At 45.3% G+C, this 115,343-nt stretch carries 87 protein-coding genes, 1 pseudogene and 1 other annotated feature (2 of these 89 running past the window's edge); of the genes and pseudogenes, 32 read left to right on the top strand and 56 right to left on the bottom strand.

What is annotated here, in order from left to right:
- The 3 genes from galU to AB4Z45_RS03925 form a co-directional block, all read right to left on the bottom strand.
- Window positions 1-571 carry the 5' portion of a UTP--glucose-1-phosphate uridylyltransferase GalU gene (gene galU / locus AB4Z45_RS03915; protein WP_441907996.1) on the bottom strand. 344 nt of this gene lie to the left of the window's left edge, so the window shows 571 of its 915 coding nt (coding positions 1-571); its start codon is at window positions 569-571; its stop codon lies beyond the left edge, outside the window.
- Window positions 572-659: 88 nt separating this feature from the next.
- The gene (locus AB4Z45_RS03920) at window positions 660-2,051 is read right to left on the bottom strand and encodes a HAMP domain-containing sensor histidine kinase (protein WP_441907997.1); all 1,392 of its coding nucleotides are present in this window, start codon (window positions 2,049-2,051) and stop codon (window positions 660-662) included.
- Entirely contained in the window at window positions 2,048-2,722 is a 675-nt protein-coding gene (locus AB4Z45_RS03925; protein WP_441907998.1) for a response regulator transcription factor, read from the bottom strand. Before AB4Z45_RS03925 ends, AB4Z45_RS03920 begins: the two co-directional genes overlap by 4 nt.
- Before the next feature lie 155 nt (window positions 2,723-2,877).
- On the opposite strand from AB4Z45_RS03925, the gene trxB reads away from it, so the two are divergent.
- The 5 genes and pseudogenes from trxB (at window position 2,878) to AB4Z45_RS03950 (ending at window position 9,878) form a co-directional block, all read left to right on the top strand.
- On the top strand, window positions 2,878-3,819 hold the full coding sequence (gene trxB, locus AB4Z45_RS03930) for a thioredoxin-disulfide reductase (protein WP_076268899.1): 942 nt from the start codon (window positions 2,878-2,880) through the stop codon (window positions 3,817-3,819).
- A gap of 237 nt (window positions 3,820-4,056) precedes the next feature.
- Complete coding sequence (locus tag AB4Z45_RS03935; RefSeq protein ID WP_441907999.1) at window positions 4,057-6,003, top strand: glycoside hydrolase family 13 protein; 1,947 nt, start codon at window positions 4,057-4,059, stop codon at window positions 6,001-6,003.
- Between the two features lie 1,576 nt (window positions 6,004-7,579).
- Window positions 7,580-7,699 (top strand): annotated as a pseudogene (locus AB4Z45_RS03940) (LacI family DNA-binding transcriptional regulator); the annotation flags it as partial.
- Window positions 7,700-7,747: 48 nt separating this feature from the next.
- Window positions 7,748-8,479 (top strand): hypothetical protein, encoded by a 732-nt coding sequence (locus tag AB4Z45_RS03945; protein WP_441908000.1) that lies wholly within the window; start codon window positions 7,748-7,750, stop codon window positions 8,477-8,479.
- A gap of 121 nt (window positions 8,480-8,600) precedes the next feature.
- The gene (locus AB4Z45_RS03950) at window positions 8,601-9,878 is read left to right on the top strand and encodes an MFS transporter (RefSeq protein WP_441908001.1); all 1,278 of its coding nucleotides are present in this window, start codon (window positions 8,601-8,603) and stop codon (window positions 9,876-9,878) included.
- Between the two features lie 20 nt (window positions 9,879-9,898).
- On the opposite strand, the gene AB4Z45_RS03955 is transcribed toward AB4Z45_RS03950, so the two are convergent.
- Window positions 9,899-11,770, bottom strand: a complete 1,872-nt coding sequence (locus AB4Z45_RS03955; RefSeq protein ID WP_441908002.1) for a beta-L-arabinofuranosidase domain-containing protein — start codon at window positions 11,768-11,770, stop codon at window positions 9,899-9,901.
- Window positions 11,771-11,916: 146 nt separating this feature from the next.
- On the opposite strand from AB4Z45_RS03955, the gene AB4Z45_RS03960 reads away from it, so the two are divergent.
- Window positions 11,917-12,735: an SDR family oxidoreductase gene (locus AB4Z45_RS03960; RefSeq protein WP_441908003.1), complete on the top strand. Its 819-nt coding sequence runs from the start codon at window positions 11,917-11,919 to the stop codon at window positions 12,733-12,735.
- Window positions 12,736-12,828: 93 nt separating this feature from the next.
- Here AB4Z45_RS03960 and AB4Z45_RS03965 read toward each other — a convergent pair whose 3' ends face one another.
- The 18 genes from AB4Z45_RS03965 to AB4Z45_RS04050 form a co-directional block, all read right to left on the bottom strand.
- Window positions 12,829-13,974 carry a glycoside hydrolase family 76 protein gene (locus tag AB4Z45_RS03965; RefSeq protein WP_441908004.1) on the bottom strand — a complete coding sequence of 382 codons (1,146 nt, stop codon included), beginning with the start codon at window positions 13,972-13,974 and terminating at the stop codon, window positions 12,829-12,831.
- Window positions 13,975-14,006: 32 nt separating this feature from the next.
- Window positions 14,007-15,074, bottom strand: coding sequence for a glycoside hydrolase family 76 protein (locus AB4Z45_RS03970; protein ID WP_441908005.1), 1,068 nt, complete (start codon window positions 15,072-15,074; stop codon window positions 14,007-14,009).
- A gap of 245 nt (window positions 15,075-15,319) precedes the next feature.
- Window positions 15,320-16,462: a GntR family transcriptional regulator gene (locus tag AB4Z45_RS03975; RefSeq protein ID WP_441908006.1), complete on the bottom strand. Its 1,143-nt coding sequence runs from the start codon at window positions 16,460-16,462 to the stop codon at window positions 15,320-15,322.
- Between the two features lie 126 nt (window positions 16,463-16,588).
- Complete coding sequence (locus AB4Z45_RS03980; RefSeq protein WP_441908007.1) at window positions 16,589-17,698, bottom strand: glycoside hydrolase family 76 protein; 1,110 nt, start codon at window positions 17,696-17,698, stop codon at window positions 16,589-16,591.
- Between the two features lie 44 nt (window positions 17,699-17,742).
- On the bottom strand, window positions 17,743-18,684 hold the full coding sequence (locus AB4Z45_RS03985) for a carbohydrate ABC transporter permease (RefSeq protein ID WP_076268841.1): 942 nt from the start codon (window positions 18,682-18,684) through the stop codon (window positions 17,743-17,745).
- A gap of 5 nt (window positions 18,685-18,689) precedes the next feature.
- Window positions 18,690-19,655 (bottom strand): carbohydrate ABC transporter permease, encoded by a 966-nt coding sequence (locus AB4Z45_RS03990; RefSeq protein ID WP_076268840.1) that lies wholly within the window; start codon window positions 19,653-19,655, stop codon window positions 18,690-18,692.
- A gap of 24 nt (window positions 19,656-19,679) precedes the next feature.
- Window positions 19,680-22,280: a DUF5696 domain-containing protein gene (locus AB4Z45_RS03995; RefSeq protein ID WP_441908008.1), complete on the bottom strand. Its 2,601-nt coding sequence runs from the start codon at window positions 22,278-22,280 to the stop codon at window positions 19,680-19,682.
- A 29-nt stretch (window positions 22,281-22,309) separates the two neighbouring features.
- Window positions 22,310-24,436, bottom strand: a complete 2,127-nt coding sequence (locus tag AB4Z45_RS04000; RefSeq protein ID WP_441908009.1) for a YIP1 family protein — start codon at window positions 24,434-24,436, stop codon at window positions 22,310-22,312.
- A gap of 21 nt (window positions 24,437-24,457) precedes the next feature.
- Window positions 24,458-25,330, bottom strand: a complete 873-nt coding sequence (locus tag AB4Z45_RS04005) for a carbohydrate ABC transporter permease (protein WP_430055165.1) — start codon at window positions 25,328-25,330, stop codon at window positions 24,458-24,460.
- Window position 25,331: 1 nt separating this feature from the next.
- The gene (locus AB4Z45_RS04010) at window positions 25,332-26,294 is read right to left on the bottom strand and encodes a carbohydrate ABC transporter permease (RefSeq protein WP_441908010.1); all 963 of its coding nucleotides are present in this window, start codon (window positions 26,292-26,294) and stop codon (window positions 25,332-25,334) included.
- Between the two features lie 39 nt (window positions 26,295-26,333).
- Window positions 26,334-29,153: an extracellular solute-binding protein gene (locus AB4Z45_RS04015; RefSeq protein ID WP_441908011.1), complete on the bottom strand. Its 2,820-nt coding sequence runs from the start codon at window positions 29,151-29,153 to the stop codon at window positions 26,334-26,336.
- Between the two features lie 6 nt (window positions 29,154-29,159).
- Window positions 29,160-29,294, bottom strand: a complete 135-nt coding sequence (locus AB4Z45_RS04020) for a hypothetical protein (RefSeq protein WP_441908012.1) — start codon at window positions 29,292-29,294, stop codon at window positions 29,160-29,162.
- A 37-nt stretch (window positions 29,295-29,331) separates the two neighbouring features.
- Entirely contained in the window at window positions 29,332-30,837 is a 1,506-nt protein-coding gene (locus AB4Z45_RS04025; protein ID WP_441908013.1) for an ABC transporter substrate-binding protein, read from the bottom strand.
- Between the two features lie 91 nt (window positions 30,838-30,928).
- Entirely contained in the window at window positions 30,929-32,194 is a 1,266-nt protein-coding gene (locus AB4Z45_RS04030) for a glycoside hydrolase family 125 protein (RefSeq protein WP_441908234.1), read from the bottom strand.
- A gap of 245 nt (window positions 32,195-32,439) precedes the next feature.
- A complete protein-coding gene (locus AB4Z45_RS04035; RefSeq protein ID WP_441908014.1) occupies window positions 32,440-34,101 on the bottom strand; it encodes an alpha-amylase family glycosyl hydrolase in 1,662 nt (553 codons plus the stop codon).
- Between the two features lie 4 nt (window positions 34,102-34,105).
- Window positions 34,106-34,945 carry a sugar ABC transporter permease gene (locus tag AB4Z45_RS04040; protein ID WP_076268893.1) on the bottom strand — a complete coding sequence of 280 codons (840 nt, stop codon included), beginning with the start codon at window positions 34,943-34,945 and terminating at the stop codon, window positions 34,106-34,108.
- 2 nt (window positions 34,946-34,947) lie between these two features.
- On the bottom strand, window positions 34,948-36,261 hold the full coding sequence (locus AB4Z45_RS04045) for a carbohydrate ABC transporter permease (protein WP_441908015.1): 1,314 nt from the start codon (window positions 36,259-36,261) through the stop codon (window positions 34,948-34,950).
- Window positions 36,262-36,393: 132 nt separating this feature from the next.
- Window positions 36,394-37,704, bottom strand: a complete 1,311-nt coding sequence (locus tag AB4Z45_RS04050) for a sugar ABC transporter substrate-binding protein (protein ID WP_441908016.1) — start codon at window positions 37,702-37,704, stop codon at window positions 36,394-36,396.
- 495 nt (window positions 37,705-38,199) lie between these two features.
- Here AB4Z45_RS04050 and AB4Z45_RS04055 point away from each other — a divergent pair, with 495 nt between their 5' ends.
- Complete coding sequence (locus tag AB4Z45_RS04055; RefSeq protein WP_076268828.1) at window positions 38,200-39,228, top strand: LacI family DNA-binding transcriptional regulator; 1,029 nt, start codon at window positions 38,200-38,202, stop codon at window positions 39,226-39,228.
- Between the two features lie 4 nt (window positions 39,229-39,232).
- On the top strand, window positions 39,233-41,176 hold the full coding sequence (locus tag AB4Z45_RS04060; protein ID WP_441908017.1) for a glycoside hydrolase family 15 protein: 1,944 nt from the start codon (window positions 39,233-39,235) through the stop codon (window positions 41,174-41,176).
- A 104-nt stretch (window positions 41,177-41,280) separates the two neighbouring features.
- Here the strand turns inward: AB4Z45_RS04060 and AB4Z45_RS04065 are convergent, their stop codons facing one another.
- Both AB4Z45_RS04065 and AB4Z45_RS04070 read right to left on the bottom strand, forming a co-directional pair.
- Window positions 41,281-43,572, bottom strand: coding sequence for an alpha-amylase family glycosyl hydrolase (locus AB4Z45_RS04065; protein WP_441908018.1), 2,292 nt, complete (start codon window positions 43,570-43,572; stop codon window positions 41,281-41,283).
- 146 nt (window positions 43,573-43,718) lie between these two features.
- The gene (locus AB4Z45_RS04070; RefSeq protein ID WP_441908019.1) at window positions 43,719-44,738 is read right to left on the bottom strand and encodes a LacI family DNA-binding transcriptional regulator; all 1,020 of its coding nucleotides are present in this window, start codon (window positions 44,736-44,738) and stop codon (window positions 43,719-43,721) included.
- A gap of 413 nt (window positions 44,739-45,151) precedes the next feature.
- On the opposite strand from AB4Z45_RS04070, the gene AB4Z45_RS04075 reads away from it, so the two are divergent.
- Complete coding sequence (locus tag AB4Z45_RS04075; protein WP_430055183.1) at window positions 45,152-45,598, top strand: Dps family protein; 447 nt, start codon at window positions 45,152-45,154, stop codon at window positions 45,596-45,598.
- A gap of 94 nt (window positions 45,599-45,692) precedes the next feature.
- Here the strand turns inward: AB4Z45_RS04075 and AB4Z45_RS04080 are convergent, their stop codons facing one another.
- From AB4Z45_RS04080 to AB4Z45_RS04130, 11 genes are all read right to left on the bottom strand, one after another.
- Entirely contained in the window at window positions 45,693-48,440 is a 2,748-nt protein-coding gene (locus AB4Z45_RS04080; protein ID WP_441908020.1) for an ABC transporter permease, read from the bottom strand.
- Complete coding sequence (locus AB4Z45_RS04085; protein WP_441908021.1) at window positions 48,434-49,120, bottom strand: ABC transporter ATP-binding protein; 687 nt, start codon at window positions 49,118-49,120, stop codon at window positions 48,434-48,436. Before AB4Z45_RS04085 ends, AB4Z45_RS04080 begins: the two co-directional genes overlap by 7 nt.
- A gap of 97 nt (window positions 49,121-49,217) precedes the next feature.
- The gene (locus AB4Z45_RS04090; RefSeq protein ID WP_441908022.1) at window positions 49,218-50,528 is read right to left on the bottom strand and encodes a sensor histidine kinase; all 1,311 of its coding nucleotides are present in this window, start codon (window positions 50,526-50,528) and stop codon (window positions 49,218-49,220) included.
- Window positions 50,525-51,229 (bottom strand): winged helix-turn-helix domain-containing protein, encoded by a 705-nt coding sequence (locus tag AB4Z45_RS04095; RefSeq protein ID WP_441908023.1) that lies wholly within the window; start codon window positions 51,227-51,229, stop codon window positions 50,525-50,527. Before AB4Z45_RS04095 ends, AB4Z45_RS04090 begins: the two co-directional genes overlap by 4 nt.
- A 136-nt stretch (window positions 51,230-51,365) precedes the next feature.
- Window positions 51,366-51,998, bottom strand: a complete 633-nt coding sequence (locus AB4Z45_RS04100; protein ID WP_441908024.1) for a fumarylacetoacetate hydrolase family protein — start codon at window positions 51,996-51,998, stop codon at window positions 51,366-51,368.
- A gap of 45 nt (window positions 51,999-52,043) precedes the next feature.
- Entirely contained in the window at window positions 52,044-53,993 is a 1,950-nt protein-coding gene (locus tag AB4Z45_RS04105; protein WP_441908025.1) for an ABC-F family ATP-binding cassette domain-containing protein, read from the bottom strand.
- Window positions 53,994-54,151: 158 nt separating this feature from the next.
- A complete protein-coding gene (gene fumC / locus AB4Z45_RS04110; protein WP_076268818.1) occupies window positions 54,152-55,537 on the bottom strand; it encodes a class II fumarate hydratase in 1,386 nt (461 codons plus the stop codon).
- A 139-nt stretch (window positions 55,538-55,676) separates the two neighbouring features.
- Entirely contained in the window at window positions 55,677-56,909 is a 1,233-nt protein-coding gene (locus AB4Z45_RS04115) for an ATP-binding protein (RefSeq protein ID WP_441908026.1), read from the bottom strand.
- A 165-nt stretch (window positions 56,910-57,074) separates the two neighbouring features.
- A complete protein-coding gene (locus AB4Z45_RS04120) occupies window positions 57,075-57,950 on the bottom strand; it encodes a glycoside hydrolase family 43 protein (protein ID WP_441908027.1) in 876 nt (291 codons plus the stop codon).
- Window positions 57,951-58,059: 109 nt separating this feature from the next.
- Complete coding sequence (locus AB4Z45_RS04125; RefSeq protein ID WP_076268815.1) at window positions 58,060-58,728, bottom strand: bifunctional 2-keto-4-hydroxyglutarate aldolase/2-keto-3-deoxy-6-phosphogluconate aldolase; 669 nt, start codon at window positions 58,726-58,728, stop codon at window positions 58,060-58,062.
- A gap of 99 nt (window positions 58,729-58,827) precedes the next feature.
- Window positions 58,828-59,139 (bottom strand): Dabb family protein, encoded by a 312-nt coding sequence (locus tag AB4Z45_RS04130; RefSeq protein ID WP_076268814.1) that lies wholly within the window; start codon window positions 59,137-59,139, stop codon window positions 58,828-58,830.
- Window positions 59,140-59,380: 241 nt separating this feature from the next.
- Here AB4Z45_RS04130 and AB4Z45_RS04135 point away from each other — a divergent pair, with 241 nt between their 5' ends.
- Window positions 59,381-63,454, top strand: a complete 4,074-nt coding sequence (locus tag AB4Z45_RS04135; RefSeq protein WP_441908028.1) for a bifunctional 2',3'-cyclic-nucleotide 2'-phosphodiesterase/3'-nucleotidase — start codon at window positions 59,381-59,383, stop codon at window positions 63,452-63,454.
- Between the two features lie 121 nt (window positions 63,455-63,575).
- Here the strand turns inward: AB4Z45_RS04135 and AB4Z45_RS04140 are convergent, their stop codons facing one another.
- The gene (locus AB4Z45_RS04140; RefSeq protein WP_441908029.1) at window positions 63,576-64,790 is read right to left on the bottom strand and encodes a DUF418 domain-containing protein; all 1,215 of its coding nucleotides are present in this window, start codon (window positions 64,788-64,790) and stop codon (window positions 63,576-63,578) included.
- A 131-nt stretch (window positions 64,791-64,921) separates the two neighbouring features.
- Here AB4Z45_RS04140 and AB4Z45_RS04145 point away from each other — a divergent pair, with 131 nt between their 5' ends.
- Together AB4Z45_RS04145 and AB4Z45_RS04150 are read left to right on the top strand one after the other, a co-directional pair.
- A complete protein-coding gene (locus tag AB4Z45_RS04145) occupies window positions 64,922-65,671 on the top strand; it encodes a response regulator transcription factor (protein ID WP_441908030.1) in 750 nt (249 codons plus the stop codon).
- The gene (locus AB4Z45_RS04150) at window positions 65,668-67,404 is read left to right on the top strand and encodes a sensor histidine kinase (protein ID WP_441908031.1); all 1,737 of its coding nucleotides are present in this window, start codon (window positions 65,668-65,670) and stop codon (window positions 67,402-67,404) included. Before AB4Z45_RS04145 ends, AB4Z45_RS04150 begins: the two co-directional genes overlap by 4 nt.
- 44 nt (window positions 67,405-67,448) lie before the next feature.
- Here the strand turns inward: AB4Z45_RS04150 and AB4Z45_RS04155 are convergent, their stop codons facing one another.
- Window positions 67,449-68,636 (bottom strand): aminotransferase class I/II-fold pyridoxal phosphate-dependent enzyme, encoded by a 1,188-nt coding sequence (locus tag AB4Z45_RS04155; protein ID WP_441908032.1) that lies wholly within the window; start codon window positions 68,634-68,636, stop codon window positions 67,449-67,451.
- Between the two features lie 52 nt (window positions 68,637-68,688).
- Window positions 68,689-68,926, bottom strand: a binding site (T-box leader).
- A gap of 243 nt (window positions 68,927-69,169) precedes the next feature.
- Here AB4Z45_RS04155 and AB4Z45_RS04160 point away from each other — a divergent pair.
- Together AB4Z45_RS04160 and AB4Z45_RS04165 are read left to right on the top strand one after the other, a co-directional pair.
- The gene (locus AB4Z45_RS04160; RefSeq protein ID WP_441908033.1) at window positions 69,170-69,859 is read left to right on the top strand and encodes a class I SAM-dependent methyltransferase; all 690 of its coding nucleotides are present in this window, start codon (window positions 69,170-69,172) and stop codon (window positions 69,857-69,859) included.
- 103 nt (window positions 69,860-69,962) lie between these two features.
- Window positions 69,963-70,301, top strand: coding sequence for a hypothetical protein (locus tag AB4Z45_RS04165; RefSeq protein WP_441908034.1), 339 nt, complete (start codon window positions 69,963-69,965; stop codon window positions 70,299-70,301).
- Window positions 70,302-70,465: 164 nt separating this feature from the next.
- Here the strand turns inward: AB4Z45_RS04165 and AB4Z45_RS04170 are convergent, their stop codons facing one another.
- The 5 genes from AB4Z45_RS04170 to AB4Z45_RS04190 form a co-directional block, all read right to left on the bottom strand.
- The gene (locus tag AB4Z45_RS04170; RefSeq protein WP_441908035.1) at window positions 70,466-70,681 is read right to left on the bottom strand and encodes a hypothetical protein; all 216 of its coding nucleotides are present in this window, start codon (window positions 70,679-70,681) and stop codon (window positions 70,466-70,468) included.
- A gap of 243 nt (window positions 70,682-70,924) precedes the next feature.
- Complete coding sequence (locus tag AB4Z45_RS04175) at window positions 70,925-71,605, bottom strand: S-layer homology domain-containing protein (RefSeq protein WP_441908036.1); 681 nt, start codon at window positions 71,603-71,605, stop codon at window positions 70,925-70,927.
- A gap of 72 nt (window positions 71,606-71,677) precedes the next feature.
- Window positions 71,678-72,877 carry an MFS transporter gene (locus AB4Z45_RS04180; RefSeq protein ID WP_441878590.1) on the bottom strand — a complete coding sequence of 400 codons (1,200 nt, stop codon included), beginning with the start codon at window positions 72,875-72,877 and terminating at the stop codon, window positions 71,678-71,680.
- A 39-nt stretch (window positions 72,878-72,916) separates the two neighbouring features.
- On the bottom strand, window positions 72,917-74,044 hold the full coding sequence (locus tag AB4Z45_RS04185; RefSeq protein ID WP_441908037.1) for a Gfo/Idh/MocA family protein: 1,128 nt from the start codon (window positions 74,042-74,044) through the stop codon (window positions 72,917-72,919).
- A complete protein-coding gene (locus AB4Z45_RS04190; protein ID WP_441908038.1) occupies window positions 74,037-74,870 on the bottom strand; it encodes a sugar phosphate isomerase/epimerase family protein in 834 nt (277 codons plus the stop codon). Before AB4Z45_RS04190 ends, AB4Z45_RS04185 begins: the two co-directional genes overlap by 8 nt.
- A 358-nt stretch (window positions 74,871-75,228) precedes the next feature.
- Here AB4Z45_RS04190 and AB4Z45_RS04195 point away from each other — a divergent pair, with 358 nt between their 5' ends.
- The 7 genes from AB4Z45_RS04195 to AB4Z45_RS04225 all read left to right on the top strand — a co-directional run bounded on the left by AB4Z45_RS04195 (window position 75,229) and on the right by AB4Z45_RS04225 (window position 82,170).
- Window positions 75,229-76,629: a stalk domain-containing protein gene (locus AB4Z45_RS04195; RefSeq protein WP_441908039.1), complete on the top strand. Its 1,401-nt coding sequence runs from the start codon at window positions 75,229-75,231 to the stop codon at window positions 76,627-76,629.
- A gap of 19 nt (window positions 76,630-76,648) precedes the next feature.
- Entirely contained in the window at window positions 76,649-77,512 is an 864-nt protein-coding gene (locus AB4Z45_RS04200) for a phosphate ABC transporter substrate-binding protein (RefSeq protein WP_441908040.1), read from the top strand.
- Between the two features lie 165 nt (window positions 77,513-77,677).
- Window positions 77,678-78,640, top strand: a complete 963-nt coding sequence (pstC, locus tag AB4Z45_RS04205) for a phosphate ABC transporter permease subunit PstC (protein WP_441908041.1) — start codon at window positions 77,678-77,680, stop codon at window positions 78,638-78,640.
- A gap of 14 nt (window positions 78,641-78,654) precedes the next feature.
- Window positions 78,655-79,545 (top strand): phosphate ABC transporter permease PstA, encoded by an 891-nt coding sequence (gene pstA / locus AB4Z45_RS04210; RefSeq protein WP_430056169.1) that lies wholly within the window; start codon window positions 78,655-78,657, stop codon window positions 79,543-79,545.
- 272 nt (window positions 79,546-79,817) lie between these two features.
- On the top strand, window positions 79,818-80,309 hold the full coding sequence (locus tag AB4Z45_RS04215; protein WP_441908042.1) for a DUF1648 domain-containing protein: 492 nt from the start codon (window positions 79,818-79,820) through the stop codon (window positions 80,307-80,309).
- Between the two features lie 94 nt (window positions 80,310-80,403).
- The gene (locus tag AB4Z45_RS04220; protein ID WP_441908043.1) at window positions 80,404-81,180 is read left to right on the top strand and encodes an exonuclease domain-containing protein; all 777 of its coding nucleotides are present in this window, start codon (window positions 80,404-80,406) and stop codon (window positions 81,178-81,180) included.
- A 111-nt stretch (window positions 81,181-81,291) separates the two neighbouring features.
- Window positions 81,292-82,170: a DMT family transporter gene (locus AB4Z45_RS04225; protein ID WP_441908235.1), complete on the top strand. Its 879-nt coding sequence runs from the start codon at window positions 81,292-81,294 to the stop codon at window positions 82,168-82,170.
- 218 nt (window positions 82,171-82,388) lie between these two features.
- Here AB4Z45_RS04225 and AB4Z45_RS04230 read toward each other — a convergent pair whose 3' ends face one another.
- Entirely contained in the window at window positions 82,389-82,973 is a 585-nt protein-coding gene (locus AB4Z45_RS04230; RefSeq protein WP_441908044.1) for a LysE family transporter, read from the bottom strand.
- Between the two features lie 63 nt (window positions 82,974-83,036).
- Here AB4Z45_RS04230 and AB4Z45_RS04235 point away from each other — a divergent pair, with 63 nt between their 5' ends.
- Both AB4Z45_RS04235 and AB4Z45_RS04240 read left to right on the top strand, forming a co-directional pair.
- Window positions 83,037-83,642 carry a helix-turn-helix domain-containing protein gene (locus AB4Z45_RS04235; RefSeq protein WP_441908236.1) on the top strand — a complete coding sequence of 202 codons (606 nt, stop codon included), beginning with the start codon at window positions 83,037-83,039 and terminating at the stop codon, window positions 83,640-83,642.
- 311 nt (window positions 83,643-83,953) lie between these two features.
- Complete coding sequence (locus AB4Z45_RS04240) at window positions 83,954-85,519, top strand: class I adenylate-forming enzyme family protein (RefSeq protein ID WP_441908045.1); 1,566 nt, start codon at window positions 83,954-83,956, stop codon at window positions 85,517-85,519.
- Between the two features lie 28 nt (window positions 85,520-85,547).
- On the opposite strand, the gene AB4Z45_RS04245 is transcribed toward AB4Z45_RS04240, so the two are convergent.
- The 3 genes from AB4Z45_RS04245 to AB4Z45_RS04255 form a co-directional block, all read right to left on the bottom strand.
- Window positions 85,548-86,084 (bottom strand): hypothetical protein, encoded by a 537-nt coding sequence (locus AB4Z45_RS04245; RefSeq protein ID WP_441908046.1) that lies wholly within the window; start codon window positions 86,082-86,084, stop codon window positions 85,548-85,550.
- The gene (locus tag AB4Z45_RS04250; RefSeq protein WP_441908047.1) at window positions 86,084-86,500 is read right to left on the bottom strand and encodes a MerR family transcriptional regulator; all 417 of its coding nucleotides are present in this window, start codon (window positions 86,498-86,500) and stop codon (window positions 86,084-86,086) included. Before AB4Z45_RS04250 ends, AB4Z45_RS04245 begins: the two co-directional genes overlap by 1 nt.
- A gap of 239 nt (window positions 86,501-86,739) precedes the next feature.
- The gene (locus tag AB4Z45_RS04255) at window positions 86,740-94,305 is read right to left on the bottom strand and encodes a pullulanase (protein WP_441908048.1); all 7,566 of its coding nucleotides are present in this window, start codon (window positions 94,303-94,305) and stop codon (window positions 86,740-86,742) included.
- A gap of 462 nt (window positions 94,306-94,767) precedes the next feature.
- On the opposite strand from AB4Z45_RS04255, the gene AB4Z45_RS04260 reads away from it, so the two are divergent.
- The 6 genes from AB4Z45_RS04260 to AB4Z45_RS04285 all read left to right on the top strand — a co-directional run bounded on the left by AB4Z45_RS04260 (window position 94,768) and on the right by AB4Z45_RS04285 (window position 102,359).
- Entirely contained in the window at window positions 94,768-95,463 is a 696-nt protein-coding gene (locus tag AB4Z45_RS04260; protein ID WP_441908049.1) for a response regulator, read from the top strand.
- Window positions 95,456-96,460: an ATP-binding protein gene (locus AB4Z45_RS04265; RefSeq protein WP_441908050.1), complete on the top strand. Its 1,005-nt coding sequence runs from the start codon at window positions 95,456-95,458 to the stop codon at window positions 96,458-96,460. The genes AB4Z45_RS04260 and AB4Z45_RS04265 overlap by 8 nt, the downstream gene beginning before the upstream one ends.
- A gap of 103 nt (window positions 96,461-96,563) precedes the next feature.
- Complete coding sequence (locus tag AB4Z45_RS04270; protein ID WP_441908051.1) at window positions 96,564-97,325, top strand: ABC transporter ATP-binding protein; 762 nt, start codon at window positions 96,564-96,566, stop codon at window positions 97,323-97,325.
- Window positions 97,315-99,267, top strand: a complete 1,953-nt coding sequence (locus AB4Z45_RS04275; protein WP_441908052.1) for an FtsX-like permease family protein — start codon at window positions 97,315-97,317, stop codon at window positions 99,265-99,267. The genes AB4Z45_RS04270 and AB4Z45_RS04275 overlap by 11 nt, the downstream gene beginning before the upstream one ends.
- Before the next feature lie 162 nt (window positions 99,268-99,429).
- Window positions 99,430-100,821, top strand: a complete 1,392-nt coding sequence (locus AB4Z45_RS04280; protein WP_441908053.1) for an aldehyde dehydrogenase — start codon at window positions 99,430-99,432, stop codon at window positions 100,819-100,821.
- Window positions 100,822-100,949: 128 nt separating this feature from the next.
- The gene (locus AB4Z45_RS04285) at window positions 100,950-102,359 is read left to right on the top strand and encodes a HEAT repeat domain-containing protein (protein WP_441908054.1); all 1,410 of its coding nucleotides are present in this window, start codon (window positions 100,950-100,952) and stop codon (window positions 102,357-102,359) included.
- A 369-nt stretch (window positions 102,360-102,728) separates the two neighbouring features.
- On the opposite strand, the gene AB4Z45_RS04290 is transcribed toward AB4Z45_RS04285, so the two are convergent.
- From AB4Z45_RS04290 to AB4Z45_RS04310, 5 genes are all read right to left on the bottom strand, one after another.
- Complete coding sequence (locus AB4Z45_RS04290; RefSeq protein ID WP_441908055.1) at window positions 102,729-103,781, bottom strand: hypothetical protein; 1,053 nt, start codon at window positions 103,779-103,781, stop codon at window positions 102,729-102,731.
- A 126-nt stretch (window positions 103,782-103,907) separates the two neighbouring features.
- Window positions 103,908-104,735: an AraC family transcriptional regulator gene (locus tag AB4Z45_RS04295; RefSeq protein WP_083682118.1), complete on the bottom strand. Its 828-nt coding sequence runs from the start codon at window positions 104,733-104,735 to the stop codon at window positions 103,908-103,910.
- A 123-nt stretch (window positions 104,736-104,858) separates the two neighbouring features.
- Window positions 104,859-105,473, bottom strand: coding sequence for an NAD(P)H:quinone oxidoreductase (gene wrbA / locus AB4Z45_RS04300; protein ID WP_441908056.1), 615 nt, complete (start codon window positions 105,471-105,473; stop codon window positions 104,859-104,861).
- Window positions 105,474-105,499: 26 nt separating this feature from the next.
- Window positions 105,500-105,952, bottom strand: a complete 453-nt coding sequence (locus AB4Z45_RS04305) for a MarR family winged helix-turn-helix transcriptional regulator (RefSeq protein WP_441908057.1) — start codon at window positions 105,950-105,952, stop codon at window positions 105,500-105,502.
- Between the two features lie 191 nt (window positions 105,953-106,143).
- Window positions 106,144-107,025: an alpha/beta fold hydrolase gene (locus AB4Z45_RS04310; protein WP_441908058.1), complete on the bottom strand. Its 882-nt coding sequence runs from the start codon at window positions 107,023-107,025 to the stop codon at window positions 106,144-106,146.
- Between the two features lie 220 nt (window positions 107,026-107,245).
- Here AB4Z45_RS04310 and AB4Z45_RS04315 point away from each other — a divergent pair, with 220 nt between their 5' ends.
- Window positions 107,246-108,016: an exodeoxyribonuclease III gene (locus AB4Z45_RS04315; RefSeq protein WP_441908237.1), complete on the top strand. Its 771-nt coding sequence runs from the start codon at window positions 107,246-107,248 to the stop codon at window positions 108,014-108,016.
- 58 nt (window positions 108,017-108,074) lie between these two features.
- Here the strand turns inward: AB4Z45_RS04315 and murI are convergent, their stop codons facing one another.
- The 3 genes from murI to AB4Z45_RS04330 form a co-directional block, all read right to left on the bottom strand.
- Window positions 108,075-108,872 (bottom strand): glutamate racemase, encoded by a 798-nt coding sequence (murI, locus tag AB4Z45_RS04320; protein ID WP_076268780.1) that lies wholly within the window; start codon window positions 108,870-108,872, stop codon window positions 108,075-108,077.
- Window positions 108,873-109,024: 152 nt separating this feature from the next.
- Entirely contained in the window at window positions 109,025-110,911 is a 1,887-nt protein-coding gene (locus AB4Z45_RS04325) for an LTA synthase family protein (RefSeq protein ID WP_441908059.1), read from the bottom strand.
- 126 nt (window positions 110,912-111,037) lie between these two features.
- Complete coding sequence (locus tag AB4Z45_RS04330; RefSeq protein WP_441908060.1) at window positions 111,038-111,505, bottom strand: RidA family protein; 468 nt, start codon at window positions 111,503-111,505, stop codon at window positions 111,038-111,040.
- Window positions 111,506-111,635: 130 nt separating this feature from the next.
- Between AB4Z45_RS04330 and pdxR the strand changes: the two genes are divergently transcribed.
- The gene (gene pdxR / locus AB4Z45_RS04335; protein ID WP_441908061.1) at window positions 111,636-113,063 is read left to right on the top strand and encodes a MocR-like pyridoxine biosynthesis transcription factor PdxR; all 1,428 of its coding nucleotides are present in this window, start codon (window positions 111,636-111,638) and stop codon (window positions 113,061-113,063) included.
- Between the two features lie 15 nt (window positions 113,064-113,078).
- Window positions 113,079-113,924: a Cof-type HAD-IIB family hydrolase gene (locus AB4Z45_RS04340; RefSeq protein WP_441908062.1), complete on the top strand. Its 846-nt coding sequence runs from the start codon at window positions 113,079-113,081 to the stop codon at window positions 113,922-113,924.
- A gap of 137 nt (window positions 113,925-114,061) precedes the next feature.
- On the opposite strand, the gene mglC is transcribed toward AB4Z45_RS04340, so the two are convergent.
- Window positions 114,062-115,078, bottom strand: a complete 1,017-nt coding sequence (gene mglC, locus AB4Z45_RS04345) for a galactose/methyl galactoside ABC transporter permease MglC (RefSeq protein ID WP_441908063.1) — start codon at window positions 115,076-115,078, stop codon at window positions 114,062-114,064.
- Between the two features lie 30 nt (window positions 115,079-115,108).
- Window positions 115,109-115,343: the 3' portion of a sugar ABC transporter ATP-binding protein gene (locus tag AB4Z45_RS04350; RefSeq protein WP_441908064.1), read on the bottom strand. 1,283 nt of this gene lie beyond the right edge of the window; only the last 235 of its 1,518 coding nucleotides appear in the window; its start codon lies off the right edge, out of view; its stop codon occupies window positions 115,109-115,111.

Raw genomic sequence — 115,343 nt, forward strand, 5'->3', positions numbered from 1 at the left:
CCCGCTCAATATCAACAATACCATATTTATGCGTCTGATCCCAAGGCACCTCCATCACAGCTACAACAGATGACTGTTCCCTCTCGTACACATCCATCATTTGCCGCAAGCAAGGTGGATCAGCTTTCAAAATATCGTCGCCTAGCAATACCGCGAACGGCTCGTCCGCTATGAAGCGGCGTGCACAAAGCACTGCATGGCCAAGGCCTAGCGGCTCCTTCTGACGAACATAATAAATATCGGCCAGCTGTGATATTTTCCGCACCATCTCCAGCATTTCTTCATTATGACGCGCTTCCAGCTCCATTTCGAGCTCGGCAGATTTGTCAAAATGGTCCTCGATCGCTCGTTTGTTGCGTCCGCTGACGATTACGATACTCTCGATGCCTGAATTTACAGCCTCTTCTACGATATATTGAATAGCAGGCTTATCGATAATAGGCAGCATTTCTTTCGGCTGCGCTTTCGTAGCCGGCAAAAACCTTGTCCCTAATCCCCCAGCAGGAATGATCGCTTTCCGAATCCGCTTCTCCACCTTAGCATCTCCCCCAGCTCTTTGCTTTCTATGCAATCGCTCCTTTTATCATAACGGTTTCACCCTCGTTTTTCCATGTATTCAAAAGCTTCCACTGTCGCTTCTTTCCAGCTTCGTCCCATAACTAAGCAGCTGTTCGTGCAAACGGGAGCTTAATCATAAAGCTTGCTCCAGTAAGCTGGTCCGCACTTGGATCAAGCGCAATGGTTCCGCCGTGAATATGAATGATGGTTTGTGCGATCGAAAGCCCAAGCCCGCTCCCGCCTTGGCTTCTATCCCTTGATAAATCCCCTTTATAAAAACGCTCAAATATTCGCTCTCGATCCTCCTCATGAACGCCTATCCCGGTATCGGTAATTCGGACCACAATGGAGCCATCCTTTTCGGACAAAGACAAAAAGATTTTGCCGTCCTCTGGTGTAAATTTCATGCTGTTGGCAAGCAAATTCATCCATACCTGATTAAGCTGATCACGATCAGCAGTAATTACCGTTTCCTCCATTAACAGCTCAACCGTTTGTCTCTTGGCCATCCACTGCGGCTCGCAGGCAAGCACCACATCACGAAGCTGACGATCCAGTCGATAGGGCTGCGGGTGAAAAGGATGCTGCTGCGAGTCGAGCGATGCCAAATTGAGCAAATTTTCGCTTAGCCGAGAAAGCCGCATGCTCTCTTGCTTAATGATGCTAATATAACGCTCCCGCTCAGCTCCAGTAACCTCCTCGCTGCGCAGTGCTTCTGCGAAGCCGCCAATCGACGTAAGGGGAGACTGCATTTCGTGCGAGACATTGGATACAAAATCCTGACGCATCATTTCAAGCTGTGATAAGCTGAGCGCCATTTTGTTCATGCCCTGGGCAAGCTCACCTAGCTCATCGCCGCGTCTTGCGGGCAGCCGTACACTGAAATCCCCCTGTGACATTCGCGTCGCAGCGTTCGTCATCATTTTCAGAGGCCTCACTAAATAACGGGCTACGATTAGAATAAGTACGCTTCCGACGAGCAGCAGCGTAACAAGCAGCGTGACGGCCGTCCATATGAAGTTGCTATTTTGCGGAAAACGATTCGGCTGAACGAACAAGGCCCATCTTTCATTGCCGAATGACACAAGTTTCCCTAAAGCAGGAGGCGAAGGCGGGCTAGCTTCTTCACTAGCATATACATCCAGCCTGACAGAGCTGCCGCCAAATACCTTTCTTAGCTGCTCGAATGTCAGTCGCTCCATAATCAGCTCGCTTCGCTCGCCAGCCCTTACTAAGTAGTTGGAGCTGCTGATAGCGACAATTGACTGCCCTTGCAAGCTTGAGATCTCCTCCAAAAATGCTTGCAAATCTGCCGGCTTCGAGACGGCATAAAGCTGTTCAATGCGAGCAATCGACTTCTCCAGCTGATTGGGCAGCTGCCCCCTTGCATCCCTCTTGAACATTTGGTTTGTGAATAAAAAAGCGACCCCGATGCTAATCAGAACGATAACAAGGAATGTAGCCGTAATTCGAAAGTAAAGGCCGCGAATCATGACCATACCTCCAGTCGATACCCTAGTCCGCGAATCGTTACGATACGGAAACGATATTGCTCCTCGGGAAAACGATCCCGAAGTCTTTTGATATGGACATCAACGGTTCGCTCGTCCCCCTCATAGTCCATCCCCCAGATTTGTTCTATTAGATGATCACGGGCAAAGGTTTTGCCTGGATAGCTTGCCAGCTTGAACAGCAGCTCAAACTCCTTAGGCGGCAATGTTACCTTCTCGCCACCAGCTGACATATGGAAGTCCGTTCGATTCATGAGGACATCGCCGAACTCTACCGTCTGCGAAGCGGTAATCCGGTATCTTTTGAGCAGCGCCTTAACCCGGGCTATAAGCTCCGGCGGATCAAAGGGTTTTACCATATAATCATCCGCACCAAGCTCAAACCCCTTCACCTTTTGCGAGGTTTCTCCCTTTGCAGTCAGCATGAGCAGCGGAATATCATAGCTCGCTCGCAGTTCCGCGCAAAGCGCCCACCCGTCCATGCGGGGCATCATGACATCAATAATCGCAAGATCTGGTCGTACCACGCCCAGCTTCTCTAATGCGTCTATACCATCTATAGCTTCAATGACCTGACAGCCTTCTCTTTTTAGGAAAAGAGCTACCAGCTCGCGAATGTTTGGATCGTCGTCTGCAACTACGATTTTGGGCATTTTGTTCTTCCTCCAATTAGACTTATGTAGTTATGATTTCAGCATACATGACCAACATGAACGTTACATGAACGATATTGACTTTAAAGCTACATTATAATAATTTTAAAGTAGGATTTATTATTCAACGGAATTTTGAATGGAGGATATAGATGATGCATAAAACAATTATTATTGGTACAGGACCTGCCGGATTGACGGCTGCCATTTATTTGGCTCGCGCGAACATGGAGCCGCTCGTTATTGAAGGGTGGCAGCCAGGCGGCCAGCTTACAACAACAACAGAAGTAGAAAATTTCCCAGGTTTCCCTGATGGTATTTTGGGCAGCGAGCTAATGTCCAACATGCGTAAGCAAGCACAGCGTTTTGGTGCAAAATTCAAAACAGGCTCTGTAAAAAGCGTCGACTTCAGCAAACGTCCCTACACGCTTGACGTGGAAGGCATTGGCGAGCTGCAAGCCGAATCCATCATTATCTCTACAGGCGCTTCAGCCAAATACCTCGGCATTCCGGGTGAGCAAGAAAATATCGGTCGCGGCGTAAGCACATGTGCAACTTGTGATGGCTTCTTCTTCCGCGGCAAAAAAATTATTGTAGTAGGCGGCGGCGACTCCGCAATGGAAGAAGCCGTGTTCCTTACTCGCTTCGCTTCCGAAGTAAGAGTAGTTAACCGTCGCAATGAGCTGCGCGCATCAAAAATTATGCAGGATCGCGCTCGTGCGAATGACAAAATCGTATGGAGCCTAAACCGTACACCGCTTGAAGTTGCTGCAACGGGCATGGGCTTGCAAGGGTTGAAGGTGCGCAATAATGAAACGGGCGAGGAAGAATTGCTTGAAACAGACGGCGTATTTATTACGATCGGCCACACGCCTAATACTGGCTTCCTTGGCGGTCAAATCGACACCGATGAGCAAGGCTACATTATTGTAAAGCCGGGCACTTCCGAGACGAACATCCCAGGCGTATACGCTTGCGGCGACGTTCAAGACCGTAATTACCGCCAGGCGATTACCGCTGCTGGAAGCGGCTGTATGGCTGCTCTGGATTGCGAGCGCTACTTGGAATCCCTAGCGCATGAAGCGGTTAATGCATAATTTTTTTTCAAAACTAGACTAGTACAATACGTGCAAATTATGTATAATAAAAGTGTTGAGATTTACAATAGAAAGGCAATGCTACCGCAACCATTTGTTCGCAATATGCTTCGCGTGAGCGGCGCCTGAACGTGTTATGGGAGAAGGTACAACCTCGGCTTATTATGAGCACAGAGGTTGTGCCTTTTTTCGTGTTTCCATATCTTCTCTCACATCATCCATGAAGGAGCGATAATCATGTTATTAGAAGCTGTTTATCACAGACCGAAGCAAAACTGGGCTTACGCCTACGACGGAAAGACGCTGCACCTCCGCTTGCGTACCAAAAAAGACGATGTTGCTGTAGTTGAAGCAATCGTCGGCGACAAGTACGCATGGGATCAAACGATTACAACGGTCCCTATGCATATTTTCACTTCGGATGCACGATTCGATTATTGGGAAACTTCCGTTATTCCTCCTTTTCGGAGGCTGCGTTATGCGTTCCGCTTAATAAGCGGAGATGAGGCGATTATTTTCTCGGATAAAGGTATCGAGCTTACACTTCCTGACAACTCAAATTCATTTTTTGATTTCCCATATATTAATCCAATCGATGTATTTGAGCCGCCAGCTTGGGTGAAGGACGCTGTCTTTTATCAAATATTCCCTGAACGCTTCGCGAATGGCGATCCTTCGATCAATCCTGAAAATGTGCTGCCTTGGGGCGGCGAGCCTACGCCAAAAAACTTTTTTGGCGGTGACCTCCAGGGTGTAATTGATCACTTGGATCATATTTCAGCACTTGGCATTAATGCGGTATATTTCACTCCGCTGTTCGAAGCAACGACCAATCACAAGTATGATACACAAGACTACATGAAGGTTGATCCGCATTTTGGCACAAATGAGAAGTTGAAGGAATTGGTTGATGCTTGCCATGCCCGCGGCATTCGTGTCTTGCTTGATGCGGTATTCAATCACTCAGGCAAAACCTTCCCTCCATTTGTCGATGCTCAGAAGAACGGACAGCAGTCAAAATATGCGGATTGGTTCTATGTTCGGGAATGGCCGCTGCAAGTGGTGGACGGCGTTCCGACGTACGAAACCTTCGCATTTGAGCCGCTTATGCCGAAGCTGAACACCGAGCATCCTGAGGTGAAGCAATATTTGTTCGAGGTAGCTCGCTACTGGATCGAGGAGATCGGAATCGACGGCTGGAGACTGGACGTTGCCAATGAGGTTGATCATCAGTTTTGGCGTGAGTTCCGTCAGACGGTAAAAGCAGTGAATAAAGACGCTTATATTTTGGGCGAGATTTGGCATGATTCGATGATGTGGCTGCAGGGGGATCAATTCGATGCGGTTATGAATTATCCTTTCACGAATGCAGTTCTTGATTTCTTTGCTTATCAAACGATCGATGCGACTGATTTCGCTAATGCAATTGGATCGCAGCTTGCAGCATATCCGCAGCAAGTAACAGAATCGGCTTTCAACCTGCTCGATAGCCATGATACGCCTCGTCTGCTTACGATCTGCGAGGATAATACGGATGCGATGAAGCTTTCTTCGCTCTTCCAGCTGACCTTCCCTGGAACCCCATGTATTTATTATGGCGATGAGGTAGGCATCAATGGCGCTGGCGATCCAGGCTGCCGCAAATGTATGGTGTGGGACCCAGAGGAGCAAAACCGTGAATTGCTCACGTTCTATACCGACGCAATCGGACTGCGCCACAAGTACAGTGCGCTTCGCAGCGCTGATATTCGCTTCGTGCACGTTGGCGCAGCAGATGGCACCTTGGTCTATGAGCGTCGTGAAGGCAGCCAGCGGCTTCTTATCGCGATGAATGCTCGCGGCGAAGCTGCTGATTTGAGCTTCGCAATTGAAGCTCAGCCGACTGATTGCAACGCTGCTCCTCACGCTGTTGCTTTTAGAGGCTTTGCGAAACCAGCAACTGCAACTGCTGTAAGCGAGGCTTCTGCATCCCCAGTGGCTGCCTCGATCGAAAATGCTAAGGCCGATGCTAGATCGGTTGCAACAGCTGTCATCACCGATAACGGCGCATCGACATGGTCTGTATTGTTATCAAACACTAGCAAATTTGCAGTAAGCTCTTCCTTTGCAAGCAGCAACGACGGCAAGCTTCAATTCACGTTGCCTGCTTACGGCTATGTGATTTTGGAGCAGTCTGCCGAGTAACCAATAACCTTATTTGCTTAGGGCAGTCCAATCGCGGACTGCCCTTCTTTTGGTTGATTCACACGTCCATGTAACACAATAAGCACCTATTTGTGCTTACAGACCAGTAACCACAGCTACTTTCTCGCTGTAAGAACACATACGTGCTTACAGCCTCTTTTTTAACCTTCCGCATACGCCTAATTCGCTCAATAAGCACGTATTTGTGCTTACAGACCAGTAACCATAGCTACTTCTCGGCTGTAAGAACATATATGTGCTTATAGCCTGTTTTCTACCCGCCGCATGCGCCGAATTCGCTCAATAAGCACCTATGTGTGCTTACAGTCCAGTAACCATAGCTACTTCTCGGCTGTAAGAACATATATGTGCTTACAGCCTGTTTTCTACCTTCCGCATACGCCGAATTCACTCAATAAGCACCTATTTGTGCTTATTGATCAGTAACCACAGCTACTTTCTAGCTGTAAGAACACATACGTGCTTACAGCCTCTTTTCTACCTTCCGCATGCGCCGAATTCACTCAATAAGCACCTATTTGTGCTTACAGACCAGTAACCATAGCTACTTCTCGGCTGTAAGAACATATACGTGCTTAAATCCTGTTTTCTACCTTCCGCATACGCCGAATTCGCTCAATAAGCACCTATATGTGCTTATTGATCAGTAACCATAGCTAGTTTCTCGCTGTAAGAACTCATACGTGCTTATAGCCTCTTTTTTAACCTTCCGCATACGCCGAATTCACTCAATAAGCACCTATGTGTGCTTACAGACCAGTAACCATAGCTAGTTTCTCGCTGTAAGAACACATACGTGCTTACAGCCTCTTTTCTACTCGCCGCATACGCCAAATTCGCTCAATAAGCACCTATGTGTGCTTACAGATCAGTAACCACAGCTACTTCTCGGCTATAAGAACACATACGTGCTTACAGCCTCTTTTCTACCTTCCGCATACGCCGAATTCGCTCAATAAGCACGTATTTGTGCTTACAGACCAGTAACCATAGCTAGTTTCTCGCTTTAAGAACACATACGTTCTTACAGCCTCTTTTTTAACCTTCCGCATACGCCGAATTCGCTCAATAAGCACCTATGTGTGCTTACAGATCAGTAACCACAGCTACTTCTCGGCTATAAGAACACATACGTGCTTACAGCCTCTTTTCTACGTTCCGCATACGCCGAATTCGCTCAATAAGCACCTATGTGTGCTTACAGACCAGTAACCATAGCTAATTTCTTGCTGTAAGAACACATACGTGCTTACAGTCTCCTGCCTACCCGCCGCATACGCCGAATTCGCTCAATAAGCACATATACGTGTTACAGCTATTACTACTACTCGTTATCCTCAGAAGCGTTTGAGGAAATCTTTAATAAATTGAGGCTAGACATCTAATTGGCATTCATGCAATAATTACTTAAACGATTAAGTGTCTGCTTTAATCACGCCAATTCCCATTTATAATCCAACAATCATTATCAAGCTTTAGCAAGCTCTCACGATACCAATCGTATTAAGAAGGTTGAAGGAGTTGTATCCCCATTAAAAAAGCTACGCTTAAGGACATTGCAAAGGCTGCTCAAGTTTCTGTAGCTACTGTCAGTTATGTACTCAACAATGTCTCCAATCAGACGATTCCCGCAGAAACAAAATGCCGTGTCCTCGATGCAGCCAAGCAATTAAATTATGTACCCAACCTTGCTGCCAGATCGCTAGTCAAGCAAAAGTCTGGATTGATTGGCATTCTGATTAACAGAGCGGAAAATGAAGGCTTCTGGAAGCAGTTCCGTTATTCTCAGTTTATTAATCGGCTGGAGCGGCTGCTGTCAAATCGCGGCTACCATGTTGTATTATTCAGCTTGGATGCCTCAAGCCCAAATCTCGATATTATCTCGGAACGCAAGCTGGACGGCGTATTTGTTGTTGATGTTAAGGAGGAAAACTTCCACCTGATTTCTAGCCACTTCTCTACGGGCGTCCCTTTAATCGTTGTGGACAGCATGATTGATGATCCCTTATTTTATAAGGTTAATTACGATTATGCCGATGCCTTCACTCATGCATTCGCATCGCTCATACAGCCTAAGGAGAGCTTTTTGATAATCGACAGCTTCAACAATGCAGACCTCGTTAACCATATTTGTACTCATTCAGGAATAGAACGCAATCAAATCCATGTTATGGACGAAGAGCATGACTTAAAGGCATTCCTAGAACACAATTCGGATCGGACCGGCATCATTCTGAACGAATTTGTTGCCATCTTAGCAGCTAAGTACGTTGATCCAAAAAGCTTAACTGTCATTTGCATGGCAGGCTGTCCAGAAATCGCCCCTGCTTCCGCTTCCAAGATATCGTTTGGCGATCGCAAGCCAGAAGAAGCGTTCCAGCTTATGATGCAGCTGCTGAATGATCTGAAGTCTGGCCCTACAAACAAATATGTTCTTGTAAAAGCTGATAAATAAGCAAACGCAGAGTAATCTCTGCTTTTTCTATAACAACTTAAACGATTAAGTTGTCCTCTATATCCTTAATAACTGCAGTTAATTATTAACCAAGTCAACCATTCTTATAGGAGGTTATATTATGCTCGGATTAGCAAAAGAATCAAATGGCAGCGCTCCTAATCTTCAACCGCAAGAAGGTTCTGCTTCATCTCTGTGGAAAAACCGAAATTTCATTGCCGTATTCTCCAGCTACAGCTTATCGCTGCTAGGCAATACCTTTCATAGCATCGCGCTTAATCTGTGGGTGCTGCAAACGACAGGAAGCGCCAAGCTCATGTCCGTTGTACTCATTACCCATCTCGTAATCAGCATGCTGTTCGGTTCCTTCGCAGGCACGATTGCGGATCGCACCGATCGTCGCACGTTAATGTGGGTGACAGATATAATCCGTTTTGTGCTCGTCGGCGCTATCGCTGTACTTGTTTACCTGCCTAATATACCGTTTATTTTTATCGTTATTTTGACTGCCATCGTCGCATTTGCAGGGGTCATTCGAACGCCTGCCTTCCAGGCTTCGCTCGTCGAAATTATTGATAAAGAACAAATAACTAAGGCCGTTGGGGTAATCAATATATCGGATAACATCATCCGAATATCTGGCTTTGCTCTTGGAGGTATCGCTGTTGCCGCATTTGGCGGGGCATTTGCGATTGCTATCGATGCAGTAACCTTTCTGCTCTCAGCAGCGCTGCTGCTCTTCACGGGCAAGTTCCCCTATGCAGCGGTTCGAGATACGCAGAAGGCGCAAACCACCTTTAAAGAGGATCTCAAAGCAGGCTTCCGATACGTATGGACGGATCCATTTGCCAGAGCAGCAGTTATTTTGTTACCGGTAGTTATGTTCTTCTTTCTGTCCACCTTCATGCTCATTCAAGTCATGGCCGTCAATGTATGGCATGCAAAACCTTTTGTATTCGGACTTATGGAGGCGTGCATCCCGCTCGGTTATGTCGTAGGCTCCATACTGATTATTAAGCTCGATACACGGTTAAAAGGCAGAGGAAAATGGATCATTGGGAGCATGATCCTCATGGGTCCTATGTTCATCGCCATATCACTAATGTCATCTGCATTTGCAGCATTGCCGCTTATCCTTCTCGTTGGCTTCCTCTTCTCCTTCAGTACGACGATCATCTTTATCGCACTTCGGGTAGCTATTGATCCTTCGATGCAAGGCAGAGTATTTGGACTCATAGGTGCTCTAACAAGCGTGGCGCCGCCTGTCGGCCTAGCCGTATTTTCAACTCTATCTGATATACACGGACCTGCCGTCATCATAGCGATAAGCGGCGCAGCAATGCTCATTATCGGCTGCATCTCCTACATGTATATGAAGGAGATGCGTCACTTCAACTAAACGAATAGACTGGCACCATTTTAAGATTGAATAACTGGGAACTCGGCGATCCGAAGCCGCGCGCAGCCGTAAGGGATAAGCGTAATTTCTTCCACGGGTTCCTTGCTCGCAACAGGCCCTATTGGCAAAGTGCCAGCCGAATTAAGCTCCATGGTCCATTGCGGGATCCGGCGACCGTTCATTCGCAAACGTATCGGTGCGTTCTCAGCTGCGAAGGGCTGCCTTACCATTGCTGCGGCTTCCACAATAGGTTTTCCCTGTTCATTTCCCTTCAGACTCACTCCATAATTCCATGGCGACTCCGGGTAAATCTCCCAGTCATGATAAGGCTCGTATGTGCGATGCTTCTGCCAGCGCTCCTTGATTGGGATAACGAACATAAGCGGTCCGCGCTGCAAGCCGGCCGCACCGTTAGCTCTGCTGATCGTGCGTGCCTCCATTGGAAGCCGAAGAGTCAGCTCATCGCCATCGTTCCAAACCTGCCGCAGCATAGCAAAACCTTTTTCGATGATCATAGCAGGCTGCTGTTGTCCGTTGATCAACAGAACCGGTGCGCTGCACCATTCCGGTATTCGTAATTTAATCGGGAATTCAGCTGGCTGATTTATCTGCACTTTCATCGTTATCGTTTCTCTAAATGGATATTCCGTTGCTACACGTATGGAAACATCGGTACTTGCATCGATGGCAGCTGTGATCGTACAGGGAGCATACGCGATTGCAGCCAAACCGCCGTCCTCCGTTGCCATCCACAATCTTGCCGTGTATTTCGGCCATCCTTGATGCATGTTAGCAGTGCAGCAGCCAAAATGCGGCTCAATGCCAAATAGATTGGCTTCATTGTTGTTTTCCGTCCAATTGCGTTTGGCATGCGTACACATAATCTGGTTAGCTTGCTGGTCATATTGATGAACTTTCCAATCCGGGCTGATTGCGGCAGGCAGTGCATTATAAGCAACCTTCTCTAAAATATCACCGAAGGAGCCGTCGCCTGTAATCCGGATTAGATGCTCCAACGAATGCATATATTCCACCACAGAACACAGCTCCGTGCCTTGGCTAGGATGAGTTCCTGCAAGCCATTCGTCACCAGAAAACATGCCGTTAACTTGGCCATGGTAAGTCATCACGCTTGAAATCCCTTTGTATGCAGCTTCGATATGCTGCTTATCCAAGGATTGAAGGTAGCGGAGAGCTGGCTGCTTGAATGACATTGCTACGTTAACAACATGAACCCGGTGATCAAATGCCTTCTGCAAGGACCAATAAGGATAGTCTTCATATAAGCCTGTCCAGTCCAGCGTTTGCTCCTGAATCAATTGCGAGAGCTCAAGCAAGAAAGGCTCGCCGGTGCGATTGTACAACCAATAAATGCTGATGAGATTTTCGCCGCCTCTTGCCTTTGCCCATTCCTGCAGCGGACGATTCGGCAGCTCCGCAAGCTGATATTTGAAATAATTCATCAAGAATGGTTCTACCCGTTCATCACCAGTATGCTCAACGTGCTGAATCAGCACCTTGAGCATAATCATTCGGCTCCACCAATCTTCATTTGCGGCAGGCCCGAATTGTCCATCCTCGCGTGCGCTTGCAAGCGTCCATTCGATCCACGGCTTTACTTTGGCCTTAAGCTTGTCATCATCAAGGAGATAAGCAAGCGGAAGCAGACCGTCCAAGTAGTAAGGTCCTCTTTCCCAGCTGTCTCCATCTCCTCCGAGCCAACCGCTATTCGGCCCGACATAACTCCAAAATTCATCTAGGTGCCCTGTCATTCCCTCGCTTTGAATCTCCAGCTGGTCTCTAAGCCAGCCGTCCGGCTTAATCGCACCAAGCGGCAGCTCTTGAAAAGGGGTCGAAGCAAGCGGTGCACGGTTCAAAAATATAGCGCTCAATTTGTCATCTCCTCTATGCTGCTTATGTAGTTGAATTACATCTAGCCATGCTAGTGATCCTTAACCCGTTTCCTTAAAGAATAAATGATTTGCCCCAAAGGAATACTAATTTGGAAATAAGCTAGTAATGGAGGGAATCGTTAGTAATGAACAATGCAGCTAACCAGAAGGATTCCAGCTCTTCTCAGCTTCGCGTAAAGGATAAGGTTGCGGTCATCACTGGAGCTGGTTCCGGCATAGGACGCGCTGCCGCGCTGCGTCTCGCACAGCAAGGAGCAAAAATCGTTCTTCTCGATCTCATTCACAACCGTACTGAAGAGGTAGAGCAAGAAATAAAGGAATTAGGAGGCGAGTCCTTCTTCATCGATACCGATGTTGCCAATGCTGAACGGATGCAAGAAGCGATCCAAGCTGCCGCAAAGCATTTCGGACGAATCGATATTGTGTTCGCTAATGCGGGCATTAACGGCACACTCGCCCCTATTGAAGATCTGTCGCCCGAGTCATGGGATGAAACGCTAACAACGAATCTAAAGGGAACCTTCCTTACCGTCAAATATGCAATCCCCCATATGAAAAAAGCCGGTGGGAGCATCATTATAACGAGCTCTATTAATGGCAATCGTGATTTTTCAGGTGCCGGCATGGCTGCTTACAGCTCCTCCAAGTCAGGTCAGGTCGCTTTTGCCAAGATGGCTGCTCTAGAGCTTGCCCGATATAAAATACGTGTGAATGCCATTTGTCCTGGAGCCATTCAAACGAACATTGGGGAAAACACCCATCGCACTGCTCAAGTAGATAAAATCACCATACCCGTGAACTACCCTGAAGGCAGCCAGCCTCTTGAGCATGGTCCCGGGCAGCCTGAGCAGGTCGCTGATTTAGTGCTATTTCTTGCGTCGCAGGAATCCAGCCATATCTCTGGAACCGAAATTTACATCGATGGGGCAGAAACCTTGCTATAGAAAAAGAATCCATACAGGGTTGGAATGCCTTAGGGATGTTCCCTAAGGCATTTTCTACTATACTAAACTGAGGGCTGAATCACATCACTCTAATCACTTTTTCGTATCAGCTGCCAGCTGAGCGTGGATCGTAACCAGCGCCGCTTGCTCCAATAGTTCAGTTGAACGATTCGGATCGATTTCAATGACTCCCGTCTGAGGGTTCCGAAGCGTCGTCCACACCTCATCCGCATAGTTCTGTATATAATCTTTATACTTCGATTTTTTGTTCATGTCATCCAGCAGCAGCAGATTTTCAAAAAAGATTGAATTGAAAATAATCGGCTGTGTGTAGAGACGCGAGCTGCCATAAAATTTCAAAGCCGCATCAGCGATGCTTACTGCTTTGTTCAAGTACGATTTTTCACCAGTTGCTTTGTATAAAAGTACGCTGGCTCCAATCATCGTTCCTTGATTATAGGACCATTGTGTTTTATTAATATTTCCGTTTAGGTCAATATGGTCCCAGTAAAGCCCGTTAGGCGCCAGCATGCAGTCATTTACCCAGTTATACATTTTCTTCGCCCAGTCTAAATAGTATGTATCTTTGCTGATTTCATATAAATACAGTCCTATTTGAGCTGCAGGTGCATTCGATACGGTATTCCGATCCTTGCTCCACGATGCCTGTGTCCAAAAAACGCCGCCAGGACAAGCATGAGAGGCATCCGTGTCCCAGCCGGATACTTGCAGCTCAAATATTTGCTTTGCTCTATCTAAAGCTGCAATATCACCAGTAATTCGGTAAATTTTTATAAGTTCTATTGCGATCCAATCATTATCATCATAAAAGATGTCCCCGCCTCCGCCAAGCGGTGCGCGTACGTAAGAATCGTAGCCTGCAGGTGTCTTCGTGTCATTCCAATATGCAGCTAGACCATCTAATCGATTCTGAATGTCGGTTTTGTATTTCTCGCCCACCGCAGGTATTTTCGCCAAAGCTACGGTTGACTGCATCGTCCCTGCATAAGGCCAAACGTAGGAGTATTTATTGTTCCCAGAATGTGGGCTGTTCTCGCTGTAGAGCTTGGTGTCTGGCTGATAGAAGTAGGTTTGTAGAGCCTGATAAGCCGCTTCAGCCCGTTCTGCATTTTGATTTTTATTCGGTTTGGCCCAGACGCTTTGACTGGACGTCATTAATAAAACAACAATCGACAATGCAACAAAACGGAACGTCTTTACTGGTTTCGGTGTACTCATGATATACCTCCCAAGGATCTACTTAGACTGCTCTATATTAATCCAGACTTCTCCAAAGCTGCTGCCGTTTCGAGCAGGATCACGCCGCTAAGCTGTGTGCTGAGCTCGATTTCCTCTTCAAGCGATTCATCCCACCGTTTGCTGAAAAGAATATCCCCCCGGCTCGCAACGCTGCTCCATAGGGACGATGCGTTTGCATACAATACATCCGCTACTTCACTTCCGTTGCCGCTGCCCATCGCAAGGGCCAGCTCACCTGCGTAACGAACAAAAATTCCTTTAAACAAGCCAGCATCCCCGCCGCCTTCTGCAGGCAGGACATTAGCTTCCTGCGAAGCAAACTCCTCCACAGATGCCTTCCATGTCCGAATGGCATCTTCAAGATAACCTTTTTCGCCCGTAATCTTGTACAGCTCAACTGCTGCTCCAATGAATACGCCCTGGCAATAAGTGAACTTCCAATCCTTATCGATAGTTCCATCGCCTAGACGGTTAGCGCCATCCCACACGAAACCGCTTTCAGGATCAACAAGCACAGCTTTCAGCCAATCGTAAATCTTGATTGCCCATTCTAAATCTTCCTGCTTGCCGAATACCTGATATAGACGTGCCGCCAAAATAGCCGCAGGTGCATTAGCAGGCGTGTTTTTATAATCAAGCTGCGTTTTCTGCCAAGCAATTCCGCCGCCGACATGGTCATTCCATCCCGTCTTAATATCCTCCCATAGCAACTTCGTAGTGTGCCCGTAGGTCTCATCTTGATCAATCAAATACGCGCGAAGCCAGCCAATTGCCATCCATTCCATATCATCGTATAGATTGTTAGGCCATTCTCCGCCGTTTCTCTCCAGAAGGCCTTGGTGAAGCATAGCCAACCTTTGCTTATAGATGGAATCACCCGTACGGTTCCATCCATCCACCTGCGTTTCAACCGCATGGGCCATCCACCAATAATGAAAAATCGTGTTGCACGCTCCGCCGGGACATGGCGTCTTAATGTCATACAAGCTTATACTTGGGTTCCAGAACTGAGAATCCAATGTTCGTTGAGCCTGCTCCGCTCTCATATCCCAGAACGCAGCTTTTACGTTGTTTGCCATCTTCCTCTTCCTCCGTTTCACTTTGATCCATTAAGTTGCCCGCGACCTGCAAATTGCTTTAACACGGGATTACTTCCTCTTAAAAAATGTACAATATAAAGCACTTTCAAATAATATACTATATTTCACATGTTAATATGTCAATATGTCATCTTTACATTTTAGGCTGTAATTTTCTACAAAAAAGGCCGTTTCAAGAGCCATATTGGCAGCTCTAAGAAACGACCCTTTATTCTGATCTGACGTTAAATAGATACGGTAGAATTTCCTTGAACAATCTCATGCTCCACAATATTGTTCAATTCCGTAGTCTCATTATTCCAAACACGCTGTAATATTTCGACAGCTCTCCTGCCTGTATCACGCTCGTTCTGGCGAACATGAGTAAACAAATAATCGCCAAACGGCTGACTCGGAGAGTCAAAGCAAACAATTTGATAGTCTTCCGGAATCCGTTTCTTTAGGGACAATAGCGCTTCCCGCAAAATAAGAGCAAGATTATATTCCGTAACGACATACGCATTAAGATCCTTATTAATTTCCACGAAATGGCGTACCGTCTCAATATCATACTGTACTTTAATCGTTTGAAACGATTGCGGCAAAGAGCTGTATAGATTCGTCATAATATGCTCAGGTTTAGGTGTAAACCCACGCTGCAAGCACGCATCATTAAAACCTTGTATTCGGTCTTCAATCGTCGTCGTATTGTCTGCAGGCGTCGATAAGAAACCGACATGCCGGCCCTCTTGATTCAGCAAAATATTCGTAAGGTCGAAGGCTGCCTTTCTGTTGTCTGTATACACAGCGGTAGCCGCAATCCCCTTCAAATATCTGTCTACTAACACAATAGGGAAGCCGTTTAATACGAGTCTAAGCACTTCAGCATTATAGTGTTCGCCATGGCCTGGGAATACGACGATGCCATCGACACCCAGCTTCACAAAAGCACGAATGGCAGCTTCTTCTTCATCACGATTATCGTAAGTCAGCTTCATCATCATGACGCAGCCGCTAATCGCGCATTGCTCTTCTATTCCGCGAATAAGATCAGCACCAAACGAATCGCCAAAGTCAGGCAGAATCACACCAACAATGCGCACAACCTCATCTTCCGGCCTCGCTTCTACGCTTTCTGACTGCTTCTGCAGCTTCGTTTCTTGCAGATCAGGCAAAACCTCCGCCACAAAGGAGCCCTTCCCTTGTATTCTCTCAATGAGTTTATACTGCGAGAGCATCTCCAGCGCTTTCTTAGACGTAATTCGGCTAACGTTAAATTGGGCAGCAAGTTCTTTTTCCGAAGGAACGCGCTCCCCTTTTTTCAATTCGCCGTCATTGATTTTTTGAAAAATATAATTATAAATCTGCTCGTATAAAGGATTATCCATTAGCCGACCTGCCTTGTCATAGTATCTTGATATATCAACTATACAACTTTATTATCACGACATCAATATATGAAAAGGCGAAATGGAGCAACGGCGCTGCCGTCGCCCCGCTACGTCAATATTAACTTATTCCGAATCTAGTCTTTCTATTTTGGCTGCAGCTTCTATTAAGAAAACTCCGCTCAATTGCACGGATATATCCAGAGGCTCCTGATGAGGCATATCCCAAGCGGGGCCAAACAGGCCAATTTCCTTCGTGCTGCCTTTCGAGAGCAGTGTATCCGCATTATGAAAGATCATTTCTTTCATTTGGACGCTTTCGTTGACTTCATACAAATGGATTAGATAACGAATGAATATGCCTTTGAACAGTCCACCGTCTCCGGTTCCTTCTTCCTTCATCATTCCGGTCTCAGCAACCGTATGATATTTCATAGCCGAGGCAGCGGTTTTCTCCGCATCTGCCAAATACGTCTTGTCATTTGTATGCTTATAAAGCTCAACTGCCGCGCCTATATAAGTGCCTTGGTTATAGGTAAATATCCAATTCTTATTGACATTAAGATCACCATTCTCTTCCAGCTTAAGGCCATCATACACAAGACCGCTTTCAGGATCAACCAAATTTTTCTTCTGCCAATCATATATCTTTTTTGCCCACTCCAGATCTTCCTTATCGCCAAAATACTCATACATCCTTGCGGCTAAAATAGCTGCCGGCCCGTTCGAGCATGCATTCCGGCTGTCTCGTTGATCCTTCTTCCAAGCCATGCCGCCCAGCTCATCTTCCCACCAAGCGGTCTTAATATCATTCCACAGCTTTAACACATAACCTTTAACCGTCTCACTTTTGGTTGCATCATAAAGCCTTAACGCCGCAAGAGCGAGCCACTCCATATCATCATAAAATTCATTAAACAATGACCCATTTTTTTTAATAATGCTTTTGACGACCCCCTCTGCCCTATCGGTATAAGCAGCATCACCCGTTCTCTCATATCCATCCATCATGGCATCCACAGCATGAGCTTTCCACCAATAGTTCAGGCTCTCCTCGCGTTCTTTGCTATAAGGATAAGCGTTGTTCATCAGCTTCCCATTCTCATTCCAATAATGCTCGATAAGCTTTTCTTCTGCCCATTCCGCATGATTATTGTAATTTTCCAAACGCTCTTCATTTCCATTGCAGCCTGTCAAGAAAAAACTGCCGACAAGCAGCATGCATATGCTTTTCATTAAAATCACCTCATCCGTCCCTTCTTCTTGCAGGCTTCCGCCTTTTAACCGACAATACCGCTATGTTCAATACCCTCTACGAGGTATTTTTGCGCAAACAAATACACAATGATTAATGGCACAACAACTAATAATGACATCGTGTTCGTTAAGGTGGCGGTCAGAGGCTGACCCTGCTTCAGTCCAATGGTGGCGCCCTCCAGCATCAAGCCTTCAAATCCAACCAGCAGTGAATTTGATAACAGCTTGAACTGGCTGAAGAACATCGAGGAATAGAAGCTATCCGTCCACTGCCACGAGAAGGAAAATACAAAGATCGTAATCATCATGGAAAATGAGAGCGGAAGAATGATCATGCTGAACGTCCGAAACAAGCCCGAGCCGTCCACATAGGCCGCTTCCTCTAGTTCTTTCGGTATTCCTTTGAAATATTGCCGCATGATCAATATATAAAGCCCATTTTTGAATCCAAAACCGATCATCGATAAAATCGCCATCGGCCACATCGAATCCATCAGCCTAACTGTCCCTCCTGTAAAGGTAGACATCAAACCGAATAAATCAAAGAAGCTGAACTTCATATAAAGAGAGATCATATACGTTTGCGGCGGAATTAAAATCGTAAGCACCACTAAAGAAAATATGACGCTTTTTCCTTTAAAGTTAAACCGCGCAAGCCCATAGCCGACCATCGTACAAACTAACATTTGAATAATGCCGCTTAGAAAGGAAATGCCGAACGTGTTCGACAGCCCTTTAAAAAAGGACGTATATTCGATGACCGTTTTGTAATTAAACCATGTAAACTGCCTAGGGATGAAGCGCACCGTGCCATCTATCAAATCCTGCGGGCTCATAAAGCTGTTAGAGAGCTTTACGAGCAGCGGATATAAGATAAGAAACGCCAGCCCAATGAGAAGCAAATAGCGAATAACAGACCAGAACAAGCCATTTATTGCATGCAGATTTAAATATTTAGCCCGCATATTTTTCACTCCCTATTCTGATAAAAGACGAATCTGCTGACAAAAAAGCCAATGACGACAAGGAATACGGCTGCTACCAGAAAATAAATCCATGCCATAGCCGAGGCTGTTCCATATTGGCCAAGCTTCATCGCGTTCGTAATGCTGTGCATAATTTGGTTTTTGCTTCCCGTAAAAGAATCAATAATCGAATAAATGATATTGACTAGAATCAATGGACTGATCAGCGGGAATGTAATTTTCCAAAAGCACTCCCAAGCGGAACAGCCTTCGATTTTGGCCGATTCGTAAATGGAGGAAGAGATTGCCTGCAGTCCTGCCAAGAAAATAAGAATTTGCACGCCTGAACTATTAATGACGGCAAATATATTTTCCGCAGCGCCAACCGTTATATTAACGAGCGCAGGACTGAAATCCAGCATTTGGAACATATATTTTTTTAGCTCCAGATTGCTGAACATCCCGCCTGCCGATTCAGTCACGATAGACGCGCCCGTATCAAGCCCTGGGATACTCTGATAAGCATTCATAATCGAGTTACTTAAATCAGCTTTATCAATGATTCCAGTTGCCAAAATAACGGGCACGAAAAAAATCGCTCTAAAAATTCCCCGGCCCTTCATTTTCATATTTAACAAAACGGCAATAAACAAGCTGTACATGACGATAATCGGAATATCGAATAACATGTTCTGAACAGCACCGTAAAGCTGCTTGTTAAAGTTAGGATCCACTCTTAAAATTTGATGGTAATTGTCCAGCCCAATGAATTTCTCCGAAAATCCGCCTTGGGTTAGAAGATTCACATCCATGAAGCTAAATCGCAACGAATCAATGAATATACCCAGAAACAGCAGGAGAAATCCGAGTACAAAAGGACTGACAAAAACCCAGCCCATCAGATCCCTCTTCTGCGTCACGGTTAGCCTAAACCTTTCTTTTTTGTTTATGGCTGCAGACAATTTGTTCATTGCCGGTGATCCTCCTCGCTTGGTTTAAGGATTAATGACCGCGTAACCCAATCCATCTACTGCGGTACCCTCAACCTCAATTCCTTTATCGCTGTAATTAACAATAATCGCTGTACCATTTTCATAAGTTGTTTTGTAAACCTCTTCACCAAGCCGCTCATGATTCACGATCGCCTGATCCTGAACATGCTTCAATACATTGTTCATTTCTGCATAGATGGCTGCAGCGCTCTCCTCCCAATCATCAAACTGGGAAGCGTACAAATCATCGAACAACGAAGCATCCTTCAGCAGGCTGTTCTCCCCGTAATTCAACTTGAAATAGACACCGCTGCCGTATTCCAGAGCTTTCAAAACAGCCGGACGCAGCTCGCTCGCTAGGTTCAAGGCTTCGCTCGCATACCCAATATAGCCATGCAGCGCGATTTGAATAAATGGTACCTGCGCATCTGCTATCGAGAAGGAGCTGTCCTCATCAGGCAGGTTCAAAATATGATTAACATATGGAAAGGTGTACGCGTTTCCGTCGTCTGTAATAATATCCTCATAATCCTCTTTTGCTTTAGCTAAAACGTCTGTCGTTATTTTTTCTGTGTCCTGTCGATTGATCTGAGCGCGGTTCTTAAAGTTCGAATTCAAGCTTTCTCCCATCGTCGATAAGGATAATGCCTTTAAACCAAGCGAATGATAGTCTTTGGAAAATTTATTGTAATAACCTGAAATTTTGTCCGGATTAATTCCCCACACGCTGCTCTCATACTCAAGCGTAGCTACATTGAACAACCCTTTATAGCTAGTTTTCTGAAACAAGGATCGAATGCTGTCCTTTTGCGGCTTAAAGTCATCGAATGCTTTATTAGAAGAAACAAATAGCATATCCACATCCGGGAACACCTTTGCCCCCAGCTTCTCCGCTTTCTCTGACAGCTTGCGCAGTCCCTTTGCACCGCCGAGCACGGACTCTACCTTCATTTTTGTAGGTGCGGTATGGCTCATGCCTCCGTTATACCATCCGGTATAGCGAAATTTAATGTTTTGGATACCGCTTTGCGACAGCTCATCCAGCATTAGTCCCGCTTGATCGAAGGAAGTGACTGCCACTTGGCTGCGAAACGGAATACCCAGCTTCCGCACCATCTTATCGACAGAACCCATCGTATCCAAGTAGAACGGAATGTTTTCTTCGGCGCTCATTTTGCTCAAGCTTCCTTTATCAACGAGATACTGACGATATGCCTTTGCCATTCCAACGTAATTTGCATCGTCTCCTGTAAGGAAGAAGTATTTCATGACGATGTTGCCGGTATAAGCATTTTTCTCGTAAATAATCCAAGGAGCCTGCTCAAAAGCATTTTTGGCAATAAAAGAGTCTTTATTTCGAATGGTGAAGTTAGCATAGGCCGTGTTATAGGAGTGATTAATGCCGCCCATAACGCCATTAATATCCGCTACCGCATCGCCCTCTTCAATAACCGAAAATATCGCTGCTCCATCCTTCTTAATGCCAAACACCGGCGCCCTAAACTCTTGTTTGAAGCTGCCTCTTGGCGACTGCGTTAATGCATAATCCGGTCCGTACATTTTGCCCGTCGTTAATAATGTATTTTTGCTTGCATCATTATTGAAATTCAGGAGCGTTCCCGAGCCGTCAGGAAGGAATACATACCCCTCCTCGCCGGTTTGCCCTGCACCGAAATAATTCAGCAAGGAAAGCTTCACAAGATTAAAACGGGATTGATCATATTCGATGTCGCCGTTATAAAGAGTGACCGATAGACCGCCGTCCGCAAGCACGTAATCAAGACTCATTTTGAAATAAGGAAATACGGAATCATCTCCGTCGTATCCCACCTCCGCGTAGTCCTCCTCCTGCTTCTCGTACGTATAGCCTGCTTCCTTGACGTAGTTTTCCAATACTTTCTTGTCCCGCTCCTTGACGGAGGTTTTCAGCACATAAATATCTTCTTTCACCAAAACAGGGTATTTCGCGATCAGCTCCTTGCCTTTGCTCCCTTCTACATCAGCACGACTGTAGAGGATATAGTAGGCTAATAGCTTCTTCTTATCCCGATCAGCTTCCATATGATCAAGAACATTTTGCTCAAATTTGGACTTCGTAATTTGACGCGGCAGCAGCATGCGCTGTTCCTCGCGGCCGATGACCATATCCACCCTTATGCCGTTATCAATCTTGCCCCAGCTCACCTGATCCAGCTTCATCGCATGCGTATAGCTGTTCATTTCCAAGTCGCCTTCTTTGCCTTGCACATTATAGACGAGCTTGACCTGCGACATAAGCTCCTGCTTCATCGCATCACTGGCTTTCGGGTCTTCCAGAGCACTTGGCGGGTTGGAATAAAATTTGCTTCCCGTCGCTTTATCTTCAACCGCCACGCCTCCCGATTCATTATCGAAGTACAGCAGGAGGCGATCGTTCTCAGCAGCAAGTGCCAATCCGCCATCCTTTTCAGCTTTTTTCATGTTTGGCGGGCTTGCTTTTGCTGCAGCTGCTGTTTCTGCTGTTGTTGCTTCAACTGCCTCCGCCGTTTTCCCATTTGTCGGTATCCCGAGCGTAATGGCAACCACTATGACCAATAGCCTAGAGATAATCCCCTTGGCATTCATATCGCTGACCTCCTATCCACCATCTTGTTCTACAACCGAAACGTAATTTCATTGATGATCGTCGTAATAAAGGAATTCATATTTTGCAGGATGTTAATGAACAGCACCGTAAGGAAAGCAATGAACCCCATTCCTACTATTGAAATAGCAGAGGTATAGAAATTCTTGAATGGACTGTAATCATTGGTCACCAATACACCTATAAATATGAGCCCGAGAGACCAGCCTAACGCTAGGGTTGTAAAAAAGTTAATAAACTGCTGCTCTTCCAAAACAACGATATTGCTGAATAGAGTGACAGGAATCGTAATGATCACCATCGGGACTAACGAATAGGAAGACGCGATAAAAATATCTTTTAGGCTTCCTTCACCATCCATCAATGTTGTAAGACCCCAGTTTGCACAGCACCATAATCCAAATGGAATAAGGACGCTAAGCAGCGTATCCCAAAGCTCAATAACACGCCAGTCGGAAGGGTACAATATGTATCCGCCTGCCAGCTGTTTAAAGATGTCTACAGCCATAACGGCTGCAACAATAATAACAGCGGCACGAACGCTGCCTCGTTTCTCATGCTTCAAATCCCAAAACCCGTCAAACGGATGGAACATCACATGGAAGGAATAAAGCAGCTCTTCCCACAGCGTTCGCTTGCCCGGCTTTCTCCACCCTGCTGTGTTGACCTTCTTAGCATATTTGAAAAATCTGTACACTAACCATAGAATGGCTGCTGCGACTATTGGAATGAGGATAATAAATTTGCTTACTATTTCTTTCCGATACTCCGCAAAAGCTTTGAAATAATGATCCCAGTCATTAGCCAGCTTGTAATTGTGCATCGCTTCCTTGTATTCTTCTTTGCGCATATTGGACTGCGCCACACCGGAATACGCCATCTCAAGCGTCGGATTCATCTTCAAAACCCGCTGCCATGCAGCGATGGATTCATCGTAATTGCGATTCTTGCGATGATGAATCGCTGCTGCAATGTTAGCGCCGTATTCGGTCCGCCTAAATACAGTCAGCTTGCTTGAATCCTTATCCAGCACAAGCAGATTATTGCTCTGGTAGGCGAGTGCTGAAGCGCTCTGGAACACGCCGTCCTGTGTTCCGTACCCTCCAAATACATAAAGAAGGTTGCCGTTATCGTCGTAAGTAAAAATCTTATTTTGCGAAGAATCGAGCGTGCTGTACGCCCCGTCATCTGCCAATGCTACATCAATAAAACGTGAAACCTTGTCGGTTGTTTGAATATCTCCAGCAGGCGGATAAGCGCCATTTCGTTTCAATACATCGATGCCTGTATTGTTCAGCCGCTTAATTGGCGCATGCTTACTCGATTTGTCCCGGTTAATGAGCGCGCTGTATTGGTTTCTGGCATGGATCGCACTGCTCGTAACATAAGCAAAGCCAAGCTCATCGATCGTAATGTTGTTGTACTCGGTCGGTACGCTTTTGGCTGTGCGGCTCTTCTGCTCCTTGGTCGTCACCAGCTTCCAGAACAAATCGGACACTTTGGGCACTACCTTCTCCGCTCCGACAAAACCTTCGAATCCTCCGTCAGCATTCAGAGCAATAACACCCATGTTTGTGCTCTTCGAAATCACATAGATAAGACCGGATGGATCAACACCGATTGCTGATGGCTCGTAAATAAAGCCGGCAGGAAACACATCCGAATCCGGTGCCTCCAATATTTTCTCTACGCTTCCATCCTGATGAAGCACGACGATTCTAGCGTTTTTGGAGTCGGCAACGTAGATCAGCCCCTCCTCTGACACAAATATGCCGCTTGGCGTGTTGAACTGATCCTTCGTCACGCCGTCTTCATGGACAAACTCCGTAATTTCTCGTTTTATTCGGTACTGTTCATCGAGAATAATAATTCTGTTCGATCCCGTATCTGCGATATAAACCGAGTTATTGTTGTCTACAAACAAATCCAGAGGCTGGTTCAGCCCAGCGCCCTCGATTCCCATTGCCTTGGCGTTTAACACTTTGCCTGGCACATAAGCGTCAGGAGAAACGAGATACTCCCCGTCATAATCATAAAAATAGGTTTTATATGGAACCATGGCGGAAGCTGATTCAATACCGAAGCTGCACAACAATAATAGTGCGGCAAAAAACAAAATCCACTTTTTTCTAACCACCGCATTCTTCCCCTTCCATGCCTATTCTTTCATGCCTGATGCAGACATGGTCTCTATAATCTTCGACTGCGAGATGATAAACACGATGATAGGCACAATCATCATCAGCACCGCTGCAGCCGATCCTGTCCCTGTACGGGCAATTCCGCCGGCTAAGATTTGGGACAACGCATAGTTTAAGGTTTTCAGCTCCTCGCTTTGGATGAAGTGATTCGCGCCGATTCCCCACAAACCTTGCATGGAGAAGATGATGAGCGTCAGCCAAGCAGGCTTAACCATCGGCATAACGATTGACCAGAAAATCTTCCATTCGCTGGAGCCGTCAATGCGAGCCGATTCCAAGATGGCGTCAGGAATCATCTGATCCATAAACTGCTTCATGAGATACAATCCGAGCGAGGATGCAAATGCCGGAACAATAATAGCCTGATACGAATCAATCCAGCCTAACGAAGAAATGATGATAAAGTTCGGTATTTGAGTAACGACACCGCTAAACATAAGCGAGAGCACGACCGTGCTGAACATGATTCCTTTGCCAGGAAACTTATGCTTGGATAAGACATAAGCGCATAAGGAAGCGATGACCACATGGCCAGCCGTACCAACAGCCGTTATGAATACAGTGTTAAAGATATACCGGCTGAAGGGCACCCACGAATCGCTCATGACAGCGAGCAAATCTCTGAAGTTATCTAAGGTTGGGTTATTAACTAGAAACCGCGGAGGGAAAAACCAAATCTCCTCCAATGGCTTAATCGAATTTGAAATCGCATAAACCAGTGGCAGCATCATAAAAATGCCAAACAGCAGCAAAAACAAATAGATGCCAAAATCAGCGAAAAAGGAACGTTTAATGCCGCTCTTGCTCCGATGAAGCTTGATTTGAATCACTTCATTCACCTACCTTTGCCAGAAGCATTTGCACAATCTTATTCGCTCCAATCATGATGATAAATAGAATGGTAGCTATAGCAGAGGCATAGCCCATTTCATAACGTATGGCGCCGTAATCCTCCAAATGGTTAACGATGGTATGCGCTGCATAGCTGTTGCTCGGCATGCCGCACAATGCGGTAACAATGGCGCCGGTGCCGAATGCGCCGGTAATGCTCATTACCGCCCCGAACATAAGCTGCGGCTTCATCGAAGGCAGCGTTACGTACCAAAGCTCTTGCCACCGATTTTTAACCCCATCCATAGCCGCTGCTTCATAAAGCGTTCGATCTATCCCTTGCAATCCCGCGATAAAGGAGAGGAAGCTCGTTCCAACACTGGTCCATAAGGCAACGATGACGACGAGAGTCATCATATATTTTGGATTCTCAAACCATAGAATAGGCGAAGAAATGACGTTATAACGAAGCAAAATAGCATTGGCATAACCATAAGCGTCCTTGTTGAAGAAAATGCCCCATACCAAATAAATGTTTCCTGAAATGGATGGCGCGTAAAAAATTAAAGTTAAAATCGTTCTCAGCGACTTCGGCAGCTCATTAATAAGCCAAGCGAACACTAGGCACATGATATAACCGATCGGACCTACCATCACAGCTAGCAGGAACGTATTTCCGATCGCTTTAATGAAAATATCATCGCCTAGAAACAGCCTTATATAGTTGTCCATGCCAACGAAGATAGGCGCTTCGAGCAAGTTAAACGAGAAAAAACCTAAAATCAATGAAATAATGACGGGCAGAGCGGTAAAAGCAAAAAACAAAATCATATAGGGTGCTGCAAAGAGGTAGGACACTTTATTTTTTTTAATCGACTTCCAGCCCTGCTCCAATTTTCGCATGACCTGCTTGCCCTGCCTCTTAGGCTCAACAGCTCCTGATATCACCAAATCTCTACTCATGAATGGGTCCTCCTGAATCAGTAAAATCGCAAGGCAGCATCATTCCAACTTGAACTCCCGCCTTTTTCGCGTTATTTCAGTATTAACTTCTTTCACATAGTCCAGAAGAGATTCAGGATCTCCGTTGTTATATGCCGTTGCGGCAGCGAATCCAATACTTCGAGTCACATAGTAGCCGCCCGGCACCTCCGGTGTACCTGTTGCGAACGACCACTGCGTCATCAAATGGTCATACTCTGTTTTTGTCCAAGGCATATTAACAAGGGCTTCCATATTGGCGGTCGCTTGTTTGGCTGCCTTGCCGAGAATCGCTTCCATTTCCATTCCGAATCTGGACTGCGTCTCTGCACTCGTCCACCACTCCATAAAGCGCCATGCGTCATCCTTTTTCTGGACGCCCTTAAGCATCATGATTGCTGTCCCCGTCGACGGCGTCGCCCGGTTCAATTGTCCGTCCTCCATCACCGTTCCAGGAAGCGGAGCAAATTCCCACAGTCCTTTAATTTCAGGAGCAAACGCGATTAATTGGTTGTATGTCGTATAATCCGCGATGCCTATCGGCATTTCCCCAGTTCGGAAGCGGTTGCTGAAATCATAATCCCTCGGAAACTTATAGGTCGTGAACAGCTCCGTCTGCTTCTGGAACGCATCGATCGTCAGATCGTCTTCCAGCGTTGAGCGGCTGCGCTCCTTGTTGTAAAGCTCCCCATTTTTCTGATACAAAAAGATTTGCAAGCCGGTAATATCCGCCGGAAAACCAATTTGCATATTTTGTTTCTGAATTTCCGGTATTAGCTTGTAAAACTCATCCCATGTCTCTGGAGCCTTCAGCCCCATATCATGCAAAATATCTTTCCGATAAAACATCATGGGAAACGATTGTGTTTCCGGCAAAGCATATACTTTTCCGTCTAATTCGAAGGGCACTAATGCACTTGGATGGAATCTAGAGGCAATCGCATCATAGTTCGGCATGTCTTTGATGTTCTCCACCGCATGTCTTAACGCGTATTGAATAGGGTCGGCAGCTAGATTTCCCATCGCCACATCCGGACCCGTACCTGCGAGCACCGATGGCAAAAGCGTCCCTTCCGTTACCAGCTTGAGCTTTACGTTTATGCCCGATTCCGGCGTGAACGTGTCATTGATCATTTCCCTAATAATTTGCGATTGATCCCGTCCAGACGTCAGCCATACTTCGAGCGGCTCTCCTTTGGTTTCACCTTCTGTATTCAAGGCATTGTAATCCACAAAAAAAGACATCGAAAATGACTTCGCTTCAAACACCATTTTTTTGAAAAAGGATGCATCCGCTTTTGGCAGCTTCTTGGACAACGGCATCACGCTAAAATAATCGACCGTTAGAGGTTGCTCGCCTACCGTCAAGATCCACGTACCAAGCGCGCCTACATTTTCTTTAAAAGGGGTAAACGTCTTCGCAATATTGGCTTCCGGATTTTTAACCATTTGCTCGAGCTGGAAGGCAACTTTATCAAGAAGCACCATGTTTTCGCCTTTTTGACCAACCAGCGCCTCCATGTCAGCCGATACTTCTCTAAGTATCGCGGCATGCTCCTTCATGGCGGCTATCGCATCCGGTATTAATTTCTCAAAGCCGTAATCACGATACAAATCCGGCTCAGCGCCGGTTATCATCAGAATTTGCCGATATACGGCATTCAGTTGAAATAAACTATCATCAACCCTGTTCAGCACATCAGCCAAATCTCCGAGCGTGACCTCCATCGTCAGCTCATGCTCGCCCGGTTCTAGGTAAAAAGAAAACGCCTGATCGTCGTTCCCCAACGTTTTCACTTGCCAGTTGTTCCCGTATTTAAATTTCACTGCTTTCGCTTCTTTAAACGGTACGGCTCCATCCAGCAAAATTTTGCGGTTGACGTACATCCCAGCTAATTTGTTTTGCTTGAATCTCGTTGCAATCTTGTACAGGCCCGCTTCCTCTACCGTAAATCGGTAGCTGATCCATTGACCCGGCATTTTCCATTTATCGCCGCCTATGCTGTTCAAGCGAAGCTTCGATGGGTCCTGCGGCTCGGTTATAGCTGATGAGCGATCGGACACCGGATACAGCGTATTATCAGATTTCTCAAAGCTGTTTTCCGCTTGAACCTTAATTGTCTCGGCGTCCGCTTCCTTATAGCCTTTTGCTTCATAACCCGCTTTTACTTCATCATAGGTCGGAAGCTCCTCCGCTTTATAAATGCGAACGGTATTTAAAACCACTGATTCCCTCACCGATTCGAATCCAATGGTATGCTTACCTTTTTCCAAATAAAATAGTAATGGATCGTTATAATAACCAAGCAAATCATGCAACAGCACCGTTCTCCATCTAGGCGCTTCCGTCTGTTTCGGCCTAATGTCATTTCCTTTTTTGTCTTGCGCAATCTCGCCTTTGTCCTTCCAAACCCGTGATAAATTTATGTATTTCGCTTCGTTATAAGGTACTTCACCGTCAATTGATATCATTCTTTCAATGGAATTGCCTTTCCCATCTATCGGATAATAAAGCAGTTCTACATTGTACATTCCACTCTCAGGAACGTTAATTTCCCATTCAATCTTTCCGGTTTCACCCGTAAGAACAGATTTGCCTTCCTTTCCTTCAAAATGATCGAGGGTTTTCAACTCTCCCTCCGCATTCGTATATGCATCTGCCTTGATCACAATATCTGCGTTTCCAGCTTTTTTATCGGCGTGCTGTTCAAGATAGGCGCGATAGCTTTGCAGCTTGATTAAGTTGTCATCCTTGCTTGCAAATGCCGCATGCGGCCATACAATCACCAACAAACTTAAGGCGATTGCTGCAACTGATAATTTCGCTATTTTATTATTCATAAACGTTCAACTCGCACCGTCATATTTGTTTCCTCCATATAGACAGAGATTCATTGCCTTTTCGTGAACGATAGGGAAAGCAGCCTCTTTTTTTTTTGCAAAAAAAAGAAAAGGGGCTGTTGCGTTAGCAGCAATCGTCATCTGTCTGACAGCCCCTTTATCTATTTGATGAAAGCTGCTATTCCGCCTTTTTCTCTTCCTCAGGCTTCGGTTCAGGCTCTACGAATTCACCTTTCAGCCTTAAAGCAAGCTCCTCAAGACCAATATTTACAGCATCCTCGATTTCCGCTACCTTGGAGGCAGGCTCCAGGTTCTGATCGTAGAACCCAACATCGGGAATGAGTGCCAAACCACTGTGTACATTGCCTTGCATTTGCTGACCGATGAACGCCATGTCCGATACGCCATAATTTTTCAGCTGCAACAGCGTTTGAAGCGATTCCTCATCACGCAACTGCGTGAGAGCAATTTCATCCATCCAAATTTTCTCTTCGCTTTGCGCTTTCCACGCTAGTGCATCCAAGATAAGCCCTGTTTTATCAAGCTCTTTGTTCGTTACCGGCACTGCGATCGAAGGAGCATCATGGCTTACCCAATCAAGATAATTGTCTGTGTTGTTGCCCATTGGCAATGGGATAAAGCCAAAATCACTTTCCATTTCATAAATCGGATCAATAACGCCTCTGCCTCTGGAATAAGCTAAAAACAGCGATTTTCCTTCTGCAAAAGCTTTCACGTAAGCGTCCATATCCTCGCCTTCGTTTTTCGGGAAGAACGTATCTCCTTTTTTCGCCATCTTCTTAATCATTTCAATCGTCTCGTATGCTTTTGGTGTATTTACTGCATATTTCATTTTTCCATCACTGGCGATATCGATGATTTTATTGCCGGATGCCAGATAAAGCGCTACAGAAATATCCCAGTCATGTCCAGTCGCCAGTCCATAACGGTCATTGCTGTCCATCACGCCATCACCATTTAGATCACGTTTTGCCGCTTGCTCCATCTCGAGCATTTTCTGGAATGTCCATTGTTTGTTTTTTACCAGCTCATAAGGATTTTCAAGGCCTAGCTCTTGAATAATGCTTTTGTTGAATGCCAGAACCCATACTTCATCCCCTTGGTTAGCGAATGGAGCTGCTGTTCCATATGTTCTGTTGTCATAAGTGAGCAAGAATGAAGTGTTGTATTCCTTCCAATAATCTTGATCCATCCGAAGGTTAGGAATCGTATTCATGTCCACAATACGCTTTCCGTTGATATGTCTTCCCAGCTCCCATGTAGGAGCAACGATGATGTCAGCATATTTGTCGCCCGCTAGTACCGCCGCGCCAAACTCTTCCTCGGAATGTTTTCTCACTTCAATTTTTACGTTGTACGTTTCTTCTACCCACTTGATACGATCGATAATGGCATTGGCATGATCAGAGCTTCCTTCTTGCGGGAACCATCTGTTCGCATTGTTATCCGCAACGATAAATTTATAACCGCCTAAATCTTTTACTGGAGGAGCTCCGTCATCTGGTGTTGCTTCCGGACTTGGCGAGGCTGTGTTTTCTGCCTTGTTCGTTGCTTCAGCCGTCTCCTTGTCTTTGCCTCCGCCGTTATTACTTGTGCAAGCACTCGCAAAGATGGAAATAATGAGGACGCATACGACTAACAAAAACATTCTCTTTTGTTTCATTTTTCTGCCCCTTTCAAATCTTTTATTTGTTATGCAAGTCCTGTCCGCAGCGGAGTCAGGCCCGCTCTAACACAAGTGGAGGTCAAACCAATTAAAAGAGATGCTGTTTCTTGTCTTCTACGAGCTTATAAATAAGTTCACCGAGTAAGCTGTTAGCCCATGCAAACCACGGTCTCGTGAATTCATTCGGGTTGTCTACGTGAAAACCCTCATGCATAAAGCCAGTACCGCCATCTGAGCTGATTATCGTTCTTAGAAGTTCTTGTATTTCTGAGTCGTTGTCTGAAGTTAGCGCTTGCATAACTAGGCTGATATGCCATATGTAATTCGTGGGAGTATGCGGGCTTCCGATTCCTCTAGCTGCTTTTCCTGCGTAATAATAGGGATTCTCTTCACTTAAAATAAACCTTCTCGTATTCTGATAGATGATATCCTCTTTGCTTGTATATCCGAGATAAGGAATCGACAGTAGGCTTGGCACATTTGCATCGTCCATCAAGTTGTAATTTCCTAAACCATCTGTTTCGTAAGCATATATTTCGCCAAATGTTTCGTGCTTGTAGATGCCATAAGCTTTAATGCCGGCATCGATTTCGCCACCTAATTTCTTGGCTGCGAGCGCCAGTGTTTCGTCTTTGTATATGTCTTGGGCAATTTCTTCCACATATCTCAGCACAACAACAGCGAACATATTCGCAGGAATCAAATAATGATATTTGCACGAATCGTCGCTTGGCCTAAATCCCGACCATGTCATTCCTGTATAGGCGACGGGACTCCCTTTTCCATCGTGGCTTAACGTATCCGATTCTGGACAATTAAATCTTTGGAAGCTGTAGCTCGATTGTTCTGCATGCTTCTGCTCGACTGTCCAAAGCCCAATAATTTTGTTAACCGCTTCTTTAAAAGCATCATCAAACATTGCGGTGCTGTTTGTTGCCTTCCAGTACAAATAAGCGAGCTGTATCGGGTAACATAGGGAATCAATTTCATATTTTCTTTCCCATACCCATGAATTGCCCTCGGTTACATCTTCCGTATGTCCCTTGTTGTCCGGGCCTTTATTGAATGCGTTTGCATAAGGATCAATCTGGATATATTGCATTTGCCTTTTGATAAGTCCCTCTATCATTTTCTGATAGTGGCTGTCTGAAACAGCCAGTGGAATATAATGCCGAACCTGAGCAGATGAATCACGCAGCCACATGGCTGGTATATCACCCGTAAATACAAAAGTGGTTCCATCCTCAAGCCATTCCGTCGTCGTCTCCAGCGTGTTATAGAAGCAGTTTTTATAAAACTTAACGATTTCAGGCCATTTCTCCAGAGATGAAATCAATGCGTCACTCTTTTTCATATCGGTAATAGACAGATTCATTCGCAAACATTCCTCCTAATGGTGATCCTTCTACAAGTTGGATAAAGCTTTGTGATAAGCGCTTACAAATAGTATATTATAAACAATATGTCAACATGTCAATATACCAACTAGTAATTTCCTTAATTTTTTTACAAAATTTGAATACAAATGGGCTGGAATCGCATTGGAACGCACAAAAAAAAGAGGGAGCAGCACCGGCGGTGCAGCTCCCTCTTACCGTATTATTTTAATATGACTGTGGTGTAAGCCGGAATGGTCAGTTTTCCATTATCCAACTTAGCCCCATCATTGCTTGAGTGAATGATCCCCTCGAATGATCCAAAAGTTTTGGATGGCTGAAGATCAGCCATCTGATCCTCGCCCGATAGATTGTGCACAACAAGCACTCTCTCGCTAGCAGTGACGCGAACATATACACTTAGCTTCTGATTGGCAGGCTCCAGCTTAAACTCGGCTATTCCGCCATTGCGCAAAGCGGGCTCCTCGTTCCGCCACTTTATGAGCTCGCGATAATGGTTTAACAGCGAATTCTTATCTGCTGTCTGTGCCTCAACAGATACCGTCTCGGCATTCCCATTGAATCGCGATTTCTCCCAAGTGGTTTGCCCTTCTCCTCCGCTTGCTGCGCTATACCAAGGCATTGGCTCACGAATGTATTCATCCGGCTTAGCCCCTTTCATGCCCAGCTCCTCACCATAATAAAGGTACGGGGTGCCTGGCAAAGTAAGCAGCATTGCAGCAGCCATCTTGGCATGATTGGTATTGCCGTTTAAAACCGTCATGACACGATTCTGATCATGATTGCTTAGGAACGGCGCATCAACAAATGTACCACCAGATGATTTCTCGTAAACACCGTATGCACGTCCTAGAGAATAAGCTAAGTCTGCATCCTTCTCCGTACCGGCTGCACTCAGCAGCCGACCAGCTAGATCAAAGTGGAATGCGGAGTTCAGCGCTTGGTCAAAGTAAGGCGCAATAACCGTTAGTGAATCCCAAACCTCTCCGATCAGATAAGCATCTGGCTTCACTTTGTTCATGCCAGCTCGGAACTCTTGCCACCAAGCTTTATTTTTCGCTTGAATCTCAGGCGTGCTGGCCGTAGACGCGAAGTCGCCGTAAATATGCTTTGCCGCATCAAGGCGGAAGCCGTCCAGCCCCTGCTCCAGCCAGTATTGTCCAATCTTAATAAATTCCTCGCGAACCTTCGGCTCGTCAAAGTTCAGATCGGGCATGCCTTCCCAGAAGACACCTAAATACTTGAGACTGCCATAGCTATGCCATGGATCACCGCCAACTGCCCCATCTGCTCTAACCTTCTCACCTTGTTTAGCAAATGTGTACCAGCTGCGGTAAGGACTGTTCTCATCCTTTAATGCTTCTTTGAACCAAGGATGTTCCTTGCTCGAATGATTAACGACAAGATCCATAATAACTTTAATATCGCGCTTATGCGCTTCTTGAAGCAGTTTCTGCAAATCATCCAGCGTGCCGTATTCCGGATTTACCGCATAATAATCGGTTGTATCATAGCCATGGTAGCTTGGCGAAGCGTTAATCGGCATTAGCCAAATACCGCTAACTCCAAGCTCCTTTAAGTAATCAAGCTTAGCGGTTACACCATTCAAATCGCCGATTCCATCTCCGTTCGTATCATAGAAAGAACGGACAAATATTTCATAGTATACGCCGCCAGGCTGCTCATCTACCGTGTAAGCAGCAGTGGAAGCTTCCCCGCTTGCACCTTCTTCATCCGCTTCTGCAGAAGCTGTGCTACTTGGTTTATTATTGTTCGCCGCCTCCTCTGAAGAGCAAGCAGCGAGCATAATAAAGATTAGCGAGCATAACAGGACTATCGCATAACGCAAACGGCTGCGGTTCATTTTCTTATCCTTTCGAAGCGCCAGACATCAGCCCTTGTACAAGGAAGCGCTGCAAGAAGATGAATAGGAGAGTAATCGGGATCGCAATCAACACCGCACCCGCGGCAAACAACGTGAAGTTGCTGTTCTGATAATTGCTTACAAGATCCCACATTCCTACAGCAAGTGTCCAGTTGTCTTTGCTTCGAAGTACCAATCTTGCAAAGATAAAGTCTACCCATGAACCAGCAAATGTAGTCAGCGCTACATAGGTTAACATCGGACGCGACAGCGGAAGCATGATTTTTACAAACACCTGCAGATGAGTTGCTCCGTCGATCCGAGCCGCTTCATCCAAGCTCCGAGGAATCGTATCGTAAAAGCCTTTAACGACAAAGCCACCGAGCACTGCACCAGCAGAATATACGATAATGAGCGCCGCATGTGTATCGAGCAGGTTAAGCTGCAATAAGAAGATAAAGATAGCGATCATACTCATGAAGCCAGGGAACATGCCCAGTACAAGCATAATCGTCAGTGTCATCTTACGGCCGCGGAAGCGGAAGCGCGACAACGCGTACATGCTGAGCGTGACCAGAATCGTAGAGAAGATCATCGTCAACGTCGCAATTTTGAGCGTATTCACGTACCAAACACCGTATTGGAAGCTTGGATTCGTAAATAACTCCTTATAATGAACAATCGTGAATGTATCAGGAATAAGACTGTCGCTAAACAGAGCCGTGCCCGGGCGAAGCGAGGATAGCAGCACCCAAAGAGCAGGATAGATAGCGCACACAGCTATAAATATGAGAACGACATAGCTAAGTGTCAGGCGCACAATATTGGCGGTTTTCCGGCCCATTTTCATTGAATCATATCCTCCTCTTTAAATGACCGTGAGCGGCGATAGTTATAAATAGAGAACGACGCTACGATCAAGAAAATGATGATACCGATCGCGGATGCCATATTGAACTGACTATTGTTCAGCGTTAGCTTATACAACCAGGTTACAAGCAAGTCCGTGCTGCCGGCGTACTGGTAATCACCTTTAACCGGGTCACCGTTCGTGAGCAAGAAAATAACGTTAAAGTTATTCATGTTGCCAGCGAACTGTGTAATCAGAATCGGTGCCGTCGAGAACAAAATAAATGGCATCGTAATAATACGGAATTTCTGTATGCCTGTTGCGCCGTCAACATCGGCAGCTTCGTACAGGTCTTTCGGAATTGCAGTCAATACGCCTAGAATAAGTACCATTGAAACCGGGATACCAATCCACATATTAACGATAATAACCGTTACCTTTGCCCAAAATGGATCTGTCAGCCAAGGCAGCTTGCCCATACCAAAAAACTTTAAGTATTGATTGATCGGACCAAATTGTCCATTAAACAAATTTCTCATGACGAGCAAGGAGATCAATTGCGGAATGGCATAAGGAATAATGAACAATGTCCGCCATAGCTTTTTAAAACGAATGCCTTTTTGCTCAATTAGCAGCGCAACTAACAAACCGCCGAAATACGTCGTTACCGTTGCAATAACAGCCCATACAATCGTCCAAGTAAATACGCCAACGAATGTATGGCTCCACGTTTTCAAAGTCAGTAGATTAGCAAACGTTTGGAAGCCTACCCAGTCAACCAGCTTAGCTGGCGGAATATGATCAGGCGATGCGTAGTTGGTGAAAGCAAGCATAATCATGAAGATAATCGGCATGATCGTTAGAAACAATACACCGAGCGCCGGAAGCGTAAGCAGTAAGTGCGGAAAATTATGATCCGTTACATACGCCCACGTCTTTCGAAAGCTTGCTGGCGCCACTCCTGCGTCTCTTTGCTTGCCGTTCAGATAAGCATCGCGGATATTCATAACATAGATAAAGACAAATAGCAGGAATAAAATTAACGTTATTAATCCACTGATTAGAAGAAAGATCGAATGGTCTCCCTCTACACGAACACTGATTTTACCTATTTTCTCAAGCCCTTGCGTTTTCTCTCCGAGCGTGACAACTCCCCAAATCGCTCTTCCTAGGTTTGGAATAAAATACATGAGCGCCGCTGCTTCAACAGCAAGCATAATTAAGCCTTTTATAAATTGGCGGTTATACAATTGCCCAAGACCCATTACGAGTAACGACAATATAGCCGCGGTGCTGCGATGACGATTCATCCCGCCTGGCTCCCTTCCTCTCATCTAAAAAAAAAAAAAAACAACTTGCCTATTCCAATATGGAAATAACGGCTTATAAAACATCGGTTCACCCGCCGAAGGAATTCGGCGGGTGAAACCGTTGATATGATGTTATTTCGATGCCGCTGCGCCGTTGTTAGCGTCTTTAATTTGTTGCACGGCATTGTCTAAAGCTGCTTTTGCATCTTTGCCAGAGTTCCAAACATCAGCAAATGCTGCTCCGATAGGAGTCCATACATTGCCCATCTCAGGGATGGAAGGCATTGGCGTCGATTGGTTGAATTGCTCCAAGAAACCTTTTACCACTTCATTGCCTTGTACAGTAGGATCTGCTGCTGCTTCTGTGTTCGCAGGAATAGCGCCTGTCAGTTCAAAGTTTTTCAACTGAGCTTCTTTTGTAGATGCATAGTAAGAGAATAGACGTGCTGCATTCGGGTATTTCGAGAATGAGTTAACATACCAAGCTTTAATGCCTGAGAAGGAAGAAGCCGGTTGGCCGTTGATGCTAGGCAATGGAGCTACGCCGAAATCGATGCCAGCGTTTCTGTAATCGCCGATAGTCCAAGGTCCGTTAATATCCATTGCAAGTGTACCGCCGATGAACAAACCTTTTTTAATATCGTAGTTGATATCACCGGAGTTAAGCGGCAAAATGCTGTCTTTCAATGAACCGTAGTATTTCAAGCCAGCGATTGCGCCTTCTGTGTTAAGGCCGATATCGTCTTTGTTTTGACCGTTATCGCCGTATACATAACCGCCAGTTGAGATGAACGGATAGCTGAAGTAGAAGTTTCCTACATCCCACATAAGACCGTATTTGTTGTTTTTCGTATCGTTGAACGTTTTCGAGAATGCTACTACCTCATCAAACGTTTTTGGAGCTTCTTTGATTAGTGCTTTGTTATAAAATAGTGCGTATGTTTCTACCGAGCGCGGGTATCCATAAAGCACGCCGTCATAAGATACTGCATTTACTGCAATTTCCGAGTTTGCGCTTCTTGATTGCTCTTCATAGTAGTCATTTGGCAAAACCAATCCAGCTGTTACTGCTTTACCAAGGTTATCATGAGGGAAAAGAACAACGTCGGCGCCAAGACCTGCAGGGCCGTCTGTAACCAGCTTGTTTACTTGATCGCCTGCGCCGATTTCCTCGAATTTAATCTCAATGCCGTATTTTGCAGTGAATTCCTTCGCGATGGCTTCAACGAAAGGACGTTCTTCTTTACTTTCCCATACAAGCAGCGATGCGCCTTCTTCAGGAACGATCTCTTCTGATGCAGTACCTTCGTTAGCAGGTGTATTATTCGTTGGAGCATTTGTTGCATTTCCAGTTTTCTCTGTGTTTTCTGCCTTATTTGTTCCACCACAAGCGGAAACGATAAACAAGGCTGTGATTAATGACATTACAAACCACTTTTTCATGCTAGGTGATCCCCCTCCATAATGTGTTTCATGCCTTTTTTTTGAATTCGCGGCGTTCCAACAATTCCTCAAGCTCTTTTCTAATAGGCTGCATTCGCACAAACGTTTTATTCATCGTTCTGAAAAGCTTGCTTCCATCATAAATTGGTAAGCTCAACAATGCGCAAACGTTTGTACAAATCATACTAGAAAATAATTTGTGAGCGGTTTTTATGCCGTTTCACAGTTGAAAACATGGTAGAATTGTTTTGAAAGCGTTCTATTCGTGGATTCATCATACAACAAGGTGCACGGTTTGTTAAAACGTTTGCACAGTTCAATATTCCGGTTAAATACGGAGTTATCTTCAATTTTCTTCGGTATTCTCCTTCTCATTCAGTTTTTCAATATTTGTGAAACGCTTACTTTAGATATATATTTACTTTTAGGCAACAGTTGCATTAGGATGAAGCATATAAAGCAAGCACGTTTGCGCGGGTGGGGGTTCAACTTAATATGGTAACCATTAAAGATATTGCAAAAGCTGCAGGGGTATCTCCTTCCACTGTATCAAGAGTCGTCTCTAATCATCCTAGAATTAGCAAGGCAACCTCTCAGAAGGTCAAACGGTATATGGAAGAAATGGGCTACCATCCTAACGTGATGGCGAAGAGTCTGGTATCAAAAACAACACAAACCTTAGCCATTATGCTGCCTCGACCAGCTGAAGAGCTGTTTCAGGACTTTTTCTTCGGTGAATTGCTTCGCGGAATACTGACGCAATCTACAAGAGCGGGATACGATATGCTGCTTACCGCAGCGACGTCGCCAAGCGACGAGACGGAAACCGTATCACGTCTTGTATTCGGTAGACGAGTTGACGGCGTTATCTTGTTATCCTCTCGGGTAAATGACCCTTTAATCGACCTATTGGACAAACATAAGTTTCCTACAGTATTAATAGGCCGCACAGAAAATCGGCCTAATATATTATCAGTCGATAATAACAATGAGCAAGCAGCTTATGATGCGACGCAGCATCTCATTGTCCAAGGCCATGAAAGAATCGGTTTTGTTAGCGGTCCGCCATCATTAACCGTTGCACATGACCGGATGGAAGGCTACCGCAGAGCCATGTCCGAAGCCGGTTTGCCTGTTCGATCCGAATGGATCGTTGAAGGCGAGTTTCTTCAGCAAAGCGGCTATCGTGCCATGTCATTTATGATGAGCCTGCCCGAAAGACCTAGCGGCCTTGTTGTCATCGATGATGTAGTCGGATTCGGCGTATTGCGCGGCCTGACAGAGCTTGGGTACAAGGTGCCTGATGATCTTAGCATCGTAAGTTTCAATAACATTGCATTGTCCGAACTTGCAACACCGCCAATCAGCTCGATAGATATCGGAACCTATCAGCTCGGCTATACCGCATCACAAATGTTGATTCGTCTTATACAAGAAGAAAGCATACACCAGAACAGAATGATTATTCCGCATAGGCTGATCGTTCGCGAATCATCGATTCAAACCGTATCCAAGAGGAGTTGACAGCATGTCAAATAAAAAACCATTTTTAGTGGATGCCATTATCGGCAATTCCAAGTTTCTCGCATCGCTTGGCCGCACAGGCAAAATGTATCGCCTGTGGTGGCCGAACATTGATTTGCCGCAGCATGTAGACGCTATCCGCACAGGAATTCAGTGGGCGCAATCCCCTGTTTCCTGGTTTGATGAAGAAACGAACGGCTTCACTCATGAGACGGCATATGTTGCAAAAACAAACATTTTGCAAGTGAATGCTCGTACTGACCAACAGCCCGTTCAAGTGGACAGCATGCATTTTGCTGTTCCCGGCCAAGATATTATCGTTCGTGAATACACGTTCACAAACGTCAGCAATCAAGCTGCTTCATTCTCGTTTATCGTTCACTCTTCTTTTCTCGTAAGCGAGAATAATCTATATAACACAACGATGTTTAATGCCGCTGAAGATTCCTTGGTTCATTTCCGCCATAAGTATTATTTTGCGCTTTCAAGTGCAAACGTATGCACTGGTTATCAATCAGGAATCAACTGGGATAACGTTCAGCATGGGGAGTTGAACGGCAATAACATTGATATGAAGCCAGATGGTGCCTTGAACTGGCGCGTCGATGAGCTTGCAGCAGGCGCATCCGTAACGATTCCCGTCTATATAACAGCCGGCCATGATGAAGAAAGCGTACTGCAACAAATGCGTACTGCAAAAAGCAAAACAAGCGCAGAATGGGTTCAAGAAACGACAACCTACTGGCATGAATTTTTGACTGCCGCTGCCCCTTGTCCGATTGACGACAACGAAATCTCAGATCTATATGACCGATCCCTGCTTATGTTCAAGCTCATGTCCGATGAGCAAACGGGAAGCATTATCGCTGCTCCAGAATTTGATGAAAATTTCACGCGCTGCGGGGGTTATTCCTACTGTTGGGGCCGAGATGCCGCATTCATTACGACTGCGCTTGATAAAGCAGGTCTTGACGCTCTCTCCGACAGCTTCTATGCATGGACGCTTTCTGCGCAATCGCCAGATGGTTCATGGCAGCAGCGGCATTATCATGATGGCAGCTTAGCGCCGTCATGGGGCTTGCAAATTGATGAAGGCTCGTCGATTCTTTGGGGAATGTGGCAGCATTATTTGGAGAAAAAGGATTCTGGCTTCGCTAAGCAGGTATGGCCTGCTGTAGAGAAAGGCGCATCCTTCCTGATGAGCTTCCTCGATGCAGAGAGCGGCTTGCCGAAGCCTAGCATCGACCTGTGGGAAGAGCGTGAAGCATCGCATACGTACTCCTCAGCCGCTGTGTACGGCGGGTTGACGGCAGCAGCGAGCTTTGCCGAGCTAGCAGGCAAACCTGAGCTTGCAGCGGAATGGACGGCTGCTGCGGAGCGGATTTCAGCAGCAATCAAAGAGCTATGCTGGAACGAGGAAGGCGGCAGATTCTACCGCGGAGTTGACCTAACGGTAAACGCAGGCAAATACGAGCAAGCCTTGGCAGCTGGCTCAACTGGTTATGTGACTGAGGGCAATAAAGGCTACAAGAAGCATGTTCTCGATCATGATGCTGTAATTGATATCAGCCTGCTTGGCATCGCTGTACCGTTTGGAGCGGTAGCGGCAGACGATGAATCCATGCGCCGCACTGCTGATGCAGTTGAAGCTGCATTGACTGTTCCGGGCGTCGGCGGCATTAAGCGCTATGAGGACGATATCTATATTGGCGGTAACCCATGGATTCTCACTACACTATGGCTTGCTCACTATCGCATTCAAACCGGCAGCATTGATGAAGCGAAGCAATTGCTGAAGTGGGCGATGGACCATCGTACGGAGACCGGCCTCCTGCCAGAGCAAGTAGACAAAAACACCGGCGAAACCGCTTGGGTTGTCCCGCTTACTTGGTCGCATGCCATGTTTATATTGACGATTTTCATGCTTGCGGAAGCGGAAGCAAAGTAAAACCTGCTCTATCCGATTTTAAAAAATCACAAATACATCAAACCCCGACGGTTGCTTGAACCGTCGGGGTTTTTTATGCTTGAATTCCGCGCTGCTGATTTACATCAAGACCAATTGTAGACGGCAGTATCAGACGTGCCTGTCGAACTCGCAGGAGAAGTAAACGAGCGGTTCGTTCCACTCTCCCAGATGACATTGCCGAGACTGTCCTTCTTAATGAACTTGAATTCGAAGGTCGTCCCTTTCGGCACACTTACTGGCAGGAACCATACTGGATAGTTCGGATTCATCATCGCTTCCGTCGATTTAGCTGCATCCCAGCTGCCGAGCTCAGGAATGCTGCCGACGATATGAATATTTTGTCCAACTGTCGTTGTGGCATTGACCTTAAAGATGACCTGTACCTGATCACCCGACAGTACCTCGTAAGTAAAGCTATTGCTGACATTTGTTCCTTTCGTAACCGTAATGCTGCGTGAACCGGCAGCTACAGCTGGAACGACAGCTTCGATAAACGTATCATTGTTAGATACGATTGTTGCAGCAACCGTACCGAATTTCACGGTAGCCGTGCCGCCCAAGCCCGTTCCGTAAATATAAACGGTATTGCCTGGGCGTCCTGAGGTAGAAACAACATCTCCGATTCTTGGAACCGTAGTGCCAAGCGATGGATTGTACGCCAAAATGTTAACCTCGCCGCCTGAGAGCGTGAAGCTGGAAATTTTATTTTGCCCTGATACGCTCGTAACCGTATTCGACGCGCCCATTAGCAGGCCGGACAATCCATCTGTGTAAGTTCCTACAGGCAACGTTGTATTAATTGCAGGAACCGTATACGAAATATCTGGCTGTCTATTTACAGCGACAATTACTTGCTTGTCGTAGAACTGGCGCTGATAAACGAGAACATTATCTGTGCTGTACAGAATGGAAGTTGTACCATAAGCGATCGCTTCGTTGGACTGACGCAAGGCCGATAGATTCTTGATTACTTTGAAAGCCGTTGTCGTCTCATCGAAAGCAGCCGCCTTCTGCATAAATGAACGGCCAGCAATATCGCTGCTGTCCGCGGAGGACAAATACTGCTCCGTACCATAATAAATATTTGGTGTTCCACGTGATGTCATAAGCGTTGCGAGAGCAGCGTGATAAGGCTTATTGTTCGATTGAATATAGCGGAACCGTGTAACGTCGTGGTTGTCGAGGAATGTTACTGCTTGATTCTCATAGGAATAATCGGCGCTCGTTTGTGTCAGCATATTACCGAAAGTAGACATCGTCTCGGAGAAGTTGCCGAAAGCATTTGTTGCAGAACGATAAAATTCAAAATCAAGATTATTCACGCCCGTACGGTCAGGGAAGGTACGGAATTCATCATATTTCGGGTCAGGTCTGCTAATAAAAAATTCACCAAAATGAGTGAGCGGTCCGCCTGCAGCGGAGTCAATGGCGTCTTTCAAACCTTTCGTGAATGCTGGATTCATATGCAGCGTTGCATCATGGCGGAAGCCATCAACGCCCTTCGATTTCCAGAACGTCGCTGCCTTCTCCAAATGCGCAACTACATTGGCATTCTCTTGCGAGAAATCTGCAAGCGAGCCGAGTTCCTTATGACGGAAGCCATAACGAGAATTGTCGCCTGCGCGATCGCCTAATCCGTGAAACCAGCCGTTTACATCATTATTAGGATCAGCGATTAAGTTTTCTATTTTGCCATCGTTGTTGTAATCGTAAGGGTTGCCAGCAGCATTGAAGGCATAATTGCCGCTTGCGTCTTTATCCGGCTCATAGAGCTTGCCGTCTTCTGGAGAATTTCCGTTAGTCGGATTTTGCCAGCGGCTCGTATGATTCGTTACAAAATCAATGACCAGCTTCATCCCTTGATTATGGAGAGCATCACGAAGATTCTCAAAGTCCTTCATCAGCCCAAAATGCTGATTCGTTGCAAAATAATTGCGAACATGATAGCCATGAAAGCTCGTCCATTTATTCATGCTGCCGCCAGGCTGGTAATCCTCAATTACTGTATCTCTATTCTCGTAGGGTGCGGATATCCAAACAGCTGTTACACCCATATTTTTCAAATAAGGAATTTTGTCGATAATCCCTTGCCAATCCCCGCCTTGATAAAGCTTTAAATCATTGCCATCCCCTTTGCCATCGCCATTCGCATCATCAAATAAAGCAGCGGAGGAGCCAGCAGGGATATTATTGCTTGTGTTGCCATCATAAAATCGATCCGTAATAATTTGGTACACCGTATCCTTTGGCGTAACTGGACTAAGCGCGGACGATGCGGTTAATGCCTCTGCTTCTCTTGGATTAACACTAATTGCCGGCAATACAAGTGCTGCTGCTAATACGAACAAAGCCAACCTTTTCCCTATAACCTTCATCCATTCAACACTCCCCACTATTTTGAAATGCAGATTTATTGCCTAGTTCAAAAAATACCCTCCGTTTAGACGCATGATTTCACCTAGGCTCCTAGAAGTTTGGCATCACCCCCTTCATAGATTGCTGTTTATCGCGCTGCTTCTGTTCATTTCTTTACTGCTGTGCTTTGCCTAATCGTCAGCTCGACTCCAATTACGACCTTTCGATCGACAGCAGAATCCTTATCCATTTGTGCAGTTAGCAATTTCACAGCCGTCTGTCCTTTGAGCACAATATCCTGATGAACGGTCGTTAAGCCGGGCACCATATAATGGCTGTTTTGATTATCGTCAAAACCCATTACGGACACATCGCGCGGCACAACGATACCGAGATCATGCAAGCCTTTAATTAGTCCAATAGCGAGAACATCCGATAAAGCGAAAACAGCCGTTAGCTCCTGTCCTCTTGAAGCGATTTGAGATGCAGTGCGATAACCGCCAATGGAGGAGGTAGGAACCTCGAAAACATGGTCGCTTTGGTAGGTCATCCCTGCTTCTTTCAGCGCCCTCTTATAGCCGAGCCACCGTCTATGATTAACGCCTTCTTCGAGCAGTGTCCCGGTCAATAATGCGATGTTCTGGTGTCCAAGTGATAACAGATGTTTTGTTCCGATATAACCCCCAAGCTCATCATCCAGCCCTACTTGGTACAGCTCATCGTTTTTTAAATAGCTATCCATAAACACACAAGGCACATTCAACTCTAAAATTCGCTCGTATATCGGTGAACCCTCAAATACGCCAATAATGATCAAACCATCCAAATGGCGTTCACGAACGAACGAAAAGGTTTCATCCGGTTCTACCCCAACAAGAAGGACATGCAGCTTCTCGTTCCGCGCTCCTTCTTCAATTCCCGTAACAAGCTGCCAATAAAACGGATTGTCATGCAGTCTGCCTTTCTCCAAGAAAGGGACAATGACCGCTATTAGGGATGATTTCTTATCCTTTAAATTGCGAGCGGACATGCTTGGCGTGAAGTTCATCTCAGCGATAGCTGCTTGAACCGACTGAACCGTGTTAGGCGCTACTCTGCCTGTTCCATTCAGTACGTTGGATACCGTAGCAATCGATACTTTTGCGCGTTTAGCAACATCTTTAATCGTTATTCGTTCCTGACTCATGACGAACCACCTTTACAATAATTAAACGTTTCATCTACGTAAAACACTTATGAACAAAGAGTTTATATTAGGCAATATATGAATTCAATAAATAATTGATTAAACGTTTCATTTAATAATTCATACTATATTTTATCCTGTATATTTCTGTCAATCATTATTTTGTAAGCGCTCTACTTTGTCCCGTCAGTGGCCTCTTCTACTCCATAATAAAAAGAAAAATGAGCTTCCATGCCAATAAGATGTTTCAACTCTAACAAAATGGTGTATACATATTGACAGACATCTTCTAGTTTGTAATAATTATAAACAAGGATTTAGTCTAATTTAATTTAGAATTTGCAATCAACCTTTCCATTTTTGTATTCACTGACTGCAAATAGCGCAAACTACCATCAGAAAGGATGATCATTATGACAACACCTACAACTGTACAACAACATTTGAATCGCCAAATCGCCAACTGGAGCGTACTTTACATCAAGCTGCACAATTATCACTGGTACGTAAAGGGATCCCAGTTTTTCACTTTGCATGCAAAATTCCAAGAGCTTTATGAAGAAGCTGCGCTTCATGTCGATGAAATCGCTGAACGCTTGCTTGCCGTGAAGGGTACGCCTATCGCAACCATGAAAGATTATTTAAAAACCTCAAGCATTGAAGAAGCATCCAATAAAGAAGATGCGACGCAGATGGTTGAGCAATTGATTAAAGATTTTACAACCGTAATCGGTGAACTGAAAGACGGCATGGAGGCCGCACAAAAGGCTGACGACGAAACAACAGCCGACATGCTCCTTGCTATTCATACGACACTTGAGAAGCATGTATGGATGCTTACCGCTTTTAATGGCAAATAATTGTTGCACGTCCTATGCAAAAAGGAGCTTCGGCAGTATTCTCACTGTCGAAGCTCCTTTATTTGCTTAGTGTTCTAGCCTGATACATTCATTATTAATCACTGCTCATTTTGAGAACATCAACCGCTTTGAGCTTGAGCGCTGCCCTTGCTGGTGTAATATTAATGAGCAGAGAGGCCAGCAGCAAGCCAGCTATAATGGGAAAAACAATATCGAATGGATACTCATATAGGAGGGCCGACTTATCGCCTTTCAAATCCGCTTTCACACTCTCGACAAACATATGAACCCCGCTAAGGCCGATCGCTAAGCCTGACAACAAACCCATCAAGCTTATAACAAAACCTTCGATAAACAGCATCCAAAATATGGACTTGCCGGGAACGCCGATGCAGCGCATCATTCCGATCTGTTTGCTCCGCTCGCGCACGGCTCTAAACAATATAATCGCAAGCCCTAGCAAACCAATAAGAGCGGATATAACCGTAAAGCCTATGAATCCATAGCCAATTTGTTTATTAATCAATTGCTCCGCTGTATTTTGTACATAAGGTACATGAAAGGCCAGTACGCCTTCAAGTGCAAATCTTTCCTCCAAATCCTTAGCCAGCTTAATGTTTTTATAATCAAATTGGAATAAAACGAGTCCAAGATCGGTTTGGTTGGGCCATTTGTGACCAAGCGGACGAAGCTCATCTACAACTTTTTTGTTCATCAAGGTTGTGCCATAGAAATCTATTAACCCGGAAGCTGCGTCGTTATTTAAAAAACCAGCGATAATGAAATCTCGTTTCTGTTCGGGAACCCAAGCTTCTTCTCTCGATCGGAGCTTGCTCTTATATACAGGAAGCGTAATCTTATCGCCTGCCTTGAGATTCAATAATGGCTTAGGAAACTTCTCTTTATAATAGTCAGGCAGGATTACATATGCAGGGTCATTCAGTACAGCCTGCCATGCTTCAGCATCGCTTGAGAACGCTGGCGATCGCGCATTTAATGCAAAGTTGTTATTAAGCAGGAGCTCCTTCGTAACGGGTATAATAGCTTGAGCCATGCCGTTCTCCTGCATGCTAAGCATATAAGGCTCCACGACAACTTTCCCCTTCATATGCTCCTGTATCAACGGGTCAGCAGCGGCAACTGCTTCAATTTTATCCTTCTCCAGCTCAGATTGGTATACAGCATAACCACCAAAACCTAAGACGGTTTGATTTATGCGATCAACATTCCCGCTAGCTTGTATAAGATGCGTAATGCCAACCAAAAATGTAATCAACATCATAACAAGTGCAAATAAAAGTGCTGCTGTGTACGTTCGTCCTTTATGTTGATTCGGGTATTTAACAGCGAGGAGCATGGATATCGGCGGAACACCAATAAACCGCAGCAGCTTTTGCAGCGGGACAGTCATTTTCCCCACTCCATTAAGCGCGATAAATAACACTGTAAACACGGATGCTATCCAAGTAAGCACAATGGTAAGCATGTTGTCATTCGTTAATTCAGGCGAATCGATAAATGCAAATATAAAATGAACACAAGTAGCGGATAAACCCGCAGCGATTACACCGCGGTTTCGCGTTCGTTTCCACCCTTTCGCTCGCAAGGTCCCGCTGTCCGCTGAAGGCCCTCGCAGCGCTTCAACAATATTGAATCTGCTTGCTTTACGAGCTGTTAATCCAGAAATGAAAAGAAGGAATAACAAGGTTGCTGCGAATACAGCTGCTGCTGTTAGGATTGAAACATGAGCTGTAATCGGCACAACGAGACCAGCCGTTTGAGATAGGTCCGCAGCATAGAAGCTATAAAAAAATTGAATCAATCCATAACCGCCAGACAACCCAATCAGCGTACCAAGCATCGCACTGGCTACTGACAGCAAGAGCGCTTCAACCATGAACATCGCAGATATATTGTCTCGCGAGAATCCGATTGCTCGCAAAATGCCGTACATCTCCCGCCTGGAATCGCCAATCATGACCAGCACCTGCCGCATAAACAGCATGCTCGATATAACGGCTACAATACTGATCATGCCAATAATGATCGAATAGTTCATATCATCAACTTCATTTTTATATTTGCTTTTCAAATTCTCTACTTTGTACGTTTGGCCTGAAACAAAAAACATGCCGCCCAAGTTTACAGATGGATCAGAGTTTCCCGCCAGTATAGCTTCATAGCCATCTCCAGCTTGGCCAGACAGTTGACGCACAGCTTGCTCCGTCCCGATTATGGTACCGGCAAATGCACCATATTCTTGGTAGCCAGTGAGTCCTCGCTGCTCTACTACCGAACGAATGCGAAATAACTCATCTTTGCCTGAGACAGTAACCTTAAGCGCGTCACCGACGTCAACATGCAGAAGCTTGGCTATGTCACGGTTAATAATAAGCTCATCGTCAGCCAAGCCATTTGTCCATAAGTTTTCATAGGCAGGATCAAACCTAGCAGCTTCCTCCATGGAGAAGCCCATAAACAGCATATTTTTCAGAATGGATTGCTCACCCGTATTTGCAGCCTCAGCAAAAACAGCCGCTTCCGCCTTTACATAGGGAAGAATCGTATAGTCGCTTTTTCGTGAGAAGTCTACTAAAAATGCAGCCTCTTCCGCGGAGAAAGCGTCAGAATTAAGCTTCTCCGGCGTTAGCTTCCAGTTGATCGGACCTAGATGCTTCTCAATCCAAGCTGCCCCGCTTCGCTCGACCGATTCATAATTTACGGCACTAATGGCGATCAGCATAGCCCCGATGGCTCCAGCCATTATCGTGATCAACGTCTGCTTCCATTGTTTTCTCAAATGACTCAGCGCCATTCGCCATACAAGACTAGACGTTAGCATGACGAAACGCCCCCATCATGGATAACACGTCCGTTTTGCAATCGAATGGTGCGTGATGTTCGGTTAGCTACTTGTTGATCATGCGTCACAATAACGATCGTTGTGTTGTAATGGCGATTGAGCATCTCCAGCATCCCAATGATTTGATCCGCCGTTTCCGTATCAAGCGCGCCTGTGGGCTCATCTGCCCAAATGATATCGGGTCTCCCCACAATAGCTCTAGCGATAGCAACTCGTTGATTCTGACCGCCCGATAGTTGATTAGGATATTGTTTAGCTTTATCAGACAGCCCAACCTCTTTGAGCGCTTCAAGCGCTCTCTCTTTGGCCTTATTGGCATCACTGCCTGCGGCAATAAGCGGCAGCGCCGTATTCTCCCAAGCATTCAGCACCGGTATGAGATGATAGGATTGAAACACGAACCCCATCTTCGCAAGCCGCAGCTTAGCGATCTTTTCATCTTCCCGTGAATGGATGGGCGCGTCTCCAATCCATACTTCACCTTTATCGCTGGACTCGATGCCAGCCATAATATGCAGCAGCGTTGATTTGCCGCAACCGGAGGCACCCGTAATGGATACCATTTCTCCTTTAGTAATTGTAAAAGATACGTCCCTCAGCGCTCTGACCGCTGCTTCTCCCTTGCCATACGTCTTACATAATTCCTTTATCTTTATCATCTCTTCAAATCTCACCCCTTGTTCCATTGAATGCTATCACTTTATCAAATCGATATGCATTCTTAATGGAGCAAATATGCAGAACTTGTGCAGATGGCTAGTCTTTTATGATGGGGAGGCTTAACGTAAACGCAGCTCCTTTGCCATAACTGCTCGACACATCAAGCGTTCCGCTGTGGGCATGCGCGAATTGCTTCGCTATAGCGAGCCCAAGGCCCAGTCCTGAGCCGCGTTTGCTTGCTCTAGCTTGCCCAGCTCCTCTGTAAAAGCGGTCAAAAACAAAAGCAAGCTCCTCCTCTTCAATTCCCAAACCATCATCGATAATCGTCAATTCCGCATATCCAGCTTCTAAGCTGAGCTCGATTCGCAGCTCATGGCGTGCATGCTGCAGCGCATTCCCAATCAAATTAATAATAATTTGCCTGATCCTTGCTTCATCCGCATAAATACGAATATCATGCTCCATATGTACCGTTGCCTGTATCGTATGTTCATCCGATTGAACGACAAGCGTCTCAGCAACCGCCGCTGCTAGCGCGGTAAGTGAAAACCAGCTTTTGCTTAAGGACAAATGGCCAGATTCCGCTAGCGACAGCTCCTGTAAATCTCGAACTAATTTAGTGAGACGCAGCGTCTCATCATGAAGCGATACAGTACGCGCTAATGGCAGCGGCAGTCCCTCCTGAATGGCATGGTCCAGCTGCGTCCGCATGACTGCAATCGGTGTTCGAAGCTCATGAGCAATGTCAGCTACCATCGTTCGCCTAACCGTTTCTAAGCGTTCTACGCGCTGCACAAGCCCATCTATTTGATCGAGCGCATCCGTGAGCTGCTTGTCCCCGTCTATACGATTATTTGCTGATAAAGAGGCTCGCTCCCCAATTAACGCCGCTATTCGCCGCTCCGTTTGTTTTGAAACATTGTGCGAGCGTTGAATAACCCATAATCCAATGCTGTATATCAACATAGCGAGCAACAGCGGCGGCAATACCATTCTCATACTTATAAGTTTCTGAGCTGTATTCGATACCTGCGTATACCCGACAATCGAGCCATTTGAGAGTACGGCTATTTTCCGCGCGTCTTTATCCGTATTTCGCTTAATGAACAGCGTGGCTATCTCGGTTATTGCATCTTTGTCATAAACGATAATGGACAGCGATTTGTATCCGGAAATCATGTAACGATCATGCTGAAGCCGATCCTCAAGACCGATCCAGCTTCCCGTCGACTCATAAAAAAGCTTAGCGTATCCATTCCAAAACAGCTGCGTCTTCTTAAGCTCAGTCCGATCGATGCGGTTCATCATCCATAAGGTACAAATAAATGCAACAACGACAGCAATCATACATATGTAAACTAATCTAAGCTTCTCACGCTGCATGCTTGTACTGCTATAGCTCTTCACAGTACTTCCTCTGTAAAACGATAGCCAACTCCATACACGGTTTGAATGAGCTCACGCTTCTCATCCCCGCCTTCCAGCTTACGCCTCAAATTGCGAATATGTGAATCGAGCGTTCGCTCATAACCGAGAAAACTATCGCCAAGCGCCTCATCCATCAAATGTGTTCGTGTAAACACTCTGCCTGGATTTGCCGCGAGCTTCCAAAGCAGTAAAAATTCAGTACGGGTCAAGTCAAGTTTGTGCTCATTGAGCACAGCTGTGAAGCGCTGCTGATCGAGCATGAGCGGTCCTCTATAAATAATCGATTCATCAGGCGCAGGAAGGGATGGCTCGCCATGCTTGCTTGCTCTACGCATAACCGCTTTAATTCTCGCACTTAGTTCACGAAGCCCAAACGGCTTCGTCAAATAATCGTCCGCGCCAAGCTCCAGTGCCAGCACCTTATCGAATTCATCACCCTTGGCTGTAACCATAATTAAGGGCAGCTTCCACTCTTTTTCATTACGCTTGCAAATGTCTATTCCACTTACTCCACCGGGCAGCATCCAATCTACTAGCAGCAAATCCGGATTCATCTGCTTAATGAGCGGCTCCGCTTCGGTCAATGAGGAAGCGCCATAAACCTCAACCGATTCTTTCCGCAAATAATCAGCGCATTCCTGAAGCAGCTGCTGCTCATCCTCAATCCATACGACTTTCATCCTTCGCTCACACTCCCCTAAATAAATTGTTGCATAAAAAAACAGTTCTTCCAAGTAGGGAAGAACTGTCTTTTCATACAAATCTATGGATGTTCGCTAAACAAACTCGCTGACGCGAAATGATATTCAATTGATCTTATACAAGCTTTACGCTGCAGCTGCCTACAGCTGTGCCTGCCCATAATGCTTGCAGCTGGTCACCGTCATGCAAAGCAGCCACCCCTGCTGGCGTTCCTGTGAATAGAAGATCGCCGGCGCCAAGCCCATAATGCTCTCCTACGAATTGAATCAGCTCCGATACGCTGAATAACATATCGCTGGCTTTGCCGCGCTGCGCCTCTTCGCCATTTCGCAAGAGCACAAACTCGTTTTCAGCAAGAGCCGCTGCACCTGGGTAAGGAAGCCATTCACCAAGCGGAGCTGAGTTTTTAAACCCTTTGGCCGCAAGCCATGGCTGTCCCTTAGCCTTCAGCTTGGACTGAACGTCACGAAGCGTTAAGTCCAAACCAAGCGCCATGCCGTCAATGCATAGTTCTGGATCGATGCCCGGCTCATAAGCACGGCCAATCCGCAGTACGATTTCAAGCTCAAAGTGCACCTCGCCTACATTACCGGGAAGATCTACAGTGTTGCCTGCCATTGAAACAATGGCATGCGACGGCTTTGTAAACACGAGCGGCTTATCAGGCACCTCATTGCCAAGCTCCAAAGCGTGAAGTTTATAATTTCGACCGATACAATAAATATTACGAATCTCATTGCTGCTCATGAACAATGCCGCCTTTCTATTTCAATTAGGTTAAATCGGTTTCGTTTACTTCTGGGCAGCGATTTGCTCAGCCAATTCATTCAGTTCTGCCCAGCGGTCCATTAGCTTCTCCAGCTTTTCTTCCAGCTGCTGCTGCTCTGCTGCCAGCTCTAGGAGACGAGCAGAATCGCTGCTTGCAGCTTCCATGCGTGAGGCGATTTCGCTGATCTCGGTTTCCGCAGCCTCAATCCAGCCATCGATTTGCTCAAAGTCCTTTTGATCCTTGTAGGACATTTTGAGTGTACGTCCCTTAACCGCGGGTTTCGCAGCCGCTTCTGTACTTTTCACCTCTGCGCTCGAAGCCGCTTTTGCAACGGCTGTGTCGGCTGCAACCGCTGTTGGCGTAGTTCCAGAGCCATATTTCTCAACAAACGCTTGGTAATCCGAATAGTTGCCGGTGTGATGTGCAATCACGCCATTGCCCTCGAACGCGATAATCTTGTCTACTGTCCGATCAAGGAAATAACGATCATGAGAGACAACGAACACAACGCCCGGGAAATCGTCGAGATAATCCTCCAGCACTGTAAGTGTTGAGATATCCAAGTCATTTGTCGGCTCATCGAGCAGCAGCACATTCGGTGCATTCATTAACACGCGCAATAGCTGCAAGCGGCGCTTCTCTCCGCCGGACAGCTTCGAAATTGGTGTCCACTGCATCGTAGGGGAGAATAGGAAACGCTCCAGCATTTGTCCCGCCGATATGGTCGAGCCATCAGCCGTCTTTACTTGCTCAGCGCCCTCGCGAATATATTCGATCACCCGCAAAGACTGATCCATCTCTTCATGCTCTTGCGAGAACCAGCCCAGCTTGACTGTTGTACCAAGGTCCACGGTTCCTTCATCTGGCGTTAATTGCCCTGTAATCAGCTTCATTAGCGTTGATTTCCCGCTTCCGTTGCGTCCGACGATGCCTACTCGGTCCTCTGGAACGGCAATATAGCTGAAATCGCGAATAAGCGTCCGATCACCAAAGCTTTTTTTCACATTTGCCATTTCAAGGATTTTCCGGCCAAGCCTAGTCGAAGCTACCGAAACGTCCATCTTCCCGCCCGCTTGCTTCGGTGCATCTGCCTTAAGCGCCTCAAAGCGATCGATACGCGCCTTTTGCTTCGTTGATCTTGCTTTTGCCCCTCGCCTGATCCACGCGAGTTCATTGCGCAGCAAATTTTGACGCTTCGATTCCGTCGAAGCTTCCCGCTCCTCGCGGTCCAGCTTCAGCTCAAGGAAACGACTGTAGTTTGCTTGATAGAAATGGGCTTGGCCTTTATCGAGCTCGATGACGCGGTTACTGACACGATCAAGGAAATACCGATCATGCGTAATCATGAGCAATGCGCCTCTGCGTTTTTGCAGCATGCCTTCGAGCCAAGCCACGGAATCATTATCGATATGGTTCGTAGGCTCATCCAGAATGAGCACATCTGAAGGAAGCAATAAAGCAGCAGCCATAGCGACACGCTTGCGCTGGCCGCCGGACAACGTCTCTACCTTCGCTTCAAAATCATTAATGCCTAGCTTCGACAGCGCCATCTTCGCATCGCTCTCCAGCTGCCATGCATCAAATTCATCCATAAGCTGGTTTGCCTTAATCAGCTTGTCTTGCAGCGCTGCATCGCTTGGATTAAGCTCAATCGCTTCCATTGCAGCAGCATAAGCCTGCACAGCTCTTAGCTGTGGAGAATCTCCGCCAAGCACATGCTCCAGAGTCGTTTCGTTCGGAGCAAATACCGGGTCCTGCGCCAGCATTCTAACCGTTACCCGATTGCCGATCGACACTGTGCCTGAGTCAGCTTGTTCTAGGCCCGCAATCACCTTAAGAAAGGTGGATTTCCCCGTGCCGTTCACACCAATGATGCCGACTTTGTCGCCATCCTCTACGCCAAATGTTACATTTTCGAACAATAGCTTCTCGCCATAGCTCTTCGTTATATGTTCTACAGACAATAAATGCATGAGACAAACCTACTTTTTTGGAATAGTATTGCTGCGATTGCAGCCCCTCGTATCATACCATAAAAAGCCCATATCATAACATGAACCTCTGTACAGCAAAAAGAATCAGCACCTTGTCCCATGAGACAAGAGCTGATCCTTTCTTATTTCGCTGTTTATTAACGCTTTCCGATCATGTTCTCGGGACGAACAAATTCATCGAATTGCTCTGAAGTTAGCAAGCCGCTCGCGATAGCCGACTCCTTCAATGTTAGTCCTTTTTTGTGTGCGTTTTTGGCAATGGCAGCCGCATTCTCGTAGCCGATATGCGGATTAAGCGCTGTGACCAGCATCAGCGACTGATCCAGATTACGTTTGATAACGGCTTCGTTTGGCTCGATGCCAACCGCGCAGTTGTCGTTGAATGAAACCATGCCATCAGCAAGAAGGGCTACTGATTGCAGGAAGTTATAAATGATAACTGGTTTGAATACGTTTAGCTCGAAGTTTCCTTGGCTTGCTGCCATCGAAATAGCCGTATCATTGCCAATCACTTGGCATACTGCCATCGTCAAAGCTTCGCTTTGCGTTGGATTAACTTTACCTGGCATAATCGAGCTGCCCGGCTCGTTCTCTGGAATCGAAATTTCACCGATGCCGCAGCGAGGACCGCTTGCCAGCCATCTTACATCGTTTGCGATTTTCATCAAATCAGCCGCCAGCGCTTTTACGGCACCATGCGTGTATACGATTTGGTCGTGGCTTGTAAGCGAGTGGAATTTGTTCTCTGCCGTTACAAATGTTTTGCCCGTAAGCGCCGTTACTTCTTGCGCCACTGCAACTGCAAAGTCAGGGTGAGCGTTAAGGCCCGTACCAACTGCCGTACCGCCAAGCGCTAGATCGCGCATCGTTTCTACGCTTTGAACTAGCATAGCGCGCGTTCTGTCCAGCATGGAATACCAGCCGCTTATTTCTTGGCCCAGCGTAATTGGTGTAGCATCTTGAAGATGAGTACGCCCGATTTTCACAATATCGTTAAACTTCTCCGCTTTCGCGCGAAGCGTGCCATTCAGTAGATCAAGAGATGGAAGCAAGCGATCCTCGAGCGCAATTACGCCAGCAATATGCATCGCTGCAGGGAATGTATCATTCGAGCTTTGTGAGCGGTTAACATCATCATTCGGGTGGATGCGCACTTCGCTTCCGCGTTCTGCAAGCAAGTTATTCGCACGGTTAGCAATAACCTCATTCACGTTCATGTTCGTTTGCGTGCCGCTGCCTGTTTGCCATACGACTAATGGAAAATGCTCATCCCATTTGCCTGAAACGATTTCGTCTACCGCTTCACCAATAATCGCTGATTTTGCTGCATCCAAAACGCCAAGCTTCTCGTTGGCTTGCGCGGCTGCTTTTTTAATATAAGCCATCGCATACACCACTTCGATCGGCATGCGCTCACCGCTAATTTTGAAGTTTTGCAAGCTGCGTTGCGTTTGTGCGCCCCATAGCTTATCCGCAGGAACCTGAATCTCGCCCATTGTGTCCTTCTCAATACGATAATCCATTAATTGAACGACTCCTTTAATCAATTGTGTTTTCTCTTTTTTGACCCTGTTTCTGTTATAACGCTATTCCTGATCAGAATCAAGCAAAGCTCCCAAATTGGTTATAAGGACTGCGCTTTTGCTGAACTTACTGCTCACGCTAAACATACGCTTCTTCAGTCATAAGAGGGAGTTCTAATACAAAGCATGAGCCGCGCTCATTGGATTCCATCAGCCATATCCGGCCTGCCATTTGCTCAGCAAGTTTCTTACAGATAGATAGCCCGAGCCCTGTACCGCTGTATTCAAAGCTGCGCTCAGGTGTATGCAATTGAGAGAATGGTTTAAAAAGCATGTCCAGCTTCTCCGCACAAATACCGATTCCAGTATCTCTAACCTTTACAAGCATTAAAGGATAGCTTGAATCTGAAGAATGCTGCTCCACAGAAAGGGTTACATCGCCAGTATTTGTGAATTTGATTGCATTGCTGATTAGATTAATCATGATTTGCTGAATTTTCGTAGCATCGGTCCTAACCATATCCGGTATAGTAGGACAGACTTCCGCATGAAGCTTAATGCCTTTTTTGGCAGCATCCGGACCGAGCAGCTCTTGAACTTGTTTGACGCATGAGCGCAGGTCAAGCGGGAGATGAACGAGCTCTGATTGATCGGAATCGATTTTGGCATACGATAAAATATCATTTAGCACAGCGAGCAATGAATCACCGCTGGACTGTGTAATTTTAATATATTGACGCTGCTCCTCGGTCAGCTCAGTGGACTGGAGCAGATCGATCATTCCGATGATACCATTTAGAGGAGTGCGGATCTCATGACTCATCACGGCAAGCAGGTTGGATTTCTCCTCAGCCAAATCACAAATCTTATGATGAGCTTCCTGCAGTGCCATGGCTGCGTCTTCCAATTCTAGAACATTGGCAAAAAAAGCAGCTAACGATGACATGAATGCTACTTCCTTCTCGTCGTAAGCATAGAAGTTATGGTCAAAGGCGCAAAGGGAGCCGTATACTTCTCCACTTTTTTTGACGATCTGAACTCCCATGAAAGAACAACCGCCGACCAGCTTCGTTGCATCCATATCCCGCGTGAGCGGATGTGTCAAATTATTATTAATAATTAATGGCCCTTCTGACTTTTCAATGACCAAATGACAATAGGACTCTTCGTTGTCAACGACTAAGCCTTCATCCAAAATCATGTAGTCGCGATTGTACGACCTCAAGACTGTTGTTGTCATTCTATCATTTATAGCGATGCAAAACGTGTTTGCCGGTATCATCGTATAGGCCGTGCTCATTACTTGTGTAGCCGAATTATAAATGTTTGCTGAGACTATCGTTAGCATGTCCTCAATAATAGTAGATCTCATACTACCCATCCCATCATGATTATGAATATGACCGTTACACTAAAATTCCATATGTATTGATCATATACTTCTATAGGAAAGAAGTCTAAGCCTTTCGACCTAGCAACGCCTGTGATTAAAGCAAACATCGCCTCTGGCTTGTCATGAGCTGCCTATTTTTCTTCGTTATTCTTTTCGCTGCAGCGTACCGTTCTTCTCTTCAATTTCAATAAATACAGCTCTTTCATCCGGCTCATTATTTGGTGCGTGCATGGCAAGCATAAGCTGTCCTTCCAATGAGCGGAATAACATGCCGTGTCCGCCATCCTGCGGGAAAAGCGTCTCCGCATCCTGCGTCCATGGCCCTTCAATCGTTCCGCTGGCTGAACGTGCGATCCCAATAGCGTAGCCATTTTTCGAACCGCTTGACCAAAGCATGAGCAGCTCGCCTGCTTGATTACGATATAGATATGGGCCGTCTGTTATATAGTTGTTATGATCATCGCCAAAAGGAGTTGCCCAAGCTGCTTCCGATGCGGAGAAAAGCGTGATCGGCTCTCCAGCCGCTTCCTTTAAATCTGCTGTTAATGGAATGGCGCACATTTTACCATCATTCACCTGCACCCACTCTTGGCAAAATACCATCCATGGCGTTCCATTCGCTTCGATATGCAGCGTACCGTCAAGACATTCCCACTCCGATGGAGTTACGGGCTTATCTGTAAGCGGGACAAAAGGCCCAAGAGGGCTGTCCGCTATTAAAACCTGTGTTGCGCGCCTCTTATCCTCTGACTTAAATGAAGCAAACATATAGTAGCTGTCATCGAAAACATACACTTCAGGCGCCCAAAAATGATGATCCGACCAAAAATCCGGCTCCGGCCTGAAGGCTGGATAAGGCCCGTCCCAATTCTCAAGATCAGTGCTTTTGTACGTATCGAACCCCGTCCCTGGAGCTGACCATACATTCTCATCCGTTGTACCGTATAGGTAATAACATTGCTCTTGCTCATTTACGAGTATGTAAGGATCACGAATTCGAATTTGCTCACGTTTCAGCATTGGCTGGATTTCCCCCTCTTAACTAGTAACGTAACTATGAGAAAATGATATCCTTTTTTACATTTCAAAAAAAAGAACCTGACAGAGGCAGCCTCCGTCAGGTATTTGATTAAAGTCCTTTTGCTTCGCGGTATGCTGCGATATAAGCTGCGGCTTTCTTCTCAATGAGCGAGAAGTCGCCCGTTTTTACAGCGTCCTTCGTTAGATCGGATCCGATACCGACCGCTACCGCGCCCGCTTTGATCCAGTCCTTTAGATTGTCGAGCGATACGCCGCCGGTTGGCATAACGTTAGCCTGCGGCAACGGTCCTTTAATAGAAGGAATGACACTTGGTGAATATAGATTTCCTGGGAACAGCTTCACGATATCAACGCCCAGCTCCAATGCCGTTTGAATTTCGTGAATGGTCATTGTACCCGGCAAAATAGGAACCGCATAGCGATTGCAAAGCTTGATCGTATCCGGATTAAGTGCTGGAGAAACGACATATTCCGCCCCTGCCAATATAGCAGCGCGTGCCGTTTCTGGATCTAGTACTGTGCCGACGCCGATAATAGCAAAGTTGTCAGCATCAGGTGATACGGAGCTTGAATACTCTTTGGATAATTGCTCGATGGCACGCAGCGCAAATGGCACTGTCATCGTAATTTCAATCGCTTTGATACCGCCCTTAATTGCACGGCGTGACATTTCCACAACTTCCTCAGGCGAGTCCGCACGCAATACCGCCACGACGCCGGCATCCGTCAACTGCTGAAGCACTCTAAGCTTTTTCATCCGTTAGTCCCTCTTCCCATTATGTTCGTATTTGTTCGAAAATGTGTAATCTATACCGCTCATTATATGTCGTTTCAGCTAAATCTTCAATGGAATGCCCTACTTCGCGTAATCGATTTCAAGAAACTTTTCTACTTCTGTCACCCAACGTTCATTTACAAACTGCACATGCAGCGGATGCTCGTTATAAGCATCGTAATCAGCCTGATTTGCAAATTCCATTGCGAAGCCATGGCGATAATCGTTTTTCCCGCTTACTTGCTTATACACTTGGAAGTTCTTAACAGACGGAATCGAAGTAAGAATCCGCTCCCCATCCTCCAAAAACTGCTGTTCCTCCGCAGAGCCCTGTTCATGCTTTAAGTTAAAAATGACGGAGTGCAAAATCCAGTCTTTTGTTTGCGTTGTCATACGTTTCACTCCTTCTTCTCTATGAAATGGTTTTGTTCCTATAAAAATAACATAAACAAGCTGCTAAGTGGAACGCTTTTCGTTATAAATCCTTCCATTTTTTGTTCTTGTTCTTTTTTCAAAATATACATTATTATTAGCTTGGTTCTATTAAATTTCGAAAATATAGTATTGGAATTTAGTAGCTTCTGCTCTAATATGTTTATGTTAACATTTATGACATGAGAGGAAGATTGGTAGAATGCAAGAAGGTCAGCTTAAGGGGAAAAAGGGTTTACGAAAGCTCGCTGTCTCATCATTGACTTTATTCGTGCTGTCGATGCCGTTTAACGGTATGTTCGCAGCAGCAGCGGATGCCGGGTCCAGCGTGAAACTCAGAATTATGGAAACAACAGACATTCACACCAATCTTGTGCCGTACGATTATTACAAGGATGCCGTTTCCAATACGGTCGGATTTGCTAGAACTTCAAATCTGATTAAAGCGGCTAGAGCAGAATCAAAGAACACATTCCTTGTTGACAACGGTGACCTTATTCAAGGCACGCCGCTTGGCACTTACAAGGCAGTCGTAGCTCCAATTAAAGACAAAGAGATTCATCCCGTCTATAAGGCCATGAATCAACTTGACTACGACGTTGCTACCCTAGGCAACCATGAGTTCAACTATGGATTAGACTATTTGGACAACGCTCTTAAAGGCGCCAATTTCCCTTATGTGAGCGCAAACGTATATATCGATGATAAGGACTCGAATCCGGATAACGATGTGAACCGCTTTGAGCCCTACAAAATTATTACGAAAAAAGTCGTTGATGAATCCGGTCAGGAGCAGACGCTGAAAATCGGTGTTATCGGCTTTGTACCTCCGCAAATTACACAGTGGGATAAAACTTGGCTTGAAGGCAAAGTCATTACGAAGGATATTGCCGCAACTGCTGAGAAATTTGTACCTAAAATGAGAGCGGAAGGCGCAGACATTATTATTGCTATGGCGCACACGGGCTTTAATGGCAACTCTCAAGCAAATACTAACGCTGAGGATGCTGTACTGCTTCTAAGCAAGGTGTCTGGTATTGATGCAATTACATTCTCTCATACTCATAAAGTATTCCCTGCAGTTGACGAGAAATCGCTCGACGCTTTATTTAAGGATGCTTCTGGCAAAGTATATGCAAGCGTTGACAATGCGAAGGGCACGATTAATGGAGTGCCTGCCGTCCAAGCTGGATACGGCGGAAGCAATCTAGGAATTATCGATTTGTCGCTAGAGAAACAGGACGGAAATTGGAAAGTTGCTGGCTCCCAGTCTTCTACGAAAGCGATTTACGATAGCGCAGCGAAAAAACCGCTTGTTGAAATCGATCAAGCGATCATCGACGCCGTGAACGGTGATCACGAAGCAACGATTAAATACGCAAACAATCCGATTGGAACAACAACAGCGCCGATTCACAGCTATTTTGCGCTCGTACAAGACGATCCTTCTGTTCAGATCGTAACGAACGCACAGAAATGGTATGTTGAAAACTATATTAAGAAAAACCTGCCGGAATACAAGGACACGCCAATCTTGTCCGTAGGCGCTCCATTCAAGGCGGGACGCAATGGCGTTGAGGAATTCACAGAAATTAAAGCCGGCCCGCTCGCGATTAAGAGTGCAGGCGATCTCTATCTCTACGACAACACGCTTAAAGCGATCATGGTTAAGGGTTCTGTTGTGAAAGAATGGCTGGAAATGTCTGCTGGCAAATTCAATCAAATCGATCCAAGCAAATCGGAAGAGCAACAACTGCTTAATCCTTCATTCCAAGTGTATAACTTTGACGTGATCGATGGCGTAACTTACCAAGTAGACGTTACGAAACCAGCTAAATATAAAGTTGATGGTACGATTAATGATGCAGCTTCCAGCCGGATCATTAAGTTAAACTACAAAGGCAAGCCGGTAGATCCAAATCAAGACTTTATCGTTATTACTAACAATTACCGCGCTGGCGGCGGCGGCAACTTCCCGGGCGTTAAAGGAAGCAAATATATTATTGACGCACCCGACGAAAATCGTCAAATCTTAATGGATTACATTAGCACGAATAAGCAAATCAACCCATCGATCGATAACAACTGGTCGATTGCTCCAGTTATGGGCGATGTAAAGGTTACATTCATTTCATCTCCAAAAGCGGCGGAGTATGCAAAAACGACGAACAACATCCGTTACTTGGATAAAGTCGATGAAAAGGGCTTCGGCATCTTCTCCCTCGACCTGAACAAGCTATTTACTGATGTACCAGCTTCTCACTGGGCTTCCCCTGCCATTAATGAGCTGGTTGCAAAACAAATCGTTACAGGCAAAACCGATACCACTTTCGAGCCAAACACGAACGTTACCCGCGCGGAATTCGCGACACTGCTCGTGAAAGCTTTGAAATTGACTGCGAAAAGCAAAAGCTCGTTCACCGATGTTCCAGCGACTGCATGGTATGCGGAATCCGTTGCAGCGGCAAGCGAGAACGGCTTGGTTAACGGAGTTTCCAAAGGAAAATTTGCTCCGAACGACAAAATTACGCGTGAGCAAATGGCGGTAATGGCAAGCAACGCATTGAAACTCAAAGCAGGCAAAGAGACGATCGTAGCGGAAAGCAAAAAAATGGCCGACGATGCTCAAATTAGTGCTTGGGCAAAAGCTGGCGTGAATATCGTCGTTGACCGCGGGGTTATGAACGGACGCGGCGAAGGCAAGTTTGTCCCTAAAGCGTCATCGACTCGTGCAGAAGCGGCGAAAGTCGTTCATACGCTGATCAGCGATATTTCGGTACAATTGCTGGGCATTAACGATTTCCACGGACAATTGGATTACAAAAAAGATGTAAAAGATGCAGCAGGCAAAGTCGTGTCGACACTCGGAGGCGCGGATTATTTGGCCACATATTTGAAACAACGCGAAGCTTTGAATCCGAACACGCTGCTTGTGCATGCTGGCGATGCGGTTGGTGCTAGCGCACCGGTATCCGCGATGCTGCAGGATGAGCCGACGATCGATTTCTTGAACCGTCTCGGCTTCGATATCGGCACACTCGGCAACCACGAGTTTGACGCTGGCGCAGCTGAAGCACTCCGCTTAATCAACGGAGGCAAAAACCCGAAAACGGGCAAGGATTTCGCAGGTGCAAACTTCCCTTATGTCGCTGCAAACGTAGTGGATGCAAACGGCAAACCGCTGCTTGACGCCTACAAAGTACTTGAAGTTGGCGGAGTTAAAGTCGGTTTTATCGGGGTCGTAACGAACATTACGCCTTCTGTCGTAAAAGCTGAAAGCATTAAAGGTCTTAACTTTATCGAGCAAGCTCCAGCGGTTAACAAAGCTGTGAAAGAGCTGCAAGCGAAAGGCGTGCACACCATCGTTATTTTGGCGCATGATCCATTCGATGGCAAAGCCGACGCTCCAACTGGCGAAGTTGTCGATCTGGCTAACAACGTCGATGATGATGTAGACGTTATCTTCGCAGGCCACAACCATGGCGGCCTGAACAAAATGATCGACGGCAAGCTTGTCATTGAAGCCTTTTCTTATGGTACGGCATTCTCTGATGTGGATCTAGTTATCGATCGTGCAACGCATAACGTTATTTCCGCTAAAGGCGAAGTCGTCGAAGTGAAACGCGAAGGCGTTACCCCGGATGCAGAAATTGCACAAATGATCAAATCGTACCAAGAGCTGAACGCTCCAGTTATGAACGCACCGGTTACTAAAACGGATGCTGCCATTACACGTACAACTAACGCTTCCGGCGAATCAGCGCTAGGAAACCTAATTGCCGATGGCATGCGCGAAGTAATGAAAGCGGACTTTGCATTCATGAATTCGGGCGGAATCCGTAATGATCTTCCACAAGGAAATGTCACTTACGGAAACATGTTCTCCGTACAGCCTTTCGGCAATGTGCTCATTAAGATGACGCTGACTGGCGCGCAAATGAAAGAACTGATGAATCAGCAATGGGCAGGAACAAGCCCGAAGATTGGCCAAATTTCCGGTTTCACATATAAGTATGACGATAGCAAGCCAGACGGCCAAAAGATTGTTGAAATCAAGAAAGCAGATGGCACTGTTCTAGATGACGCAGCAGCCTATACGATTGTCGTGAACGATTTTATGGCAACAGGCGGCGACGGTTACACGGTGCTTTTGAAAGGAACAAACCGTGAAGCTGGTCCTGTAGATCTTGACGCTACGATCACATACATTAATGCGAAATCCACAGCAGGTACTATCTCGGCAAAAATTGAAGGCCGCTTTACTAAAGTGAACTAATCACCTGTTAAAAGAAAATCCCCCTCGCCGAGGCTTCATTCGCACCGGTCGAGGGGGATTTTTTGTATAAATAACCGAATCGTAAATCTAGAACGTAAACATCGTCTGCTCCTCGAATTGCTTACAAACCAGCGTTAGCAGCCTGTGCATCTGCTGCTTTTTTCGAAACCCGAGCTTTTCCGCTAAATGACCAATATGTTGCAATGCGCAGCAGTCGCTCAAATGGGCCATTTTTGAACCAGAACAGGATGAAGCTGGACACAACGGCTTGAACGGCATAAATGGCTATGCCAAGAAGCACCCCGTTAAGCACACCGATTTCTCCAAACCAGCCCAACGCATATCCATAAAATATAGTGGTACAAATCACCGTCTGCATTAAATAGTTGGTCATGGACATTCGTCCAACCGATTCAAATGCCATGATGATATAGGATCGTTTAGATAAAAAGGACATGACGAACGCAAGACCAAAAATATACCCAAAGGCCAGCAATTGCCCGCCTAAAGACAATAATACGCTGCTCCATGCCCAATCCGGCTTTAATACAGCTATCGCTTTCAATAGAAGACCTAGTGGCAGCAGTATGCCGCTGAGCCAAGCAAATTTACGCCTCTCCCGCTTAGGATTATGAAACCATTGCTTATTGGCAGCCGCTATGCCGAACAAAAACATCGGCATCAGCAGCATCGGCATCAAAGCCATTAGCACTGCCATGACGGCCACAGGCAGGTCTAGCGGGTCCTCTTCTTGACGGAAGTTCATAATTTCCCGATAGGTTCCTTCACCATATACGGTAATAGACTCTTCCACGTAATCATGCATGCGAACTTTCTCTTTTGGCGTATCCTCATTCAAGCCGTAGCCGAGTCCAGACATTAATATGCTTAATATGACTCCCCATATAATAAGCGTTTTTGGCTTTCTTTTTACAAATAGCAATAAGAAAAACCCAGTTATTCCATAGGCCAATAGGATATCGCCCTCCCAAAGGAGCATGCTATGCATAAGCCCAAGTCCTATTAGCATAAAAAAGCGCCGTACCATATACCTCGCCGGCTTAAGCCCCTTGGCGACTAGTCCTTTGCGCAGCTTAAAGAGGCTGTAGCCGAACAAAAACATAAAGATAGGCATAAAGCTGCCTTCCACCGCTACCTTGAGAACTTGATGCGTCACTTCATCAGTAGAAGTAGGATGAAATAGCTGCATTTCCTCTTTCCCATAAATGCCATATTGAAAAATAAGCATGTTTGCCAGCAGTATGCCAAGCAAGCAGAACCCTCTAATCGCATCAATAACGCGAATTCGCTGTCCCGTTTCATTTTGATTTATCATTCCCATCACCTCTTACCCAATCATAAGGATTCCAATTGAACAGCGAACAAACGGAATCATAACAGCAGCTTAATTTTTTTCAATTTTGTTCAACAGATGTTAAGGTTGGTATGCTAGCATAAAACGGGGTGATGAACATGAACAAAATTGTCATAGTGGAAGATGAACCTTCTATTGTAAAAATGCTGCAGCTGGTGCTCCAAAAGGAAGGCTTCCAGCATATCTATACGGCAGGAACCTGCCAAGAAGCTCTTGATACGATCGCTCGATTCGGAGCCGATATCGTGCTGCTGGATGTGATGCTGCCCGACGGCAGCGGATTTGAGCTTTGCTCAAAAATTAGACAGCTGGGCAATCCGCATATCTTATTTTTGACCGCCAAAGCATCCGATCTCGATATATTGACCGGATTTGCGATGGGCGGCGATGACTATATCACGAAACCATTTAATCCATTGGAGATTGCCGCTCGCATTAAAGCAAGGCTGCGCCGCATGGAAGAGGCGGAATCACTTCCACCGCATTCAACATTCGCTTCGTCAATATCTGCTGCCTCTACCCCTCATCAAACCTACCGTTATGGCCGTTTTCAGTTAAATGAAGCAGCTGGGGAATTATTAGTAGATAATCAGCCGGTATCTTGCCCTGCACAGGTTTTTCAGCTGCTGCTGTATTTCTGCAAAAACCCCGGCATCGTCTTCTCGAAAGGCCAGCTTTATGAAGCGGTATGGGGCATTGACGGATTAGGGGACGACAACACGGTTATGGTTCACATCAGGCGAATTCGCGAGAGGATTGAATATGATCCCAGTATGCCGACGCATCTGCTTACCGTTCGTGGCCTCGGCTACAAATTAGTTAAGGAGCCTGTAAGCCTATGAAGGTTCAACGCCGAATGGCCTTTCATTTTACATATCAGCTCGTCGTCTATTCCATTCTCATATTCGTTGCGATGATCGTGCTGTTTCTTGTCCTTATTAATAAAATTACGAACGAGGATCTCAAACGGAACTTTCCCGCCGGCGCGCTTAGTTCCATTGTCGCGGAAACCGACTATTCGAAAAAAGAGATTAAGATGTCGAAGCACTGGAAGGAGCTCATTGAAGAGCGTGATATGTGGCTGCAAGTCGTGGACTCCAAAGGGCAGGTTATTTATTCCGTCCATTCGCCGAAAGAGCAGCCGACTTCTTATTCGATTACGCAACTTTTAGCCATCCAGCAATCCGAAAAATCCGGCATCTATACCGTCGATAACGAGCTCGATCTGACGTACTCTACTCCGCTGCTCTTTCTTCTTGGTTACAAAAATCCGCAGCAAGAGAAGCTGACTGCATGGTATATGGCATACCAGCAGAATGGTCTAGTAAATGAGGCATATAAGAATGACCTGCTCACCGAGCTAAGGAAAACGAAGAGCTATTTGCTAATCGTAGACCAAGCTGGCAAAAGTGTTCAAACGATTGGAGATCAGACTTCTGCTATCGATGTATATGAGCCGCTGGAAGTGCTGACTATGCAGCAAAAGCCTGGTGATTATGATACGAACATCTTTGTGTACCAGCCTGAAAATAGTGATTTGACTTGGATTTTGCACACGCCAAACGAACAAATAACGTATACGAAGCAGCCCATCCTATCGGAAGCTATACGTATCTTCATTTGGATAGGCGGCTCGCTGCTCTTACTCTCCCTTGCTATCTCCATTTGGCATGGCTATCGCTATGGTCAGCCGCTCATCCTATTCGCCGGTTGGTTCGAGCGGATGGGCAATGGACGGTATGATGAGGTGCTTACGCCAAAGGATCGCAAAAAGGTATTCCGCCGCAGCGGCAAGCTGCGTATTCGCTACCGCCTTTACCGGGAAGTGATTGCGGCTTTCTACCAAATGGCCGAGCGGCTGGCGCAAACGGAGAAGGATCGGCGCCAGCTTGAGAAAACGAGAGAGGAATGGATGACTGGCATTTCGCATGATTTGCGCACGCCGCTCTCTACCATTCAAGGCTACGGCTATATATTGGAAAGCTCCCCTGCGCAGTGGAGTGATGAAGAGCTTCAGGACATGGGCAAAATGATTCGTGAAAAAAGCAGCTATATGCTGGAGCTTATGAATGATTTCTCGCATATTTATCAAATAAAGCATGGAACCGTCCATATGGATCGACATGAATTTGAGCTTGGCGAGCTGGTTAGACGCTCAGTACTCAAATATGTGAACGATGCTACGCTTGCCGAGGTAGACTTCCTTTATGAGGGAGACGAGCTGCCTGTCAGCCTATATGGCAATCCAAAGTGGATGCAGCGGCTAATGGATAATCTGCTTTCGAACGCCGTGAAACATAATCCTACAGGCATAACCGTTACGGTAACCTGCGGCATGCTGAATGATGATGCCTACATTCGCGTCTCCGACAACGGGAGAGGCATGGACGAGGCCACTGTCAACAAGCTGTTCGAAAGATATTACCGCGGAACGAATACGGAAGAATCAAGCAGCGGCACTGGCCTTGGCATGAGCATCGCCAAAATGATCGTAGAAGCACATCAAGGACGAATCGAGGTGCGCTCTGCGATTGATGAAGGCACCTCGATCAGTATTTATTTTCCAAGCGATTGATCCACTCGTTTGGGCTGTGAGGGAGCCTATGCTGGCTCCCTTCTTTATTTCCCGGACATACCGGGTGTCCTCAAGCAGCGATCCATACGCTCAAGCGCTTCGTTAAGCCTTGATACAGAGGATGCGTAGGAGCAGCGAATGAAGCCCTCTCCTCCAAGGCCGAACACATGCCCAGGCACTGTAGCAACACTGGCATCAAACAATAGCTTTTGCGCAAATGCATCGGAAGTAAGTCCCGTATGCGCAATAGAAGGGAAAGCATAAAACGCGCCCAGCGGCTCATGGCAGGGCAGACCAATATCCCTCAGGCCCTTAACAAACATCCGTCTGCGCTGCGCATAAGCCTCAATCATCCTATCTTTTTCCTCTAAGCCATTGCGAAGTGATTCGATCGCCGCAACCTGCCCAATAATTGGTGCGCACATAACGGTGTACTGATGAATTTTGAGCATCGCTGCGATCAGCTCCGGATGACCGCAAGCATAACCGATTCTCCACCCTGTCATTGCAAAAGCTTTGGAGAAGCCGCTTATAAGCAGCGTTCTGTCCCGCATGCCTGGCAGTGAAGCGAAGCTTACATGTTTCGCATCGTAGGTCAGCTCCGCATAAATTTCATCGGATATAACGATTAGATTATTTTCTTCCACGACCTTAGCAACAGGAAGCCACTCTTCATAGGTCATGACAGCCCCTGTTGGGTTGTTCGGATAATTTAAAATAAGCACCTTCGAGTGCGGAGTAATGACGGCTTTCAAGGCTTCTGCCGTTAGTTTGAAATGATCCTCAGCGAACGTTTCAACCTCAATGACCTTGCCGCCATTTAACTGCGCGATCGGCGCGTAGGCAATATAGCTAGGAACAGGAACAATAATTTCATCCTCTGGCGATATTAACGCCCGCAGTGCAAGATCAATGGCTTCACTGCCTCCAACGGTAACAAGCACTTCATTCGATGGTTCGTATTTCACTTGGAACCCATTGTATAAATAGTTGGCGATTTCTTCTCTAAGCTCAATAAGCCCTGCATTTGAAGTGTAGGAGGTTTTGCCCTGCTCAAGCGCACGGACGCAAGCCGCTCTTACATGCTCAGGCGTAACAAAGTCAGGCTCTCCAACGCCAAGCGAAATAATATCCTTATTGCCTTCAGCCAGGCTAAAAAATTTACGAATGCCCGAAGGCGGAATTTGCTGCACCATTGGTGAAATCATTTTGCTTATCGACCATGTCTCCATTACTTTTCCTCCTAAAATATGGATAAAAAACAAAAAAAGAGACCCATCCCTATAAAGGGACGAGTCTCTACCCGTGTTACCACCCTAGTTTCACGCCAAAAGCGCGACACTCTGCTCATGTATCTAGCAATACATGTTCCCGTTAACGCTGGAAATGCGGCAGAGCTTACTCTCGTTCAGCCTGCTTCTCGGAGATGGCTTTCCGCTACTACCCGAACGTTGGTTTTCAGCTGCCCCAACTCTCTGTTCGATCAGGCCCATAACGTACTCTTTCTCGTCATCGAATGTAAAAGCTATTAACTTGCCATATGTGTTCATCAGTGATCTTAAAATTTTACCAATCGTACCATCAAAAACTCGGATGCGCAATACCCATTTTTTAACGGATTGAAATCGATTCATTCATAGTTTAAAACTATAAAGTATATTCATATTATATATTTCCATTATGAAACAATCATCTATAATATACTGATTAACTCAAGTGAAAATGAAAAATCAGCACTCAGCCCACTATTCGAGGAGGCATTATTGTGAATGAAAATGTAAAAAAACAGTTTGATGCTGTCGCGCCTGAATATGATCGTCAGCGCCGCCAACTGATCCCCTGCTTTGATGATTTTTACAGCATAGCAACCAACTTGGTTCACTTTGATAGCGATGCCCCGTGCATACTCGATTTAGGTGCCGGAACAGGGCTTTTCTCATCTATGATTCGCAACAAATACCCAAATGCCAATCTTACTCTTATCGATTTAAGCGAAGAAATGCTAAAGGAGGCGCAATCTCGCTTCGGAGCTGACCCATCAGTCAGCTATATAGCTGCTGATTATTCAAGCTACCCTTACACAGAAAAATACGATGCCATCATCTCCTCCTTGTCCATCCATCACTTATCGCATCCAGCAAAACGCGACTTATTTCATACCGTTCATCAGCTTTTAAAAGAAGGCGGCAGCTTCGTTAATGCTGATCAAGCAGCGGGTACAACCGCTTATTGGGATCAATATTATATGTCGCAATGGACAACAGCCATCCGGCAAAGCGGTTTAACCACAGGCGCAATCGAAGCGGCCATCCAGCGCCGAAGCGTCGACATTAATGCCACTGTAGAGGATCAGCTTAGATGGCTGAGTGAGGCAGGTTTTGTTCATTCCGACTGCGTATATAAAAATAATGGCTTCGCTGTTTTTGCAGCATTCAAACATAAAACCAGTTCCTAACCGAATGGGACAAAAACACAATAATTACAAATTGCTTGCAATCCCCTTAATTCCTAGTATAATACTAGGTATATAAACAAAACGGAGATTGGAGCTGACCAGCATGACTTATTCCGAGAAACAAATTGCAGCAACATGGGTTGATGATTATTTGGATCTTTATAACTTTGCTGTAATGATCGGAGATGCAGAGTGGCAGCAACAAATCCTTCAAAACCTGCACGCCAAAGATAATCATATCCGCCTTGAAATCGAGCATGGCATTCGTGTCGATCTATGGCTTCGCTTCGATCAAATCAATCGTAAAATGCTTGATATTTACGAGCAGCTTCGGAATGCGCATAATTCGGAGCAGCAGATTCAGCTAAGAGAAAAGGTTTGGGAGTTTAAGCTTCAACGGGTGATGATCGCCAGCAAGCTGAAAGCCCACTATGCGTTATAAGGCGAAGGTTCGAGGCGCAATGGTGAAGGTCTAGAAATAAAAAAAAGCCTGCATGCAGTTGGCTGCTCTGCTTAGCTATGTAGGAAAAAACGATATACGACGGCATGCCGCGAACAGCTCTGCCGATTATACTAACCTCTATGAATGGTCAGATTCATAGATGATTACATCGATACTTGCTCCATGTCACGCATCATTTGCATCATCATCGTGGACATTTCGTCACATTCCTGCATCTTCATCATCATCATGTTCATATCCATGCTGTCCATCATTTTCATTTCCATCATCATGTCCATCATCATCTTCATGGATTTCATCTTGCACATCATTTCATCCATGCACATGTTCATCATCATTTGCATTGCCATCTTTTCCATTACCGTTCACCTCCCAAAAGTTTCCTATACAGAAGATACTACAGCCTTGAATTAATTTCAAGGTTTTTTTACATTTTTTATTGATTTTTCAAAATAAAATGTGATATAAATAAAGATTACCCTTTTATATCTTATTACTCCGCTTGGAATTATCGCGTTGCTAGGAAAAATAATTTTAAAATAAAAAGGCAGTTAAGGAGGCTGAAATAACCCCTAATTAACTGCCTTTCCCTATTTCATTTTTTATTCAGCTGCTCCCTGCTCGGGTTCCGCCTTTTCCTTATGCGCCTCAATAAAGCCTTGTGTATCATACAGCATTCCTGCCGCTTCAGCACGGGTTAAAACATGCGCTGGATCAAAGTTGCCCTTCTCATCTAGAGACGCAATCTTGTATAGCAGTGAACGCTGAATAGTTCCTTGATAAGCCGTCGTAATATCCTTTTCGTCCTGGATATTAATAAACATTTTGATCGTCGGATATTGACCGGTAAGCTCTAACGCTTGAACAAGATAATGCGTGAACTGCTCTTTCGTGAGTGGCGCTTGCGGATCAATATCAGCCGGGATGTCCAAACCGTTGTAGTGTGCAATGATGAAATCCTCCGCGTACCACGCATCGTTTTTCACCTTTGTATAGAAACCATCAGCGGTAGGCGCACTAGAAAAATCAATGGCGGCTAGGCTAATTTGCGTCGTTCTCACGATCAAAGAAATGCCTTGTGCTGCCGTCAAATGATCCTCTGGATGGAATGCCGTATCGCTCACTCCTTTAATAATTCCTTGCAGCTGTAAAGCTTCAATCTTTGCTTTGCTGCCAATGTTTGCGATATCGCCAAATGGAGCCGCCGCGAAGGCTTGTGCTGCAATAGATGTAGAAAGCATGACCGCGACTGCTGTTAAGGCTAAACTCCGTCGTTTTCTCATGGTCGTTCACCTCTCCTATAACATGATGTCCATTCTCTTATTCGAACGACCATAAGACAAGAAAGGTTGCAGTTATCCAGCATGAGAGCTTATTTTGCTGCTCGTGCCCACTTCTCTGCGCAGCCGCGCAAACAGCAAGAAGAAGCCAACAATCCCGAGCGCAGCCATGACGCTGCATAATTGATACATCGCCTGCGGACCCATTTGCTCAAACACCCAGCCTCCGAGAAAACCCGCCGCAATACCTGACAAGCCTCCCCAAGTAAGGGCATAAAGCGCTTGTCCCGATGCTCTGAATTCAGCAGGCACAAGCTGTACGGCCAGCTGCGTGCCAATATAATAGTAGCCGCCAAATGTTAAGCAGTGCAGCACTTGGATATAAATAATTTGCTGAGCAGTGTCTGCGTTTGACATCAGGAACCAGCGCAAGGCGAATAGGATGCTGATGACAACGAGGCATAATACCATCGTTTTTGTATTTTTTTTCAAATACCGATCAAGCAGCAAGAAGACTGGAATTTCAAATATGGATGACCAGAAGGCCGACCAACCGATTAAGGAAGCCTCTCCGCCCAATTCCTTAATATACAGCGGGATAAATGTCGTATTCATAGAGTTAGGAATGGAGATCACTAGACCTATGATTAAGAACAACAAGAAGGAACGGTTCACGAACATCGAACGGTAATTCACTTTGCCGGCAGGGGCTGCACCCTTCGCCTCGCCCTTTGGCAGCGTAAACGCAAAAGCAAGCGAGATAAGCATCATGACCGAATAAATAATCCAGAGACGCTCAATGCCAATTTGCCCAATCACAGGTCCAGCCACCAAAGCGATAAACGCCCAGCCGAGCGAGCCGAACAAGCGAAAAGCGCCGAATTTATGGTTCGTTCCTTCAATGCTGTTAAGAATGAGACTGTTGCTCTGTGAAAATAAAGGCATTTGAAAAAAGAAAAAGAACAGCATACAGGCGTAAATGATCGTATACGATTGATATAAAAAGACGAGCTGCATGACAAGCATGCTGCCAATAAGCATCACGATCAGAATAAGCCTGACATTACGGAATCGATCGCTCAAATAACCCCATAGCGGGTTCGCGATGATGGAAACAATCGGGCCGCCGGCCATTAACGCACCAATCTCAAGCGTGGACATTCCAATAGATTGTAAATAAACGACAAAAAACGTACTGTACACAGCAATCGCGCCATATACAAAAAAGTTAAACGCTTTAATTAAATGAAATGTACGATTCTGATTCTGATTCATATCCAAGTCCCTCGTCTTGCTCTTTAGCTTAGCAATTCTTTAAAGCTCTACAGCAGAAGTACGTGCGCGTACAATAACTTCGTCCGCGCTAACCTCACGTCCAAGCTCCTCTGACATATAAATGCCTTCGCTAATGAGCATCGTATTCAGCGCGATTTCCGCTGTTGGCAGTAGCGGCACTCTGCCTTGCAGAGCTGCGATCCAGTGATGCTGAGATGAGCTGTAGGCATCCTCATTCTCATATAAGCGATTCCTGCGCAGGTCCATCATATCAAGGTCCAGCGTACTGTCCATATCCATATCACAAACCGTGTTATGGAAGCTGAAGGACTGAGCCCCCGGTCCTGTCTGCTCGTTCGGCAAGCGTACGCCACCCTTGGAACCAGCGATACTGCTGCCCTCGAAGCCGCCAAGATGAACAGCCCACGCTTCAACGATATCAAGCGTCAAACCACCGCTGAACCGAATCAAGCCTGTAGCCAGCTCCTCTACATCAAAGCCGCTTTGTTCCCTTCTCTCTTGCAGCATATCCGTCTCTTGATAAACTTTCCCTGAAATTCTTTCAACCTGCGGGTTGCCTAATAAATAGAGCAGCTGTGCAATGTGATAGACGCCCATGTCGAGCAGAGCGCCGCCTGCCGCTGTTTCCTTGCGCGTAAAATAAGGCGTGCCATAACCGTCAACAAACGGTCGATTCCTTCGGCGAAAGCCTGACGAGCGGGCATGGTACAGCTTGCCCAGCATGCCGCCATCAATTAATGTTTTGGCAGCTTTCGTATCTTTACCATATAACGTGTAGAGCTGCACATGCAATTGTTTTCCACATAACTTCGCAGCATCGACCATAGCCTTGCCATCGGAATAGGTTCCTGCAATCGGCTTCTCACAATAGACATGCAAGCCCGCCTGCAGCGCTGCAATCGTTACCGGCGCATGGAAATTGTTGTGCAGGCACACGTCGACCGCGTCCAAATCATCGCGCTTCAGCAGCTCTCTAAAATCAGAGTAGGCATGAGGTATATCATAATGCTCAGCAACTCGTTTAGCTTCCGCTTCATTTAAGTCGCATACAGCAACAAGCTCAGCACTAGCGATATTTTTATACTTTTCGATATGCATTTTTCCAATTTGTCCTACGCCTATAATGCCAATTCGTATTTTATTCATAGTGCTGAGCCCCTCTGCCTGATTGTTGATCTGCCTCGATCAGAAGCTTCTTCACCTTCGTTATAAGCAGCTCCGTTTCTACGTATTGATTTTTTGGCGCATTATATTCTACTCCCCAATATCCCTTGTACCCTGATTCTTGCAGCATATGAATCGTCTCCAAAGCATGCGTACCGTCAGCAGTTTCTTCGTCAAAATGGGTATGGTACGCCCAAGGCGCAACGATGCGGTCTCCTTCTGCTTGATTCTCCTTCCACCGGCCTAAATGAACAAGAAAACCAAAGGCTGGATGATCAACTGCCTCTGCGAGACGTTTCATCTCATTTGGATTTAGTGACGCACCCATATGGTTCTCTGGTCCAATTAGAAAGCCATGGTCAGCCGCATATTGGGAAAATTCCTGGTATCTTTTTACCGTATATTCAAATTGCTCGTCGCTCATTGCTTCCCAGTCCTCGTAGCTGCCTCCCGTATCAATACGGACGGTTTCCGCGCCTAAAATAACGGAAGCTTTCAAATGAAGGAGAGCATTATCATACAAATGCTGTCTCATTTCCTTGTCTGGGTCCCACAAATGAGCACCGTCGATCGCAAAATTAACGACCCGCATTTCTTTTTCATCGAGCGCCTCGCGTATTTTGCGAATATAGCTTTCATCGGCCAGCTTCATAATAGGCTTGCTGCTGCGATCTATAAAAAAGCCATTCCACAAATCGACCACATCCATCCGATACCGGAATTTTACCGTTTCCAAATATCCGAAAATATCCATTTTCCCTTCCAAATACGTGTTGTTGAATGAATAACCTCCGATTGAAATGTTCATTGATTGGTCCTCCTATAAGTGAATAGATTTGCGAGCATACCCCCATTATAAACCTCGTTCAAAAAAGACCATGGTGCACTTTCTTCTTATAGTGGGGTAAATTTCTACTATTTCCTACTTAAAAGAAGGAGAATTGGATTTAGGTGGTAATCTGTCTATCTTTACAAATTCGATACAATTTCTAAATATTGGGATGATAATTCATTGTTATGATCAGGTAGAAATAAACGATTCGCTACAAAATGTATTGATCTAGCGCTGCCTGGGAGGGATCAAGCCAACCGTATATACTGACCGAGTATGCCTTGGATTGTATTAATAAAAAAAAATACCCATTTGAGAAAGGTGACCCAATTCCATGCAAATGAAAAAAGCAATGGCAATCTCGATGATCGCAGCAGCAATTAGCGCTTCAGCAGTTACTCCGGTATTCGCACAAACCGCTTCAGTAAAGCAAGCTGCACAAATTAGCACAGCAAGCTTTCTAGTAAATGCTAATCCAGTAACCGTTCGTACCGTCGTAGACGGCGGCGTTACACTCGCTTCTGTTCGGGACATGACAAATGCGATCGGCGCGACTCTTCACATCAACAGCGATCATACGGTAGTTGTAAAGTTTGGCGACAAAACGCTGAAGCTAAAAATCGCTGCAAAAACAATTAACATAAACGGTGTTGCAACTGCACTTCAGCATCCAGCTATTGAAGTGGCTTACTCCACTTTCATCGAGCCTGCTGCATTCGTTGAGGCACTTGGCGGCACTTACGAAGACAACAACATACATACGGTTCAATTGCTTGATAGCGCTGAGCATGCAATCTGGGTTAATTCCAAACAGCTTATCGTATCGAACACGGCTGGCGAAGGCCGCGAAGATTTCTTAGTTGATGCTGTTACTGGAAAATATGAGCTGCTTCTAGCATCCTCTGACACTTCCGATCTTATTTTGTCTCCTGATGGAAAAAGTGTAGCTTACTCCGATGCAAACGGTGCGGTATTCACCATCGATCTGAGCACAAAACAAGCGAAACAAGTAAGTACGGACAACTCGATCAAAAATGAGCTTCAATGGTCAAAAGACGGATCTTCCATCTTCTTCTTACAAGGAGACAAAAGCTCTGTCATCGCCAAGCTTGCTATAGCTGACGGCAAAGTATCCAAAGTATTGGAAGATAAAGTAGATTACAAGGCAAACCTTGAAGTATCTGCAGACGGCACTAAATTCGCTTTCTACGTCTTCAAGCAGCCAAAAGTAACAGCTGACAGCAGCAAAGACGTTGAGCTTGATGATGTTGCTATTGATGCAACAGGCACTGAGCCGCAAATCTACTTCTATAATTCTACAGTTGGCGATAATAAGCCTGTACAGCTTACAAAAGAAGCAACAGATAAAGTTTTCCTTAAGCTGGCAGCAGACGGCTCCAAAGTAAGCTATGTTAGCGTAAGTTCAGACGAAGCAAGCGTTGGTCAGCTCGTAACGGTGGACAATACAGGCAAAGCAAGCACGCCTCTCTTCGCTGACAAAGACGTTTACCAATTAGTTCAAGGCGGAAGCAAGCTCTATCTGCTCACAGCTGACGGAAACAGCACTAACGCAATCTACGAGATTGACAGTGCAACAGGTACGAACAAACTTGTGCAAACCGTATCGGACAGCGCAACAGAATTAGTCGTATCGGACAGCTCCGATTTTGCAGCACTTATTGATGGTCAATTGGCAGTATCCGTTCAAGGCAAATGGAAAAACATCACAAACTAATTAATGGAGGTCATTCCTAATGAAATGGTTTAAACAATTAACAATCGCAGCGCTTATCGCTGTTATCGGCTTCAGCTCCGTTCCTGCATCAACACCTACGGCTACCGCAGCTAGCAAGCTTAGCGGCAAAATTGTCATCAACGGCTCCTCTGCTCTTCTGCCGTTGACACTTCAAGCATCAAGCGAGTTTAAAAAATTGAATCCAAAAGTAAAAATCTCAGCTTCCGCAGCTGGATCGATTACTGGACCGCAAGCTGTACGCAAAGGCATCGCAGACATCGGAGCAGTTGACTGGGATGCATCCAAAGACGTTCCAGGCTTCAAGAAATTCGAAGGCCAAGTTGCTCATAAAGTAGCTATCATTCCTTTCGCAGCTGTTGTTAACAAAAACGTAACTGCAACAAGCCTAACGACTAAAGACTTGCAAGGCATCTTCTCCGGTAAAATCAAAAACTGGAAAGAAGTTGGCGGCAAGGATGCTGATATCATCGTTGTAAACCGTACTTTCGGTTCCGGTACTCGTGTTAACTTCCAAGACAAAGCGCTTGATGGAACAGATTTCATGAGCAAAGGCGACAACTACAAAGAAGTAAAAACAAGCGGCGACATGAAGTCCGCAATTGAAACAACTCCAAACGCTATTGGTTACATGGACCTTGCTTATGTAACAGACAAAATGACTGCTGTAAAAATCAACAACATCGAACCAACTGAAGCTAACGTTATTAACGGGAAATACAATGTATGGGGCTATGGCTACTATATGACAAAAGGCGAGCCAACTGGCGCTACAAAGGAATTTATTAAATACGTACAAAGCACAAAATTCCAAAATGGTTCGCTTAAAAAGCTTAAATTCATTCCGATCTCAGCTATTAAATAGTTAAAAACAAGAGGAGCGGTCGGCTTGCGCACAAGAGCGCTTAAGTCGATCGTTCTTTTCTTTCATCGCATGAATCGTTATCCCCATTTATATTTTATTGCGAAACAAGCTTAGCTACCCCCTAGACAGCTAAGGCGGGGTTTCGCACAGAGGAGCCTATAATTTATGTTGGAGTCCACTCATGCTGCAAGGCAGYCGCGTCTATCTTCTGAGCTCGGCAGCGCGATCTTGACTGGCAGCAGCAAGCCGTTTGACCGGAGATCGCGCTTGTTTTTCACGAATCGTATGTTTCGTTACTTGTGCATAGCAGCAGCCGGTTTTGTTTGCCTCATTCTCTTACTCATTTTGCTGCTTATGTTCCGTACCGGCGTTTTGACATTCGGCAACATTTCACTAGCAGATTTCTTCTTTTCCACGGAATGGAATCCCGAAAATGAGCAATACGGCGCGCTTATTTTCATATTCGGCACCTTTGCCCTGACCGCTTTGACGCTGTTAATCTGCGTCCCTATTTCCTTAATCATTGCAGTATTTCTATCTGTCTTTGTACCGCCGTGGCTTAAAAACATGCTGCGTCCGGTTCTTGACCTGCTCGTCGGAATTCCGTCCGTCGTTTATGGCTATTTAGGCTTGACCGTTCTTATTCCTCTAATTCGAAATGTTACCGGAAGCGGAATGGGCGATGGGCTGCTTGCGGCAGCGCTCGTGCTTACAATTATGGTTCTGCCTACTGTAAGCCGTATAAGTGATGACGCCATTAGCGCAGTACCAGCCAAATTCAGCGACGCTTCCTATGCGTTGGGCGCTACTCGTTTTCAAACTGTATGGAGAGTACTGCTTCCTTCTGCCAAAAGCGGAATCATGTATGCTGTTATTCTCGGCATGGCGCGTGCAGTCGGCGAGACGATGGCTGTCGTTATGGTTATTGGCAATACGCCTCAACTGGCAGACAGCTTGCTCAAGCCTACCTCCGTACTTACGAGCAACATCGTTATGCAAATTTCGAATGTTCCTTTTGATTCCACTTGGAACTATGCGCTCTACTTAATGGGCTTCTTGCTCCTCGTTATTTCGCTGCTTATGATCGTTGCCATTCGCTGGCTTCAAAGAAAGGGGTCGCAAGTATGAAACAAGCTTTAGATATGAACCCATTAGCAAACCCCTTTAGCAGCAAAAAAGGACTTAATCGCTTTAAAGATCGCTTGTTTACAGGTATTGTTTGGTCGTTAGGCATTTTAATCATCGCTTTTATTTTTGGCCTTCTTTTTCTAATTCTTCAGGACGGTCTTCCAAAAATAACATGGGATTTCATATTCGGCTTGCCGAGCGAAATTGAAGAAGGCGGCGGTATCGGCCCCACTCTGCTTAACTCCTTCTACATCTTATTTATCTCTTTGCTCATCTCTATTCCGCTCGGAATGGCAGCTGGCATTTATTTGGCCGAATTTGCACCCGACAATAAGCTCATCGGCTTCGTACGCATTTGCGTGGAAGGACTCGCTTCCGTGCCGTCTATCATTTTCGGCTTGTTCGGTATCGCTCTATTCGTTGAATACTTCGAGATTGGCTTGACCATCCTTGGCGGTGCAGTCAGTCTAGCTTTTCTTAACTTGCCAGTACTAACCCGCGTAACAGAGGAGTCCATTCGCGCTGTACCGAAAGAGCTGAAGAGCGCTTCCTTTGCACTTGGCGGCACGCATTTGCAGACTATTACTCGCGCACTTATTCCGGCTGCGCTTAACGGCATCATTACAGGGATCTGCCTTGTTGCCGGTCGCGCATTCGGCGAAAGCGCCGTAATCATCCTAACTGCTGGTGTTACGACATCCGGTGAAATGTGGGATTTCAGTCTCTTCTCGCCTGGTGCTACACTTGCCGTTCATCTGTGGTATGTACAATCCGAAGCCATTGTTGGCGACGCTCAAGAGATTGCTCAAAAAGCGGCAGCCGTGCTCGTTTTCGTGGTCCTGCTGATCAACTTAGTGTTCCGTATCCCGCTTTGGCTGAATTCCCGCCGTATGAAACGCTCTTAGAAAACTAAGCGGCTCAAGCTAAAACGCCTTCGGCGTCCTTTGGAAGCTGAAGCAGCTTTGACGGAGAAATATAAGCCTTCTATAAATATCAAACTTATAAATTCTTATATTTGAACAAATAAGTGATCGAGCAACTCCAGTCTTAGCCCTCCCCCGGCCTAGGCTGGAGTTTCTTATTTGGAAAATTACTGTAAACAAGGTTACTTTCCGCAAAGCCATACGCTATAATTAATGAGTATGCACATGACTAGAGATAAGGCGGTGCTGCCACTATGGCGAATTTACCTAAGCTTACGATTGCAAAATCAAATCTTGAAAGATGGCATGATGGAATATCGGTTCTACTCCTGCTCTCGTCCGTCATCTATTTAATTGTAAAATGGCCTGATCTTCCGCAAACGATTGCCATTCACTTTAACGGGAGAGGCGAGGCTGACGGATGGGGAAGCAAAGCAGCACTCGTCATTTTACCGATAATCTCATTCCTATTATTTGCTGGGCTTGTGCATTTACGCAAAATCCCTCATCAATTCAATTACATGACCACCATTACGGAGCAAAATGCCTCTTACCAATACAAGATCTCCATCCACCTGCTAAGCTGGGTCAAGCTTGAAATTGTAGCATTATTCACTTATGTGCAATGGGCGGCTATTCAATATGCATCCGGAGGCGTCTCTTCGCTTGGCGTATGGCTGCTTCCTGTGATCCTCGTCATTCTTATTGGCACGATTGTCTTTTATGTGATGAAATCAAAAAAATAAACCTGCTGCGGCGTTCTACCATATTGTAGTTTCCATCTGGATAACTTTTTCTGATAGAATGAATAACACAGGCTATCTATCGGAGGTTAAGATTTTGGACTACATTATATTGGATATTGAATTTAACGGACGAAAATTTGCAAGCGAATTACCTATGGAGGTTATTGAAATTGGCGCGGTTCGTCTCAATCGTTCACTTGAACAGGTAGATGAATTTTCCGCATTGATCAAACCGATCTATTTCTCCAAGCTGAACAGCTTCATTAAGAAAAAAACAGGCATTCCACAGGAAGACATCGACGTAGCAAGCCGTTTCCCGAAAGTAATCGGGGATTTCACCGCATGGCTCAAAAAAAGCGACTCCTTCCTGCTGTTCACTTGGGGCGGCGAAGATTTAAAGAGGATCGTCTACGATACGCGGATGCATAAGCTCGATGACAGCTTCTGGATGGCTGCCGATTATTTCGACCTCTTGAAGGGTTACATTCGCTATAAGAACGTAACGAACGATGTCAGCGTCGAAGCTGCGCTCATTGATCTTGAAATCACAGCTGAAGGCTCAGCGCACCGGGCACTCGATGATGCTCGTATGACGGCTGAGGTATTCCGCAAAATTTTTGGCGAGCTGGATTTCGAGCTTAAGCAGCAGTTCAAGGATATGTACACGAATGCAAAGGAACGCAGAATGGTTAAAAACGCGATTCGCTCTATGAACGCGCAAAAGATCGTTCCACAATGGGAAGTTTTCGCGGAACGTTATTTAGCAGGAAAAGCCTCATTCGAGGATGTAAGAAAAGTGACGGAGCTTCAGCAGTATTTTGACGCAGAACTCGAGAAAGCTGGGAAAACTTCAGCTGGACAAGCCGGATAGCCACAAGAGCTGTTTATGTTTGGTCATAAATATAATAAAGCCCCCTGAACCTTCCATCGCAGATGCTGCAATTGGACTCAGGGGTTTATAAGTATGGGAGAAATTACAACGATGAACCGCAGCACCAAGTCTTTAGCTACTTATGAATTGTTATACATCATTGGTATTATCGCTATATCCTTTTCTTCCATTTTCGTTCGTTGGTCAAATGCTGACGTTGCCGTCATCGCCATGTACAGGCTTTATCTAACTAACCTGATCATGCTGCCGCTCGTCTTTAAATACCGCACGGAAATGTTCCAGCTCAGTGCCAAGCAGTGGAGACTGCTCACCCTCTCCGGCGTCATGCTCGGGCTGCACTTCTTGTTATGGATGGCTTCTCTGCGGCTGACCACGGTCGCAAGCTCTACCGTTATTTTGACATTGGAGCCCGTTATGGTTATGCTCGGCTCCTACTGGCTCTTCCGTATTAAAGCAAATCGCATGATGCTGTGGGGGATGGGGATCGCGCTGATCGGCTCCATCGTTATTGCATCGGGAGACTTTTCCCTCTCAAGGGATGCGTTGATCGGCGACGTTTTGTCCTTTCTAGGTGCAGCTGCTGTTGCTGTTCATATGATGATCGGCAAGGAATTGCGTAAGGATATGAGCGCATTTACTTATAATTTCTGGGTATTCGCGCTTGCTGCGACTTCACTCGCCGTCTACAATCTCGTTCGCGGCAATTCCTTTACAGGCTACAGTCTGCAGGAATGGGGCATTTTCTTGCTGCTTGCGATCGTTCCGACGTTATTCGGACATTACTTGTTCAATTGGCTGCTGAAGCATATGAGCGCAGCAGCCGTATCCATGGCTGTACTTGGTGAACCCGTCATCGCCTCCTTGCTCGCTTGGGCTCTATTAAAGGAAGCTTTGACGGCTTATCAAATGGCAGCCGGCGTACTTATCTTGTTCGGCGTGTGGCTATTCATACGTCATGGCAAGGAATAGAAGCTAAGAGCTGCAGCAATTATCGAATTTTAAAAATGGATTAGACTGATCCCCATAATACAAACAGCGGCAGCCTTGGACGAGAAAATAAGTCCTGACTGCCGCTGTTTTATTAAGCTGTAGTGCTCCGTTAACTTAGCCGAAAAAAAGCTTTGCTGCCAAAGCCAAACTACTCCTTTTTCAGCTCAACTATCCTGCCCTTCTGTCTGAACAATCCCCTACAAATGCATGGTAATTGCACTATAAATCAATAATAATCCCATGAATATATTGAACTTTTTCTCATGTGCAGCGAGAAATTTTTGAAATAATGCACCAAAAACAGCCCAGCAGGATGTGGCTACCAGTCCTACAAAGGCAAGGAACATCGAAAACAATAATAAGCTTATATTTGATTTGTAAAATGGCATGATGAACGTGGAAATCGCTGTAATTCCGTATAATATCACCTTGAAATTAACGAACTGCAGCAGCATGCCCGATAAGAATGAATTCAGCTGCCCATGATTATCTCCAGCACTGCAGTGTGGTTTGCTCTTCATTATTTTAAATGCAAGATAAGTCATATACAGGCTTCCTAATATATTCATGACAAATTTCATTTTAGGAACGAAGCTATATAATAGCAAATTGAAGTAACAACATAACAGCATTAATAGTAAGAAACCAGTTGCTACACCAAACAGAAAACGAATAGAATTCTTCATTCCATATCGGCTCGCATTAGACATCGCCATGATGTTATTTGGCCCTGGCGTAAAAGTATTCACAATAACATAAATCAAAAAAGGAGCTAAAGCCATGATTTAAATCCGCCTCTCGTGTGCTATACTTGAACAAGATGTACTCTTTAACGTATGTACGTTATGATTATACATTACGAACGCTATATCGCACAATCGAGGAGGCTAATTATTTTGGAAGACATCAATTATGTACTTGCCAATAACCTAAAACACCYGCGGGAGCTACAAAAGCTTAGTCTTGATAAGGTAGCAGAAATGACAGGGGTCAGCAAAACGATGTTAGGACAAATCGAACGCGGCGAATCCAACCCTACTATTGGAACCGTTTGGAAAATAGCTAATGGTTTAAAAGTTTCATTCACTTCCCTCATTAACGAGCCGCAATCCGATACCGTCATCGTTCGCAAAAATGAAATACAAACACTAACAGAAGATAACGGTAGATTTCTGCTTTATCCGTTTTTCCCCTTTGAAGAAGGCAGACGATTTGAAATGTATTCCGTTGATATGGAAATAGGCGCTTATTTGAGCTCTGAATCACATAGAGAAGGTACACAGGAGTTTTTAACCGTGTTTGAGGGTGAGCTTACCGTTCGTGTAAATAATGAAGAATATACAGTGAAAACAGGCGATTCCATACGTTTTACAGCCGATACTCCCCATGTCTATCACAATTCAGGTGATTGTATTGTGAGAATCAGTATGGTCATTTATTATCCGTCTTAACAAGAGGCCGTTCCATAAGTAGAATACTCTACTTTTGGAACAGCCTCTTTTGTTTTAATCAACTACTGATTGCTGGAAGTAAATTGCCAAACCTTAGTAGTAAGTCGTTTTTTCTCGGTATCGTACCTCCTTTGGCAGTCGTATGGTATATAAGTAGCTGCACCAATCAATCGGTTGGCCATTTTATAAAAAAAACATTATTTTTCCATAAGGAAAATCAATTTGCTGCCCCAGCTTCTTCCTGTTACGGTTGAATAGTACAGTAAATTCATGGGTTTTATTGCTCTTATTTTAATTAGGGAGGTTATGATATGCTGCTTTCCAAAATATTGCCGAAGACTGCTCAGATGCACCCAACAAAAAATGCAATGAAGGATAAGAATGAAACCCTTACTTATGAACAGTTATTTAATAAGGTTAACCGTGTCGCTCAAGGATTTCATGATCTTGCAATCAAGCCAGGAGACCGAATTGCACTGATTAGTTCCCCATCACCGTACCTCGCTATTGCCGAACTTGCTGCGGTTGCCATTGGCGCCATTCCTGTAACGATTTTTCCCGGGTTAGCCGCAAATGAAATCAAAAACATTGTACAAGATGCCGCTCCCATTGCACTCGTCTACAGCTCCGAACAATCTCAGCTATTAGAAGCCTTATCTTCACTGCCAATTGCGCATTTCATTTCATGCACCTTAGATCAGTCCCCCCTATCATTGCAATCTTTTATGGTTCATTGTCCCGCTATCGTGGATTGGCATGAAGCTGCACCAGATGACGTGGCGCTTATTATTTATACAGGCGGTACGACAGGACGATCCAAGGGCGTCATGCATTCTCATCGCCATATTCGCAATTGGTCCTTTATGAACCTTGAGAGGGGCGGCGGGCATAACACCTCTAAAAAATCGATCGTGATGAATCAAGCCCATTTAACCGGCCAGTTTGTTTTGTGGACGACCTTATTTGAAGGCGGCTGCCTTATTTATCCGAATGAGTATCCCGTTCGAGCTGAAGAAATCGTAGATATCATAGAACGAGAGCAAATTAGGTTTTTGGGTACTGTAGGGCTATTATTTCGAGATATTGTCCTTATGGAAAATATCAAATCCCGCAGCCTGCAATCCGTCGAAGGCATCTCTTGCGGCGGCGCTCCCATCAGTGAAAATGTATTTCATCAAGCGTTAACTATTTTTCCGAATGCACAAATTACCGAAGTCTATTCCCAAACAGAAAGCGGACAATTTATTAGTTTTTTAAACATAAACCAATGTTTCCATGAAGGAAAGCTAAATCGATTAGTATCCGTTGGCAATCCAGCCAACATGCCATATTGGGGGCAACAAGCATTTCAAATTCGTATTATTAACGAGGGCCAAGATGTTAAACAAGGAGAAACTGGCGAAATTATATGCAAAGGAGAGCAAATCATGCTTGGCTACTGGAATAATCCAGTGGAAACAAACCATGCCCTGCTGGACGGGTGGCTCTATACGGGTGACTTAGGCAGGTTTGATGAGGACGGTTATTTGTATCTCATGGATCGAAAGAAAGATATTATTATTATTGACGGTACAAATGTTTACTGCTCAGAAGTAGAGGAGGCACTTAGCAAGCATCCGTCAATTCGTGAGGTTGCTGTATTTGGAACGCCCTTATTAGTGGATGGCGAAGAAGTAACTGCGGTGGTGTCCCTTAAGGGCGATGCAGAGCTGACTTTAACTGATCTAAAAATATTTTGCCATGAGCAGATTGCTCCATTTAAAATTCCAACGCGATTGGAAATCGTTGCTTCTCTCCCAAGAACCTCTGTCGGGAAGCTGAACAAGGCGGAGCTGAAGAAAACGTATTGGCTCGGCAGAACACGTATGATCAATTAATGCTTATCTCATTAATTATTTTGGGTGCTTAACGTGGTGAAAGCCCTTCAATTCGGTATTTTTTCTCCCAATCCGCATATTCACTCGATTCGATCCTAATGATTTTTGTTTGGGAATGATCAATAAATTCATATTCCGATTGCTCATTAGATTTTTTCAGAGCCAGATGTTCTTTCATAAACGCTGCGGCTTCTTCATCAACGACCAAGCCGTCCATTTCATCCTCAGATACGATCCTTAATGGCACTTCATGTTCAATTCGAATAGACTTTTCTTTTTCTCTATAGGTGATAGCAACAATGATGGTCTTCTCTCCGCATGTTACTGGGCTTGTCGTAAATAGTTCAACGATCATGTTATTTATTATCATTGGATTGGGTACGACGATCTCCTGAATATCCGTCTCCTCATATCCGCTCAAATTGTGCAGACGATGAATGCCGCTTGGCAGCGTAAGCTGAACACGAACATCATCCGCAACACGAATTGGAGAAAGCTGAAGCCAAAGATGGTTCATGCCTTCTTCATTTTCCATAACGGATTTGGTGAACCTTGTTTTGATCATCACTTCACTTCTCCCTTCAGCATTTGAGAGATCGTCTTTACCATTTTCTCCCGGAGTTCCGCCGAAATTCGTGGGCTCATCGAAAGAATGACATCATCATTAATGACATGGGTATCATTGGTTAGCATTTTTTTGGAGCGATAAAGCTGAAGATTCTCGCCAATTTTGGAAATCTCATCTATAGAGAGCTCCTTTAGCTTTTCTTGGATAGCAGCCAGCGTTTCTCCGCTATGGACTAACGTGAGAATCGCACGAAAGTAACTAACGTGGCTGCTCGTATACACTCTTTTGTTCCCAACAAGCTCTAACGGGGGAACGATCCCGATCTGGGTATAATACCTGACGGTTCTCAAATTCATCTCAGGATCTTCCTGCTGGAGAATTTCCGCAACTTGTTTCGCTGTGAATGTGTCCATCGTCTCACCTCTTTTCTCATTATCGACAATCAAAACATTTACAGTTCGCTGTATCAGTTACAGTATACTGTAACTATAGTCATGATGTAAAGATTTTGATTGTTCTACTCGGCAATACAACAAAGCCAAAAAAAGCCGGGTCTCCAGAAGGAGAAGCCCGGCTTTTGTCTGTTTCAGCAACTACATCATGATAGACATAATGATTTGCTATCTTTCTAACCCTTACATTGAAGAAATGCTCATTTCCCTAAAAGCTTATAGATGACCTGTGCACTTTCTGCACGTGTCATTTTCCCTTTCGGCGCAAATGTTTCGTTTGCTCTGCCTTGAACGAGTCCTAGCTTAGCAGCTGCCGCAACCGATGCTTCCGCCCATTTGCTAATTTGGCTGCGATCAGTGAATGTTGTTTCCTCTGCCGCTGAAGTTGCAGCCGCTCCCTTTCTAACCTCATACGCTCGCATGATCATGACAGCCATTTCCTCGCGGCTTATCGTTTCATTTGGCGCAAACGCCGAGTTGCTGCGGCCTTTTATAATGCCCAGCTTGCTCGCTGTCGCTACATAAGCGGAATACCATTTGCCCGTTTCTACATCGCTATAGCTTGCCGTGCCTTCAGCTTTCACTCCAAGAGCACGGATAAGCATAGCTGCAAATTCTGCTCTCGTTACGTTAGCTTGCGGTGCAAACTGCTTCTCATTAATGCCCGAAACAATGCGCTTCGCAGCTAGTGATTTGATCGCTGCATTAGCCCAGTGACTCGCTGGCACATCCGTAAATGATTTATCGTACTCAAGAGCAGCATATTTGCTGAAATGGAATACCTCAGCCGTAATCAACTCACCCTTAAGCGTGCCACCGATGTATTCCAGCTTGCCAGCATCACTCACATAATAGATACCAACGATGTCTTGGTTTGCGTTCGGGTTAAGCTGGAAGCTGAGTAGGATCGGCTTCTCAAATTTTGTAACCGGAATCACTTTTCCAGCCTTCGTTACGATGCTTAAGTTGAAATCATAAACCAGAGAGCCCGCTTTCAGCTTAGCTTGAACATCCTGGGTTCGGTCAACCAAAGCGTCCGCATCTGCTGTCTTCAACGGCTTTGCCTCGAATACGATACGAGCCCCATCCGCTTCACTCGCAGACACAAGTCCTTTAATAGAAGCCAATAGTTCATTTGACAGCGTCATTGTAATGCCAGCTGCCTTCAGCTCCAAGCTATTGCCTGCCAGTACTGCTGCTGCATCAAGCGGCAATTGTACCGAATATTTGCCATCGGTTATTTGCACCGACACTTTACCATCCTTGCCGCTGCGCAAGGTATCATTATCAATCACATGGACATCAGCTGGCTGTGGTGTACTCGGCGTCGTAGGTGTTGGAACATTATCCGCAACCTCGCTCAAAATAACCGTTCCGCCTTCGTTCCTACCCGGTACTTCAACCGTCACCTGTCCATTATCCTTCACCGTATAAAGTATTCCGCTGTACTCATCCTTTGCTTTAGCTCCAGCTGCGAAAGGAACTTCCAGCGTAACCTGCTTGCTCTCCACGGCTGTGTTAATAATCGTTACAACATTTACGCCGTTAAATTGTTTATTAAATGCTAAATAAGCTAGTGTATCCGATCCAGCAAGCTTCGTACGCAAGCCTTTGGAATAAACCTTCGAGAACTTCGCCCGAATATTGAGCAGCTTCTCGTAATGATCATGCAGTGCTTGTTCTGCCGTCAATTGATCCCATGGCATATCTGAACGGTTTTCGTTTAACAAGCCTGCTTTCAAGTCACGAGCATTAGGACCTGAGCGGCCAAGCTCCTCGCCGTAATAAATGACGGGCTGGCCTTTCGCCGTGATTTGAAGGGCTGCTGCGATTTTCAGCTTGCCTTTGTCACCTTTCACAAACTCAGACAGGAAACCATCCTCATCGTGACTGCTTAGGAACTGCCCCATCATTGCTGTGTTGTCCAGCTTCGTTTCCCGGTCTGCCAGATATGCATCGACAGCATCAATCTTCCCATCTGTAAAATCTTTGGCTCTGTCATTAAAGCTAAAATCGAGCAAGCTGTCCATTTGGCCGCTGCGCAGCATGCCACCGTCACCGTCGATTGAAGCGCCAAAATTTTCACCGATCAGCTTGAAGCTTGGATCGATAGCCGTCAACGCATTTTTGAACGCTTTCCACGTTGTGCTCTCTACATGCTTCACTGTATCCACGCGGAAGAAATCAATCGTATCGCCGCGATCCGTTCTAGCACGATCGAGCCAGCCTGCTTGCCATTCAATTATTTTCTCACGAACGGCTGGGTCCTCTGTCTTGAAGTCCGGCAAACCATCCAGTTCTCCTTCAATTGGATTGGTGCTGGCTTGAACGCCATTTGTTCTGAGCATCCCTTCAAAGCGAGCTTTGTCCTCCGGCGTAATGCCTGGACGGTTATCCTCAGCTTTTAAGCCGTAGCCGGTATGGTTAAGCACCACGTCGACCATAATCTTGATGCCCTTGTCGTGAGCTTTGTTGATTAGTTCCTTAAACGTATCCATATCACCAAGATGCTCATCAAGCTTCGTGAAATCTTTAGCCCAGTAGCCATGATAGCCGTACTGCTTGGTGTTAAAATCTACGCCTTTGTTGAAATCGATATTATCGACAATCGGAGTGATCCACAGCGTATTAATGCCCAGCTCCTGTAAATAATCCAGCTTGTCGATCATGCCTTGGAAATCACCGCCATGGTAAGCTTCAAGGTGATCTTTATCTACATCCGCATTATTGGCCCAATCCCCATCCGCAAACCGATCAGTTAGCGCGAAATAGATACGTGCCTCATCCCAATCAAAGTCGAGATTGCCAGCAAAGGTTCTTGCTTTTACCGTTATTGTGGCTGTATGGGTGTGCTTGTTGCCGTACTCATCATACAGTGTAATCGGTATTTCCTTGATTCCTGCAGTCACGGTATCCTTTACGGCAATCGTTTGAGCGAGCAGCTTTGTATCGAAATACACCTCCGCAGGTCCCCCTACTGCCGTTAAGTCCATATAACCTTCTGTAAATGCTACCTCTTCCGAAGCTGAAGTCTGTATCTTGAGCACCGAACCTTCATTATAGGAAATCGCGGTTGGATTAAAAGATGATGTCACCGTCACAGCAGGCGTTCGATAAGTAAATACTGATTTTTCATTCATTGTATTTGTAGGATCGTTGATTTCATATGCTTCTTCACCCTTCTGCTTTACAACGAAGCTATACTCATATGTCCCTACTTCTAAATGAGCAAGCGTGTAAGTAAACAGCTCCTTCGCAGAATCATAGATCATATCATATTCCTTGCCGCCTACCTTCACCTTAACTCCGGTTAGATTACTCGAACGTCCGTTTTTGAATAAGTAATCATCCCTATAGAGGAAGGTAATGCCTCCATCCTTAAGAACAGGTCCCTTTATAGTTGGTAATATATCCAGCCGATTGACCATACTCGTTATATTTACCTTTGTAAAAGCGGTCCCCGGTGAGATAGGAATAAAGCGATCATCTGGAATATCCTGCTTCGCAGTGTCCCAATTCGTTCCTTTACGGAGCACAAATCCTAAATTAACCGTTTCAGGTGAAAGCTCCACCATAGCAGTGGCAACGCCATTCTGGGTTTTCCCAAAATTGATTTGGTCCTTTTGCAGTGCATTGTTCCAAACCCACATATTCCAATCTTCATATTTCTTGTCAGGACGAATGTAATTGATTTGGACATAACGCTTCGTCATATCGGTTGATGCTTCTACTACTGCGCTTGTAGATATTCCGTTATATTTGGCTGTAATCGTTGCTTTGCCCGCACCGACCGCCTTTACAACGCCGTTTGGTCTCACGATAGCAATTCTCGGCTTATCCGAAGAATAAACAACGCCGCTCGTTACTTTTTTCTTGGTGCCGTCGCTGTATTTGGCATACACTACTGTTTGGTGCGTCGTTCCTATCTCAAGTGGATAACTCACATTGTCCAGCACTAGCTCCTTAAGATCAGGCGCTGCCGCCTCCATCTTAATAATGACTGCGGTCAACGGCTCAAGCGTAATCGAGCTAGACGTCAGCTCAAAGCCGGATGGCACAGAAACCGCCGAAATCCCCGCTTCATCATTATCTACAAGCACTGTGCCTGCAGTTAAATCCTCTGTAAACGTAAGCGTTCTTGCTGTACGATCAGCATTCATAAATACATAATAATTGCCTGTGCCGTCTGTTGCTTTATTTTTGTAGCCGATCACAAGATCGTTATCTTTCATTTCCTTCGCAGGAATGAGCGTGACATTGGAATCAACGAGGTCCTTTTCGCCTAAACGGAAGGCATCCGTATGTTTCCGAAGTTCAATTAATCCTGCTGTGTACTCCTTCGTTACATGATTGACTGGATATTGCTCAGCATTCGTCGCCTTCTGCCAGTCAAATTTATTGATTGCATCGGAGGAATCATAGGAATCATGAATGAAATAACCAAATGAGTTTCCAGCCGCATCTTTCAGCTCGTGGTATTTCTGCTCCGGCACCCCTGCCCCAAGCCACTGCTTCGTTCTGCCATATTCTTGACCAGCATGAAGGAAAGCCGTACCTTGAGAGGTTAGAATGAGCAAATTGCCCAGACGTATCCGTTTATGAATTTCCAGATCATTAGCCGCTATAGCCGGATCTTTCTTAATTGACTGGGCAATAACATCATACAGCGGCAGGTTGTCGTGGGCTTCAATATACTGCACCATGTCTCCCGGGTCATCAGCAGGCGTGTTGCTTGGCTGCCCCTTGATATTATTCAGGATCGTAGCCACGCTTCTTGCTCCACCTGTTATAAATCTTGGCTCGCCCTCCGAGCCGAAACCGGATTTCAATTCATTACGAATCTCATCGGAGAAAACGCCTACGCTGTCTGTTTTATCCATCCATTTTTGGTCTGCGCCTTTGCCCTTCAAAGCAGGATCAGAAGCATCGCCTCCGAACGTTACCCAGCCTTCACCGATAAATAGGGCATTCGGATTAATACTCGCTGCTGCATCGTAAGCATTCTGCACGGAATCATAGGTAGCGTCGCCCATCATATCCCAGCGCATGCCGTCGATTTTGTATTCATCAAACCAGTACTTAACCGAATCAACCATTAGCTTCTCCGCCATTTTGTGAGAGGTAGCAAGGTTGTTGCCGAATCCGCCGATATTGTTGCCATTTGCATCTTGGAATGCGTAATAGTTAGGTACGATATCGTTTAAGAAGCTTGCTTTGGCCATATGGGTGTAGACGACATCAAGAACGACTCCCATACCTTCATTATGAATCGCATCAATGAGTCCTTTTAATTCTTTTACTCTCAGCTCGGGATCTGCGGCATCCTCCGAATAAGCGCCATCCGGCGAGAAGTAGCTATGCGGATCATAACCCCAGTTGTATTCGTTGTTTTGTGCAGAGTATTCCAGTTCTCTTGTTCCCATCTGAGCTTCGTCGCCATAATACCAAGCCATAACTGGAAGCAGCTGAATATGGGTAACGCCTAATGATTTAATATAAGACAGCTTATCCTTGAATGCGTTATAAGAGCCCCATCTCGCATTAAGATCATCAGCTACGGATGGATCGGATGTAAAGTCTCTAATATGCGCCTCCCAAATAATCGCGTCCTCTCGTTTCTCATAGCCGTCAATTTTGGCAAAATCATAGTCTGCGGCAGGATTAGTTGCATCTAGATCAACGATTGCCGCTTTGCCAACTGCATCGCCATCTGGACCGGTTTCACCCTTCGTATTCACTCTAAACTCCGCCATCGATTTCGCGTACGGGTCGAGTACTTGTTTCGCAACCCCATCATTCGTCACTTCATATTGATAAAAATACCCCTTCAGATCGGTTATGCCTTGACCTGTGAGATCAGTTGGCGCGATAGCTGCCGTCCAAACGCCTTTGTCGCCTTTCGTCAAACTGGCACTGCCAACCAGCTTAGTAGAATCGGCTTTATCATAGACATTTGCTACGACTGCGCTTGCTTTTGGCGCCCACAGCTTCAGAACCACGCTGCCAGAATGATAGCTCGCCCCAAGATCATTTCCTTCGTAGTTGTAAAGCTCATCAAGCATTCTCCAGCCTGCAGCTGCGGATACGGTTCTCCCTTGGTAAGTTACGTTCAGCGGCGTTTGATCCAGCTGAATGTTTGCCGAGACATTTGCTGTTTTTTTATCAGCGTTCAACACCACTTGATTAATCGATACAGCTGTACCGTTCTTATCCGTAATTGTAATGGCATTCTTCAATTCCTCTGCTGCGAGACCGTCGGTCATTGTGAAACCGAGAAGGAGCTTACTTTCGGATAAGATCTCTGCGGACTCAAGGGCTGTAGGCAGTTCCCAGTAAGGGGACACGTATACATTATTATCTCCCTTCTTGATCCAGAGCTGATTGTAACGATTTGCAAGACTGAAGGAGCGATTGCCTCCATCCTTATCCGCATCGCCCAAGGTGCGATTAACGACAATAAAACTAATTTTTTGCGCGTTCTCTTGAAGCGGAATATCGACATAGCTGCCATAACGGTCGACCTGTTCCTCTGTAAAAGCGGATGCGCCCGTTGGCCAGCCTGTTGAAGGAGTCGCCACCTGATCCCACAGCCATAAACCGTAAGCACTCTGTTTTTTATCGTCTCTCACATAGTGAATACGAACGGTATTAGCTGGGAGCTCTACCGGCTCGAAATAAGATACTTTATTGGAGTTCTCCTTAATCCAAATTTCATTTACTGCTGGGGAGCTTATCGCTACCGCTTTATCGCCGCCATCCTTAGCTCCATCTAATCGATTAACGATAAGGAAGCCCACTTTTTTGGCATTCGCAGCTAGCGGAATATCAACATAGGCACCATAGCTGTCTCTCTTATCTGCTGGAAAAGCTGTTGCGCCACCCGGCCAGCCCGTTGAAGGAGCGGCAACCTGCTCCCATGTCCATATCCCTTGATTCTCATAAAGAGCGTCTGCCCGATTGTAATGAATGCGCAGGTGGTTGGCCGGAATCGGATCGAGGTTCGGGTCAACCGGATCTGGACTCGGACTCGGTTCAACTGGTGCTTTGAAATCTGCTGATACCACTTTTGTATTCGCGTTATATTTAAACGTTACTGGAAGATCGGCAGGAAGACTAAGCAATTGATCATCCTTTGGATACGTCTGGTCATCCCAAGTCGATCCAAGCACGATTTTGAATTTGTAATCCCCTTTGGGTACATCCTTCGTTATCGTGTAGACGCCATCCATATCGCTATCCGTCAAAAGGGAAAGCGCCGATTCTGGTGCCCAGTTACTTGGTTCCCCTAGCGGAACCTGCAAAGTCCCAACAATCCGAGGCAGCTTGTCGCTGGCTACCGGGGTGTAATAGGTAGAATCCGCAATTTTATGTGTATCGTGGTTATAATAAAAAGTCACTTCTTTCTCTTCGGAGAGTGTCAGCTTAATATTGCCGCCGCTATCCACACCGCTTGGATTCGTGTAATTGCCAAAGCCATAGCTTTCCAACCAGCCTCCATTTAGAGCAACTTTATATTCATATGTGCCCGCTGGCAGCGTAGCCTTAAACGTATAATAACCGCTGCCGCTATCGCTCATCTTGGTTGCCTCGGCTTTGGGGTCCCAATTCTCGCTGTTACCGAGCCCCTTCTGCAAGTCGCCGACAAGAACAACCTGAGTTGGCGCCGCGGCGTTCGTATGTAGCGGTATTGCGCCCACTATCGACCAGATCATAGCTGCTATAAGCATGATAGACATCATTTTCTTTCGTTTTAAAGCAAAGCCCATTTGGATGAACCTCCTCAAATTATGATCATTGCACCTTTCAATCATCAACTCGCACCGTTCCGTCTACACCAAAGTTCGTTAACACAACACCCCCTGACTTCTGTCTAAACAGCTATAGATTTTATGCAAGCGTTTGCACAAATAACATAATTAATGCAAACTTTTTAACCGCATCTTCTACAACAGCTGTTCCAGTCATAAAAGCGCAATGAAAGCGTTTGCTGATTCCCATATTAATACTCAAAATAAAGCGCTGTCAATTGTTTTTCTCACCTTTTACCTATTTCGACACGTAAATTCACCTTTTTCCCCTGAAATGACAACGTTTGCACAAAATGTTGCACAACCCTCTTTTCTCTTCCCCTCTCTCCATTCAGCACTTTGTTCCGTGCCATTTATGGCATACATAGGGATTTTCCTATACAATTCATAGTAATAAACTTTAAAAAAAGCGGTGACCCTATGTTTAAACTATTGTTAATTGAAGATGACACAACGTTATTTAACGAGATAAAAGACCGATTATCCCAGTGGTCATATGAAGTACATGGCATTTCGGATTTTGAGAAAGTGATTCAGCAATTTACCTTCGTTAAGCCGGACCTCGTGATCATCGATATTCAGCTTCCAAAATTCGATGGATTTCATTGGTGCAGAATGATACGTTCCCACTCGAGCGTCCCGATCATCTTCCTATCCTCGCGAGACCACCCGACGGACATCGTCATGTCTATGCAGCTTGGAGCGGATGATTATATACAAAAGCCCTTTCACTTCGATGTGCTCATCGTCAAAATACAAGCTATTCTTCGGCGGGTATACAATTACAATACCGAATATATCGAGCTCAAAACCTGGTGCGACGCAACGGTTGATTATGAGAAAAATCTGGTCTCCAATCATAAAGGCTCCATTGAGCTTACCAAAAATGAGATCTTTATTTTAAAAATGCTCATTGACCGTAAAAATAAGATTGTTAGCCGGGAAGAATTGATTAATAGCTTATGGGATGATAAACGGTTTGTCAGTGACAACACGCTAACTGTGAATGTGAACCGGCTGCGCAAAAGGCTCGATGAAATTGAGCTCGGCCGTTTTGTTGAAACGAAAATTGGACAAGGCTATATGGCTGTTGAAGAGGCGCATGATTATGATTAGAAAATATATAGTGGAGAGGCGCAGCTGGATTCTGTTGTTTATTATTTTGCAGCTGCTGATTCTTGTTTGTGCTTATGTAGATTCAACGATTCCCCTGCAATCGATGATCTATCTCTTTTATTTATCTTCGATTATTTTTATCATCCATTTCGTCATCCGGTATCATAAAGAAACAAGGTTCATCAGAAGCTTGGAGGAGCGAGACATCAGCCTGGATACTACGAGCATGGCTGAGCCGGAGAGCCCGTTTGAGAAGGTGATCGAAAAAAGCATGACGAATCAAGCGGAACTGCTGAAGCACGCTGCAATGAACAATCGGATGGTTTTGGAGCATGAGAAGGATGAGCTGTTATCTTGGATACACGAGGTAAAAACGCCGCTAACCGCGATGCGTCTCATGATAGACCGTATACTGGATGAAGGAATGAAAACGCATTTGACGTATGAATGGCTGCGGATTCACCTCCTGCTCGACCAGCAGCTCCATCAGAGACGCATACCGTTTATTGAAAATGATATCTATATCGAAAACACCGATTTGGAAACGATCATCTTCGATGAAATTAAGACGCTGCAATCATGGTGTATCCAGAAGGGGATCGGCTTTGATATTCAATTGGATGAACCGAAAGCGCTGAGCGATGCGAAATGGCTTTCCTTTATCATCAGACAAATTTTAACCAACGCTGTAAAATATAGCCCGCCATCTGATATCGTGATCAAGAGCTATCAGCGGAATCAGCAGACTATCCTTGAAATCATTGATAATGGACGCGGCATCGATCCGAAGGATCTGCCTCGCATTTTCGATAAAGGCTTTACATCGACGACGATGCACCAAGACAGCGCCGCGACAGGCATGGGATTGTATTTAGCTCAAAAAGCAGCTCAATCGCTGTTGATCCGTGTCCATGTCAAATCCGAGCTTGGAGCAGGAACAGCGTTCACCTTAGCTTTCCCGCAGCGAAATGAATTCGTTCGTATCACAAGCATGTGACAACATTGTCACATGCTTCTATTATTTGTTCGGTCATTCGAAGGAACTAATCGGACATTCGATTTACAATACAAGTAATAGACCTAGGGAGAGTGTTAATAAGATGTTCATTCTGGAAGCAACCAAAATCCATAAAATTTACGGAAACAAGTTCAACAAGCAGGAAGTATTATGCGGGCTCGATATTAGCATTGAAAAAGGGGAATTCGTCAGCATCATGGGCGCATCCGGCTCAGGAAAAACGACCTTGCTTAACGTGCTTTCATCGATTGACCACATTAGCAGCGGCTCGATTAAAATCGAAGGGAAAGTTATTTCTGGATTAAAAGAAAAACAATTGGCTGAATTTCGCAAAAATCGTTTAGGCTTTATTTTTCAGGAATACAATTTGTTAGATACGCTAACGGTCAAAGAAAATATTTTATTGCCGCTGTCGATTACGAAGACGCCAAAAAAAGAAGCCGAACGTAAATTTCAAGCGGTAGCGACCGAGCTTGGCATTTATGAGCTCCGCAATAAGTATCCGAATGAAATATCTGGCGGCCAAAAACAACGCACATCCGCTGCAAGAGCGTTCATTCATGAGCCAAGCATTATTTTCGCTGACGAACCGACAGGCGCCCTTGATTCCAAATCCGCCTCTGATTTACTGAACAAGCTGAGCGGTTTAAATCAAAAAAGACAAGCTACCATCGCCATGGTTACTCACGATCCGGTAGCTGCCAGCTATTGCAGCAGAGTCATCTTCATCAAGGATGGACAAATCTATTCTCAGCTTTATAAGGGAGAACAAACGCGGCAAAAATTCTTCAACGATATTATGGCAACACAAAGTGTACTAAGCGGGGTGCACCATGAGCATTAATCAACTCATTCTCCGCAATCTAAAAAAGAATTTAAAAAACTATTATCTCTATGTGTTTGCTCTCGTGTTTAGCGCTGCTCTTTATTTCGCCTTTGTCACCCTGCAGTTTGATCCTGCCATGGATGAGGCGAAAGGCTCTGTTAAAGGGGCTGCTGCCATTAAGACTGCTTCTTATTTGCTCGTTGGAATCGTTTCTATTTTTCTGCTGTACGCCAATACCATCTTTATTAAAAGGCGTAGCAAGGAAATCGGCTTATTTCAGCTTATCGGAATGACCAAAAATAAAATTTTCCGCATTCTGACGCTGGAAAACTTTTTTCTTTATTTCGGCTCCATCCTGCTTGGGGTTCTGGTCGGTTTCTCTGTGTCCAAATTAATTATTATGATTTTATTTAAAACGATCGGTGTTGAGGTGGCCGCAGAGCTGCGTTTCTCCACCCAAGCGTTCAAGCAAACCATCATTATTTTTTTAGTTATTTATCTTCTGATTATGTTGATGAACTATTTATTTATAAAAAAACAAACGATATTATCGCTGTTTAGAGTGAATTCCGTCACAGAAGGCAAAGCAAGAAGAGTGTCTATTCTGGAAATGCTAATCGGTATTGCCGGATTGCTGTTGATTGCGCTGGGCTATTATATTTCTTCCGAACTGTTCGGAGGTAAATTTGTGACGATGACCGCGCTCTTTGCTGCCATGATCGGTATTTTGGGCTCCGTTATCCTTGGAACTTTCCTTTTTTATAAAGGATCGGTCAGCTTTATTTTCAACGTGATTCGAAAGCAGAAAAACGGCTACCTTAACATTAATGAAACCTTATCGCTCTCGTCCATTATGTTCCGTATGAAATCGAATGCGCTGCTTCTCACCATCATTACGACCGTGTCGGCGCTTGCTATCGGATTATTATCCTTAAGCTATATCTCTTATTACTCTGCCGAAAAAACGGCCAAAAACAATGTTCCCGAACATTTTGCATTTATGAACGTTCAGGACGCGGAGCAGTTTAAAGAAGCTCTAAACAAAAACAAGCTGGCGCATACCGAAAAAATGATTCCTGTCATTCAGGTAGACGTCAATTTGAAGAGTATTATGAATAACAATCTTGAAGTGGTAAGCGTGAATGGGGCTACGGGTATTATGACCTTGCCCGTTGTCAGCGAAAAATCTGTTGACGGTATTAAACTGTCTCAAGACGAGGTCTATCTCTCTGGTTACAGCAGCATGCTCAAACAATTCATGTCTTTAAAAGACTCAGGGCCCGTGCAACTAATAAATCCTACTCAAAGTATTCCACAACAATATATCGGACTTAAGGAGCAGCCCATCGTCTCTTGGTGGTTTAAAAGCGGCGGATTGCCTGTAGTCATCGTTGATGATTCTGTTTTCGAGCGCTTAAATAATCATCTTGATCCGGCTATTCAGAAACACTCTACCCTGCATATCGGAATTAATATGAAAGATCGTTCTGATCTAAAAGAAGCGACTCAGCTATTCAATGAGATGAAGTTCTCTGAGCACAACAGAAATGATTCCCAGCTTAATACAAGCAACCAGCAAAAACAATCGATGGGCTTGATTATGTTTATCGTTGCTTTCCTTGGACTAACCTTTCTTATCACATCCGGCAATATTCTCTATTTTAAGCAAATGGGAGAAAGCGAAGAGGAAAAGCCGAACTATACCATCCTTCGAAAGCTTGGCTTCACAAGGGCTGATTTGTTAAGGGGCATAAAAATAAAACAAATGTTCAACTTTGGCATTCCCTTAGTGGTTGGGCTGCTTCACAGCTATTTTGCAGTCAAATCCGGTTGGTTTTTCTTTGGAACAGAGCTTTTAACTCCGATGATTATAGTCATGCTGCTATATACCATCCTTTACTCCATATTCGGAATCCTTTCCGTCTCTTATTACAAAAAGATCATTAAAGAAGCACTTTAATACCATCTAAACAGGATATCCCTCTTTGATTTTCAGAGGACGGGTATTCTGTTTTTCTTTGTGTGTTAATATGCAAAAAAAATGAGATCGCTAACTCAATATCCAAGTGGAAGTTCGTTTCATTACCTGTTAAGATGTGGATAGGTAAGGAGGGTTGCAGAAATGAGCTCATTAACAGCTACAGATATTGAACAGATTGTGCTAGAGCAAAAAACATTTTTTGAACAAGGCCAGACCAAGTTGCTGCACTTTAGGCTGAATCAATTGCAACGATTGCTGCAAGCCATACAGCGTCATGAGCAGGAAATCGTCGAGGCGCTTTATCAAGACCTTCGCAAAAGCGAGCTAGAGACCCATATGACAGAAATTATAATCGTAACCAATAGCATTCGACATGTCATTAAGCATCTCAAAAAGTGGATGAAGCCGCAGAAGGTGAAAACACCGATTTATCTGTTTCCATCTTCCAGCCGTATTATGAAGGAGCCCTACGGCACAGCTTTAATAATTGGTCCCTTCAACTATCCGTTCCAGCTTGTCATTGAGCCGCTTATCGGAGCCATTGCCGCAGGCAATTGTGCCATTCTCAAACCATCCGAAAGCTCGCCTCATGTTTCAGCTTTAATAAGTAAAATCATCAATGAAGCCTTTGATCCCACCTACATTAAAGTCATTGAGGGGGAGAAGGAAACGACCTCATTGCTCATCCACGCGCCGGTTGATTATATTTTTTTCACAGGCAGCATCGCGGTTGGCAAAATCGTTATGGAGGCTGCTGCCAAAAACCTTGTGCCTGTCACGCTTGAGCTCGGAGGAAAAAGCCCTGTCATTGTAGATTCTACCGCTAATCTTGAGATCGCTGCCAAGCGGATTATCTGGGGCAAATTAATGAATACCGGCCAAACCTGTATTTCACCCGATTATGTGCTGGCTCATCAGGATATTAAAGAAAATCTGGTTGCAAAAATGAAGGAAGTCATCCAATCCTTCTATGGAGCTTCTATACAAAGCAACAAAGATTATGGTCGAATCATTAATCAACGTCAATTTGACAGGCTTGCTTCCATTCTGGAGCAAGACAAAGCCAGCATCGTTTATGGAGGAGGCACAGACCGCGCAGACCTCTTTATCGAACCGACAATACTGGATGGCGTTTCATGGGATAGCGCAGCGATGTCAGAAGAATTATTTGGCCCTATATTGCCTGTCATGGAGTACCGAGATATCCATGAGGCCATTCGAATGATTAACGCCCATCCAAAGCCGCTTTCCCTTTATTTATTTACAGAGAATAAAGCGCTGGAGGATGAGGTTATGAGCCGTGTTTCCTTCGGCGGCGGCTGTATTAACGATACGATTATGCACGTCTCTAATCCCTATTTGCCATTTGGCGGTGTTGGCAGCTCCGGTGTAGGGGCCTATCATGGCAAATACAGCTTTGATCTGTTCTCGCATCAGAAGAGTATTTTGAAGAAAAGCACCAAGCTTGAGCTTGGGCTCGTCTTCCCTCCTTATGCTGGAAAATTAAAAAATATTAAAAAGCTGCTCAAATGAGCAGCTTTTTTGGCTGACAAACAGGAAGTTAGTTTTATGCAAGCTTCACTTAGTTTCGTGTATGTAGCATTGGTTCGACTTCTCATATAATCGGTTTATCACCACAACATTAGGAGGTCATCCATTATATGAATCAATCACCGCTTCTACTCACTGACGAGCAAATGCAAAAGTTTATTACTGAAGGCTTTCTTATTCTAAAAACAGATTTCCCTGAATCCTTCCATCAAGCCATGACAGCTGAACTTGGAAAAGTATATGACGAGGAAGGCAATCCCGGCAACAACCTGCTGCCGCGAATTAGGGAAATACAACAGGCTTTCGACAGCCCCGTTATTACAGGCGCATTAACAAGCGTACTGGGTCCAAACTATATGCTGCATGCTCATCGCCATGGCCACTTTAATGCACAGCCGGTTGCTGGCGGTTGGCATAAGGACAGCTACTGGGGCTACTCCCGTATGCGCAACCACCATCCATGGTGGGCTATGATTATGTACTTCCCGCAAAACACGCCAATTGAGCTTGGGCCTACTAGCGTTGTGCCTGGCACCCAAAACTATGAATCACGCACCTTTGCTTCTGACGAGGTGCAAGGAGAAGCTTACGCTAGCGGCGAAGCAGGTACATTTGCACTCATCCACTATGATATCTGGCACCGTTCAACACCAAATATATTAGGCAATGCTCGTTACATGCTTAAATTTGAATTTATGCGTACAGCTGTTCCAACTAAGCCTTCATGGAATAATCTGATCTCCGAGTGGAAAGAGCCTGCTGACCTTGCCCTGCCAATCGCTAACCACGAAGACATGTGGGAAGAAACATGGAACTGGCTATCCGGTAAGCTAGGCAGTCTAGCAAACACTGCGGAAGCAAACGAAGAGAAATTAGCCGCACTGGCAACGGCTTTGGAAGATAGCTTCGAACCAAATGCCTTGAATGCTGCCTATGAGCTTGCTAAATATGGCGCTCCAGGCGTGAAAGTACTGCTGGCTGGTCTTCATCATGAGAGATTAGACGTATCACGCACATCTGCTTACGGACTGTCCATCGCAGGCTCAGATGCAGTAAACGGATTGATCGACGCACTAGAGAGCGATCGCTCAGAAACTGTACAGCATGCAATATTCGCGCTTGGCGAGCTGCGCAGCTACGCTGAATCCGCGCTTCCAAAGCTTGTTGAACTTCTGTCCCACTCCGATGCGACAGTAAGAATTGCAGTCGTTGAAGCACTTGGCATTTTGTCTAATTCTTCAGAAATTGCAGTGAAGGGTCTTATTACAGCCTTGTCCGATGAGGACGTTCAAGTACGATTTACAGCTGGGCTGTCCTTGTCCCGCATGGGTGCTGCAGCGGCAGCAGCCGTTCCCGCTTTGGCGGCAGTACTCGATGACGAGAACCGTTATGTAAGAGCTCATGCTCTAGAAGCACTGCGCTATATCGGCACGAATGAAGCGAAGGATATTTTGATCAAATCACTATTCAATTCCCGCTGGTGTTCGACAACTACGCCTGCAAACAGCTTTTATCCTTGATTCCATCGGAGTTCTTATACTTGCAGCATAAAGGCTGCCCCAAAAGAACTAGTTGTGCAGAACAATCCTAATCATGGGAAAAAGTTCGGAATAACAAAGGAGCTAAGCGATTTGAATCTGCTTAGCTCCTTTGTTTTTGGCATACGCTGCACCGCTGAACTCAGCAGCTCTTATTTAGACCATTTGCAAGGAATTATTATTGCAACGAACTCCAGCATCGCTATTTCAAGAAAAATAGCTCATATCATCCTATAGAGCATAACGTCAATCAGGTTCGTTAGCGTTTGAAAAAGATCATATTCTGCATAATAAGCATGATTCGATTCGTTAGAGAAAATTTTAATTCAAACGCGCAACAGGGCTCGCGAACTATTCGCTGTCCTTGTTGCTTACCTCCATCAACTGCTGGCATTTCGTTTGAAATTCATGAGGTTTATCTACAAATAGATAGATTTGGTCAATTTGTTCTCTAATCCCGAACGCCGTAGTAACCGTAATTTCTTCTTTTAACATCAGATGCACATTAGGTTCTGTGCCCAGAATCTTTGTCGTTTTTTTCATTTTATCCTTAGCTAATTTCTCGAATGTAATGGCCGAAATGGATGCAATAGTATTGATATTCATGTCCGAATACAACTGAATGCCGTACTGAAACCTTATTTGTTGATCCGATACCAAAATAGGATTTAAGCACATCGCTCGGTAATCAGCAATTAGCAGCATAATAATATACACATTTCCTAACGAGAGTAACCATGCAGCGGTATGCGACCATTGCGCAAGCAGAATGTGCATGCATACCCCTTCAATAATCAATACTTTCGAAAATACGAGTAAGGTTATCAGCTTGTTAGAGTTTTTATGATAACTAAACGAGGCAGCCCCCGTTCGAATGAAAGGTGTCTCTTTCCATGCGAACAAGGCGTAATAAAAAACAGATAATTCATGCGTGAGCAAAGCTGCAATTTTGGGATGGCGAATGGTCTCTTCTAGACTTTTCCGAAGTGTTTCTATAGGGTGATTATCAACTTTTCTATAACGCTTATAGGCAGCCGCAATATCATAGATTTTTAAAGCTAAAATAAAAGGCGGCAGCGGGATAAGGAAATATTTTATAGCGTTCATCGTTTCTTGATCGGTGTTTGGTACAAATAACGTTAATGCTAAATAACCCAGAAGAGCAAATGGAATGATAGATGCGATCTTGAATTTTAGTACGCGAAACCATAGAAAGTACAGCAATAAAGGGATAACAACGACAAAATCTAATGCAATGCCTAGGGTCAGCAGCTGATCATTCTCTTTAATTAGAACAGAATTAGCAAATAGAAGATCGAGCAAAATGATAATGAAGCTTGAAGCAATAAAGAAACTAATATTCTTTTTATAGAGTTTGTTAATGGCATAAACACTCCCTTCCATTTCCCTTTTCATTATCTAATATAGGGGTAAAAATAACGCCGTTCAACTCCCTCATGTGAAGAAAATGGAAACGTTTTGTTTGTAAACTCAAAAAAACCGTCGCTTAAACAGCGACGGTTTTCTTTATCATTTCAGTGAAAGCTCCCTATATTCGCTCGGTGACAAAGCCATATACTCTTTGAATAAACGAGAGAAATAAGTGGCATCCATTCCTAGAGATTCAGCTATTGCCGAGATGCTAAGTGAAGTAAAGGATAGCAGCTGCCGTCCTTTGTCCATACGCTTGCGATTCACATATTGTATAGGTGAGAGCCCTGTCGTATTTTTGAACATGCGGATAAAATAATTAGGGTGAAAATGTACAAGCTGAGCAAGAGTATCTACTGTAATATTTTCCGATAAATGCTCTTCAATATAGGTCAGCACGACATTCAGCTTCTCAAATGAGCTGGTTGCCGGTGTTTTGATTGTGACATCCTCAGCCTGCTCCAGCATCATGGCCATAATCTCAAGAAACGCCGACTGCAGCTGCAGCTCGGATGTCCAGTCTTCACTCTTATGATGGTGTACCAGCCTTTCAAATTTACCCTTCAAGCCTTCGTGATCGGATATCGATATCATGACGGGCATTTCGAGCAGTTGAAACAGGTTGAAATTATCTATTTTTGCAGTAAAGTGACACCAATATTTTCCGTAAGTATTCGTATTAATCGTTCCATAGGATTGTACGACATCTGCGGGCAGCAGACACAGATCACCGGGCTTTGGATAATAAATTTGATTCCCGGCCTTAATGTACCCTTCGCCCTCTTGGATATAATATAGCTTATTCACATCCGTCGTATAATTATCGTCCTTCCACGAAAGCGGCACCTTCGTATAGTCGGCTATGGCAACATGCAATTTTAAACCGCTCATATAGGACTTCCAAAATGTACTTTTGCTTGCGTTCACCGTTATTCCCGCCTTTCAAGGCTGTCATACCCATTGTTCATCGAAGATCGATGCGATTACCATACCATAATAGCACAAAAAAAAGAGGCAGTATCCCTCCCTCTGCCTCTTCTTATTTTCTGCTTAAACTTGAGCGAGCCCTTGCTTGACCCACTGAGCAACATTGACTGTACGCTTAGCTTGATATTCCACAGCTGCTTTTACATCCTCAACCATTTTCCCGCCTTGCACCGTCACGCTTGTCCCATATGGATTGCCGCCAGCTTCAAAGGTAACTGGACTCGAATAGCCCGGTGCAGCTACTATCGCTCCCCAATGGTACATTGAAGTGTACAGTCCAAGGATGGTTTGCTCTTGACCGCCATGCGCGTTCTGCGCTGAAGTCATTCCGCTGACTACTTTATTGACTAACTTGCCGTTAAACCAAAGTGAGCCTGTCGAATCAAGAAACTGCTTAACAGGACCAGGCATACCGCCAAAGCGGGATGGAATACTAAATATAATAGCGTCCGCCCATTCCAGATCCTTATAGGTAACCACAGGTATATCTTGCGTCTCTGCAACATGAGTTCTCCAGATGGGGTTAGCTTGTATGGCTTCTTCTGAGGCAAGCTCAGGCGTCTTCAATATTTTCACTTCAGCTCCAGCTGCTTTCGCACCCTCTGCAGCCCACTGCGCCATTTGATAATTTGTTCCCGTTACACTGTAATATATAATAGCAAGATTAATCGTTGTCATCTAATACATCCCCTTAAACGTTTATGTTATTCACTCAGTTGTTCTGCATTAATGCCGATCGTTTTTAAAAGCTCAATAAGCTTCTCTTTATCCTCGTTGCTTACAGAACTGAAATTGCGTGTAATGACATCTGCATGCTTCGGAAAAATATCATCAAACAGTATTTGTCCCGCTTCGGTAAGAATGACGTTTGAGCCTCTACGGTCGGTAGCGCTTGGCTCTCGTCTCACATATCCTTTTTTCTCAAGCTTATCAACAACATAAGTAATGCTGCCGCTTGGAATGCAGAACTTTTCACTTATTTTCTGTATCGGATGAGGCCCCTTGCTATACAAAAGCTCCAATATCATAAAATGTTCCTGACTAATGCCATGGCTTTCAATATCCTTGCGCACATTGTCGCCAACTGCCTTAGACGCTTTGAACCATACACGAAATAACCGAAGATCAAGCTGGCTCTGTTCACTTTGCTGATTCATGCCCATGCCTCCTTGCTGCATTTATCTTAAAATCGTATTTCCTAGTTTTAGTATACTTTTATCCTATCATTAGGGTAAAGACATGTCAACCAACTTTTACCACACGCAAAAAAGGACCGAGCTCTTTCTCCATAAAGAGAGCATGTCGGCCTAGTCGTTTCGTATGATCGCTTACTCCGAGCAAAACAAGTTCAATGAAGTAAAAATGGGATTAGTTCATTATGTACAGCATCAGGCTGTTCATGATTAACACCGTGTCCTGCATGAGGGATTATTTTGTAACGAAATTGTCCTGCGTTTAATACCTGCAAAAAATCCTTCTTATGGGACAGCTTGTACTCACCCATCAGAAAATACAGCTTTTCCTTTATCGCAGCTGCTGACGCTTGATCATATTTCTGCAGCTTATGTGCAAACATCGCTTGTTGATTATGATTTTTCATGGCAAGAACAAGATGATCCGCTAATTCGGGATGCTGCTCATAAACGCGGGATTGGGGCGAGCTTAGCTTTTTTATAATTTTAAGCATATTATTGCGGGTTGGAATCAGCATTTCCGGCATCATCATCATTAAGGTGCTCACCATCGTTTTAATTGGTGTTGTAACCATCCCTCCCTCCATGCAAACGACTCTGTTCACTCTACTTGCTTCGTTAACCGTATAATTAAAAGCCATATAAGCTCCATTCGACACACCAGCGATATGAAATTGATCCAATCCCATTTGATCAACGATTTCATTGATCCATTCCACCTGATCAAACGTCTTTTTCTGAAAGTTTTCGTTAGGCACACTTTTTCCTGGTCCACCCATCGTATCTACTGCAATGCAATAAAAATGGTTGGATAATTCCTTTATGTTCAGCATCCACATCACCGCCGAATTATCTCCAACGCCATGAAGCAGCAGCAGCGGTGGATTCGACTTATGACCTGCAATAATACAATGCGTGACGCCGTATTTGGTGTTAATGTCCAGCTCCTCAAATTCCGTTGGCCACAGCTCCAAAAGCTCATTATAGGAACGCAGAACCTGTTCTTTTCCTAGTTCACTCTTATATATTTTTATCATGAAGGTCTCCTTCTTCTCCAAACGTTTACCGTTCTTATAAGCTATCTTATCTATCGTTGGAATGCTGCTTAAGTCTACATTATCGTCACTATCAATTTTTACATTAAAATCCTTAACTGTATATAACGTTTGCTAATGATTTTTTAGTTTCCAACAGTCCTTTGAAGAAAATATGATAAACTAGTACGTAATGCTAGAAAACGTAAGGAGATAGATCATGATTAAGCTAGTATCTTGGAACGTAAATGGTTTACGGGCATGCGTAACGAAAGGCTTTAACGATTATTTCAAGGAAACGGATGCAGATATTTTTTGCCTGCAAGAAACGAAGCTGCAGGATGGACAAATCAGCATGGAGCTTGGTGATGAGTACTCGCAATATTGGAATTACGCGATTAAGAAGGGTTACTCAGGCACTGCGGTGTTCACCCGTATAAAACCTCTCTCCGTGCACTATGGCATTGAGGAAAACTCGGAGCCCGAGGGACGAGTCATTACGCTGGAGTTTGAAGGATTCTATCTAGTTACCGTATATACGCCTAACGCCAAGCGCGACTTATCGCGATTGGATTACCGAATGGAATGGGAAGATCGCTTCCGCGGTTATCTTCAGCAGCTTGATGCCTTAAAGCCTGTCATTATTTGCGGTGATTTGAACGTAGCCCATCAAGAAATTGATCTTAAGCATCCAAAGCCTAATTTAGGGAACTCCGGTTTTACAATTGAAGAGCGCGGCAAGATGACAGAGCTGCTGGCAGCTGGCTTCCTCGATACATTCAGACATTTTTACCCGGATCGTACAGATGTGTACAGCTGGTGGTCGTACATGATGAAGGTGCGCGAGCGGAACGTGGGATGGCGGATCGATTATTTCTTAGCCTCTTCAAGGCTGAGCCCACTGCTCATCGATGCGTCCATTGACACGCATATTTTGGGCAGCGATCATTGTCCTGTTTTGCTTACTTTGGAAGAACCGCCGGCAATCATATAATCGTCATAAAAAAGGCGGGCAGCACTCATGATGAGCGCTGTCCGCCTTTTGCTTCGAATTAGCTTTGAAGCGACTGTGTTAAAACATTTTTTTCACGTAAAATCGAAAGCGCCTTTTGCATCTTGTCCATGTAAGCAGGCTCTTGGCCCGAGCACATAAAGCGTACGTTACCATTGCCTCCGCCTCCGGGAATGCCATAGCGGCTCAATAATGCGGATAGGCGTTTCACCGTTCCCACATTCCCATCCACAATCTCGATATGAGCAGGAAGCAGCTCCCTTAATATATCCTTATAGAAAGGATAATGTGTACAGCCAAGTACGATAATTCCGTAATTGTCTAAATCATAGTTTGCGAGCTTTGCCCGGAAATATTCGTTGATAATCTGTTTATCAAATTGCAGCGCCTCACAATAACGCACAAGCTCAGGCAGAGGCAGTGAATCCACGATTCCCATCTCATCCACGCGTGACACGAGTGCGTAATATTTTGGCAATTGTAGCGTTAACTGCGTTGCGAAAACGAGTACCCTTTTGCCTGTTGCTCGGTTCATTTCTACTGCTGGCTTAACAGCAGGCTCCATGCCGACAATGGGCAGGGAATAACGCTCTCTTAACTCGTTAATTGCAATACTGGTCGCAGTATTGCAAGCCACGACCAATGCATCTATGCCCTCTTCCATCATTAAACCAACCGTTTCAAAAATGTACGCTTTCACGTCTTCCTCTGACTTCGTCCCATAGGGAACATGGAGCGTGTCCGCCATATAAAGAAAATCCTTATCAGGTAGTCTTTGAAGTGCCTCCGCTAATACGGTAAGCCCGCCAAGCCCTGAATCAAAAAAACCAATTCGCATGTCTCATCGATTCCTTACGTTTAATGGAATAGAGTACCTTCTGTAGCTATATCCATCTTACCTCATTGCCTGCCTCCATAAAAGCTTATAATTGCATTTGCGAAGAAAAAAATGCCTCAAGTCCGGATGGACAAGAGGCATTTCATCTGCTTCTATGGTGCCCGCTTCGGCAGCAGACGTACATAATCATCCGAAAGCTTCATGAGCTCCAGTATATAATCATAATCTCCACGATATTTGCTGAAGTCAGCTACTGGCTTTTTCGTTCTAATATCGACGGCAGTACCGTCCTCAAAGCCTTTTCCAGGTATAAATAAGATATCATTATTAAAAAATGAACCTGTCGGCAAATAATACCGCATACCGATTACATTTTGAGAAATATTAAGCAAGTCATGTCCAAATGTCGTAAAAGCTTGATCATCAAGCGATATGCCTAGCAGATTTGTAATGGTCGGCATAATGTCAACCTGACCGCCAACCTGATTAACGGTCTTTCCCTCTACGCCTGGTACATGAACAATAAGCGGGATGTTTAAGCGGCTAATTTGCTCATCATAGTGGATGCCAAGCTGCTCACTAACCCATGCAGGATCATTGTCTGTCGTTTGTAGACCAGCGTGATCGCCATAGGCGACCAAAATCGTGTTTTCCCACATTCCGCTCGCTTTGAGCCCCTCAATAAAACGGCCTAGTTCATAATCGGTATAATTTAATGCAGTCAAATAATTGCCCAGCTGCGTTCCTTGCAAGGAATCCGGCATCGTAATATGCTGAAGCTCCGTTGGAACCTTGAAAGGATGATGACTGGATGCAGTTACGAATTGAGCATAAAAAGACTTGCCTTGCTCCTTCATATCGTTAAGCTTTTCAAGACCGACCCTGTAAAGCTCCTCATCCGATGCGCCAAAAGAATTAAAATGATCATTTTTAAATGATGCTTTATCATAATATGCCGTAAAACCTAGCGCAGGATACATTCGGTTGCGATCCCAAAATGTCACATCATTAATATGAAAGGTGCCCGATTCGTACCCGCTTTCTCCAAGCAGTCTCGGAAGACTCGGCAGCTCTCGATCACCATAGCCTGTAGACATCGCCATATCCCCGGTTGGATAGATAGAAGTATTTGACATGAACTCAGCGTCCGCAGTATTCCCTTGTCCAATTTGTTGGAATACATAAGGAAAGTAGAAGCTTTCCTTCGCTAGCTGATTAAGAACAGGCGTAATCGCCTGACCACCGACAGACAAATTGATGGCAAAGTTTTGGAAGGCCTCCATTTGAACGACGATCACATTTTTACCTTTGGCAGATCCGAAATAATTAGGCATGCCTGCAACGACCTTATCTCCAGCTTGATCAAAATAGGAGGATTTGAGCGCTATCGCATCAGCCCCTGTTTCTTCTACATTGCCATTTTTCAGCGCAGCCTGCTCTTTGCTCGCCTTAACGGCTGCCGCTACCTGATAATTGATATAGCCTAAATTCTCAGCTTTCACAATCTCGTTCGGAATCGTACTCGCGGACCAAATGAATCCACCCGAGATCGCAATACATAGAACAGCTGCAACAGCTGTATACAGAGGTTTTGCAATTCGCTTGCGCCCATCGCTGCGTACTCCTCTGGCACGTTTAACGATATATAGAGCTGCCAAGACGGCAACATCCAGAAAGTAAACATAATAAGCAGGCAAAATAATAGACCCTACACTTGTCCTAATTTGCAGCACTTGGTCAAGTCCGTGCAGTGCGGTATACGTAGGTACCGTTCCGTAATAACTGACATACACCGTTGAAGCAAATAGCAGCAAGGAAAACACAGCATTCACGAGCCCAAATACGGCTCCTCTCCACCTCGCAGAGGTGACTAGCTCCAGCAGCATAAGCAGTGCAAGTACGGCTGCAGCATCAGGCAGCAAGCTCTCCACCTGTATGCCTGAAAAGACGAAATGGCGAAACAGGAGCATTTTCAACATCATAAAGAAGAATATAACGATAAACAGTGATCTGTCATAACGTTTAGGGAAAAACTGCAAGATGCTCACTCCTTAGAAATTTGCACTTCATTAAATATAAAAAAACCGTCAGCACCTGACGGCTTTCTTAAACTTTAATGTTAAGGCAATATAAAAGCAAATGCAACGGCTAATAATTAGTAGACCTTAAGCCCTGGCCACTTCAAAAATAGAATCAACAATGATCGGCAGCTGATTTCTTAAGGAGCTCGCCCCCATAACCGAACGTGCATGAATTCCTCTCTCGCCAAATACCTCCACCATCAAATCCGAGAAGCCATCGAGTACCTTATGATGCTCTTCATAGCTGGGATCAGCATTCACAAAACCTTGTACCTTTACGACGCGAGTCACAAGATCCAACCGCTCTAGTGAATGCTTTAATACGGCGAGAACTTCAATTCCTGTCTGCCTAGCGAGTCGATAACCTTCTGCTGTCGTAAACTCGTTGCCAAGCTTCCCTTTTATCGCGGCCGCAGGTCCTTTGCCAGAAACAAACAGAAGTCCATTTGAAAATACGCAGTTAGCATATTTAGCTGCGGGCTCGCTCGCCTTTGGTACAATAATCCCTAATGTTGCCAATCTACTTTCAACGGTTCCTTCTACTTGCGGCATAGCAACCCCTTCTCTCCATTTATATTTCTTGTTATTGATGGAAGCCTATGCCAAAGTTTATACTGAAATTGACCTCTACCACAGTGTCAGATTTATATGAATTTTAAGGGTCAGATTGTGTGGAGATAAGATGGATATCAACCTTTCAGAAGAAGAGCAAGGCCCTGTCTATTTGGTGTTGTACAGACATTTACGGAAACTCATCCAATCTGGCGCTCTAGCGGATGGAACAAAGCTTCCATCAATTCGATCGCTCCGCGAGCAATCGAAGCTTAGTAAAACGACAATTGAAACGGCTTATCACATGCTGCTGGAAGAAGGTTATGCGGTTAGCAAGCCGCGCGCCGGTCTATTTGTTATACAGTCACAATTAACTCCTGCTGCTGCCATGGTTCATACAGAGATTTTAGAAGAAAAAGCTAGCATACATCGCCATTCCATTCCGCTTCCTACCCAGAACGGCACAGTCATCGATTTCAGCCTGCTAGCCGTGGATGGTGAATCATTCCCCATTCGGGCATGGAAATCCGTTCTTCATGATGCATTATCTCACCATGCCAGTAATGTTCATCAGTATGGCGATCCGCGAGGCGAATACGATTTGCGTTTGCAATTGTCTTACTATTTAAAGCGTTCAAGAGGCGTCAATTGCACGCCTGAACAAATCATTATTGGATCAGGCTTTTCTTACAGCACACAAATTCTCGCGAAATTGCTAAACGGTGCATCTACAATTGCAGTCGAAGAAGCCGGTATCGCTCAGGTTAGAGCTGCCTTTCAGCAGCACGGCTACAATGTCGCTCCTGTCCCCGTCCATAACATGGAGAACTTCGTTTCTATATTAGTAGACAAACAAATTCAAATCTTATATGTCACTCCTTCACATCGCCCTAATGGGAGCTCATTACCGTATTCCACTAGGCAGCTGCTGCTCCACTGGGCAAGCACAAACAGCGCCTATATCATTGAGGATGACTACGACGGAGAGTTTCGTTATTCAGGCAAAACCATCCCTTCTCTCCAAGGAATGGATCATCAGGGCAGCGTCATTTATATTGGGACGTTTTCCAAAGCCTTCACACCCGCGCTGCGTATGAACTATATGGTTGTTCCGACTCAGCTGCTCAGCAAGCTGCAAGCTATAGAGCACACACTTACGAGTCCATCACGCATTGATCAGTGGGCCATGCAGCTGTTCATGGAACGAGGGCATTGGTACAGGCATGTAAGGAAGGTTCGCAATCTTTATCGTAAAAAACGTGCAAAGCTGCTTCAGCTCATTGACACTTATTTGCCCGAGCATGTGCAGGTTCATGGAGATTCTGCAGGGATGCATGTGGAAATCGCTGTTCAAACAACGTGCAGTGCCGAGGAGCTGATTAAGCTTGCTGCTTCGGAGGATGTTTACGTTTATGCTGCACAGGATACGCCTATCCTGCCCGGTCGTTTTGCAAGATTATACTTGGGGTTCGGCGGAGTAAACGAGAAAGAAATGGAACGAGGGTTGCGCCGGCTCGTGAAAGCATGGGCGGGAGCCCTACTTCCTAATCATGAATAACAGGGGGCTTTATTAATGGCAAACAATCATTTCCTTACAGATCTCGATGGAACGCTGCTTCAATCGGATGCTACCTTGTCCGAGTATACGATTAACGTCATAAACCATGCGATGAAGCAAGGTATCATCATTAGTTATGCAACGGCAAGAAGCTATATGAGCTCCAACAAAATCGTATCTGTTATCCCGTGGAAATATCCGATCGTTTTATATAATGGCGCGGTTATCTTTGATCCCATTTCATCCAAGGTCATAGGCGGATACTGGCTGGATAACGAAACGACAAATCAAATTATTGATCTAGGAAGAAAACAAGGCCTAATTCCCTTCTTGTTCGCGCTTGATGCGGAGGATAAGGAACGTGTATTCCACGAGAAGCTGCTGCGAATTGGCGACATAACCTTCTACGAGAGCCGCCCTAATGATCCTCGTTTTGGAGAAATGCCGCTGCTCGAATGCTCGGATGCCTTTAGGACGCTGATTGTGACCTATATTGGCTTGCTGCATGAGCTTAAGCCGCTTAAGGATGAAGTACAGCGCACATTCGGCGATCGGGTTCATGTTCATCTCATGAAGGATCAATATATAAAAGATCATTATTTTCTAGAATTCAGCCACAACAAAGCCAATAAAAAAGAAGGCTTGAAGCAGTGGGCGGAGCTGATGCAATGCTCTCCTGAGGATGTTACGGTGTTCGGTGACAATCTGAATGACTTAGGGATGTTTGAAGCTGCCGGCACCAAGGTCGCTGTTTCCAATGCACACCCTACTCTCATTGAGCTGTCCACGTTAGTTGTAGAGAGCAACGATAAGGATGGTGTAGCGAAGTATATTGAGCGTGTGATTGAGGAGCAGTCTTAAGCTGTATATCTAAAAGCATCATTGCTGGATAGCTGCCCTTAGTTGTGCGAAGAACAATAAAACCTTTCGTGTGAATGAAAGAAGAAGCTGCCCCAAGGTCATCGACCTTCTGTGACAGCTTCTTCTTCGTTCTCTTCTTACTTCTTCGCTACATATTTGCGAATATCGAACGCTACAGCAACAACGATGATCAAACCTTTGATAATCAGCTGCCAGTTCGGGTTAATACCGATATAAGTCAAACCATAGTTGATGACAGTGAAAATAAGAACACCTGCGATGATCCCTTTCACTCTGCCGACGCCGCCAGTTGTTGAAACGCCGCCGACCACGCATGCAGCAATGGCATCAAGCTCATACATATTGCCGTAGTTGTTGGACGCGCCGCCCGTACGCGCTGCTTCGAGCACGCCAGCTAAGCCGTACAAAGCACCCGCAATTGCATAAATCCACATCAAGTTTTTAGCCACGTTAATGCCGGATACATGAGCCGCTTGAATGTTGCCGCCAATGGCGTACATGTTTTTACCAAGACGTGTTTTATTGAATACTACCCATACGATAAACGCTACAAAAATAGCGATAAGGACGATATAAGGGATAGAGAATTGACCGCTGCCCACGGCACCCGTTCCAATTTCAGTGAAATCACTGCGCAAACCGCCGATTGGCTGCGAGTTGTTTGGGGGCATATCGAAGTACAGAGAATTCGCTCCGTATACTGCAACCATGGTACCGAGTGTAGCAATAAATGGCGGTACGTTAAATTTCGCTACGATTAAACCGTTTAATAATCCGACCAGCAAACCAACTGTAATAGCGATGATGATCGGGATGATCACCCAAAGTTCAGGCAGGTTAGGAAAAAACTTGCTTGCATATTCAGGCATTTGCAGCATCGATGCGGACACGACCGCACTAAGTCCGACAACACGCCCTGCTGACAAGTCAGTTCCCGCTGTGATAAGAACAAATGCAGCGCCAAGCGCAATAATGACTCGCGTCGATGATTGCACCATCATATCTCTAAGCGTTGTTATCGACAAAAAATTCGCATCAATAATGGCGATTCCTAAAATTAATGCAACAAGTACAATCCAAATGGCATTTTGCGAAAATGCATTTTTTATTTTTAAACCTTTAGCTGCTTCCATTGCCGTAAACCTCCTTTAAATCCTTCATCATTAGCCCGTCTGTGCTGCAAGCCGCATAATACTTTGCTCGGTTGCCATGTTGCCTTCAAGAATGCCTGTGGCACGACCCTCCGACATCACCATGATGCGATCGGACATGCCAATGAGCTCCGGCATTTCGGACGAAATCATTATGATGCTTTTCCCTTGCTTGGCAAGCTCAATAATAATATTGTAAATTTCATATTTAGCTCCGATATCAATGCCCCGTGTTGGCTCGTCCAGC

The sequence above is a fragment of the Paenibacillus sp. MCAF9 genome (assembly GCF_052114265.1).
Taxonomy (GTDB): Bacteria; Bacillota; Bacilli; order Paenibacillales; family Paenibacillaceae; genus Pristimantibacillus.

What these genes read in the sequence shown, in the direction of transcription:
- AB4Z45_RS03920 (WP_441907997.1), bottom strand. Translation starts at nt 2,051, where the DNA reads ATGATTCGCGGCCTTTACTTTCGAATTACGGCTACATTCCTTGTTATC.
- AB4Z45_RS03925 (WP_441907998.1), bottom strand. Translation starts at nt 2,722, where the DNA reads ATGCCCAAAATCGTAGTTGCAGACGACGATCCAAACATTCGCGAGCTG.
- trxB (WP_076268899.1), top strand. Translation starts at nt 2,878, where the DNA reads ATGCATAAAACAATTATTATTGGTACAGGACCTGCCGGATTGACGGCT.
- AB4Z45_RS03935 (WP_441907999.1), top strand. Translation starts at nt 4,057, where the DNA reads ATGTTATTAGAAGCTGTTTATCACAGACCGAAGCAAAACTGGGCTTAC.
- AB4Z45_RS03950 (WP_441908001.1), top strand. Translation starts at nt 8,601, where the DNA reads ATGCTCGGATTAGCAAAAGAATCAAATGGCAGCGCTCCTAATCTTCAA.
- AB4Z45_RS03960 (WP_441908003.1), top strand. Translation starts at nt 11,917, where the DNA reads ATGAACAATGCAGCTAACCAGAAGGATTCCAGCTCTTCTCAGCTTCGC.
- AB4Z45_RS03965 (WP_441908004.1), bottom strand. Translation starts at nt 13,974, where the DNA reads ATGAGTACACCGAAACCAGTAAAGACGTTCCGTTTTGTTGCATTGTCG.
- AB4Z45_RS03970 (WP_441908005.1), bottom strand. Translation starts at nt 15,074, where the DNA reads ATGGCAAACAACGTAAAAGCTGCGTTCTGGGATATGAGAGCGGAGCAG.
- AB4Z45_RS03975 (WP_441908006.1), bottom strand. Translation starts at nt 16,462, where the DNA reads ATGGATAATCCTTTATACGAGCAGATTTATAATTATATTTTTCAAAAA.
- AB4Z45_RS03980 (WP_441908007.1), bottom strand. Translation starts at nt 17,698, where the DNA reads ATGAAAAGCATATGCATGCTGCTTGTCGGCAGTTTTTTCTTGACAGGC.
- AB4Z45_RS03985 (WP_076268841.1), bottom strand. Translation starts at nt 18,684, where the DNA reads ATGCGGGCTAAATATTTAAATCTGCATGCAATAAATGGCTTGTTCTGG.
- AB4Z45_RS03990 (WP_076268840.1), bottom strand. Translation starts at nt 19,655, where the DNA reads ATGAACAAATTGTCTGCAGCCATAAACAAAAAAGAAAGGTTTAGGCTA.
- AB4Z45_RS03995 (WP_441908008.1), bottom strand. Translation starts at nt 22,280, where the DNA reads ATGAATGCCAAGGGGATTATCTCTAGGCTATTGGTCATAGTGGTTGCC.
- AB4Z45_RS04010 (WP_441908010.1), bottom strand. Translation starts at nt 26,294, where the DNA reads ATGAGTAGAGATTTGGTGATATCAGGAGCTGTTGAGCCTAAGAGGCAG.
- AB4Z45_RS04015 (WP_441908011.1), bottom strand. Translation starts at nt 29,153, where the DNA reads ATGAATAATAAAATAGCGAAATTATCAGTTGCAGCAATCGCCTTAAGT.
- AB4Z45_RS04020 (WP_441908012.1), bottom strand. Translation starts at nt 29,294, where the DNA reads ATGACGATTGCTGCTAACGCAACAGCCCCTTTTCTTTTTTTTGCAAAA.
- AB4Z45_RS04025 (WP_441908013.1), bottom strand. Translation starts at nt 30,837, where the DNA reads ATGAAACAAAAGAGAATGTTTTTGTTAGTCGTATGCGTCCTCATTATT.
- AB4Z45_RS04030 (WP_441908234.1), bottom strand. Translation starts at nt 32,194, where the DNA reads ATGAAAAAGAGTGACGCATTGATTTCATCTCTGGAGAAATGGCCTGAA.
- AB4Z45_RS04035 (WP_441908014.1), bottom strand. Translation starts at nt 34,101, where the DNA reads ATGAACCGCAGCCGTTTGCGTTATGCGATAGTCCTGTTATGCTCGCTA.
- AB4Z45_RS04040 (WP_076268893.1), bottom strand. Translation starts at nt 34,945, where the DNA reads ATGGGCCGGAAAACCGCCAATATTGTGCGCCTGACACTTAGCTATGTC.
- AB4Z45_RS04045 (WP_441908015.1), bottom strand. Translation starts at nt 36,261, where the DNA reads ATGAATCGTCATCGCAGCACCGCGGCTATATTGTCGTTACTCGTAATG.
- AB4Z45_RS04050 (WP_441908016.1), bottom strand. Translation starts at nt 37,704, where the DNA reads ATGAAAAAGTGGTTTGTAATGTCATTAATCACAGCCTTGTTTATCGTT.
- AB4Z45_RS04055 (WP_076268828.1), top strand. Translation starts at nt 38,200, where the DNA reads ATGGTAACCATTAAAGATATTGCAAAAGCTGCAGGGGTATCTCCTTCC.
- AB4Z45_RS04060 (WP_441908017.1), top strand. Translation starts at nt 39,233, where the DNA reads ATGTCAAATAAAAAACCATTTTTAGTGGATGCCATTATCGGCAATTCC.
- AB4Z45_RS04065 (WP_441908018.1), bottom strand. Translation starts at nt 43,572, where the DNA reads ATGAAGGTTATAGGGAAAAGGTTGGCTTTGTTCGTATTAGCAGCAGCA.
- AB4Z45_RS04070 (WP_441908019.1), bottom strand. Translation starts at nt 44,738, where the DNA reads ATGAGTCAGGAACGAATAACGATTAAAGATGTTGCTAAACGCGCAAAA.
- AB4Z45_RS04075 (WP_430055183.1), top strand. Translation starts at nt 45,152, where the DNA reads ATGACAACACCTACAACTGTACAACAACATTTGAATCGCCAAATCGCC.
- AB4Z45_RS04080 (WP_441908020.1), bottom strand. Translation starts at nt 48,440, where the DNA reads ATGCTAACGTCTAGTCTTGTATGGCGAATGGCGCTGAGTCATTTGAGA.
- AB4Z45_RS04085 (WP_441908021.1), bottom strand. Translation starts at nt 49,120, where the DNA reads ATGATAAAGATAAAGGAATTATGTAAGACGTATGGCAAGGGAGAAGCA.
- AB4Z45_RS04095 (WP_441908023.1), bottom strand. Translation starts at nt 51,229, where the DNA reads ATGAAAGTCGTATGGATTGAGGATGAGCAGCAGCTGCTTCAGGAATGC.
- AB4Z45_RS04100 (WP_441908024.1), bottom strand. Translation starts at nt 51,998, where the DNA reads ATGAGCAGCAATGAGATTCGTAATATTTATTGTATCGGTCGAAATTAT.
- AB4Z45_RS04105 (WP_441908025.1), bottom strand. Translation starts at nt 53,993, where the DNA reads ATGCATTTATTGTCTGTAGAACATATAACGAAGAGCTATGGCGAGAAG.
- fumC (WP_076268818.1), bottom strand. Translation starts at nt 55,537, where the DNA reads ATGGATTATCGTATTGAGAAGGACACAATGGGCGAGATTCAGGTTCCT.
- AB4Z45_RS04115 (WP_441908026.1), bottom strand. Translation starts at nt 56,909, where the DNA reads ATGAGATCTACTATTATTGAGGACATGCTAACGATAGTCTCAGCAAAC.
- AB4Z45_RS04120 (WP_441908027.1), bottom strand. Translation starts at nt 57,950, where the DNA reads ATGCTGAAACGTGAGCAAATTCGAATTCGTGATCCTTACATACTCGTA.
- AB4Z45_RS04125 (WP_076268815.1), bottom strand. Translation starts at nt 58,728, where the DNA reads ATGAAAAAGCTTAGAGTGCTTCAGCAGTTGACGGATGCCGGCGTCGTG.
- AB4Z45_RS04130 (WP_076268814.1), bottom strand. Translation starts at nt 59,139, where the DNA reads ATGACAACGCAAACAAAAGACTGGATTTTGCACTCCGTCATTTTTAAC.
- AB4Z45_RS04135 (WP_441908028.1), top strand. Translation starts at nt 59,381, where the DNA reads ATGCAAGAAGGTCAGCTTAAGGGGAAAAAGGGTTTACGAAAGCTCGCT.
- AB4Z45_RS04140 (WP_441908029.1), bottom strand. Translation starts at nt 64,790, where the DNA reads ATGATAAATCAAAATGAAACGGGACAGCGAATTCGCGTTATTGATGCG.
- AB4Z45_RS04145 (WP_441908030.1), top strand. Translation starts at nt 64,922, where the DNA reads ATGAACATGAACAAAATTGTCATAGTGGAAGATGAACCTTCTATTGTA.
- AB4Z45_RS04150 (WP_441908031.1), top strand. Translation starts at nt 65,668, where the DNA reads ATGAAGGTTCAACGCCGAATGGCCTTTCATTTTACATATCAGCTCGTC.
- AB4Z45_RS04155 (WP_441908032.1), bottom strand. Translation starts at nt 68,636, where the DNA reads ATGGAGACATGGTCGATAAGCAAAATGATTTCACCAATGGTGCAGCAA.
- AB4Z45_RS04165 (WP_441908034.1), top strand. Translation starts at nt 69,963, where the DNA reads ATGACTTATTCCGAGAAACAAATTGCAGCAACATGGGTTGATGATTAT.
- AB4Z45_RS04170 (WP_441908035.1), bottom strand. Translation starts at nt 70,681, where the DNA reads ATGGAAAAGATGGCAATGCAAATGATGATGAACATGTGCATGGATGAA.
- AB4Z45_RS04175 (WP_441908036.1), bottom strand. Translation starts at nt 71,605, where the DNA reads ATGAGAAAACGACGGAGTTTAGCCTTAACAGCAGTCGCGGTCATGCTT.
- AB4Z45_RS04180 (WP_441878590.1), bottom strand. Translation starts at nt 72,877, where the DNA reads ATGAATCAGAATCAGAATCGTACATTTCATTTAATTAAAGCGTTTAAC.
- AB4Z45_RS04185 (WP_441908037.1), bottom strand. Translation starts at nt 74,044, where the DNA reads ATGAATAAAATACGAATTGGCATTATAGGCGTAGGACAAATTGGAAAA.
- AB4Z45_RS04190 (WP_441908038.1), bottom strand. Translation starts at nt 74,870, where the DNA reads ATGAACATTTCAATCGGAGGTTATTCATTCAACAACACGTATTTGGAA.
- AB4Z45_RS04195 (WP_441908039.1), top strand. Translation starts at nt 75,229, where the DNA reads ATGCAAATGAAAAAAGCAATGGCAATCTCGATGATCGCAGCAGCAATT.
- AB4Z45_RS04200 (WP_441908040.1), top strand. Translation starts at nt 76,649, where the DNA reads ATGAAATGGTTTAAACAATTAACAATCGCAGCGCTTATCGCTGTTATC.
- pstA (WP_430056169.1), top strand. Translation starts at nt 78,655, where the DNA reads ATGAACCCATTAGCAAACCCCTTTAGCAGCAAAAAAGGACTTAATCGC.
- AB4Z45_RS04215 (WP_441908042.1), top strand. Translation starts at nt 79,818, where the DNA reads ATGGCGAATTTACCTAAGCTTACGATTGCAAAATCAAATCTTGAAAGA.
- AB4Z45_RS04225 (WP_441908235.1), top strand. Translation starts at nt 81,292, where the DNA reads ATGAACCGCAGCACCAAGTCTTTAGCTACTTATGAATTGTTATACATC.
- AB4Z45_RS04230 (WP_441908044.1), bottom strand. Translation starts at nt 82,973, where the DNA reads ATGGCTTTAGCTCCTTTTTTGATTTATGTTATTGTGAATACTTTTACG.
- AB4Z45_RS04240 (WP_441908045.1), top strand. Translation starts at nt 83,954, where the DNA reads ATGCTGCTTTCCAAAATATTGCCGAAGACTGCTCAGATGCACCCAACA.
- AB4Z45_RS04245 (WP_441908046.1), bottom strand. Translation starts at nt 86,084, where the DNA reads ATGATCAAAACAAGGTTCACCAAATCCGTTATGGAAAATGAAGAAGGC.
- AB4Z45_RS04250 (WP_441908047.1), bottom strand. Translation starts at nt 86,500, where the DNA reads ATGGACACATTCACAGCGAAACAAGTTGCGGAAATTCTCCAGCAGGAA.
- AB4Z45_RS04255 (WP_441908048.1), bottom strand. Translation starts at nt 94,305, where the DNA reads ATGGGCTTTGCTTTAAAACGAAAGAAAATGATGTCTATCATGCTTATA.
- AB4Z45_RS04260 (WP_441908049.1), top strand. Translation starts at nt 94,768, where the DNA reads ATGTTTAAACTATTGTTAATTGAAGATGACACAACGTTATTTAACGAG.
- AB4Z45_RS04265 (WP_441908050.1), top strand. Translation starts at nt 95,456, where the DNA reads ATGATTAGAAAATATATAGTGGAGAGGCGCAGCTGGATTCTGTTGTTT.
- AB4Z45_RS04270 (WP_441908051.1), top strand. Translation starts at nt 96,564, where the DNA reads ATGTTCATTCTGGAAGCAACCAAAATCCATAAAATTTACGGAAACAAG.
- AB4Z45_RS04275 (WP_441908052.1), top strand. Translation starts at nt 97,315, where the DNA reads ATGAGCATTAATCAACTCATTCTCCGCAATCTAAAAAAGAATTTAAAA.
- AB4Z45_RS04280 (WP_441908053.1), top strand. Translation starts at nt 99,430, where the DNA reads ATGAGCTCATTAACAGCTACAGATATTGAACAGATTGTGCTAGAGCAA.
- AB4Z45_RS04285 (WP_441908054.1), top strand. Translation starts at nt 100,950, where the DNA reads ATGAATCAATCACCGCTTCTACTCACTGACGAGCAAATGCAAAAGTTT.
- AB4Z45_RS04290 (WP_441908055.1), bottom strand. Translation starts at nt 103,781, where the DNA reads ATGGAAGGGAGTGTTTATGCCATTAACAAACTCTATAAAAAGAATATT.
- wrbA (WP_441908056.1), bottom strand. Translation starts at nt 105,473, where the DNA reads ATGACAACGATTAATCTTGCTATTATATATTACAGTGTAACGGGAACA.
- AB4Z45_RS04305 (WP_441908057.1), bottom strand. Translation starts at nt 105,952, where the DNA reads ATGAATCAGCAAAGTGAACAGAGCCAGCTTGATCTTCGGTTATTTCGT.
- AB4Z45_RS04310 (WP_441908058.1), bottom strand. Translation starts at nt 107,025, where the DNA reads ATGATAAAAATATATAAGAGTGAACTAGGAAAAGAACAGGTTCTGCGT.
- murI (WP_076268780.1), bottom strand. Translation starts at nt 108,872, where the DNA reads ATGCGAATTGGTTTTTTTGATTCAGGGCTTGGCGGGCTTACCGTATTA.
- AB4Z45_RS04330 (WP_441908060.1), bottom strand. Translation starts at nt 111,505, where the DNA reads ATGCCGCAAGTAGAAGGAACCGTTGAAAGTAGATTGGCAACATTAGGG.
- pdxR (WP_441908061.1), top strand. Translation starts at nt 111,636, where the DNA reads ATGGATATCAACCTTTCAGAAGAAGAGCAAGGCCCTGTCTATTTGGTG.
- AB4Z45_RS04340 (WP_441908062.1), top strand. Translation starts at nt 113,079, where the DNA reads ATGGCAAACAATCATTTCCTTACAGATCTCGATGGAACGCTGCTTCAA.
- mglC (WP_441908063.1), bottom strand. Translation starts at nt 115,078, where the DNA reads ATGGAAGCAGCTAAAGGTTTAAAAATAAAAAATGCATTTTCGCAAAAT.